Below are 83404 nucleotides of genomic sequence, written 5' to 3' on the forward strand. Positions count from 1 at the left end.
GGTGCCCAGGCGCATTTCGGCGTCACTCCAGACCTCACGACCATGGGCAAGGTGATCGGTGGCGGACTTCCCGTGGGCGCATACGGCGGCCGCGCCGACATCATGGGAATGGTGGCTCCGGCAGGCCCCATGTATCAGGCGGGAACCCTCAGTGGGAACCCCCTGGCTATGACCGCCGGCATCAAGACCCTGGAACTTCTCAAGCAGCCCGGCACCTACGAGAAGCTGACGGCCACAACCCAGAAGCTCGTGGCGGGCATCAAGGACGCAGCCCAATCCGCTGGCATGCCAATCACAGCTGCCAGTGTTAGCGCCATGTTCGGCTTTTTCCTGTGCGAAGGCCCGGTCCGCAACTTTGAAGAAGCCAAGAGCACGGATTCTGAATGCTTCGGCAAACTGCATCGCGCCATGCTCGAACGGGGCATCTACCTCGCACCGTCGGCCTTCGAAGCCGGTTTCACGTCCCTGGCGCACTCCGACGCCGACATCGAAGCGACGATCAACGCTTTCCGCGAAAGCTTCGCGGCCGTGGCCTGATCGTTCCGTGCTGGCACCAGCACCCCCTCTGCCTTCACTGGTCTGCACGATCCAGACCGTGGAGAGTCGGTGGTCCGGCCAGCCGATTCCAGGCATTCGACAGCTTGAGCATCAGCAGTTCCAGGTTGACCGGGGTGAAACCCCTGGAATTCACCCGAAGAAAGTGATCGAAAGCAGGCTCACTCCCCTGGTGGAACGCTTCAGCAGTTCCGGTATTGAGCAGATGAAGGGGTCTCGCATACCTATCACTGGTCTTACGAAGCCTCATTAGGAGCACTGAAATTCAATGACTCCGAAGCCTCCAGCAGACCTGCCCAGGAGAGTCATGTTGCGGTGAGCGGAGATCTGGTCATTGATGCCCAAAATGGATTCGAACTCAGCCAGCAATCCCGGCTGACCCAATCGGCTGGGACGCAAACCCTGAGCAGCCTTTTTGAAACGGCCCATGGCTCCTGCCGAGAACAACGCTGAGTCTTTACTGGTGCGCGCTCGTCAGGCCGCCAAGCGTGCCCATTGCCCGTACTCGAACTTCCACGTGGGGGCTGCCGTGCGCTGTGCTGACGGCAGTGTGATCGACGGCTGCAATGTGGAAAATGCCAGTTATGGGCTGAGCATCTGTGCCGAGCGGGTCGCACTTTTTACGGCGATCAGCCAGGGCAAACGACCGATTGAACTGGCCGTGAGCTGCATCGATGCCAAAGGCGATGCAGCCCCAGGATCCCGTATGCCGTGCGGCGCCTGCCGTCAGGTGATGCAGGAACTGCTGCCAAGCAAGGCCGATGTGAGCATCGATGGCGTGGGAACAAGGCAACTTGAGCAACTTCTTCCTACGCCCTTTGAACTAAGACAACCAACAATCAACTGATCATCACCATCAGAGCCCTGAAGCGCTCATCCAAAAGCGAGCAGCATCAACAGACCACGATTCACCAGAGAATCAAGATCGTGCCCAACAGGCCAAGGCTTTCTGGGGATCGTTGATTTCAGACACGTCGCTATAGACGTACTTCTGCCATTCCAGTTCGGGAAGACCGGCAAACAACATCAAGTTGAGCGGATACTGCTCGGAATCGGTGCACCTGCGGAAATCATCCCGAAACAGGAAGGTTGGTTTACCAAGGGCAATGGCAGCACCAAGCTCCACCATGACCCCTTCATCGGGTGGGGTTCCGTTCACGATGGCGAACAGAGCATCAGCATCACGCACATCCTGCAGGTCCCGCTGAGCGACGAGATAGGCCCATCCCGGTTCCGCCAGATTCACCTGACCATTGCGCGCAAAAGGCTCCCATACCTCCAATCCCAGGGCTTCCAATGCCCCAATGAACTCCGGCAACAGCAGCCGCTTCCACTGCGCCGAAAAGCCATAGGGAGACGCCAAATAAATCGTGCGCGCAGTGTTGTTCATCACAAGCCACGGGAGGTGCGATAGGCCTGCTCGTCCGCACGGGCCTGTTCAAGGTTTTCCCAAGGGAACACCAGCCATTCCGACGACTCGGCAATCACGGCTGCCGTCCACCAATCAGGACAACCCTTGCTGACCCAAACAGCGAAGGATGCCTGCGGCACCTGAACTTTCAACGCCTGCAAGGTGCGTCCGGTTTCATAGACATCATCCACAATCAGGGCTGATTGCTCGGGTGCTGAGAGCAAGGGGCGATCCAAGGCATGGCTGAGCGCGACGGCCAGGGACAGCCCTCCCCGGGGGACCCCATAAACGCCAGTCACAGCAGAATCGGCAAAGCGTGAAGCCAACTGCTGCACCGCCTGATCGAATTGGGCCCAGCTCAGTACCTGCATGGCCGGAGAATGACACATCCACGCTGTGATGCCCCTTGAGCCGAGACATCCCGCCCCAGGAACAAAATCGCAAATGGTTTCGCAGCCATCTGCTCAACCGGGAACTGGAATTGCAGGAGCTGTACGACCTGCCGCAGGGAGAGTTGGATCTACTGATGGCCGAGACCGCTGAGATCCGCTCGGACCATGAAAACCGATCCCGCAGTCATGGGCGCTGGTGCACCGCAGGCTATGCGCTAGAACTGGCCAAGATCATCGATGCTCGACGAGCCCGCGATCAGAGCGATTAGACGTCGCCCCTCACCCAAAAAGCTCAAGTCCAATGCACCAACAGGGAGTCACGAGTGTGTTGCAGACGTCCCAACTCCCAACCATGAGCGACGAAACTGAAAATCCTGCCGGAGCAATTTCAAAACCCACTTTTGATAACTCACCTTGCACGGATCTGCAGCAAGTAGCTGCTGCGTGGCTCTAATTTCCCGACGTATTGTGCGGCTCCGGTAAACCTTTTGAATATTCACAACACTGTCATGTAGCTCTTTCTTGGCAGCTTCTGGATCACCCTCAACATTGTCCCGGAGATGATCCAACATGGAACGATCCAACGACATGCGGTAGGGGTCAGGCTGCTCAGGCATGGACTTGAGCACGTTTAAAAGGAAGGCCACACGGGCATGACGGCTGGGGAAATCCATCGAATTCGCATCAGCGTTCAGATTCACCTCCTTCCGTCCTGAACTCTGCGCCAAGGTTCGCTTCACAACACCACCCTCTTTCAGCAGGAGGTCATCAAGACCGCGAAGGTAGTAATGCTGCACAGGGAATTGCTGGCCTTGTGCAATCCCCTGGCAACGTCCCGACTCAGATATGGCTGAAGCATGAAGGCGAAGCCGTTGAAGCGCCGATGTTTTAACGATCGACTTGACCTGAGGAAAAACAAAAAATCTCTTTTGTGGAGCTTCAAAGAAGTCATTATTCATCGATGCCGTCAGCCTCCAAGGCATCAGAAACGATTCCACCTTCTCCTCTTCGAGAAAAGAGAGCAAATCAGGATGCAAGTATTCATCAGCATCAATAACAGCGACATAATCCTCACGAATCAGATCTTGAACAGAACTGATTCCCTGACTATCCGACTAATGGAATGCAATTCCATTTCTCGCAAAAATTTCGCGACAGAGTGGCGCAGCCCCAGGAGCAACCACCGAGTAAAAAGAATCAACGCCTAAGCGGCGATGGTGATCAATGAAAGACTGAAGGTAGGGAGCTTCGCCATCAAAAACACGAACCGCGATGGCGAAGCTGCTCACTAAAACCACAAATTTTGATTTAAATTACCACAAACACCAGCACAAAACTTGTTGAACCATGGGTTTATGGCAGGAACTCACATTTTGAGGGACGCCATCAAGACCGTTTTTTTTACTTGCATCACCTCCAAGCCAAACCTTGCGATCTCCTCATCAGCGATAGTTCTCAAACTGCAAGGGAACATCAAGCTCATCTTCCTTACTCTTGACGAGCTGAATCGCGGCTTGTAAATCATCTTTGCTCTTGCCCGTGATGCGCACACTTTCACCCTGGATTGCCACTGTCACCTTTTTGAGCTCATCGCGCACGATCTTGCTCAGCTTCTTAGCGATCTCCTGACTCAGACCCTTACGCAGCTTCACCACCTGCTTCACCCGATTGCCTCCTGCTGTTTCAGGTGTTTGAAAATCGAAAATCTTCAGTGACAGGTTGCGTTTGGTCGCTTTTGTTCGCAGCACATCCTCCACAGCCTGAAGCGTCATATCACTGGCCGTGGTGATCACCAGCTCCGTTTCCTCTAGGTCAATTTCAGTACCGGAATCTTTGAGGTCATAACGGTTGCCAACATCGCGACGCACCTGATCCAGGGTGTTCACCAGCTCCTGCCGATCAAAGTCGGAGACAACATCGAAGGAATAAGTGCTGGCCATGACGCAAACTGTCGCTCCTCCAGCTTAGAAACCCGTCGATCTCCAGCTGGTTGCAGTCCACCCGAGCCCGTTAGGGTCCCCAGGACTGATCGGATGTCATGACTCCTGTGTTTGCCTGGGCCCTCTGCCTGATGGGAGCCGTCGTGATGGTGAGCATCGTGCTCACCGGTGCCGGACGAGCCAAAGCCGACTTCACCTTGGCTGATCTTCAGGCACCTCGGGCGATGTTTGAACGGCTGCCCGCCTTCGGGCAACGCGCCGTGTGGGCACAGGAAAACAGCTGGGAAGCGCTAACCCTGGGGGCACCGGCAATGCTGTTGTGTCTGATCAGCGGAGTCAGTAGCCCCACGGCCATAACGGCAGCGTGGATCTGGCCAGGCATCCGTTTCGTTTATCTATTCGCCTACGTCGGCAACGTCCCACCACTGAGGGGACTCTGCTGGGCCACCGGGGTTACTGCCGTTGGCATCTGCTACGTGGAAGGACTTCGGGCCGTGATCAGCGCTGCAGGCTGATCAGTCGAAGTACAGAAGGCTCACCACCTTTCCCATGTCCTCCGCAGTTCGTGCACTCGCCAGAAGTGTTTCGCTGTCGTGAAATGCGAGACAGATCAACTGATCACAGCGGTTGATGATCTCTTGATTGCACAAACTGCTGGCCATCGGCAAAGGCAGGTCGTCCTGCTCGGGCTTGTCCACAAGGTGCAACACCCGATCCAGGAGATCTCGAATTTCAGGCACCTGTCGATCGAGGCTCTGGGGCAAGAGGACAGTGAGTTTGGAGGGATCCACCACCAGGCACCCGCGAATTACGGCAGCATTCACCCCCTGAGATCCTGATGTAATCAGGGAATGGCCTTCTTGAACCAGTGAGCGGGCTACCAATTCGATCAGGTGAACCGCCACAACAGGCACATGACGGCTACCGAGAATGGCGATCCTTCGTTCGCTTTTGTCCTGCAGAAGAGCTAGTTCCTGCGCAAGGGTGTCAACCCGATCAAGAGCTGGCAGATCCAGTGACTGACCCAAGGAAAATCCGCCGCCTGATTTCATCGAAAGCTAGCAATCATCAGGCGTGCTGAACCGTCAGATTCAATGAATTGAAGAGCTGATCAAGCTTGCAGTGCTCTTCCACAAGACGGAAGGCGTAGGTGGCCTTCACTGCTTCATGCAAGCGCACATGACCAAACGCCTGCTCAATCACGCCCACCGTGGCCAGGGTGTCGTGCTCCACCTTGAGCAAGGGCACGTCCAATTCTTCAGCGCGATTGATCAATTGAGGAAGAGGTTCCCCTGCCCCAGTAAGGATCAAACATTGGGTTGATGCCTCAAGAGCAGCCAACTGGATGTCGGTGCGATCAGCCCCAGTCACCACAGCCATGTTGCGTCGTTTTCGGAAGAATTCCATGGCCGAATTCACATTCATCGCCCCGATGCTCAGGGTTTCCACCAACAGTTCCTGCCGTTCCTGGCAGCAAATCACCCGGGCATTCAGCCGCCGCACCAACTCACCAACCGTGACGCTGCGCAGCAACGGGGAACGGGGCATAACGCCGAACACCTGCAGGCCCAGGCCCTGCAGGGCAGGAACCACCTGACGCTCCAAGCTTTCGACCTCCTCTGGCGTGACAGCGTTGAGCACCACTCCAACCAGGCGGTCGCCCAGGGTCTGCTTGGCCGCCAGCAGCGCATCCACGCTGCGGCTGTCCTGCCAGAGGTGCACCAACACGACCTTGGCATCCAGACCTGTCGCCAGCTGCGGAAGGCTGAGGCCGTACAGCAATCCCTCCTGGAGGCTTCCCGCACATTCCAAGAGGGTGAGTCCTTCGTCAGCCTGAATGCGCTGACGAAGCTCCGCGAAACCCTGGCCGGCATCCAACTCGCCCTGGCCAAGGCGCTGGGCAGCTGTTGTCGGCGACAGCAGATGCATCGAAGGAATCAGACGTTCAGGCGGCAGATTCAGCGTTTCACCAACAAAGCGAACGTCGTCGTCGATGAGAGGTTGAGGCAACGGGCCCTGGTTCGGATCCCAATCCAGGCTTGTGGCCAGGGGCTTTCCGAACCGGATCTGCTGTCCGGCACGGGCAAGCTGCTGGGCAATTCCAAGAACGAGGGCCGACTTCCCACTGAACGGCTCACACGATCCGATCAACAGTGTCGTTCCCATGGAGGTGATGCCTGTCACCGCTGAATCTAGGCCTGTTCAGGCGCATCTCCGCGCTCCATCAACAACCACTGCCTGAACCCATCGGGCAGATCCGGCTCCGATGGCTGCAGATGGGAACGATCCATAAGCCAGGCCACCAGCTGATGGGAGCTGACGACGAAATCAACATCCCCCTCGGAATGACCGGGAAAACGAAGCTGGCAGTCCAGCCTCTCCATTGGCGCAGCGACCCCGTGCCAGCGGAGTTCAAATGGGTATCCATCAATTCCGGCAACTGGACGCCGCCCCTTCAGCTCCCCGCAGCTCAGGATCTGCAGGGCTGCGGGGAGATTCTGCTCACGACTAACACCACCGCAGTAAGGAGCGAACAAAACCAGTTGGGCGGCATCTGACACAGCTGGTGCTTGATTCTTGCTCCGCTCGTTTCAAGGATGCCCCAAGCTGGCCCCATGGCCCAGTCCCCCTTCCACGGAAAACGGATCGGCATCACAGGCGCTCGTGGAGCCCTTGGAGCAGCCCTGACTCGATGCTTCCGTGCCGCAGGCGCCCACGTGATCGGTTTCACCCACGGTTCCACACCGCCAGAGCAAGCAGATGGCCCACACCGTTGGGTGAGCTGGAGCTGCGGAGACGAAGTCAGCTTGGATACCGATCTGGCGGAGATCGATGTTCTGGTCTTGAACCATGGGATCAATCCTCAAGGCGACCAGAGTCCTGAGGTAATCAATCAGGCGCTGGAGATCAACACCTTGAGCAGCTGGCGGCTGATGCAGCGATTTGAGGCCATCAGCAGAGCATCGCCTCAGGGCGATGCGAGGGAGGTGTGGATCAACACCTCGGAGGCTGAAATCCAGCCTGCCGTAAGTCCTGTGTATGAACTCACCAAGCGGATGCTGGGACAGCTGGTGAGCATCCGCGGTGCGGTACTCGATGACTCAGGCCGTGAAGCCTTGATCCTTCGCAAGCTGGTGCTCGGACCCTTTCGCTCATCACTCAATCCGATTGGGTTGATGAGCGCCGATTTCGTCGCAGCCCAGATACTGCGCCAGGCGAGCTGGGGCTTTCGCCTTGTGATCGTGACGCCAAACCCACTGACCTATGTGTTAACGCCCCTGACCGAGCTTGGACGGCGGGTCTATAGCCGGATCCTCAGTCGCCCCGATCAGTGAGGATTTCGCATCCATCACTGGTGACGAGAACGGTGTGCTCCCACTGCGCCGATAGAGAGCCATCGCGGGTCACAACGGTCCATTGATCCCGCAGCGTGCGGCAGGCCTTGCTGCCGGCATTGAGAATGGGCTCAATCGCCAGGGTCATGCCTGGACGCAAGGTGACGTTGGGAAGCTCGTCAGTGCGGAAATTGAACACGGAAGGTTCTTCGTGCAGGTTTCTGCCGACACCGTGGCCGGTGTAATCCTCCACAACACTGAAAGCGTTGGCCTTGACGTGGTCTTCAACGGCTCCAGCAATGTCGAGCAGGGTGTTGCCTGCTTTGACCTGGCTCAAACCAGCCATCAAGGCTTCCTTGGCAACCCGGCTCAAAGTCTGTGCTTCCTGGGGCACATCTCCAACGCAGATCGTGATACAGCTGTCGCCGTGGTACCCCTCGAAGTAGGCGCCGGTATCCACCTTCAGCAGATCGCCATGGCGGATCACACGCTTCGAACTAGGAATACCGTGCACCACTTCGTTGTTGATGCTGGCGCAAATGCTGGCCGGAAAGCCGTGATATCCCTTGAAACTTGGAGTCGCCCCCATCTCTCGAATGCGTTTTTCGGCATAGGCATCGATATCTCCAGTTGTCTGGCCCGGTTCCACCATTCCCATCACCTCCCGCAGCACGGTGGCGACGATGTGGCTGGCCTGACGCATGATCTTCACTTCACGGGCTGATTTGATCTCAACACCGCGACGCTTCTGAATGCGAGGGCCCGTCGCCGTCACCTGCCCCTGCGCTGCCTGGGTGGATGCCAGAAGATCAGCAAAGAGATTCATGACTCAACCCAATATCCGTCACGCTATCAAGAGCAACCGAATTGATGCCGGTCATGTCGCTGCTTGTGCGCTTGCGCGAACTGCACCGAAGCGTTGCACCTTTCGTTCTGGCGCCTTTGCTAGTGACGGTGTTCTCCGGAGTCAGTTACCGCCTAGCCCGGGACTGGTTTGGAGCCAGCCGGGAACAGGTTCACTGGTTAATGGTGGTGCACGAAGGGGAATGGCTCGGTTCCACGCTGGAACCGGTCGTCGTTCTTCTCAATGCCATCGGGCTGCTGTGGATGCTGATCACAGGAGTAGGACTCCTGATGGAGCAATGGCGTCGAAAGGTACACTCGTAGTTTGGCGATACAACGCGGAGCTGGGATGGCAGCCGATTCGAAGGACACAGCGGTGACCGACGAGAACACCGAAACGGCTGTGGAAACAGCACCTGAGGCCACAGCGGCGAAGCCCAGCAAGGCTTCCAGTGCTACTGCCAAAAAACTGAGCCCCGAGGCTCTGATTCGCTCCTTTGAGTCAGCTCAGCAGAAAGATGATCTTCCTGAGATCTACGTGGGCGACACCGTGCGCGTTGGTGTTCGCATAAGCGAAGGCAACAAGGAGCGTGTTCAGCCCTACGAGGGCGTGGTGATTTCCAAGCGCCATGGCGGTCTCAACCAGACCATCACCGTGCGCCGGATCTTCCAGGGCATCGGCGTTGAGCGGGTGTTCATGCTGCATAGCCCCCAAGTGGCTTCCATCAAGGTGGAACGGCGCGGTAAGGTGCGCAGGGCGAAGCTTTTCTATCTGCGGGAACGGGTGGGCAAGGCCACCCGCGTGAAGCAGCGCTTCGATCGCTGAGGTTTCGACCTCGTTCAATCAGTTGCCAATTTCAACGTTGGCTGAGGGGTACATCGCCTTGCGCCGTTAGTTCAGTTGGTAGAACGCAGGTCTCCAAAACCTGATGTCGGGGGTTCGAGTCCTCCACGGCGCGTCCGATGTTCCCCTCGTGCAGTTTCCCGGTTCTGAGCATGGAGTTGGATCTTCAACCTGGTGATGTTGTGAAGGTGTTGGAGTCAGCCGCCCTTGGCTGGGTCCGTGCCCGAGTGATACGCGTCAAGTCCGGCGGCCGTGTGGTCGTTCAAAGTGATCAAGGACGTGAATTCACCGCCCGCGGCAATCAGGTTCGGCTCATCGAACCTGCGGGATTCCGTCCCTGACTCATTGAGGACTCGGTCATGTGCCGATGCTTCCCTCAATTCCTGGCGACGTTGTCGCCGGGAATTTTTTTATGGCAGCACTTGGAAGACAATTCAAGGCTGATCCAGGGCTCAGTTGTTGACGTAGGGCAGGGCAACAGTTGATACTGATCAGGTCGCGCAGGCGATACAGGTCAGATTCTTCGGAGCGCGTCTCGCGAGTTCTGAATCAGGTCTGGGACCGTAGTTCAACCGGTTAGAGCACCGCCCTGTCACGGCGGAAGTTGCGGGTTCGAATCCCGTCGGTCCCGTTCTTACCACCAAAAGCCACGATGGTGCGCGTTCGACTGGCCCCCAGCCCAACGGGCACGCTTCATATTGGAACGGCGCGAACGGCTGTTTTCAACTGGCTGTATGCCAAGCACGAGCAAGGGGCGTTCGTGCTGCGCATTGAAGACACCGACAAAGAGCGGTCCAAGCCCGAGTACACCCAGAACATTCTCGAAGGCTTGCACTGGCTCGGGATCAAGTGGGACGAGGAACCCGTCATCCAGAGCGAACGGGTGGTGCAGCATCGTGAAGCGATACAGACCCTGCTCGATCGGGGATTGGCCTACCGCTGCTACGCCAGCGAAACGGAACTCACGGCCATGCGCGATGCGCAGAAAGCGGCCAATCAAGCGCCGCGCTACGACAACCGCCACAGGACCCTGACGCCCGAGCAGGAGCAGGCTTTTCAGGCAGAAGGCCGCGAAGCGGTGATCCGCTTTCGCATTGATGACGCTGCCGAAATTCGCTGGAATGATCTAGTGCGTGGGGCCATGAGCTGGCGAGGCTCTGACCTTGGCGGTGACATGGTGATTGCCCGTCATGCCCCGGCTGATCAAATCGGCGACCCCCTCTACAACCTTGTTGTGGTGGTGGATGACGCCGCGATGAAGATCACCCATGTGATCCGCGGTGAAGATCACATTGCCAACACCGCCAAGCAGCTGCTCCTCTATGAAGCGCTGGGCCTTACCTTGCCGACTTTTGCCCATGCCCCTCTCATCCTCAATGCCGAGGGTCGCAAGCTCTCCAAACGGGATGGGGTGACCTCCATCAACGACTTCCGCGCCATGGGCTACACCCCTGACGCCATCGCCAACTACATGACCTTGCTGGGGTGGTCCGTGCCGGAGGGCATGGAGGAACGGTTTAGCTTGCGTGAGGCCGCAGCCGTCTTTGGTTTCGATCGGGTCAACAAAGCCGGAGCGCGTTTCGACTGGGACAAGCTCAACTGGCTGAATGCCCAGGTTCTGCATGGGTGGACGGCGGAACATCTTCTAGAGGAGCTAACGCCCCTCTGGGCCGAACGCGGTTGGACTCCTCCCAGCGACACCAGCTGGTGCCTCGACCTCTGTGCCTTGCTGGGCCCCTCCCTCACCCTGCTCAAAGATGGTGCCGATCAGGCGGAACCGTTCTTTGATCGTCCGGGCCTCCAGGAGGATGCGCTCGAGCAACTCGCGGTCGAAGGAGCTCAAGCAGCCATTGCCGACCTGCTTCAGCGTCTCGAGAACGACCCTTGGGATGGCAGCGACGTCGATCAATCCAAGGCTTGGCTGGGGGATGCCGCCAAAGCAGCCGGTGTGAAGAAAGGGGTTGTGATGAAGTCCCTGCGCGCCGCTCTGCTGGGGCGTCTTCAAGGGCCCGATCTGATCACAACATGGTCACTGCTGGCCCGAATCGGTGAGGACCTGCCGCGACTGCGCCGCTGCCTCGGCTGAGGCAGGCTCGTTATCGACAGTTTGGACTAGGCCCAGAGCCCGAGCCAATGGCTGGGCTGTGAGGCCCTGCAGGCCGACGGTCATCAGGATGGTCAGGAACACCAACCCCTGAAGGCGTCCAGCCCCAAGGATGCCGGCTTGCTCCAAACGAATCGCGAAAAGAGAGGCCACCGCAGCGGTGACGATGCCTCGCGGCGCGAGCCACCCCAGAAACAGCCGTTGCTCAAGCTTGAAGGGCAGTCCGATGGTGGCTAAACCCACGCCAATCGGACGCACCACGAGCATCAACGACAGCACACAGAGGATGCCGCCCCAACCCAGCGGACTGAGTTCAGCCCAGGACACGTCAGCGGCCAGCAGTGGAAACAGCATGGTGATCGCCAACTGCGCCAGTTCCTGAATCAAGCCATCCAATTCAGCGGTGTGGGGGCCTGGACGTCGACCGACGACGATGCCCGCCGCCACCGAAGCAGGCAGAGCGGATTCCGGCAGCAGCCACTCACTGACGCCATACATCAGAAACAGCAAACCCAAACTGAGCTGCAGCGGGAGCCCCTTCAACTGATCGGGTTTGAGCCGTCGCAGCAGCTCAGACAGCAGCCAGCCGACGCTCGCGCCAATCAGCACTCCACCGCCCAATCGATACAGCAGGCCGAGCATCACCTCACGCCAGCCGTGCAGGTTGCCAAGGACAAGCTCCAACAGCAGCAGGGCTAAAACGGCGCCAATGGGCTCAAGCACCAGTCCCTCAGCCTCCAGGACTTCGCCCAGAGGAGGTGCGAGCCGAATCTGACGCACCAGAGGAGTGACCACTGTTGGCCCAGTGGCCAGCACAATGGCACTGAACACAGCCGCAAGCGACCAGCTGAGGCCGGCAAGCCAATGGGCCGCCAACAGACCGCCTCCCAGGGAGATCAACAGACGCAGGGCTGCGATGCGCTGCACCGTGGCCTTGATCGTGTCTCCAGGCAGACGCAGATTCAGTCCGCCGTCGAACAGCACCAGGCTGACGAGAAGACCCACAACGGTTCCAAGCCCGGATCCGAGATCAAGGGGTTCCACCCAACCCAAACCAGAGCGACCGATCAGCAGCCCCGACAGGAGCAGCAACACCACCCCAGGAAATTCCGACTTGGCTGCCAGAAAACGGGCCGCAGCACCCGAGGAGACCGTGACGCCCCAGAGGAGGCCCAGACGCTCAGGCGTCATCGACAGAGGAGAACTGAGGTTCCACGCGCACGCCGATCACGGATTGGGGGCGTACAACCAGATACTCGCCCTCCAGATCACTGAGGGGAACGTTGACGAAACCGCCCTGGTTCTCGGCATTGACCACCCCTTGGTGCCACTCCTGGAAGATCTCGAGTTTCGGAAAAAACACCCATTCGGTTTGGCCTCCCACAAGGTGGAGATGGACGGCGTAACGACGGGGCGTACGGGACATCAGCGCGGAAAGACACCCATCACGGTCCCCACAGGATGACGGATCGGTTCCGGGTCTGCCCAGAGAAAAGGGCGAAGACAGGTGTTGCGCGGGGCATACAGCGGATGGCGCGGTTGCCCCGAGGCCGTCTGACCCAGCATCAGTGGTTGCGGCGAGTCGGGAACAGAGCGTCGGCGTTGCGGCAGCAAACGCTGAATGTCACCAAGAAGCAGCTGAGCCCGGTGCCATCGCGCCCCCCTCGCCCCCCATCCACACCAGAGATCAACCCCAGATGTCCGGGACCAGTGGTTGAACCAGCAGTTCAAGATCGCGTCGTTCTGCTCACCGATGGGGTCCTTCACCCGCAGCAGTGCCGCCGGAGACGGCGAGATCCGAGCGAACAGATTCAGCACCAGCAACTCCCGATATCCCCATTGCCTGGCGAAGCCGATCAAACGGCGCAGGGTCGGATCATCACGCTGGCCATCAGCTCTCGAGGGATTTAGACCCACGAAGATCAGGCACCCTTCGCCTGTACCCAGGCAGCGCCGCAGCCACCAGCGGTAACAGCCATCGCTGCTAAGGGACGCTTCAGACCCCGAGCTGTCGGCGACAACGCTCAAGGATGCGCTCGCTGGCGTGACCATCGCCGAAGGGGTTAACGGCGCGGGACATGTCTTGATAGGCCGTGGCATCCCCAAGCAGCCGCGAGGTCTCTTCCAGGATCACATTGGGATCAGTGCCCACAAGCCGGGCTGTTCCCGCATCAACGGCCTCCGGCCGCTCTGTGGTTCGCCGTAGAACCAGTACGGGTTTGCCTAGCGCAGGGGCCTCCTCCTGGAGACCACCAGAATCGGTGAGCAACAGGCAGCAACCTTTCATCGCTGCGACGAGACGGTCGTAGTCCAGAGGTTCGGTCAGAACGACACGGGGATGGCTTCCAAGCAGGGCCTGCAGCGGTTCTCGCACCGTCGGGTTGCGATGCATCGGCAGCAGGAGCGCCGTGTCGGGGTAGCGCTCAAGCACCTTCAGCATTCCTGCAGCGATGTCGTGCAGACGCTCACCCCAGTTTTCACGCCGATGCACCGTGGCGAGGATCACCCTCTGTTGATCCCAGTCGAGGCCATCAAAGCGAACATCCGGCGCCGATTCCGCCATCAATAACAACGCATCGATCACGGTGTTGCCGGTCACGGAAATCTCCCCGACCACCCCGGATGCTTTCAGGTTGGATTCCGCCTTAGCCGTCGGCGCGAAATGAAGAGTCGCGATCTGGGAGAGAAGCCGACGGTTGGCTTCTTCCGGGAAGGGATCCAGAAGATTGTCGGTGCGCAGACCGGCCTCCACATGGCCAACCGGGATCTGCTCGTAAAACGCAGCCAAACCAGCTGCAAACGCCGTGGTGGTGTCGCCCTGCACCAGGACCAACTGCGGCAGATAGGCCTGGAAGTCTTCCCGCAGCCCTTGCAGCGCAGCACAGGTGACATGCGTCAGGGTCTGACGGGGTGCCATCAGATTGAGATCCTGATCCGCATGAAGATGGAACAGATCCATCACCTGGCCCACCATTTCGCGGTGCTGACCGGTCAGGACGACACGGGTCTGCAATGCATCACAGGCTTGAAACGTCCGGATGACCGGAGCCAGCTTGATCGCCTCTGGACGCGTTCCCAGAACGATCGTGACGCGGGGCTGTTCAGCCATTCCATCCAGACGGACCGCAGGAGTTTACGGGCGTCAACCCGGAGAGAACAGTGAGAAATCCTTGCCAGTCCCAGCATCGAGACGATCCTGATGAAAGATCTCTCGCCATCAACGTGGCTCAGCCGGTTTTTCCCCCAGCTTCCCGCCGCGCCCAACCTCCGCCCATACCTCAGAACGATCCCGGGAGGTTCAAAACCCGGCGCCCAGATCAGCTGCAGATGGCTCGCCAAGCCTCGAGGAGATCGTTCAGATCGCCCATGAGGCTGGCCATTCCGATGTCCACCTGGGGGTTGGAGAAGCACCTCGAAACCGCGCACGGGGAGACATGCAAAGCACGGAATGGCCAGTGACCCGCGCCGAGGTCTTTCAGGGATGGCTCCAGGAAATCCTGACGCCACAAGAGATCGATGGCTTCAACCGCGACAAGGAATTCGACGGCTCCCATGCATTCCCCTTAGTGCGCGTGCGCATCAACCTGATGGATTCACTGCGAGGCCCGGCCATGGTGCTGCGCCTAATTCCGCAGACGATCCTCACCATCGAGCAGCTGCATCTCCCCAACGTGCTGCAGAGCCTCGCGGCCCTGCCGAAGGGACTGATCCTGGTGACCGGACCGACCGCCTCCGGCAAAAGCACAACCCTCGCGGCCATGATCGACTGGATCAACCGCAACGAGGCACGCCACATCCTCACGATCGAGGATCCTGTCGAGTTCGTGCATGAGAGCCGCAAGTCCCTCATTCGGCACCAGGAAGTTGGATTGCACACCCTCAAATCCCACAACGCCCTGAAGGCCGCCCTGTGCGAAGACCCTGATGTGATTGGTGGCCGAAATCCGAGATCAGGGAACCCTCTCTACGGCCCTCGAAGCGGCCCAGACCGGCCACCTGGTGTTCGGGACGCTGCACACCAATTCAGCGGTAAAAACCGTGGAGCGAGTCCTCGACATCTATTCACCAGAGGAACAGGAGAGTGTGCGCCGTTTGTTGTCCGAGTCGCTGCTGGGGATGATCGCCCAGGGGTTGATCAAGACAAAGGACAGAAAACGGGCGGCGTATCACGACATCCTGAACAACACCGATGCCTGCAAGAACTACATCCAGCGGGGGGCGCTCGATGAGGTTGAAGAAATCTTGGAACGCAGCGAGTTCGATGGGATGGTGACCACCAATCAATCGCTGTTTGCCCTAGTGGAGGAAGATCGCATTGAGGGCGCACAGGCTGTTGCCGTCAGCCCCAAACCCAACGAGCTGGCCCAGGCCCTGCGGGGCCGAAGCTGATCAGCCACCGCTGAACACACGCACCAAAAGAACGACAGCGATCCCTGCGGAGAGGCCGATCATCGCCAGACGGCCGTTCCAGATTTCGGCCTGCGGAGTAAAGCCCCGCTTCCAGGCGTTTAGGTCTTGTGCCTCCACGGGCTCCGGAGGATCTGATCTGGTTTCCGGTTGATCCACGACGCAGAGACCGAACAGTTCTCTCAAGCCTAAAAGGCTCTTTAAAAAGGTGGGTCTGATGTGTAAAGGGCATTGGCCTGATCCAAGGGCCAGCGTGCTGCAACTCCGGATTCAAGAGAGGTGGAAGCCGTGTTCTGGCCAAGACGCAGCAAAGCCGCAGCTCCGATCATTGCAGCGTTGTCGGTGCAGAAGGCCAGGGGAGCGATGGAGACGGCTATGCCCCGCTGCTTCCCCTGTTCGAGCATGCATTGGCGCAGGCGACGGTTCGCTGCGACGCCGCCAACCATCACCAGTTGCTGAACTCCATTGTCTTCAGCGCAGCGGAGGCTGCGTTGCACCAGAACATCTGCCACCACCTGTTCGAAACTGGCGGCCAGATCGGCAAGAGGCAGCGGATCGCTGGTCTGCCGCAGTGTTTCCACGGTGCGAAGCATGGCTGTCTTCAGGCCACTGAAAGAAAAGTCGTAAGGGTGAAACCCACCACCCGGCAATGAAATTCGCCCCTTGGGCAGGCGGAAGCGCGTTGCATCACCCCTATCGGCAACAGCCTGGATGGCAGGGCCTCCGGGGTATCCCAGACCGAGCAGGCGCGCCACCTTGTCGAAAGCTTCTCCAGCGGCATCGTCATGGCTTCGGCCTAAACGCGTCATCCCCCCGTCGTCAGCCACCAGGATCAGCTCGGTATGGCCTCCACTCACCAGCAGCACCAAATAAGGCGCTTGCGGTGGAACGTCTCCAAGCATCACCGAGGCCAGATGGCCTTCCAGATGATGGATGCCGAGGAAGGGGCGCTGATGCAGTGCGGCAAGGGTGCGGCCGGTAACCGACGCCACCATCAGAGCCCCGGCCAGGCCTGGAGTGATCGTTGCCGCTATGGCATCCAGCTGCCCTAAAGCGAAACCCGCCTCGTTAACAACGGCCTCGACCAGCCCAGGCAGGGCCTCGACGTGACGACGCGAGGCGATTTCAGGCACCACACCACCCCAAAGGGCATGCTCCTCGACCTGGGAGGCAATCCGCGACGCCAGAACGTCGATTCGTCCATCAGCGTGACGTCGCAGGACCGCAGCCGCAGACTCGTCACAACTTGTTTCGAGGGCAAGCACTGCATGCATCTGAGCGATGCGCCTCTCCTACTCTCCGACTTGTGACATCTTGCCCTTTCGGGGCACCGTTCAGAGGAATCGTTCCGATGCGTCGTCTCTTCGCCGTCGTGCTTTCAGCACTCCTGGTGTTCGGCTTCGCCCCCGTCGCCAAGGCGGATGTGGCTGGCCTGACACCTTGTTCTGAAAGCGCCCGCTTCCAGCAGCGTGCCGCTGCCGCTTCAACGCCTCAGGCCAAAGCCCGCTTCGAGATGTACAGCCAGGCCTCCTGTGGTGAAGATGGTCTTCCCCACTTGATCGTCGATGGCCGCTGGAGCCATGCCGGTGATTTTGTCTATCCCGGGATCATGTTCTTGTACGTCGCCGGCTGCATCGGCTGGGCCGGTCGTGAGTATCTGAAAGCAACCCGCGGCAAGACTGCTGCCCAGTACGAAATTTTCATCGATCGCAGCATTGCGTTCAAGAGCCTTCTGGCTGCCGCTACCTGGCCGCTCGCTGCCTTCGGTGAATTCACCAGCGGAAAGCTGCTCGAAGACGACAGCAAGGTGACTGTTTCACCGCGCTGATTTATACGACTTCAACCATTGCCCCCTCAACAATGAACAAGTTTCTGACCGCAGCTCCAGTGGTTGCAGCCATCTGGTTCACAGCCACCGCAGGAATCCTGATCGAGTGGAACCGCTTCTTCCCCGATCTTCTCTTCCACCCGATGTGAGACACGGGTTGTCAACATCACCAAAGGGAACCTTCGGGTTCCTTTTTTTTGCCTGCATCGCGTTGCCAAGATCAGCTCCGCGTTATCCCAGCCCCATCAGCATCTCCACCTGGTTCAACGCTGATTCGAGATCGTCGTTGATCACGACGGCGTCGAATTCATGTTGAGCCTTGAGTTCCTCTCGAGCGCGAGTCAAGCGGCGCTGAATGGCCTCCTCCAAATCGGTGCCGCGACCGCGGATCCGGCACTCCAATTCCTCAAAGCTGGGGGGAGCCAGAAAAATCTGAAAGCCATCCGGGAAACTGCGACGCACCTGGCGGGCACCTTCCAACTCAATCTCCAAAAGCACGGGGCGCCCCGCCGTCATTTGTTCCTCCACAGGACCTCGGGGTGTGCCATAGCAATTTCCCGCGAATTCCGCCCACTCGAGAAAACCTTCCTGCTCCACCAAGGCCTCAAACCCCGCACGGCTGTGGAAGAAGTAGTTGATGCCGTCCTGCTCCCCCTGACGCGGAGAACGGGTGGTGGCTGACACCGACAGCCAGATCTGGGGATGGCGCTCCAGCAGCTGGTTCACCAGGGTTCCCTTGCCGACTCCACTGGGGCCGGTGATCAAGGTGAGCTTTCCACTGGTGGACATCGCGGCGTCTGCGTGGGTCAGCAGAGTAGGAAGCCCTAATGCCCCGCCCGGTGCTCCAGGTGATCGCCTCCCCCAGCCTGCAGCCAATGGATCTCACCACGCTTCGCGCGGTGCTCTGGGATCTGCGTCCAAAGCTGGTACCAAGCCGTTTCGAAAAGGCCCAACAACCGGACCCGGCAACGATTCAACTGGGATGCCGCAGCCTCAAGGGGATGGTGTGGCTGGAACTGAGTTGGCAAGCAGAAGCACCTCGGCTGGTGGAGGTCAACCCTCCCCCGCGCAGCGGCAGCGGCAGCACCTTCGCGCAACAGTTGCAACACAGCCTCCGCCAGCTGGCTCTTGTAGAGCTTCACCAGAGCGGCTTTGAACGGGTGGTGGAATTCCGGTTTGCCCAACGCCCTGGGGAACCGATCCAGCGGGTGCTCGTGCTGGAGCTGATGGGACGGCACAGCAACCTGCTGCTCCTCGATGAGGAACGCAACATCATTGCTCTAGGCCGCCAGGTCCGGGACCATCAGTCCCGCGTGCGCCCTCTCTCCACCGGTGATTCCTACAGCCAACCCCCAATGCTTCAGGGGTTGGCACCGGATCGAACGGAGGTCTTTGAACGCTGGAAGGAGCGGCTCTCTCTCGTCCCGACCCCCCTGCGCAAGGCCTTTCAGCAGACCTATCAGGGGATCAGCCCAGCCCTTGCTGGACAGCTCGCCGGAGACCACTTGAACACCCCGGTGGACAGCCTGGTTGCCAGCCAGTGGGCCCACCTCTTTGAGCGTTGGTCTCTCTGGTTGGAGCAGCTCGAGAGCGAACAGTTCGCCCTTGTGGTGGAGAACGACGGTCGTTACAGGGTCTGGGGAGCTACCACTACCGAAGTGCATCCACAACTCGCTCTGGCTCTCACGCTGGGATCCCTGCACCAGCAATGCCAAGAGCAACGTGCCCTGGCACGGGTCAACCATGACCTGCGTCAACGCCTAGAGCGTTGGCGCAGCAAAGAACAGGCCGCCCAGGAGGACCAACGCCAGCGCCTGAACGCCACCGAAGGGCACGGAGCCCTTCAAAGCCAGGCGGACGCTCTCCTTTGCCTCGGCAACCCAAGCCGCGACCAGATCGATGAAGCCCAGTCGCTCTATCGCCGGGCCAAAAAACTACGGAGATCACGCCCGATCCTTGAGCAGCGGCTGAAGCACCATCAGCGACGTCTTGAGCTGATCAACGAGAGTGAAACCTTCATCGAGGATCAACTGAGCGCAACCTGGCAGGACTGCCCAGCACGCCTCTCCGCCCTGAATGATCTGCGGGAGGAACTCGATGAGCTGCTGCAGCCCAAGGAACGCCGTCGCAACACAAGACACCAGCATCAACGGAACCAGCCCATGCCGCTGGAACTGACCACTCCGGGAGGCCTCAAGGTTCAGGTGGGGCGGAACCACCGGCAGAACGACTGGATCTCGCTGCGCCAGGCCCGCAGTGGTGACCTCTGGTTTCACGCCCAGGAATGCCCAGGGAGTCATGTGGTGTTGAAGAGCTCCAATGGGCTGGCCGAGGAATCAGACCTGGCAATGGCAACAGATCTGGCGGCCTATTTCAGTCGCGCTCGGGGCAACACGCGGGTGGCGGTGGTGATGGTGCCCACCGATCAGCTGCAGCGAATTCCCGGTGCCGGACCAGGCACCGTGCGTCATGGACAGGCTGAAATCCGCTGGGGGGATCCCCAGGGCGCGGAAGAACGGCTGCTTACACCTAGCCTGAGCCCACATTCGGGCTGACCTGTTGCGCCGCCCGACCCGCGTCCGTGTCTGAGCGCCCCGAAGGCCCCCCAGCTCTGCAACCACCACCACCCATTCGCATTGGGAGGGCACCTGGCGATGCCGATTTACCCAATGAGGTGGAGATGCCTCTGGTGGATCACCTTGAGGAACTGCGTCAACGGGTTCTGCGCAGCTTGCTGGCCGTTGTCATTGCAGCGCTGACCTGTCTGCTGGGGGTCAAACCGCTGGTGCGCTTGCTGGAAGCGCCAGCCAGCGGCATCCATTTTCTTCAACTTGCGCCGGGCGAGTTTTTATTTGTCTCGCTGAAGGTTGCCGGCTACGCCGGACTCACCCTGGCCCTGCCCTATGTGCTGTTTCAGATCCTGGCATTCGTGCTGCCGGGCCTGACGATCCGCGAACGACGCTTGATTGCACCTGCCGTCGCCGGCTCCGCGGTTCTATTCATGGTTGGCCTGGCCTTTGCCTGGTGGGCCCTGGTGCCGGCCGCCCTGCGTTTTCTGGTGAGCTACGGCGCCGATGTGGTGGAGCCACTTTGGTCAATCGAGCGTTATCTGGATTTTGTTCTTCTGCTGATGTTGGCCACCGGGCTGTCGTTTCAGCTCCCTGTGTTGCAGCTGCTCCTCGGGGCTCTGGGGCTGGTGCGATGGAGGCCGATGCTTGGAGCCTGGCGCTGGGTTGTGCTGGGTTCAGCCCTAGCTGGAGCCGTGCTGACGCCATCCACCGATCCCATCACGATGCTGCTGCTAGCTGGAGCCATCACGGCACTGTTTCTAATTGGCGTCGGCCTGGTGGCTCTGACCGAATCGTTCAGACCAGAAACTCCTTGATCAGCGTTTCCGCCTCCGGCCCCGTCGCCTCCAGCGGAAGACTCAACGCCTTACCCAGACGCGGTTTGTCACGGGTGGAACCGAGCCATTGGCGCACCTCACCCGCCAAACCAAGACGATTCACAACATCCAGCACCTCACCGAGATGCTGTCGATAGGCCTCAAGGTCCATCGGAAACGACTGTTGCTCGAGATAGGCCCACATCACCTGGAGGTACAAACGACGGCGTCGAACCACCAGCTGAAGGTCGTAAGTCGCCCGCCAGCGCTGGCGTAGACAGGCAATCACCTCGTCGACGCTGAGCGGCGGCTCGGGCACGGCAGTGGCGATCTCAAGCACAGAATCAGAAGCGGCAGGATCAGGAAGACACCTGTCGTCGCAAAGCTTGACAGGCACTTAAGCATCCATAATGGTCGCCAATCCGAGCTGGATGAACGTCGGCCATGACACAACTCTCCTCGAGCGATGTGCCCGGAATGGGTCGTCGGCAGTTCATGAATCTGCTGACGTTCGGCTCCGTCACTGGTGTGGCCTTGGGAGCCCTCTACCCGGTGGCGAATTACTTCATCCCCCCCAAGGCCGCTGGCAGCGGCGGTGGCACCAGCGCCAAGGATGAGCTGGGCAACCCGATCACAGCCAGCGGTTGGCTCTCCAGCCACCCCGAGGGCGATCGCAGCCTGGTGCAGGGCCTCAAGGGTGATCCCACCTATCTGATCGTTGAAGGCGAAGACGCCATTGGCAGCTACGGCATCAACGCCATCTGCACCCACCTCGGCTGCGTCGTTCCCTGGAACAGCGGTGCCAACAAGTTCATGTGCCCTTGCCATGGCAGTCAGTACGACGCCACCGGCAAGGTGGTCCGAGGCCCTGCTCCTCTCTCCCTGGCCCTAGCCAACGTCAGCGTGGAGAACGACAACGTGTTCATGAGCCAGTGGACCGAGACCGACTTCCGAACTGGTGATAAGCCCTGGTGGGCCTGATCTTTCCCTTCCCTAAGCCTGCATCTCCTCACCGTCCCATGCGTCGTCACCTCTCTCTTCTCCTTGGATCGCTAGTCGTCGGACTGGCTCTGCTGATTGCCCCGGCTGCCAGCTGGGCCTATCCCTTCTGGGCTCAACAGAACTACGACAGCCCCCGGGAAGCCACCGGCAAGATTGTTTGTGCGAACTGCCACCTGGCCAAAAAGCTGACCCAAGCTGAAGTTCCCCAATCGGTACTCCCCGACAGCGTCTTCACCGCCAGCGTCAAGGTTCCCTACGAAAAGGGTCTTCAGGAGATCGGTGCTGACGGCAACGACGTGGGCATGCAGGTGGGAGCTGTTGTGATGCTTCCCGATGGCTTCACCCTGGCTCCTCAGGACCGCTGGAGCGATGAGATCAAGGAAGAGACGGAAGGCGTTTACTTCACCCAGTACAGCGACGACCAGCCAAACATCCTGCTGGTGGGACCGATTCCTGGTGACGAGCACCAAGAGATCGTCTTCCCTGTTCTGTCCCCTGATCCCGCCACCGACAGCAACATCCACTTCGGCAAGTACCAGATCCACGTGGGTGGTAACCGCGGCCGTGGCCAGGTGTATCCCACCGGTGAGAAGAGCAACAACACCGTCTACACGGCTCCGGCCAGCGGCACCATTGCCTCCATCGAGCCCGGTGAAAACGGCGCCAGCGTGGTCAGCATCAAGGCTGCTGATGGCAACAGCGTCAGTGAGACCATCCCTGTTGGTCCTGAAGTTCTGGTCAGTGTTGGTGACAGCATTGAAGCCGGTGCCGCACTGACCAACGACCCCAACGTCGGTGGCTTCGGCCAGGTGGACGCGGAAATTGTTCTGCAGAACCCCGTTCGGATCTATGGCTTGCTCGCCTTCTTCGCTGCCGTGGCTCTTGCTCAGATCATGTTGGTGCTGAAGAAGAGGCAGATCGAAAAAGTTCAGGCAGCTGAGGGCGTCTGATCGCTATGGCTCTTGAAGCCCTGTTTCCCCTGGCGACCTTCCAGTCGCCAGGGGAATTTTTGCCTCATACCGAAAACTGGTTCCTTCCCCTGCGTTGGTACGGGCTGCTGATTGCAACCGCCGTGCTGATCGGCCTGAACCTCTCCAGCCGCCTGGCCAAACTTCGAAAGCTGGAAAACGGCCTAATCAGCGATCTGCTGCCCGTGCTCGTGCTGTTTGCCGTCATCGGAGCACGGATCTACTACGTGGCCTTCGAGTGGCACAACTACGCCTCAAACCCGCTCAAAGCCCTGGCCATCTGGGAGGGAGGGATTGCTATCCACGGTGCTTTGTTGGCGGGAACAATCACCCTGATCCTGTTCTGCCGCTGGCGTCGGCAACCCTTCTGGGATGTGCTGGACGTTCTGGTTCCTTCCGTGGCCTTGGGACAGGCCATCGGTCGCTGGGGGAATTTCTTCAATTCAGAGGCCTTTGGGGTTCCAACTGATCTGCCGTGGAAACTGTTCATTCCGACACAGAGCCGCCCGGTGATCTACAGCACGTCGGAGTTTTTCCACCCGACCTTTCTCTATGAATCGATTTGGAACATGCTGCTCTTCGGACTGCTGGTGCTGCTCTTTCGCCACGGACTGAAAGCTCCTGGGATCCTCCCATCGGGTGCCATGAGTTGCGTTTATTTGGTGGGGTACAGCCTCGGCCGCGTCTGGATCGAAGGTCTGCGCATTGATCCTCTCTGCATCGGTTCGCTTCCACCGGCTTGCGAAGGGGGAATCCGCATCGCGCAATTGATGAGTTTCACCTTGGTCGCGCTGGGCATGATCGGGCTTTGGTGGCTATACGGACGAAAGCGACCCTTGCCTGATCCATCAGGCCAACGCAGTTGAGTCAAGTTGTCAGTTTCGTCGGTGCAGGCCCTGGTGCTCCAGACCTGCTCACCCTTCGTGCAGCTGAACGTCTGAACAAGGCTGAAGTGCTGATCTGGACGGATTCCCTGGTCTGTCCAGCCATCGCAGATATGGCTCCGGCTGATTGCGAACGGATCCGCACCAGCACGACCACGCTCGAAGACCTGATCCCGTTGCTGATCGATCGACACCGCAAGGGCAAGCGAGTGGTACGACTCCACGACGGAGACACGGCCCTTTACAGCGCCATCAACGAGCAGATCTGCGCCTTAAATGACGTCGAAATACCCGTCGAAGTGATCCCCGGGGTCAGCGCTTACCAAGCGGCAGCCGCCGGACTCGCTAGCGAACTCACCCTTCCAGGCGTGGTGCAGACCATTGTTCTCAGTCGCGCTGGAGGTCGCACCGGCGTGCCGGAACGGGAACAGCTGGATCGGCTGGCCGCCCTGCGCGCCAGCCTTTGCATCTATTTGAGTGCACGACACGTTGAAAAGGTGCAAGCCACCCTTCTGGAGCACTACCCTGCCGACACGCCAGTAGCCATAGGACATCGAGTGAGCTGGCCCGATCAGATGCTCACAGTGGTTCCTCTCAAGGAGATGGCTGCGATAAGTCGGGAACGCAATCTGATTCGCACAACGCTCTACGTGGTGAGTCCGGCTCTCGCCGGTGGTCCTCAGCGTTCACGTCTTTACTCGCCTGACCACGACCACCTGTTCCGTCCAAAAGCCCAATAGGCGGTGGTTTAGAGTTGTTTTGTGCGGGCGATTAGCACAGTGGTAGCGCACTTCCTTCACACGGAAGGGGTCACTGGTTCGAATCCAGTATCGCCCATATTTTTTGGTGGCGTTTAACCCTTCGCTGTTCATCAAGGGCTGACTGCGCTGTGGAATGGGCCTAGGTTCAATTTTGAACTAGGTCGACTTACCCATCTATGAACGAGCGGAGTCTTGTGGACGACCAAGGCAAAGCCAAAGGCCTGGGTGAAGCAGGGCGACAGTTGGCCGAAGCACGGGCTGCAGCGGGCCTGAGCCAAAATCAGCTCGCCAGCCAGATGCACATGGGCGAGGAGCAACTCGCAGCACTGGAACGCGGCGATCAAGCCGAACTTCCTGAACCCGTGTTCATCAAGGCCATGGTGCGCCGACTCAGCTCCCATCTGGGTTTGGATGCTGACGCCATGGTTCAGACCCTCGGTCCCCTCACGACCAACCAGCCCAAACGGACGCCTCACGGGGCAACAACGCGGGGCATCACCCCTCAGAAACAAAGAACAGTCCATCCGCTTCCCCTTGTGGCCTTAGCAGGGCTCGCTGGGCTTGGGTTTGTTGTGTGGAGCAACGCCTCCGAGTTGACGCGTTTCGCCCAAGGGTTGAGGCCTACCAAGCAAAGCCTTGAGCCAAGGGGGGCGGATCTCGAGTTAGCCGAGGTTGTAAAAGAGCCCGATGTCCTCATCGTTCCAGCTCCATCCACCGAAGACCTCGGACTCACGATCAGCAGCAGCGAACCCAGCTGGATCGCCTTGCGGCGTGAGGGAATTGTGGAATTCGAAGGGCTCCTGAACGGTGAGCGAAAGATTGACAATCCCGATCTTGTGGAGATCTACGCCGGCCGGCCTGATCTGGTCCAGCTGAGTTCCCCCGACGCAGAGACACGAACACTTGGTGCTGTGAACGACATCCGCTGGATCCCTCTCAACCCTGAACGCTGACGCGCAGATTCACCCCGACCGCTTCCTTCACCACCTCAGCGCAGCTCTCCAAGCTCCACTGCTCAAGGCTGACGTTCTGGTTGACCCGCTCAGGGACGATTTCCAGATCCAGAGTTCCCTTCACCGCATGAATGCGGAGTGCTGAAATCACCGGTTCAGGCCTGCGATCCAGGGCCGCAGCCAAGCGCAGCAGCAGGGCCATCTGAAGAACGCAACGACGGTTTTCTCGGGTGGCTACAAGCTGCCAAGACTCATGGCGTTTCTTCGGCAAGCTGCGGCGGTGATAGCGAGCAATCGCTGCCACCATCAGATGCTCCGCTTCGGAATAACCCAGCAGCTCACCATGACGAATCAAGTACCAGGTGTGCTTGTGGTAAGCGCTGATGTTGATGTGCTGGCCACAGGAATGAAGCATGGCGGCAGCCCAAAGCAGTTCGCGACCTTCGCCGCTGTCGTCATGCATCACTCCTCGCGTGGCGTCGTAGAGGATTAGGGCATGGCTGGCGACCCGTTCAGCCCTGCTCTGGTTCACCCCAAAGCGCTGCACCTGATGAATCACGGTGCGTTGCCTGATGCTGCTCTGAAAGCTGAAGCGGTCTTCCAGGAGACCCTGGCGAAGCATCCAATCAACGATCAGCCCTTCTCTAAGCGCACGCTCACTCAGCACCAAGTCCTCCACACCCAGCATCTTCATGGTGGTTTGAAGGATCAGCGCGCCGGGAACAATGATTTCGGCCCGACGGTCATTGATGGGAGCCAACTCCCTCCGCTGCGCAGGGGTCATCCTGATCAGACGATCAACCACCTTGTCCAGGCGCTGCCGGGTGACGCGGTAGCCATGCAATTTGCGGGGTGGACGCTCCTCTTCACTCGCAGCAAGGGAGCCAATCGCCATGGCCGTGCCGCTGGTGGCCACCAACACAGCAGTTTCACCGGGTTTGATCCTGCGACGCACTTTGTCGACCGCAGGTTCAAGCGACCCCTGAATGAAAGCCTGAAGAAACGATCGACGTTGGGGGGGCATCGGATCATCTCGAACAAAGTCCCGCTGGAGTCGCACAGCCCCCACACGGGTGCTGGTGAGGGCGCGCGCATCACGACCATCGGCAAGGATCAGTTCCGTGGAGCCACCTCCGATGTCGAGCAGAAGATGCGGACGATCTCCAAATGGCATTCCTGAGAGGACGCCCAAGTAGATCAGCCGGGCCTCCTCGGGGCCGCTGACCAAATCCACCTCCATCCCCAGATCGTCGAGAATGGTCTGGAGGAAATCGCGACCATTGGGCGCTTCACGAACGGCACTCGTCGCGGCCGTCACAATCTGCTCAACCCGGTGACTGGCGGCGAGATCTTTGAACTGGCGCAGAGCTTCCAGCCCTCGTTGCATCGCCGCCGATGTCAGCTCACCAGTCTCGGAATCACGCTCCCCCAGACGCGTGGTGGCCTTTTCAGCCTGGATGATCCGAAACGTGCGCAGCTTCGGATCAACAGCTGCCACCAGAAGATGAAAGGAATTGGTGCCGATGTCTATGGCGGCGATCCGACGCAGATCAGGATTCGCGGCCTGGGGCACGCCGTTGTTCTGTTCCGTTGGCTGGGCTGGGGCCTCGGCATCCAGCATCAACGTCAGAGCAGCAAGGGATCCACTCTGCCACTGACGGCCGAGGCCATCAGACCCTGACTAGGGTTCTTCAAATCCCGTTGATTGTGATCAGCAGCTCTGCACGTCTTCAGCCCTGGATCGAACTGCTCCGCTGGAACAAACCCACCGGCCGGCTGATTCTGCTGATCCCAGCAGGCTGGGCCCTCTGGCTGAATCCAACCGCTCCTCCAAGTGTTGTTCTGATCCTGCAGATCCTGCTGGGGGGCATGGCAGTAAGCGGTGCGGGCTGCATCGCCAATGACCTGTGGGACCAGCGGTTCGACGGCAGGGTGGAACGCACAAAACGTCGTCCTCTGGCCAGGGGTGCGCTGCAGAGAGGACCAGCCTTCGCTTTGCTGCTGACCTTCCTTGGCCTCAGCCTGGCTGTCGTGCTGAGTCTTCAGGCCGACAGCCTAAGACTCTGTTTAGCGTTGGCCTGCACGGCCGTACTGCCGATCCTTGGATATCCATCAGCGAAGCGGTGGTTCGCCTTCCCCCAGGTGATCTTGGCGCTGTGCTGGGGCTTCGCGGTGCTGATCCCCTGGGCCGCTGCAACGGCCTCCTTGAGCTGGAGTCCTGCCCTGGTGTGCAGTTGGCTGGCAACCTTGGTCTGGACCTTTGGTTTCGACACGGTCTATGCCATGGCCGATCGACGTGACGATGCCAGCCTCGGCCTGCGCAGCAGCGCATTGAGCCTCGGATCCCGCGTGGTGCCTGTGGTGCGTGGCTGCTACCTCGCGACAGCCATCACCCTTGCCATTGCGGCCTGGTCGGCTCAGATCCCAGCACCGTTTTGGCCTCTCTGGTTGCTTGCCACAGTCTTCATGCAACTCAGCTGCAATCCCTTAAACAAGCAAGATGCCTCCATGGGCACCTACGGGAAGCACTTTGCCCAGCAAGTGCAGGCGGGGACGCTGCTCTGGCTCGGCCTGGTTCTGGCCAGGGGATGGGGAACCTGATGCGCATCACCCCGGCTCCACCGCTCCGGACTGGAGATCGTGTGGCCTGCGTGGCCGCCAGTTCAGCCCTGCAGGACGACATCAAGCTGCAACAGGGCATAGCTGTTCTGCAGAGCTGGGGCCTGGATGTTCAACCCCAGGCCTTGGCCGCGCGACGTTGGGGCTACTTCGCAGGGCGTGATGACGCGCGCCATGCCGATCTGCATCCGGCCCAACCCGCAGCGCTACTCGCCTGCGCCCGCGGTGGATGGGGGGCTGCTCGGCTGCTGGAGCAGCCGATCCACTGGCAGAGCGGCTGGCTGCTGGGCTTTTCCGACGTGACAGCTCTGCTCTGGGCCCGCCAGGCAGCAGGGTTTGCAGGGGGGATCCACGGCCCCTTGCTCACAACGCTTGCGGAGGAGCCGCAATGGAGCCGTGACCGCTTGCGCAACCTGCTCTTCGGCAACGCCGTCCCCGACCTGCACGGTCGTGGTGGTGGCGGCGGTGTGGGGAGCGGTCCCCTGCTCGTGGCCAATCTGACCGTGGCCACCCACCTGTTGGGAAGCCATTTCGTGCCCCCCCTCAAAGGAGCAGTTCTGGTGTTGGAGGACGTGGGCGAAGCCCCCTACCGCATTGATCGGATGCTGACTCAGTGGAGGCTCAATGGCAGTTTGCAGGGCTTGGCGGGTCTGGGATTTGGCAATTTCGAGGGGTGCGCCGACGAAACCAGAGACGCTTCCGAAAGCTTCAACCTTGAGCAGGTTCTTGAGGAACGCACGGCCGATCTCGGAATTCCCAGGGTGATGGACCTACCCGTTGGTCACCGATCCGGCAACGCAGCCCTGGCCATGGGGGCGATGGCACGCCTTGACGGGCAAAGCGGCCGGCTCAGCCTGCTGACCTGAGAGCAAGCACCGCCTCCGCCACGGTGAGGTCAAACGGCGTTGTGACCTTGATGTTGGCAGGGCCGGCATCCAAGACCTGGACAGGCCAACCCAGACGCTCGTACAACGACGCATCGTCTGTCACCGTCCAGCCCTTGGCAACTGCCTCAGCATGGCCACGACGCAGCTGATCAACGGCAAAGCCCTGCGGCGTCTGCGCCGCCCAAAGCTCCGATCGATCCGGCGTATCGCGAATCAAACCGTCGGATCCCACACGCTTGATCGTGTCGCTAACCGGCGTTGCAGCTATCAGCGCTGTGCCGTCCTCCACCACAGCTGCACAGCGATCAAACAACTCCGGTTCAGCCAGACAACGGGCGCCGTCATGAATCAAGACGTGGCAGGCCTGCTCGGGCAACCCCGCCAGACCACAAAGCACTGACTCCTGCCGCGTGCTGCCGCCTTGGATCCAGTGCACCGGCTTGCTGGGTGCGTCCAGCACCGCAAGGATGGCCTCTCGATCGACCTCCTGGCCGACGATCCCGATCCACTTAATCCGCTGAGACCGGAGGGCCGCCTCGAGGGTCCAGGCAATGACGGGGCGTCCGGCCAAAGGCAGCAGCAGCTTGTTGCGATCCGCACCCATGCGCCGACCGCTTCCCGCCGCAGCAATCAACAGATGCACAAGCGACTCCTGCCCCGGACAGGCGTAAACGACCTCCATACAATCAGCTCGCACCATGGATGGCGGCGCTGCATGCGAGTTCTTGCCCTGAGCCCGGGTTCGCTCGAAGATCAGCTGGACCGTTTGCCGGCTTTGGCAGACATCTGCCAGAAACTAAACGCCGCACTGCAGGTGGCCTGTGACCCCCAACAGGCAGCTCCGTGGAAGCTTCTGCCGTGCCTCGAAAAGCTGTTGCCGTTCAACTTCGAGGCCAACCTCACGCTTGCTGACTGGGCCAACCTGCTCGGCTGTGTGCGCGAACCCGACTTTCAAATCTGCATCAACTTCGCTGAAGGGCAACAGGTGAACCTGATGCTGTCGATGAGCCATATCCCCAAACGGTTGGCAGCTGGTGGATTTGCCTGCACCGACCAGGTCAGCCGCGGCCCCGGCTGGACGGCGCAGCGTCTCAACCCCTTTCTCCAAGCCCTAGGGCTTGAACTCGAGGCCGATAAGTTCCGCCTGCCCATGGCGGCAGAGGTTCTGGATGAAGCCCGTGAAGCACTGCCCAGCGGTGACGGCCCCCTGCTGCTGATGTCTCCATCCGGCCAGGGGGATGACTGGCCTGCAGCGGAGTGGCACAAGCTGCCTGAGACGATCAAAAGCCGCCTACCGGCGCTGCGCAGCATTGTGCTGCCAGCTGGGCTCAGTCTTTCCAAGCGCGCGGCACTGGTGGCCAATGCCGATGTCGTGCTCAGCAGCTGTCCAGTCTCCCAGCGCCTGGCGGCCTATTGCGGCACCCCCCTGGTTGCCCTGGGAGCAGGGGCCGCAGACCTACCCGAGCGCCAGGAGGTCCGCTGCCTCGGCCGCCCGCAGGAGCTCGCCACGCTACAGAGCAGTGATGTTCTGACGGCCCTCGGTTTTTAAAGGACGTTCCCATGAGGCGGCGCCGAGCCAGGGGACAGCTGAAGCTGATCACAGCTCCATGGCGGGGGCCCATCAGCGCTCTCAGTGCCGTGATCTTCGCTGGTGCCGTCGGTTATCGAATCACGGAAGGATGGAATTGGGGCGATTGCCTCTGGATGGTGCTGATCACCATCAGCACCATTGGCTTTGGAGAAGTCGCCCCCCTTTCACCTCCAGGCCGCCTGGTCACCGTCTTGATCGTGGTGGGTGGCTTGGTGGTTGTGCAACTGGCCATCCAACGCGTTCTTGGGCTGAAAGAGTCGGGATATTTCCGCAGACTGCGTGAATTCCGCTTTCTCCGGATGCTGGAAGGCTTGCACGACCATGTGATTCTTTGCGGCTACGGACGAATCGGACAGGAGATTGCCGCCCAACTGCAACGGGACGCGGTGCCACTCGTCGTGATCGAAACCGATCCAGAACGACGAGCCGTTGCAGACGAAAATGGCCTTTGGGTGCTTCAAGCCGATGCAACCCTCGATGAAACCTTGCTGGACGCAGGTCTTGAACGCTGCTGCAGCCTCGTGGCAGCCCTTCCCAGCGATGCATCCAATCTCTACGTGATCCTCAGCGCCAAAGACCTACGACCGGAGTGCCGCTTGATTGCACGCGCCAACAGCGATGAAGCCGCCTCAAAGCTGCGGCTGGCCGGCGCGACTGTGGTGGTCAGTCCCTATGTGGCCGGTGGTCGGGTGATGGCCGCCTCGGCACTGCGGCCTCTGGCCCTCAACTTCATGGAGCTGTTGGCGGGTTCCGACTATGAAATTGAGGAATTCCAGCTGAGTCACGACCCTTTTCATCTGAAGGAGATCCGCGGGCGGAGCCTGGCGGAACTGGAGCTGGGCCGTCGCAGCGGGGCCATGGTTCTGGCGATCCGGGAGAACGAAAAGCTGATCGCCAATCCAGGTGGCAACACCCAGATGGCACCGGGGCAACTCCTGATCGTGCTGGGAAGCAAAACTCAACTCGCCACCTTTCAGTCGTTGCTTGGGGAGGCCGTCGACACGGTTGAGACCATGCCAGGTTGAGCTGGATGACGACGGCTCCGTACGATCCTCCGATCAACGGTGCCTAAATGTCTCCCAGCGCTTCTCTTGCCGGACAGACCGCCCTGGTAACGGGAGGAGGGCGCGGCATCGGCCGGGCCATCGCCCTGGCCCTTGGCGAAGCGGGTGCAGAAGTGGTTGTGAACTACTCCAATTCCGCCGCTGCAGCAGATGAAGTGGTCGCTGCCATCGCCGCGGCAGGGGGCAAGGCCTACGCCCTGCAAGCCAACGTGTCGGTTGAGGCCGAGGTTGATGGCCTGATCAAGACGGTGCTGGAGCGCAGTGGTCGTCTCGATGTATTGGTGAACAACGCCGGCATCACGCGGGACGGCCTGCTGATGCGAATGAAAACCAACGATTGGCAATCGGTGATCGACCTCAACCTCAGTGGAGTGTTCCTCTGCACGCGAGCGGTGGCACGCCCGATGCTGAAGCAGAAGAGTGGTCGGATCATCAACATCACCTCCGTTGTGGGACTGATGGGCAACGCAGGACAAGCCAACTACGCCGCCGCCAAAGCTGGAGTTATCGGTCTCACCCGCAGCACTGCCAAAGAGCTTGCCAGCCGTGGCATCACAGTGAACGCCGTAGCTCCAGGTTTCATCGCGACGGATATGACCAAGGGCCTCGATGCTGAGGCCATCCTCAAAGACATCCCCTTGGGAACCTTTGGCACCCAGGAACAGGTGGCCGGTGCCGTGCGCTTCATTGCAGCCGACCCGGCCGCGGCCTACATCACAGGTCAGGTGCTGCAGGTGGATGGCGGCATGGTGATGGCCTAACCCAAGGATTACGAATCAAGGGGTTGAGCTAACTCATCTCGCAGGCGGCGGATGCGCTGGAGCAGGCGTAGCCGACGGCTGCGAGCGGTGGCAGTGAGAAAGATACGTAAAGGCACATAAACCAGGGCCATCGAACCGGCCAGCCCCGCCATCAGAACAAAGAACAGCGCTCCGGATTCACCCATGCCCGGACCCTAATCAGTTCATTTCAGAGCGGCATCCGAGCTGCTCCAACCATTCGGCTTTCCCCACCACAACACCTCTCCACGAGCGCCGCATCGCTGTGGGACAGTGACCAACGGCGTGCCCGCGACTATGGCCAAACTCCTTTCTTTCTCTGACGAATCCCGCAGCGCCCTTGAACGGGGTGTTGATGCACTCGCCGATGCGGTGCGCGTCACGATCGGCCCCAAGGGTCGCAACGTTGTGCTCGAAAAGAAATTCGGCGCACCCGACATCGTCAACGATGGCGACTCGATCGCCCGTGAAATCGAACTGGACGACCCGTTCGAGAACCTGGGCGCCAAGCTGATGCAGCAGGTCTCCGCGAAGACCAAGGACAAGGCCGGAGACGGCACCACGACAGCAACCGTTTTGGCTCAGGCCATGGTGCGAGAAGGTCTGCGAAACACCGCTGCTGGCGCGAGTCCTGTGGAACTCCGCCGAGGCATGGAGAAGGCCGCTGCAAAGATTGTTGCGGGGCTGGGGGAGCGGAGCCAAGCCGTCGCCGGTGATGCCATTCGTCAGGTGGCCACAGTTAGCTCCGGGGGTGACGACGAAGTCGGACGGATGATCGCCGAGGCGATGGACAAGGTGAGCACCGATGGGGTGATCACGGTTGAAGAATCGAAGTCTCTGGCCACGGAACTTGAAATCACTGAAGGCATGGCCTTCGACCGGGGCTACAGCTCCCCCTACTTCGTCACAGATGCCGACCGTCAGGTCTGTGAATTTGAAAACCCACTGATCCTGCTGACGGATCGCAAGATCAGCACGATCACAGATCTGGTCCCCGTGCTGGAAACCGTTCAGAAGAGTGGTTCTCCCCTGTTGATCCTTTCTGAGGAAGTGGAAGGCGAGGCCCTGGCCACCCTGGTGATGAACAAGAGCCGTGGGGTTCTGCAGGTGGCCGCTGTTCGCGCACCCTCATTTGGCGAACGCCGCAAGGCCGCCCTCGCCGATATCGCCATTCTCACCGGCGGCACGCTGATCAGCGAAGACAAGGCGATGACCCTCGACAAAGTGACCCTCGAGGATCTCGGCAAAGCGCGCCGCGTCACCATCAGCAAGGAGAACACCACGATTGTCGCCACCGACGACCATCGCCAGGCGGTAAGCGAGCGCGTTGGTGCGATCCGACGTGAGCTGGAGGCCACCGAATCCGATTACGACCGCGAAAAACTTCAAGAGCGGATCGCCAAGCTGGCCGGCGGCGTGGCCGTGATCAAGGTCGGTGCACCGACGGAAACGGAACTGAAGAACCGCAAACTGCGGATCGAAGATGCCCTCAATGCCACCCGTGCCGCCATCGAGGAGGGCATCGTTGCTGGCGGCGGCAGCACCTTGCTGCAACTCTCCGACAGCCTGGATGGGTTGGCCGCATCCCTGAACGGCGACCAACGCACCGGCGTGGAGATCGTGCAGCGGGCACTGACGGCACCGATTCATCAGATAGCCACCAATGCCGGTCAGAACGGTGACGTTGTGATTGCTGGCATGCGCAGCAGCGGCCAGGGATTCAATGCCCTAAATGGTGCCTATGAAGACCTGATGGCTGCTGGCATCGTTGATGCCGCCAAGGTGGTGCGTTTGGCCGTGCAGGATTCGATTTCGATCGCTTCTCTCCTGATCACGACCGAAGTTGTGATCGCCGACAAGCCAGAACCCCCTGCACCGGCCCCCGCCGGAGACGGAGACCCCATGGGCGGAATGGGTGGCATGGGTGGCATGGGTGGCATGGGCATGCCTGGAATGGGTGGCATGGGCATGCCTGGAATGGGTGGCATGGGCATGCCCGGAATGATGTGATCAGCTGATCATTCCTTGGCGATAGGCGATCACCTGGAGATCCACTCCAGTGATTGCCGTCCCCACCACAACGGTGTCTGCTCCGGACTGCAATGCCAACCGTGCATCCGCTGGAGAAGCAATTCCCCCCTCACAGATCAGACGAACCGAGCTGGGAAGTTCAGCGCGAAGTTGGGGGAGCAGATCAAATGCGGGGGGACGCTGCTGCGCCGTGTCTTCCGTGTAGCCATAGAGCGTGGTCCCAACCCAGTCACAACCGAGGTCGGCCGCGCGCAAGCCATTCTCCAGCGAATCCACATCAGCCATCAAGGGGGCCTTCAGCTCATCACGGGTGCGCTTAATCAACGCAGCCAGGTCTTGCCCCGCAGGACGCGGACGGGCTGTGGCATCGATCGCGATCACATCGGCCCCCACAGACCACACGGCCTGAATTTCCTTCCAGCCCGGGGTGATGTAAACCGAACTGTCGGGGAAAGTGCATTTCCAGAGTCCAATGATCAAGGCATCCGGACAGCGCCGACGCACAGCACCGATGTGTTCAGGGCTTTCCAAACGCACACCCACAGCCCCATTGCGCAGGGCGGCATCCGCCATCGCAGCGATTACATCCGGATCGCGCATCGGCGAACCCTGGGGTGCCTGCACTGAAACGATCAGCCCCTGATCCAGGGATTCAGGGTTCGGAATCATGGTGTTCAGGACGCTTTGGGGAAAGCGTCATCCTCCCGACGGGGGAGCCAACGCCGCAGGGAACGGGGTGTGCTGATCGGTGGGGCCGGAACAGGAGCAGACGGGAAGCTGCGTTGAAGCAGCGTTTCTTCAGAGGCAATCTCTTCCTTTTCGACGAACGTTTCTTCTTCAGAGACAACCTCGTTCTCCAGCAGCACGTCGTCTTCGGCAGCAATCTCCTCTTCTTCTTCAAAGACCATCTCGTCCTCAGCAACGGCCTCGTTCTCAACCAAAATGTCGTCTTCAGCGGCAATCTCCTCCTGAACGACGGGCAGCGACGAGGGGCTTAACTCACGATTCAATGCAACAGGCTCCGGCAAGCTCAGATCGAGCTCAGCTGCTCCGTCAAAGCCGTAGCGGTGAACCCACTGACTGATCAGACCCGGCAGCAAGGCCTTATCACCTGAGGTCCTGGCCACCTGGATCTGAAGGGCCAGAGCGTTCTGTCGAGATGACGGCTGCTGAAACGGAGAAGAAAGCACGGATTCAGGAAAGTTTGCGGTTGAGCAGAGGGCGAATCACAAGAAACAGCCCGATGGTGAGGAACAGAAGGATCAGCAGACAGCTGGTGCCGGTGACATCCCCGTAAGGAGCCTCCAGAAGCACTGCCGAGAGATCCAAAGGACCTTGGTAAGCCGCTCGAATGGGTTCTATCGCGAAGGTAAGGGGATTCAACGCCGCAAGCCAGCCCAGCCAGGTCGGCATGAACGACAACGGGGCCAAGGCCGTGCTGGCAAACAGCAACGGCAAGTTGGCCACAAAAATCACAGCGATCAACTCGATGTGCCCCGGCAAAGCGAACGCCAGTCCAAGGCTGAGGGCCGTCACCGCAAAAACCAGGAGCAGCAGCGTCACCAGCACCAGGGCCAGGCCGCTGATGCCTGGCCATCCATAACCAAGCATGGCTGCCGTGCCCATGATCGCCAGACTCTGCAGCAGGCTCAGCGCCGTGATGTAGATCACCGACGCCAGCACGATGGAACTGCGGCTTCGAAGCGGTGCCACCAGCAAACGATTCAGGAACCCGAATTCGCGGTCAAACATGACCGGCAAGCCGGCATTCAAAGCACCACTGAAGGCCGTGAAGACAATCACTCCAGCACCAAGAAAACGGCCGTAACTCATGCCTCCTGGCAAGAGACCTTCAGGGGCGTTGGCGAAGAGCGCACCAAACAGAATCAACCAGATCAGGGGTTGCAGAACCCCGGCAATCAAGGTTGAAGGGCGACGCATCAACTGAAGAAACAGGCGCCGGGTGAGGGCCCACGTTTCCTGACTGAGCTCTGCGAGGGCTCTGGATTGCTGCTGCTGGAGAGCAACAGATGCTGTTGGGGAAGTCATCGTTGGCGCTCAACGCATGGATTGACGCTTTTCCTGTTTGACGTCGCGCTGGCCTGTGATAGCCAGTTCAGCGTCCATCAGGGTGCGTCCTGTGGCCTGAAGGTAGACATCATCCAGGCTGGGACGGCTTTGGGCCAGGGCAAACACAGGCAGACCTGCAGCCTCGAGGGTCTGACGCAGCTGATCAATCACGACACCACCCTCAACTACCAGGTTCAGGGAAAACCCCTGGGATCGGTTCACCACCACCTGTCGCACCCCATCCAGGGGTTCAAGAAGGGCACGCACCTGGGTCGCCTCATCGGCATTGCTGAACTCTCGGACCCGCAGGGTGACGCGATCACCCCCAAGCCGTTGTTTGAGCTGGTCAGGGCTGCCTTCGGCAATCACACGACCGGCGTCGATGATCGCCATCTGATCCGCCAGAGCCTCCACTTCTTCGAGGTAGTGACTGCTCAAAAGAACAGTCGTGCCCGCCTCAACCAACTGACGCAGCAGTTGCCAGATGGCACTGCGACTCTCAATATCCAGTCCCACGGTGGGTTCATCGAGCACAAGCAACCGAGGTCGATGCAGTAGACCAGCCGCCAAATCCAACCGCCGGCGCATGCCACCGGAATAGGTGCCGCAGCGTCGGTCAATCCAGTCGCCCATCGCGAGGCGGTCAATCAAATCAGCGATGCGACCTTCGCGATCGTTCCGAGGCAGGTGATAAAGATCCCCTTGCAATTGCAGGAGTTCCCGGCCACTCAGAATCTTGTCGATGGCCACCTCCTGGGCGACGTAGCCCATGAGCTGGCGGACGTCTCGTGGCTGCGCCAGACCGTCTACACCCCCGACAACGACTGAGCCGCTGTCGGGGGCGAGCAGGGTGGCCAGGATGCGCATGGCCGTTGTCTTGCCAGCACCGTTCGGGCCAAGCAACCCGAATAGGCACCCTTCAGGAACGGTGAGATCAAGCTCACGCAGAGCCGATACCGTGCCGTAGGCCTTGGAGATCTTCCGGAGTTCAATCAACGCCATCAGGCACCGTCAGGGACTTGCTCGGCCAATTCAGGGAATCTAGAGAGTGCTCATTGCACCCCCGTGGGCAGGGAGAGAAGCTGCATCACCTGTTGGGCAAAGCCTGAGGCCAGATCCGTCCGGCTGAGAATGAGCAGCAAACAGAGCCCAAACAGATAAAGGATTGACCAACGGAACAGCGCCTTGGCATTCACAAGGCTGTCGGGATCCAAGGACAGCCGATCGACGAGCTGCAGCAATCGACCGTTGTAAGGCAGCAGCATCAAGCCATAGAAGACGCCACCTGAAGGCAGAGCAAACACGCCCAAACCGCTGAGCAGAACAGTGATCCAGCCATAAGTCTTGATCGCCCGGGCCGTCACCACAGGTCCCTTCACCACGGGCAGCATCGGGATCCCGACAGCGCGATAGTCCTCACGCAACAGCAGGGCCAAGGCCCAGAAGTGAGCTGGCGTCCAGACCATCACCAAAGCGAACAGCCACCAACCCCCGAGGCCGACATGGCCCGTGGCGGCGGCCGCCCCCACGAGAGGCGGAATGGCCCCGGCGACACCACCGATGACGATGTTCTGGGACGTCCGAGGCTTGAGCAAAGCTGTGTAAAGCAGCACGTAACTGCACAGACCGAGCAGGGACAACCCAGCAGCGAGACAGTTCACGCCGCTCACCAGAAGCATCGCCGCCGCCAGGGTGCAGGCGATGGCGCCGATGAATGCACTGGTGGGAGACAGACGACCGGAGGGGAGTGCGCGACCGCTGGTGCGGGCCATCCGACCATCGAGGTCCTGCTCCCACAAGCAATTCAAAACCCCTGCAGCAGCGGAGGCAAGCGCCCCTCCTCCCAGGGTGCAGACAAGCCGCGGCGATGAGAGAGGCCAGCCCTCACTGAGAGCCATTCCACCCAGAGTGGTGGCCAGCAGCAAAGGGATCAGGCGGGGTTTGGCGACTTCCAGCCAGGCCGGCAGTTTCACCCTCTTGCGGGAGGGAACCACCTCCTCACGGGTCGGACGAACGGTTGCGGTGATTTCAGCCATGACAGGCCTCCAAGGAGGTGTCGTCGAGGACGACGGAACGGGACGGTGAGGGGAGGTCCGGAGAGCGGACCAGAAGCGCCGCAAACAGAGCGATCAGCAAGGCAGCCACCAGCTGATGCGCAACGGTCACTGCGGGTTGCGACAAACCAAGACGAAGGGTGAGAACGCCAAGGGCCACCTGAACCAGCACCAGCAGCACGGCCCCAGCCAGCCAGGGCCACTGCTGGCGAGCCCAACCACCCGCCAGAACTGCTGCCCCGGCGAAGGCGAGCACAACAACGACCACCGGCATCGCCGTCACGCGATGGGAGAGAACCAGCTGGCAGGCCTCTCCTCCTGCGAGGCACCGCTGCCCTGCCCAAGCAGTGGCCATACGACCACCGAGCAGGCACTGCACAAAGACCGACGACAGACCAAGCGATGCCGCGATGCGCCACCAGAGCGGAGCGAGGACAGCAGCGGGGTGAAACAAGCGTTGGGTCAGCCCACTGAGGAGCGCCACAAGGGTGAGAGCGAGTGCCAGATGGGCGGTCACCACACCGGAGGGCAGCAGCCGGGTCACCGTCAGCGCACCCAAGGCTCCCTGCATTGCCACCAGAGCCATCAGGCCGGCGGCCAGCCAGGGCAGCCATCGCGGCAGTTGACGCCGCTGAAGCGTCGTCGCCACAGCCATCACCACCAAGGCGATGCCAATGAGGAAAGCATCGAGGCGGTGAAACCACTCCAAGAACACCTGAACATTCATCTGGCGACCCGGCAAAAACGAGCCAAAACACAGGGGCCAGTCCGGACAGGCCAAGCCGGCCTCCATCACCCGGGTCGCTCCACCGATCACCACCAAAGCGATTACGGCAACCACTAAGTGAGCCGATAACAACCCGAGACGTCGACGCAATGTCGACATTGATGAAAGCATCATCGAACAAGCTCCATCCGATGCATCCAAGCGGGATTGCTTGGACCGTAGCGATGCAGAAGATGACGTCACGCTGTGTGGACGTCTGCAACACAAATGAGGAAAAATCATCCCCTTTTCCTGACAGAAATAAGGCCTTAACAATCACTTCATGGAGAACCGCAGCCAGCCCCATACGCTGTTGAAAACCAGGGATTGATCAGGTGCAGATCCCATCCGCCATTCTCACGTTGGTGATCGGGATGGTCCTTGCTTTGGGCGGCCTTTGGATCGGCCAGAACATCAACCTCCTCCCCATCGATGCGAGCGCCAACGCGCCGATTTACGACGAGCTCTTTAAGGTTCTATTCACGATTGGCAGCATTCTGTTTGTCGGAATCGTTGGCCTTCTCGTCTTTAGCTTGATTCGATTTAGGCGACGCAGCGGGCAACTCGGCGACGGCCTGGCCATCGAGGGAAATCTGCCACTCGAAATTTTCTGGACAGCAGTTCCTGCTGTTGTGGTGCTGTTTGTTGGTCTATACAGCTACGACATTTACGACCGCATGGGTGGCATGGTGCCTCTGGCCCATGACCACATGGGCGGAGCACACGAGGAACAGATCTGGGGAGGAATCAGTTCAGGCTCGATTGAATCAGCAGCGGCAACAAATGTCTTGCCCGTTGAAGTGACAGCCATGCAATTCGCCTTCCTCTTTCATTACCCAGAGGGAGACATCACATCAGGTGAACTTCATGTTCCAGTCGACCGACCAATCACCCTGCGGATGGAAGCAAAAGATGTGATTCACGCCTTCTGGGTTCCTGAATTTCGCCTGAAGCAGGACATCATTCCAGGCCAACCAACTCAGCTGAGTTTCACGCCCACACGCACCGGCCGTTATCCAATTGTGTGTGCCGAACTCTGTGGGCCCTACCACGGTGGAATGCGCTCCACTGTTGTGGTGGAAAGTCCGGAGGACTGGGACAGCTGGTACGGGCAGAACGCCAAAGCAGCACCTGAAGAAGAAACGCTCACCATCGCGAACGCCTGACATGACCATCAGCTTGCCCCCAGAAACATCCAGCCCTCCACGGCTTCAACCCAGCGGTTGGTTGCGGTATTTCAGCTTCAGCGTTGATCACAAGGTGATCGGGCTGCAGTATCTCGTCTGCGGCTTTGTGTTTTATCTGATTGGCGGTGCCCTAGCCGGTGCCATTCGCACGGAGCTCACCAGTCCCGTGTCCGACTTCATGGCACGGGATGTCTACAACCAGGTGCTGACCCTCCACGGCACGGTAATGATCTTTCTCTGGATCGTCCCCGTAGTGAATGGTGCTTTTGGGAATTATTTGATCCCATTTTATGTGGGCGCTCGGGACATGGCCTTCCCACGCCTCAATGCCGTTGCGTTCTGGTTGATTCCTCCAGCAGGTTTAATGCTGATCACCAGCTATTTCCTCACGGGTGCTGCTCAATCGGGCTGGACGGCCTATCCACCACTCAGCATCACCACACCAGCAACGGGCCAAATCATCTGGATCCTGAGCGTGCTGCTGCTGGGCGGGAGTTCGATCTTTGGTGGGATCAACTTCATCGCCACCATTCTCAAGCTGCGACGCCCCGGCTTGAAATTAATGCAGCTTCCCATGTATTGCTGGGCGATGCTGGGCACCAGCATTCTTGTGGTTCTCTCAACGCCTGTTCTGGCGGGAACATTGGTGCTGCTGAGTTTCGACATCGTTGCCCATACAGGCTTCTTCAATCCCACCCTGGGAGGCAATGTGGTGGTTTACCAGCATCTGTTCTGGTTCTATTCCCACCCAGCGGTTTACATCATGGTGTTGCCGGCCTTTGGCTTGGTGAGCGAAATCCTGCCGGTTCATGCCCGTAAGCCTCTATTCGGCTACGTAACGATGGTGTATTCGATCATGGCCATCGTTGTATTGGGCCTGATTGTGTGGGCGCACCACATGTTCACCAGCGGAACACCTCCCTGGATGCGACTGTTCTTCACCATTGCAACCGCATTCATCGCCGTTCCCACCGGAATCAAATTCTTCAACTGGTTGGCAACACTCTGGGGCGGACGCATCAGCCTCAACAGCGCCATGCTGTTTTCATGCGGCTTCATTGTGAACTTCGTGCTCGGAGGCATCACAGGGGTCGCCCTGGCACAGGTGCCATTCGACATTCATGTACATGACACCTACTTCGTTGTCGCCCACTTCCACTACATCGTCTTCGGTGGATCGGTATTCGTGATCTTCGCCTCGGTTTACCACTGGTATCCCAAATTCACCGGCCGGATGCTCAACGAAGATCTCGGTCGCCTGCACTGTGCACTCACCTTCATCGGCTTCAACCTGTGCTTCGGCCCTCAGCACTGGCTCGGCCTCAATGGAATGCCGCGACGCGTTGCTGAATACGACCCCCAATTCACCTTGATCAATCAGATCAGCTCCGTCGGAGCCCTGCTGATGGCCATCAGCACCCTGCCCTTCCTATGGAATGTGATCCACAGCGCCCTCAACGGCCCAGTCGCAGGGGACAACCCCTGGAAAGCGCTGACGCCCGAATGGCTAACCAGTTCTCCGCCACCGGTCGAGAACTGGATTGGTGAGGCTCCTCTCGTGGAAGAGCCCTACGGCTACGGCGTCCCGCCGGGCGAGCTGGACCTGAGCGCAGCCAGCGGTCGTGATCTTTGGAGTAGCGGCAAATGACCACCACAGTTCCCATCAAGGAGCAGGAGCACAGCCACGAGCAGCATGCCGAGCATCCCGATCACCGCATGTTCGGCCTGGCCACATTTCTTGTGGCGGACGCCATGACTTTCGCCGGATTCTTTGCGGCCTACCTCACCTTTAAAGCGGTGAACCCACTACCGGATGGAGCCATCTATGAACTTGAGCTGCCCCTGCCCATCCTCAACACCGTTCTGCTCCTGGTGAGCAGCGCCACCTTCCACCGAGCCGGCCAGGCAATCCGGCAGGACCACCACGGCCGCTGTCGACGCTGGCTGCTGATCACCGCAGGCCTCGGCCTGGCCTTTCTAGTGAGCCAGATGGTGGAGTACTTCACCCTTCCCTTTGGCCTCACCGACAACCTCTACGCCAGTACCTTCTTCGCCGCCACGGGATTTCATGGTCTTCACGTGACCCTCGGGGCCCTGATGACCCTGATTGTCTGGTGGCAGGCGAGGCAGCCACAGGGCCGTGTGACTGCAGCCGACCACTTCCCCCTGGAAGCAGCGGAGTTGTACTGGCACTTTGTTGATGGGATCTGGGTGATTCTCTTCGTGATCCTTTATCTGCTCTGATCCCTTGCCTTGATTGGCGAGCATGGCCAGAATTCAGTTGAATTAACTCCTGAAATGCTGGTCGGCAAGGAACTGCTCGACAAGGCCAGATCGCTCAGCAATCGGCCTGAAGATGACATCGCTCGCGGTTGCGGCTACGTCGGCCCAAGCGGACGTCTGCTGAAAAAGAGTTTTTATCGGGCCCTAGTGGAGGCCAAAGCGGCGGCCCAGGGATGGCAATTGCCGAAAAGCAGCAGCAGTAGTTCCTCAGGCGGCAGCCGTGGTCGCCAGGCCGAATTCCGAACCCGTGTGCATGGCAACGGCAACCTGCTGATCGGCCACGCCTACACCCGTCGGCTCGGCCTGGAACCCGGCCAGGAGTTCAAGATCGAGCTCCAACGGGACTCCGGAATGATCGTTCTGCAGCAGATGGATCAAGACCAGCCGTGAGCAGCCAGCCAGTTGGCTGACAGCTCATCATCCCTTTTTCGGCCTTCGGCGTTTCCGTCTTCGGCAGCGGTGGCATGCAGCAACCGCTCGGCATAACGGGCCAGTTGATCGGCCTCCAGGTTCACCGTGTCCCCGACAGCAAGGTGCCTCAGGGTCGTTGCCTCCCAGGTGTGGGGGATGACAGCGAGAGTGAACGTCGATCCATCAGCTGAACATTCAGCCACCGTGAGGCTGATTCCATCCACCGCGATGCTGGCCTTCTCACAGACATAACGGCCGAATCGGGGTTCCGACCAGCGGATCGACAGGGCCCAGGAGTGGGGAAGGGTCTCCAGATGGGTGACTTCACCGGTGGCATCCACATGACCGCTCACCAGATGACCACCAAGGCGGTCGCTCAGCCGAAGCGCCGGCTCGAGGTTCACCGCTCCACCACGGTCCGCCTTGCGTCCCAACGTGGTGCGGCGCAGGGTTTCCTCACTCACATCGGCGCGGAAGCCATCCCCCATCAGCTCTGCCGCCGTGAGGCAAACGCCATCCACAGCCACGCTGTCGCCAAGGGCCAACGGGGCAAAAGGAGCGCAGCCCCAAACCACCACAGCCCCTGCACGACGCTCGATCCTTCCCTCTGACTGCACCAGCCCCGTGAACATCGCTCGCAGCGGCTCTCTGGCCATAATCGGATAGAGCCGCGCCGCCGACATGGTCGAAATGAGCGTCGCCGGAATTGCTCTCGATGCCGCCAGCCGCACACCCATGCTGCTATTGCGAGATCCAAGCGGTCGACGTCAGGTCCCGATCTGGATCGACCAGGCGCAAGCCCACAACATCATGGCCGGACTGCAGGGGGGAGCACCACCACGCCCCCTCAGCCATGACCTGATGGCAGCACTGTTGGTGGCTGGGGGGCTCGAACTGGAGCGCGTGATCGTCCACGCAATTGAGGACAGCACCTTTCATGCCGTCTTGAAGCTGCGACCTGATCTGGACGAAGCGGAGTTAGCTGAGAACGAAGTGCTCGAACTGATCGAAGTGGATGCCCGACCCAGCGACGCCATTGCGCTGGCGATCCGCACCGGCAGCGGGATATGGATGCTGGAGGAGGTGGTAGCGGAAGCCTCGATCCCGGTGGATGCAGAGGCGGATGCTGAAGATCAAACTGCCTTCAGCCGTTTCGTCGACGACCTCAGCCCTGCGGCCTTGGTGCGCCATCTACGCAACCAAGACAGCGAAGCACCCTCGGAGGAGTGAAAACCCGCGCCTTCGGCAGCGGCCGCCCCGTCAGCCTGTTCAGCCTGGGCACGATGCGTGCCCTGAACTCAGCGGCCCAGATGGCCGAGGTGCTTGACGCGGCAGCTGCAGCTGGAATCAATCACCTGGAAACCGCCCCGGCCTACGGACCTGCAGAACGTTTTCTGGGAGAGGCTCTTCGCCAGAACAGCCAGACAAGATCAGACCACTGGGTGATCACCAGCAAACTGCTGCCAGGGCTGAGTTTCGCGGAGGGACAACGCCGCCTTGATCAGATTCTGGAGCGGCTGGGCTGTCCACAGCTCGACAACCTCGCCATCCACGGCATCAACCGGGAGGAACATCTGGACTGGGCCCTGATGGGTGATGGATCCAGGCTTCTGGACTGGGCCCTCAGCAGCGGCCGCGTCAGCCAGGTGGGCTTCAGCAGCCATGGCAGCAACCCGCTGATCGATCGGGCGCTGCGCAGCCAGCGCTTCAGTTTCTGCAGCCTGCACCTGCATTGGCTGGATCCCCAGCGCCTGCCCTTGGCCCGTTGGGCCCTTGAGCAAGGCCTCGGTGTGATAGCAATCTCCCCTGCCGACAAAGGCGGTCGCCTACAGGCCCCCAGCCCAACACTTGTGGAGGACTGCACCCCCTTTGCCCCCCTTGAGCTGGCTTACCGGTTCCTGCTGGCAAAGGGCATCAGCACCCTGACCGTTGGTGCCGCCGCTGCAGGCGATCTTCAACTTGCCGCAACACTGGCGCAGGAGGATGGCCCCCTCAGCCAGGCAGAGCAACAGGCCCTGATCACGGCAGAAAGGCGGCAGCAGGAACGCCTCGGCCAGGGGCATTGCAAGCAGTGTCAGGCCTGCCTCCCCTGTCCGAACGAGGTTCCGATTCCCGAACTCTTGCGGCTGCGCAATCTGGCCATAGGCCATGGGCTCACCGCATTCGCGCAGGAGCGCTACAACCTGATCGGCCGTGCCGGCCACTGGTGGGAAGAGAACGATGCTTCGGCCTGTGAACGCTGTGGGGAGTGCCTTCCCCGTTGCCCGCATCACTTGCCCATTCCTGATCTGTTGGCAGACACCCACCAACGCCTGGAGGCTTCACCGCGGCGGCGACTATGGAGCTGAATCTCGCCAGAGCTCTTCCAAGGCACTCCGGTCGTCTGGCAACAGCGGTGGCAGTGACCAGCAGCGTGACCAGGTGTCTGCAGAGGGAAAGAGCAGAGGCCGCAGACGCGCCGAAAGGGCCTTCTGATCCGCCATCGCCCCTGACGATGCAATCGGCACGCGCCATCCCTGCTGCACCAAGCGGCGACGCAGGGGATCCCGCCATCCCTGCTCGACCCAGCTCTGGGGCATTGGTTCAGGACTGGCCTCCGGACGGAGCAGAACAGTCCAGTGCAAGGGGGCACCGGAGGCAGGCAGCACCGCCCGAAGACGGGGATCCCGCCCCAGCAGCGTGATGCAGCGGTTGAGCGGTAGAACCACCAGCTTGGCCTCACCCTTGAGCAGCCAGTTGGTGGCTTGCCGGTCGTCGTAGGTGAGGACCTGGCGACGCAGCGCACTCAAAGCCTGACCTCCGCCCAGATGGTCCGCCAGGCTCATCACCAAGCGGGGGCTGGAGGGCAGAACCACACGTCCTGCCATGGAGGAATCCAGGAGAAGAGGCCAGCCCTTCTGGGTCATGGCCGGGTCATCCCGAAACAGCATCACCCAGGGGCTGACGGCCAGCGGCAACACCCGATCCTGCAGAGCACCGAGGTCAGCCAGAAGAGCCTTGGCCTGACCATCCAACTGGCTGAAGAGCAGTTGAGAGTCGATGGGCTGGAGTTTGTCCGCTGGATGGGCATCCAGCCACCCATCACCCATCACCAACAAATCGGCATGCGCCTGATCCGCCGGCGTCCAGTCCTGCTGGGCTGGGGCCAGCGTCAGGCGCCAGGGCTTGGGCAAGGCATCAGCCCACACTTTCGGCAAAACCCCAGCCGGAGCCATCAGTGTTGGTGCGGCTGTCGCAGGACGACAGCCCGCCAAGAGGACGGTACCGGTCGCCCCGATCATCTGGAGCACTTGGCGCCGGCTCAGGGGACCCAACCGCTCACTCCAGACGTTCATGGGCTTGACGTTACGGGGCGGCTGAGAGCTGCTCCAAGGCATGCTCACAATCCAGCACTAGGTCGTCACAGGACCAACCGCGCAGCTGTGCGAGCAGCAAGAGGGCTCCGGCCCCCACCCCTTCTTTCACAAAGCCCCGTTCGTAGTCCCTTAAGGGTTGATGGGTACTGCTGTGAAAACGCACACCACAGGCCAAGACGGACAGTGCGGCAGCCAGGTGGCTCGCGGTGGCATCCACCAACCCGCCAAAGGGGGACTGACCCGCAGCAGCCGCACCCTCATCAGCGAGCCAGCCGGTGGTGCCGATCAGCACCTGGGCCGCGAGGTGTTCCCGCTGTGGAGCGGGTAAAGCCTGCATCGCCAAGGCCAGAACAGCCAGCATCTGGCAACCGCCCCCCAGCAACAGCGGTTGTCCCGCCGAAACCGCACCCACCAAGACCCCTGCGGTAAAGGCCTGAAAAGGGTCACCAACAGCAGCCAGAATTTGCTCGGCCGAAGGATGCGCGCCAAGGGACGCTCGCTGCAGCCCTCTGGTAACGAGCTCTTGCTTGAGCTGCTGCGGCGGATGAAGAGCACTACCGCTGATCAGATGGGCAACCTCCACACCGAGGGCCGTCAACACCGCTTGAGCGGTTGTGGTGCCTCCTGGAACACACTCCGCCACCACCAGGGGGCGTTGCAACCGCTGCCCCAGCAGCTCTCCCTGTCGCCACAAATGCTGCACCCGCAGCAAAGGCATCGCCGCACCCGTGGACAAACAGGCTGAGGGCCCTTGATCCAGGGGCTCAATATCCAGGTGGGGAAAATCGGGTTTCTGGGCCAAGCCGAGGGCCGCCACCTGCGGCGTCAACTTCAAGCGTCGCGCCGCGACGTAACTGAGCAGGGCGGGGGAGACCCCAGCGGGCAGCGGCGGCAAGGGCCAACGGCGCTGTTCAGCCGGACCACGGATCAGAATCTCCGCATCAGCCAGGGCGGTGTAACGCCGCGAAGCCACGGTGGAGCCAGCGGCAGAGATCCCCTCATGCTCCGCCGTTCGTGTGGCCGCCAGAACGAGCAACAGATCCAGCGGTTGCTCGGTGGAGGTCCAGGGACGAAGAACCGCTGCATCCAGAGCGCTTGCACCGAGACCTCCCAGCTGCTTACAGCCCTCAGGCAACACCGAGGCTTCAGAGGGGATCGAGGGCAATGAGTCCATGCAGCAGCTTCGGGGGCTCCGGAATCGGTGATTTCAGGCGGGGAAAGATCCAGTACGCCAGAGCATGAAGGGACAGGACGTAGATGACCTCCTGAACCACCACCAACAGCAGCGCCATCAACTGCACCTGGGTGAGATCCGGTGTGATCGGCAGATGAAGCGCCGCAATCAAGCGGTCGAGCAGAGCGGAGCCAGCCCGGGTGATCACCACCCAGAGGTTTTCTCCCAGCAGCAACGAGAGCACGAGAACTCGGACCAAAAAACCTGCTGTTCCAAGAACGATGCCCCCCGACCAGCTCAGCCACCAGCTGACCCCCCGGCACCAGCTCCAGCCCAGCCACAGCGACAAAAGCCCGTAGGGAAACAGCAGCAGCGGCCCACGCAAAGGACCCATCAAGGCCGTGAGCAGAAGCACAGAGAGCAGCAGGCCCTCGGCGCCGGAACGGCTGCCGCGCCGTAACTGCAGCAGGATCAGGGGAAGGGGAAGGGCCAGACGGAAAAGCGCACCACCCACCGGTAAGTAGTAGAGGGCTAACCAGATCAGCCCCGTCGCGGCAGCGAGATACGCCCCCTCAACCAGCCTCAGAGCCTGCTGGCGGCTCAACCGGGGCGTCGCGTCGGTCATGGTTCGACCCGCTCAATCCGTTCCACAGCGAAGCCAACATCCGCCTCGCGCAAGGCGCGGGTGACGGCTTCCGCAGGAGCGGCAGGGTCGGCTCCGGCCAAACGGATGGTGATCCGGTAAGGCGCCTGGGGCAGACGTTGGGATGACACCGTCCGCGGTTTTGGCTGCGGCACAGGCTCAGGGGCATTCTCTGCCTCAGGCCGGAAAACAGGCTCGGCCGCCGGTGCAGAGGGGGGATCAGCAGTGGGACTTGCAACCGTTGGGCTGGTCTTCACAGCCGGGACGGGCGTAGTTAGCTGCACCGTTCTGTCTTCAGGCACCGCAAAGGATCGCTCCAACTGCTCGGCGACTGGTGTACCGGCACAGGCCTGCAGGAGCCCCACAGGCAGCAGCCAAAGCAGACGTGCCATCAACTGTCAGCCGGCTTGATCACCCGCACCGCACTGGCCCTAAGCCGACCGGTCTTAGTCGTGGCAGGAGGTTTCTTGGCGGCTGGTTTTTTGGCAGCTGGCTTCTTCGCCGCCGGTTTTTTAGCGGCAGTTTTACGACCGCCCTTTTTCGATGCTGCCTTGGCGGCAAGCAGTTCCACCGCCTCCTCAATGGTCACATCGTCAGCACCTTTGCCTTCAGGCAGCGAGGCATTCACCTTGCCCTGTTTGACGTACAGGCCGTAGGGGCCGTCATAGACCTGAATCGTTTCATCACTGCCCTCCGGCTTACCGAGGTCCTTGAGGGCGGTGCGTCCACCCCGACCCCGCTTGGGCATGGCCAGCAGCTCAAGGGCACGGCTCAGTCCCACCACCAGAACATCGTCATCCCCCTTTAGGGATCGGTAATCCTTCTCGCCTTTGCCCTTATCCCAGACGACATAGGGGCCAAAGCGGCCCAGCCCCGCCTGAATGCGCCCTCCATCGTGATGTTCACCGAGAAGCCGCGGCAAGCGGAGCAGTCCGAGGGCATCCTCCAGAGTGAGATCTTCCGGCTTCTGCCCCTTGGGCAGAGACGCGCGCTTGGGCTTGGGATTCTCATCACTCACCTGACCCCGCTGCACATACGGGCCGTACTGACCGAAGAGCAGGTAGACCAAATCACCCGTTTCGGGATCCTCACCGATGGCTTCAGGGCCGTCGGCTTTCTGTTTGAGGATCAGTTCGGCCTGCTCTTCATCCAAATCAGCCGGAGTGATCTCCCGGGGCAAGGTGGCCTTGATCAGCTCTTCCTCACCGTCGTCGCTGACACGTTTGGACTCCAGGTAGGCGCCAAAACGGCCGATACGAACCACGGAGGACAAGCCCTCCAGATCGATGGTACGGGATGCACCTGGGTCAATGTCCCCTTCCCGCTGCTGCACCTGGGTTTCCAGGCCCTCGTCACCCTTGTAAAAGCCCTCCAGGTAAGGCAACCACTGCACTCTGCCGTGGGAGATTTCATCGAGGGTGTTCTCCATCCGGGCGGTGAAGCTCGTGTCCACCAGTTCAGGGAAATGCTCCTCGAGCAGCGCCGTCACGGCAAAGGCGGTGAAGCTGGGGGTAAGGGAGTTACCCACCAGCGTGGCGTAGCCGCGATCAACGATCGTTCCAATGATCGAGGCGTAGGTCGACGGCCGGCCGATGCCCTCCTTTTCCAGCATCTTCACCAGCGATGCCTCGCTGAACCGTGCCGGCGGCTGGGTCTGATGGCCGAGAGGTTCGACAGTCTTCGGCTCCGGTGCATCGCCAACGCTCAACGCCGGCAACAACACTTCCTGCCCCTCAAGGGCCGCATCGGGATCATCACTGCCCTCGACGTAGGCGCGGAAGAAACCGGGGAAGTCGATGCGCTTGCCGCTGGCCCGGAAATTGGCCTCGCCTGAGCTGAGATCAACCGACAGCATGGTGAGCCTGGCTTCGGCCATCTGACTGGCCACGGTGCGCTTCCAGATCAACTCATAGACCGCCAGATCTCGCCCATCCAGACCAGTCTCACCGGGGGTTCGGAAGCTTTCGCCCGACGGACGAATCGCTTCATGGGCCTCCTGGGCATTGCGGGCTTTGGTACTGAACTGCCGCGACCCATTGCTCAGATACTCCTTGCCGTAGAGGCTCTCCACGCAGCTGCGTGATGCATTTATCGCCTGATCCGACAAGTGAACCGAGTCGGTCCGCATGTAGGTGATGAAACCGCGTTCGTAGAGCCCCTGGGCACAGCGCATGGTTTCCCGGGCTGAGAGGCGTAGCTTGCGATTGGCCTCCTGTTGGAGGGTACTAGTGGTGAAGGGAGGCACCGGCTTACGCACGGTGGGTTTCTCTTCCACCGCGTCCACCGTCCAGGCGTTGGATCGCACGGCTTCAGCCAACGCCTTGGCCTCGCTCTCGGTAAGCAGCCGAACGGCACTGCCCGCCTTTAGCCCGCCGGTGCTCTCGTCAAAGTCGATGCCAGTGGCGATCCGCTGGCCACCCACGTGGGTGAGCTTGGCCTCAAAGGCGCTGCCCGACTGCTCAAGTTGGGCCTTGAGGTCCCAGTAACTGCCGCTGCGGAAGGCACGCCTGGCCCGTTCCCGTTGGACTAGGAGCCGCACTGCAACGGACTGCACCCGCCCTGCAGAGAGTCCCCAGGCCACCTTTTTCCAGAGGAGAGGGGACAGGGTGTATCCCACAAGGCGATCCAAAATGCGCCGGGTTTCCTGGGCATGAACCAGCTCCATGTCCAGGTCGCGGGTCTGGTCAAGTGCCTTGCCGATGGCTTCCTTGGTGATCTCGTGAAACACCATGCGCTTCACCGGCACCTTCGGCGCCAGCAGCTGGAGCAAGTGCCAACTGATGCTTTCGCCTTCCCGGTCTTCGTCCGTTGCCAGAAGCAACTGATCAGCACCCTTGAGAGCGTCCTTGAGTTCGCGAACCGTCTTCTTCTTGTCCTTTGGGACCACGTACAGCGGCTCGAAATCCGCGTCGGTGTTCACGCCGAGATTGGCCCATTTCTGCCCCTTGGCCGATGCCGGAATCTCGCTGGCGTTGTTAGGGAGGTCGCGGACGTGCCCCATGGAGGCTTCAACTTTGAATCCCTTGGGCAGAAAGCCACGGATGGTTTTGGCCTTCGTGGGGCTTTCAACGATGACGAGGGTGTGCGCCACTAGCGGCAGGTGAACCGTTCCCCTTCTTTATCGCACCGAGCAGCGCTCTGCATGACCGTTGGCGCGTCAAGCGCCGCTACAGTCGCCGCAGCGCAATGATTCCAGGCTGCCATGCCCGATATGGGTGCATCCATTCTCGCCACCCAGGCCATGGCTGCCCCTGGTGAGCTGCTGAATCTCTCTCTCAACGCGTCTGCCGTACTGCCCGAAGCAGCAGTGCTGCTGGCGATGATCGCCACCCTCTTAGTGGATCTGGCCGGCGAAAAGGTCGCCACTCGCTGGGTGCCCCCGATTTGCTACTTCGGCCTGGGGAGCTCCCTGGTTCTGCTAGCCCTGCAGTGGAATGCACCCCTGGAGCCCTCCTTCCTCGGGGCCTTTCTCGCCGACAACCTGGCAGTGGCCTTCAGGGCTGTGATTGCCCTGTCCACTCTTCTTTCGCTACTGATCAGCTGGCGTTATGCCGAGAAGAGCGGCACGCCTGTTGGCGAGTACGCAGCCATCCTTCTCGCCGCCACCCTCGGCGCCATGCTTCTTTGCGGGGCAACGGATCTTGTGAGTGTGTTCATTTCGCTAGAAACGCTATCCGTCGCCAGTTATCTGCTGTCGGGCTACATGAAGCGGGATGCCCGCAGTTCGGAAGCAGCACTCAAATATCTACTTGTGGGATCGGCAGCTGCTGCTGTTTTCCTCTATGGGTCTTCCCTTCTCTACGGCCTGAGCGGCAGTACCAGCCTTGACACCATCGGCCTAGCCCTGCAGACCAGCTCCACACCGCTGGCCGCTTTGGCCCTGGTATTTGTCTTGGCCACCGTTGCATTCAAGATCGCTGCCGTTCCTTTCCACCAGTGGACGCCTGACGTCTACGAAGGCTCACCAACCCCTGTGGTGGCGTTCCTCTCCGTGGGTTCTAAAGCAGCCGGTTTCGCCTTGGCTCTTCGCATCCTGGTGGGTTGCTTCGGTGCCTTTGACGATCAATGGAAATTACTTTTCACCGTTCTGGCGGTATTGAGCATGACCTTGGGCAACGTTGTTGCCCTCGCACAGACCTCGATGAAGCGGATGCTGGCCTACAGCTCGATCGGCCAGGCCGGCTTCGTGATGATCGGCATGGTCTGCGGCACCGAGGACGGTTTTGCAGCCATGATTTTGTACTTGGCGGCCTACCTGTTCATGAACCTTGGGGCCTTCGCCTGCATCATCCTCTTCTCGATCCGCACTGGAAGTGACCGAATCTCCGATTACGCCGGGCTTTACCAAAAGGATCCCCTGATCACCCTCGGCCTGAGTCTTTGCCTGCTTTCCCTGGGTGGGATTCCCCCAATGCTGGGGTTCTTTGGAAAGATCTATCTGTTCTTTGCCGGTTGGGCGAACCACCAGTACCTGCTGGTGGTGGTTGGCTTGGTCACCTCTGTTATCTCTATCTACTACTACATCTCAGTCATCAAGATGATGGTGGTGAAGGAGCCCCAAGAGGCCTCCGATGTGGTCAAGGCCTATCCCGACGTGAACTGGTCGTTGATGGGGATGCAGCCTCTACGGGTTGCCCTAATTGGATGTGTGGCCATTACAGCCGTTGGCGGAATCCTCTCTAATCCCCTCTTCCAGTGGGCCAACACCGCTGTTGCAGGAACTCCATTGCTTCAACAGGCCATCGCCCTCTCCAGCCTGAAGGGCCTTGGCTGAGCCTGCGCGACCGCCTGTTGCTGAGCTCCGGGGTATCAGCAAGATCTACGGATCAGGTGATCTAGAAGTTAAAGCCCTTGATCAACTGAATCTCACCGTCCGGGAGGGGGATTACTTGGCGGTGATGGGTGCCAGCGGCTCCGGCAAGAGCACAGCAATGAACATCCTTGGCTGCCTCGACCGGCCCACCAGTGGGACCTACCGGCTCAATGGCATGGCCGTTGAACAGTTTGAGGACGATGCGCTAGCCGACGTTCGCAACGGCTCGCTCGGGTTTGTCTTTCAGCAGTTCCATCTGCTCGGCCACGCCAGCGCTATAGAGAATGTGATGCTCCCGATGATTTATGCGGGGGTGCCCAGGGACGAACGGATCGAGCGTGCCCAATCGGCCCTGCGCCGCGTTGGTCTGGCGCAGCGTCTGGAGAACAAGCCCAATCAGCTCTCGGGAGGACAGCAACAACGAGTTGCCATTGCCCGGGCCATCATCAACCGCCCCAGCCTGCTGCTGGCGGACGAACCCACAGGGGCGCTGGACTCCAGCACTACCGCCGAGGTGCTGGAACTGTTCGATGAACTCCACCAACAAGGCATCACCCTGGTGATGGTGACCCATGAGGACGATGTAGCAGCCCGAGCACAACGAATTGCTCGCTTCCAGGATGGTCGGGCTCTCACAGGATGCCCACAATAATTCCAGTATCCCTGCACTAATGGAGGAGACGGCTGCGCAGAGAAACCCTATGGATGGGCCACCAACTCAGGGCCAGCGGCGCCAGGTTTCGGTCCTTGAACCCTGACGCAAACGAAGTCCTCCATCGCGTTCCAGGCCAGCAATCCTCCAGATCTGACCATCTTCAGGATGGACGAGCTGATCTGACCAGAGCCGGGCCTGAACGCCATCGAGGCACCAGGCCCCATCGCCTCCGACGCCGTAACAGTGATCGAAGGCCAGCAAAACCTCCGCCGTCCACCTGATCGGATCCGCAGCCTGCTGCCCTTCCAGCCTTCGCAGGGCAATGGCATGACCAGGAACCGAATTCCGCACATTCAGGCCCAGGCCGATGCGCAGCAAACGCAGCTGGGAGCCCCGCTGCACCACCCCAGGCAGAAGGCCCGCCAATTTGCGACCGTTCACGAGCAGGTCATTGGGCCATTTGATCTGCACCGAAAGGCCCTTCTGCTCAAGCCGTTGCACCACCGAGAGGGCCAGCGCCAAGCCAAGCAAGCCTGCCTGACCGGACCCATGGCTCTGCCAGGGCAATGCAGCACTAATCCAGACACCACCTGGCGGAGAAACCCAGGCGCGCCTCCATTGACCGACTCCCCGTCGCTGGTGGGTAGCAATGACGGCGCGAGGCCCCATCAACGAGGGCTGATCGCGCAACCAGGTCCCCAGCAGCTCCTCCGTGCTGCTGCACACAGGCACGTGCCAGATGGTCCAGTGGCGTGCCGAGGCACCTGCGAGGCGGCGATACGTCGCCATCAACCGGCCACCACCATGGTGTGGGCATCGATGTCGCGGCATGCGTGGATCAATCATCCATCGCATCCGCGAGACGCGATGCAGCGTCCACCAACTCACTCACCGGCCGCACCAGCGCCATGCGCAGCCACTGGCGACCGCCGCCACCAAACCCAGACCCAGGGGTCAAGGCGACACCACTGCGCTGAAGCAGTTCCCTCGCTGCATCTTCATCACTCCAACCCCGATGCTTGACCACATCAGGCAAAGGGAACCACAGGTACATTGCCATCTCTGGACAGGGAACTGACCAACCGCGTGCCCTGAGGGTTTCGACCACACGATCCCGTCGTTCGCGATAGATCGGATGCAGTTGCCGCGGCCAATCGGGGAAGCGTTGCAAGGCCTGGATCGCACCCTGCTGCAGGGCGAGGCTCTGGTTGAAATCAATGACGGCTTTGGTGCGACGCAGTGCCTCAATCAGGGGTGCTGCACCAACCGCGAAACCGAGCCTGAACCCCCCAAGGCACCAGCCCTTCGAGAGGGAGAAGAATTCGATTCCGCACTGCCTCCAGTTCGGAGTCTGCAAAAGCGAAGGAGGCTCTCCATCCAGGGCGAGATCCACATAGGGATTGTCGTGAGCGATCACCACATCGTGCCGAGCCGCGATCACCGTGATGCGATTGAGATCCTCCTGATCCCCCACTCGGGCTGAAGGGTTGTGGGGATACCCAAAAACGAAAAGCTTCAGTTGCTCCCAAAGCTGGGGGCTGATGATCGACAGATCCGGCCGCCAGTCGTTTTCAGGGGAGAGGGCCAAGGCCTTGGTCCGGGCTCCCGCCAGGTGCAACCCACCGGTATGGGACGGATAACAGGGATCCAGATGCAGGGCAGCGTCACCGGGATCAAGCACCGCCAGCGGCAGATGGGCGGTTCCTTCCTGGGATCCCACCAACAACTGGACTTCATGATCAGGATCCACCGCAACGTCGAAGCGATGTCGACACCAGTCCGCGATGGCGGCATGGAAAGGCCTTAATCCGGCTTGAAGGCAATAGGAGCTGCTGTTGGACTCCATGACCGCTGAGGCCATGGTGTCCAACAACGCCTTGGGTGGCCGAAGATCAGACGATCCGATGGAGAGATCCACCAGATCCGAACGTACCGAAGAAGACGCCTCGAGCCGATAAGCGTGCTTTGCAGCATCAACACGGGCAAAAACAGCGCTGCCCAGCGAGGCCAGTCGCTTAGAGGTTGGCATCCAAGAAGGACTGCAGCTGCGGTTTGGCGATGGCACCTTCATGCCTCGCCACCACTTCACCGTTGCGGAAGAGGATCAGCGTGGGTATGCCCTGAACCTGATAAGCGTCACGGGTCTGGGGATTGGCGTCCACCTCGAGCTTGCCGACGCTGACGCGATCGCCGTAGTCGCTTGCGACCCAATCCATTAATGGAGCGATCAGTCGGCAGGGGCCGCACCAGGCAGCCCAGAAATCGATCAGGACCGTGCCGGAAGCCTTGAGGACTTCACGTTCAAAACCAGCATCGGTGAAATCGGCAACAGCTCCAGCCAAAGCACTCAAATGACTGAACTGATCTTATGGAAAGCCGGACGACTTTCCTGGGTTGATCAGAGCTTGTCGATGGATCGCTTCAAGTCTTCGAGTTCGGCATCCACCTCTTCCACCTGCACGGGCTTCACGGCCTCGGCCTCATCGGAGGCGGGGAGCGCAACGGCTTCCGGGCCTCTCTTCAGCTGAGCGCGCAACGCCTCGAGATCATTGTCAACGCCGCCACCGCTTTCCAAAGCCGCGAACTGACTCTCCAGATCAGATCCAGCCAGCTCAGCCGCGGCCTGACCGGTGGCCTCCAGGGCCTCCACCTTTTCCTCCATCCGCTCGAAGGCCGCCATGGCGGAATCGGTGCCGATACTGCCGACGGCGCTTTGCAACTGCTGCTGGGCCTTGGCTGCCTGTGCTCGAGCCTTGAGCATGTCCTTTTTGGTCTTGGCCTCGGCGATCTTTCCTTCAAGGGCAACCAGACTCTTCTTGAGCGATTCCACCTGGCCGTCTTGGGCCTGAACCTGGGCTGTCAGCGAGGTCGCCGTCTCCTGGAACGTCTTGCGCCGGGTCAAAGCTTCCCTAGCCAGCGATTCCTCACCCTTTTTCAGAGCCAGCTCGGCACGCTCGTACCAGGTCTTGGATTGAGCTGCAGCCTGTTCAGCCTGGCTGCTCAGACGCTTCTGACTAGCGATCGCCAGGGCGACGGCCTGACGCAACTTGACCAGATCCGCCTGCATATCGGCGACCGATTGGTCGAGGATCTTGGCGGGGTCCTCCATGCTGCTGACAGCAGCGTTGGCGTTGGCACGAACCAGCCTGCTCAGCCGATCAAAGAAACCCATGACTTGGCCCTAGACGCGCTGAGATTAGCGAGGTTCCCGCAATGGTTCTGCCTAGAGTTAGACCATGGCGGTTGCACCTGAATCCCAACGGCGTCGCCTACCGGGCTTGGAGCTGCTCCAATCAGCTGCACCAGCGCCGGCGGAACCCTTAAAAACCTGCCTGGGCGCTCTTCAGAGGGAGTGGCGCAAGGATGACCATCTGGCAGCGCTATGGCAGGACTGGCCGAGAGTTGCAGGAGCGCAACTGGCACCGCACTGCCGACCCTTATCGCTGCAACGCGGGGTGCTGACCGTGGGAGCCAGCCATCCCCAATGGCGCCAGGCTCTCCTCTACAACCGGCCCCAGCTCATCAGCGCCCTGCATCAAGCAGGCCATGCGGTGCGTGATCTGCGTATCCAGCAACACCACCCCCTTCAATCACCTGTGCTGGAAAGCGAAGCCAGCGTCTGGGCCGAGCATCCGAGCCGTACCGATGTCCATGGAATGGGGACGTGCCCGGACTGCAGTCGACCAGCTCCCAACGGAGAAATCAAGCTCTGGGGGCACTGCGGTTTTTGCCATCGCCAGACCTTGTCAACGTCTTAAGGCTCAAAGCCTCAATACCGCTCCGGACGCGGCTCCCGCCAGTCGGCATCGACGCCGGCGATCTTCAGAGTTTGTGCCCGTTCTTCAAGGCGACTGCGGTCCAGACGCCACACGTCGTAAATCCCGATCTGACCAAGCAACTTAGGGTGGAGGTCGATCCAATGGTCATGTTCTGCCGTGCCGCGATCGATCAGAACCAACACGGTGCTGGATGCAGCCGGGCTCCCGAGGGGGTATCCACTCCAGCCGCGTCGCTGTTCATGGGCCAGGCGATCCGCAATGTTGACCAACGCCCCATCGGATTGACCTTCGTAGACGATTACTTGATCTGTGTAGAAATGCAGAGAAGGCTTCATGGCGCCAACCATGACCATGGGCTCTCCACTGCGCTGTTGCGACAACATCAGTGAAGCTGCGTCGCGGACCGGTTGCTGACGCAGTCGATCGGCGAGCTCGGCGATGGGGATCAGCGCTGTGAGATGAAATCCGAGCAGACAGCCCTGCATGGCCAGCAAGGCCTTAGCGGCAGCACGACGCTGAAGCAACAGACAGGCTCCAAGCGCGGCGGCAGCGCTGAACCAGACCGCAGCCCAGTTCAACAGACCGCTGGCCAGCAAATCCAGCGACAGCGTCGGCATCTCCGGATCGTCGATCAAGGGAACCCAGAGCGATCCCAGCCAAAACCCAGCGACCAGGACGGCAATCAGCGCCAGGCAAGTTCCCCACGCCATCCGTTGCCAGCGCGATGAGCCCAGCGTGGCCTGGGCCACCAACAGGGCCGCTGCGGGGGTGGCGGGCAACCAATAACTGGGGAGCTTGGTGGCTGCGGTGGTGAACAGCAGCAGCACCGCCAACAGCCAGCAAGCTGCGAATTGATGTAACGAGTGCTCCGGAGCGACCGGCGATCGGGGCACCCGCGCCAACCCCAACAGCAGAAAGGGCGTGAAGGGCAAGGCAGCCACGAGCATCACCGGCCCGAAAAACCACCAAGGCTGGAGGTGGTCGTTCACCACGGAGGTGAAGCGTTGAAGGTTGTGGTAGCCAAAAAAGCTGTCCCAGAAGGGCTGTCCTTCCACCAGCAACTCCAGGGCGTACCAGGGAAGGCTGATCAGAGCGGTGAGCAGCAACCCGGGCAGCGGGCGCAGCCTCCGCCAGGGCTGAACGAGATCCCGTCGCAACGCTCCGAACATCAGCAGAGCGAGTCCTGAAAGCACCACAGCGACCGGCCCCTTGGCCAGAACTGCGAATCCGAGGATCACCCAGGCCGGCCACCAGGCCACCTCTTGGGGGGCGGCAAAACGCCGCCACTGCAGCAAAAAGCTGAGACCCAGCAGGCCACACAGCAGGGCATCACTCACCGCGGTGCGGCTCCAGACCAGCACCAGGGGGGAAAATGCAAATGCCAGCGGTGCGACCAGGGCCGTCAAACGCGGACGCACATCGCCTGAGAACGGCCAGCGCAGCACGGTATCGGCAAGGCCCAGCATCAGCCCGACCGTGGCTAGGGCGGAAGGAAGCCGTGCCGCCCAACTGCCGAGAGGATCCCAAACCTCACGTCCGGGAAAGGCATAGCCGAACCCCATGAGCCAGTACACCAGGGGCGGTTTGTCGTAACGAGGTAAGCCATTCACCCGAGGCGTCAGCCAGTCGCCGGTGTCAGCCATGGCCCGCCCGGCTGCGGCAAACAACGGCGGAGTTTCATCCACCACGCCTGTAGATCCCAGCCGCCAGAACGTGATGACGAGTCCCAGGGCCAGCACAAGCGCCAGAACCTGGCGCCGCTGTCGTCCTGAAACATTGACCGACAAGGGACTCTTAGCTTCTGAGGTTGATGCTGACATCCGCCATCAGTCCTGTTCGGACCCAAGATTCAACACGCTGACTGAAGACATCACAGGAAGCATTCTCCTCAGCCCAGCTGCGGCAGTGAGAGCGCTCAATGCTGCCAACGCGCCGCAAAGCCTCAGTAAGGGCGGCAACATCGTCGGGCGGCACCAACCAGCCTGTGCGACCCGAACAGATCAGCTCCCCGGGTCCACCGCGGTCATAGGCAACGACCGGAACACCACAGGCAAGGGCCTCAACCACAACGTTGCCGTAGGCCTCGTTCCATTTCGGTGTGTTGATCAGAGCGCGGCAATGGCCCATCTCCTGCTGCAGCTCCTGGGTCGATCGAAATCCACGCCAGTCGATCGTGTCTTTGGGAACACTCGACTCCACCTGTTGCGCATAGGCGTCGTCCTCACGCAACCCCCAAACCAGAAGCTGTTCACCCAAGGCAGCCGCAACGGCAGCAGCATCCTCCAGACCCTTTTCCGGAGCGATGCGGCCCGCCCAACCCAGGGGGCCATCGGTCTGGCGCTGAAAGGTGTAATTGCTGAGATCAAATCCGTTGCCCACAACATTGGCGGGAGGGGGGAGCCGGAAATCAGCGGCCTGGCGGTGGGTGTGAAAGGCAAGGCGACGTGAATCCCAGGCGGCGACGGATTCGATCACATCGCGCATCACCGCAGCCACATCTCCCATGCTCACGAGATGAAAGAGCCTGGCGCTGACCCGTTGCGTCAGCCACAGCGGCAGCCAGTCATACCCACCGTTGATGACAGCGTCGGCAGACTGCCCCGCATCGAGCGCGGCCTCCCAGAGAGCCGGCAGAAGACTGTTGCGGGGAATTTCGACCGGTGCATGCTCGGCGGCATGCTGCCAGCTGGGCTGATTCACACCCTCCACCTCCAGCAGCTCAACTCCGCTGCAGTCGGCGGGCAGCGTGGAGCCCTTGGCGGCCACAACCGTGAGCCTGTGGCCCCGCCGAACCAACCCCTGCACCAAGGATCGGAGGGTGAGCTCCACACCACCACCCTCGCCACTGCCGAGAGCCCCGATGGGCGTGTTGACGATGACGAGGTGAAGCGGCGACAAGGTCATGACGAGGGATCCGTAAGCGGCAACGGCTCCCAAAACCGGCGCCGTTGACTGACGAAGATCACCGACACGAGCACCAGCACGACACCGATCCACTGGAGCAGATCAAGGCGCTCTCCCAGCAACCACCCACCAGTGGCCAGCGCAAACACAGGGGTGAGAAATCCCAGGCTGCTGAAACTGGTGAGATCGCGCTGATTGGCGAACCAGAAAAACAATCCGTAGGCCAAGGCGCTTCCGAGCAGGCTCGCGTAACCCATGCGCGCCCAGTCCGTTGCCGTCCAGGCCAAACCAGCATCTGTGCCCTGGAGGGCATGAAGCCCGAACAGGGGAAGCCCCCCCAGCACCATGTGCCAGGCCGTGACGGTGACTGGATCGCTGTGGCGTGAGGCAAAGCGGATCAAGACCGTCCCAGCAGCCATGGCGAGGGATGCCAGCAACATCCAGCCTTCACCGGGCTGAAACAACTGCTGCACCGCCGGCGGATCAGCCAGCAACCACCAATGTCCCAACAGCTCAGAGGGCAGGCCAATGCAGACGATTCCCGCCAAACCGATGGCCAGCCCCATCCAGCCGATGGGATTGATCGACTCCCTGAAAAGAGCACGTGCCATCAGGGCAACCAGCAGAGGTTGGCAATCAATCAGGACGGAACCGAGACCCGCTCCTGTGCCCTCCAACCCCCGTGCCAAAAGGCCTTGAAACAAAGTGGCATCCACCAGGGTGAACAAGAGGAACCAAAGCAGATCACGAGAATCGATCGCCAAGCCACGGCCGGTCCACTGGCCCCAGAGCAAAAGAGCCAAACCGGCGGGCACGAGGCGAAAGCCAGCAACCAGCCAGGGCCCTGCGCTGGCGAGCAATGGCGCCATGGCGGTCATCGCCGTTCCCCAAAGCGCAAAGGGCAACACCATCAGAAACCAGAGTCGCAATGACGGCATGGATGAGCGCTTGGGTGCTCTTTTTAAGATCTGGAGCGATGCAGATGCGCAACATGATCTGGCCCTGGCGGCGAAAATCACGACGAAGGATGGCGCGAATCGTTGTTGATGGCCCCATCACCGGCGCCACTCGGAAGCGGGTGCTTAAAGCGTTACGGGAGGTGAAGCAAAGGGAATTTCCAGCACTACTGCTGCGAATTGACAGCCCCGGCGGCACGGTTGGAGATAGCCAGGAAATTCATGCAGCCCTGATGCGACTTCGAGAACAGGGTTGTCGCGTGGTGGCCAGCTTCGGCAACATCTCAGCGTCCGGAGGCGTCTACATCGGCGTTGCTGCTGAAAAAATCGTCGCCAATCCCGGCACGATCACCGGTTCCATCGGGGTAATCCTGCGGGGCAACGATCTCTCGCGGGTGTTCGAAAAGATCGGGATTCGCTTCGACACGGTGAAGAGTGGTCCGTTCAAGGACATCCTTTCCCCTGATCGTCCGCTGAGCGATGCCGAACGGGCACTGCTTCAGGAGCTGATTGACAGCAGCTACGGCCAGTTCGTTGGGGTTGTGGCTCAGGGGCGAAACCTTGATCTGGAGACAGTGAAGCGCTTCGCAGATGGACGGGTGTTCAGCGGAGAACAGGCGCAGGCCCTGGGCTTGGTGGATGAACTCGGCGACGAAGAGCATGCCCATCGCCTTGCTGCGCAGCTGGCCGATCTCGACGCGGACGACATTCGTCCCGTCACCTTGGGCAAGCAACGTCGCAAGCTCAGTGGCTTGCTGCCGGGATCCCAGCTCTTGCATCAACTGCAGCAGCGCCTCTCGATTGAATTGATGGGGAGCGGTCAGGTGCTTTGGCTGTACCGCCCATGACCAGCTCACCCCTTGTTCTGAGAGGCCTGCGCGGGGCCACCACCTGCACGGAGAACAGCACAGAGGCCATCCAAGCGGCGGTCAGCGATTTGATCGATGCCCTTGTCGATCGCAATGATCTGACGCCCAACCAGCTGGTGTCGGTGACCTTCTCGGTCACCGCCGATCTCGACGCCTGTTTCCCGGCAGCCATTGCACGCCGGCGGCCCGGCTGGGACACGGTGGCCCTGCTGGACTGCCAGCAAATGGCGGTTCAAGGAGACCTCCCCCGCTGCATCCGTGTTCTGGCCCACGCCTGGATCCCGCAGGAGCAGCAACCGGTGCATCCTTATCAAGGCGCCGCGCATCGGCTCAGGCCAGACCGATCTGGTCCAACTGACAGATCAGTCTCCGACCCCTGAGATCACCGCCCCGTGGTTGGACTCAGGAGAATCCCACCATCAAGATGCTTCCCAATGGCCCGTTTCACCACCAGACGCTTGCTTGCTGGAGTCGGCACCGCTGCAGCTCTACTGATTGGCTCAGCCTTCACCGAGGCTCCCGAGCAGATCGCCCACGCCCAAGGCACACCGGGGCTTATGGAATTCCGCTGGGACAACGATCGTGACTACCGGAAGCTGTACTACTACCAGACCTCCAGCATCGAAAACGACCGCTCGGAGTGGTATCTCACCCTGCGCGAAAAGGACCGAAAGACAGCGATCCTCAAACTCACCGTCACCGTTCCGGACTACTTCGACTCCAAGCTCAAACCCCACCGCATGCACCTGTGCCGCACCAGCGTCGGCAGCATGATGAGCCGGAGCAAGTGCCTCGAAGAAATCCCTGCAGTCATCGAGGTCAACAAAGACCAAACAGAAATCGTGGTCTTCCCCGACACTCCACTGCCTTCAGACGGGGACTATTCGCTCCGCATCAAGTTGTTCAATCCTCAGGGGAAGCGCATGTATCAGTTCAACGCCCTAGTGCAGGCCCCCGGTGATGTGCCGATGTCCGGCTACCGCGGAAGCTGGCTTATCGATGTGGACTGACTGATAAAATCCCAGATTCAGATCGGCCGGTAGCCAGGAGACGTCCATGACCAAGCGCACGCTCGGGGGAACAAACCGCAAGAGGAAGCGGGTCTCGGGTTTCCGTGTACGGATGCGCTCCCACACCGGTCGCCGCGTGATTCGCACACGACGCAAGCGCGGTCGCGTCCGCCTCGCCGCTTGATGGTTTGGGATGAATCCATATAGGATTCACCCCAAACTCAGCCTCTCCAAACACGATTGGTTGATGGTCCTTCCCGCCTCCATGCGATTGCGCGGGCATCGATGCTTCAACCGTTTGCACCGATCCTCCAAGCGCCAGCACGGAACCTTGATGGTTCTACGCGTCGCTTCAGGTGACTCCAATCTGCTCCGCCGCGAGTTGCAGGGCATCGAAGAGAAGACCTGCCGCTGCGCTCTGGTGATCAGCAACAAGGTGAGCAAACGCGCCGTCAAGCGAAACCGCCTACGGCGGCTTCTGCATGACCATCTGCGTCGGCATTTTGAACGGCGAAACGACCTGGCAGGCCAGTGGTTGTTGCTCAGTCTCCGCCCGGAAGCCGCGGAAGCCGAACCCACACAGTTGCTCGAAGAATGCGACAGTCTTCTGAGAAGAGCCGGACTGGATCCATGACCAGCATTCAGGAAGATGTCCACTACGACGGTGGACCAGCCCGAGGAGATCTGATCTTCAACATCCTGCTCGGATTCACGCTTATCGGCCTTCCCTTCACCATTGGAGCCGTTGTTCGGGCCTTTTGGCTGCGCTTCCGCATCACCAGTCGCCGCATCTCGGTGACGGGGGGCTGGATGGGCAAAGACAAAACCCAAGTGGTGTATTCGCAGATCAGCGAAGTGCGCACCGTGCCCCGCGGCTTCGGTGCCTGGGGAGACATGGTGCTAGTGCTCAAGGATGGCGCCAGACTCGAACTCCGTTCGATGCCTCGATTCCGGGAAGTGGAGGCCTACATCCTCGAACGCATCAGCAGCCGTGCGGCCAAAGCGCAAGAGAAAACCACTGAAGGTTTCGCCGCCTAGGTGCAGCTGTTCATGCACACTGGCCTCACAACGTCCCGCCCCCCCGTTTCTTCAACGTGATCGGATACATCTCCGACAACCTGCTGATTCCAATCCTGGACTTCTTCTATGGGTTGGTTCCGAGCTATGGCCTGGCCATCGTCGCCCTCACCCTCGTGATCCGGATCGCTCTCTACCCCCTGAGCGCAGGATCAATTCGCAGCGCTCGGCGCATGCGCATTGCCCAACCGGTGATTCAGAAACGCCAGGCTGAGATCAAAAGCCGATATGCCAACAATCCTCAAAAACAGCAGGAGGAGCTGGGCAATGTGATGAAGGAATTCGGCAGCCCCTTGGCGGGATGCCTGCCGCTGCTGGTGCAGATGCCGATCCTTTTTGCACTGTTTGCAACCCTGCGGGGGTCACCGTTCGCCGACGTCCCCTACACCTTGAACATGAAGGTGTTGCCAGCTGACCAGATCGCTGCCGTTGAACCCAAGCCGTTCAACAGCGCCAGCCACTCCATCTTCATCGCTGAAACCGACCACGTACCAGTAATTGCCAGCCTGCCGCGGGGCACCAAGATTGGCGTCGGCGATAGCGCCACAGTGAACCTTCATACGAAGGACGGCCGCGCCTTCAGCGACGTGCTCACGGATGTTGAGAACCCTGGACGCTTTGCCCCAACCTGGGCGGTGACCAAGGGCGATGACATCGTCAGCGTCAGTGAGGACGGCACGATCACGGCCCTCGCCGCCGGTGATGCCACTGTTGAAGCCAAGATTCAGGGCCTGGCAGCCAGAAGCGGCTTCCTGTTCATCAAAGCCCTGGGTCAGGTGGGCTTCTACGCCGACGGTGCCATCAACTGGGACATCGCCATTCTCGTTGCCGGCTTCGGCGTCACGCTGTTCATCTCACAACTGCTGTCGGGCATGGGCATGCCCGCTAACCCTCAACAGTCCACGGCCAACAAAATCACTCCGGTGATGATCACGGGGATGTTTTTGTTCTTCCCCCTCCCCGCCGGCGTTCTGCTCTACATGCTGATCGCCAACATTTTCCAAGGTCTGCAGACCTTCATCCTCTCCAAAGAGGCACTGCCCGACAACCTCCAGAAAATTCTGGACCAGCAAATGGCCCAAAAAACGGTGACGGTTTCCGCCACCTCAGGTGGTTCAAGGCTGCCATTTGAACCGAAGGGCAAGTGATCGAGGCACTGGAGCCTGTTCCCCTCCAGGAGCTCCGGGCCCTCGGCGCCGCGAAAGTCTGGGACGTTGAGGGTGAGCTCGATGAGCTCCCCTCGCTTACACCAGTGCGAGGCCATGTCTCCGCAGAGCACCGCGGCAACGTCTTGGCGGTTCAGGGAAAGCTCAACACGATCGTGACGCTCTGCTGCGATCGCTGCCTGAATCAGTTCAATCAGAAGCTCAGTTGCACACCCTCGGAACTGATCTGGCTGGGAGACGAGCAACCGACGGCCGACGAGCTGGAGCTCTCCGGAGAGGTCGCCGAGATGGAAGGTTTGGTGGATGTTCTCGATCCACGTGGTCAATTTGACCCGCAGCAATGGGCCTTCGAACAGCTCAACCTGCTGTTGCCCGTCGTCAACCACTGCGGTGACCACTGCCCAGGCCCACCAGGCCTCGAGCAGCAGTCCGTGGCCCCAACCACCAAGCCAAAGGAGGTGGATCCCCGCTGGCAGGCCCTGCAACAGCTCCAGCAGCAGATTGACCAGCCATGAGCAGTGCCGCCTGGGGACACCAGATCGACCTTCTGGTGCGTGCGCGCACACCCCTGATCTGGGTGCGCAGCAATGAGGAAGTCCGGGTGGAAAGCCTGCTCGGAGAGGCCGCTCAACGGCTTGCACGCCAACTGGTCTGCTGGAATTTCATCGATGGCATCAGCGGGCCCGTGAACGCCGATGGCCAGGGGAGCCGTCAACCGATGGCCATGCTCCAGTGGCTCCAGCAACGGGATGCGGGCAGCCCAACCCTGCTGCTCGCCAAGGATTTTCATCGTTTCTGCGATGACCCCGGGGTGGCAAGGATGCTGCGCAATCTCGAGGCATCCCTGCGCAGCACCCCGCACACGCTGGTGCTGTGCTGCGGGCAATGGACACCCCCAGGGGATCTGGAAGAGAGCCTCACGCTGCTGGATCTCCCCCTACCCGACAACAACGACCTGCGCCGCCTGATCAGCAGCATCAGCACCAGCAGCGGCAGCGAGCTTCCTGCTTCCGTCCTGGATGAGCTGGCTCAGGCCTGCAGCGGACTCAGCGAGATGCGGGTTCGCCAGGTTGCGGCCCGTGCCCTGGCCCGCCGCGGCCAGTTGGGATCAGAGGATCTGCAGGACGTTCTGGACGAAAAACGCCAGACGATTGCCCGCAGTGAGGTGCTGGAGTTCTGTCGCAGTGATGCTGGCACCGAAGCCATCGGAGGCCTCGACGGTCTCAAGACCTGGCTGAACCAACGACACCGGGCCTTCTCGGAAGATGCACGACGTTTCGGACTGCCACTGCCCCGTGGCGTCCTGCTCGTGGGTCCTCAAGGCACAGGGAAATCACTCACGGCCAAAGCCATCGCCTGCAGTTGGTCGATGCCCCTGTTGCGTCTGGATGTGGGGCGTCTGTTCGCAGGCTTGGTGGGAGCCAGCGAGGCACGCACCCGCGAGATGATCCAACGGGCTGAAGCGATGGCGCCCTGCGTGCTCTGGATCGACGAGATCGACAAGGGCTTCGGGGGGGATGGCCGCAGTGACGGCGGCACCACCCAGCGGGTTCTGGCCAACGTGCTCACCTGGATGGCCGAGAAACAGTCCCCAGTGTTCGTCGTCGCCACCGCCAACGGTGTCGAGAAGCTGCCACCGGAGCTGCTGCGCAAGGGGCGTTTCGATGAGATCTTCATGCTCGATCTGCCCAGCAGCTCTGAGCGCAACAGCATTCTTGAGCTGCATCTGGAACGGCGACGCCCGGGGCTGAAGCTTCCCTTGGACACCGTGGTGAGCCGCAGTGAGGGCTTCTCCGGTGCCGAGCTGGAGCAGACCGTGATCGAGGCGATGCACTTGGCCTTTGCCGACAACCGTGAGTTGACGGAGCCGGATCTGATTGGAGCGGCATCCCAGCTCATCCCCCTCTCGCGCACCGCCAGCGAACAGCTCGAGCGGCTGAAGCAGTGGGCTGCAGGCGGCCGCGCCCGCCCCGCATCTGTTGCTGCAAGTAACGAAGCCTGACTGGGCGTAACGAACGTCACCCTTGAGCAAGGCAGCAGCCAGCGCGCTCCCTACGGTCCGAAAAATTGCAGGACCAACGTGGAGAGCCGCAACGACATCGCTACTCAGCTCTGCGTGGCCTGCCTTGGTGCCGGCGTGATCACGACAGTGGCCGTCGCGCAGGGGCAAAGCCCTCTCACCGCCCTTGGCATCACCCTGTTCTCGGGCATTGCGGCGGTCATGGTAGGCCAGGTGCTCTGAAACGGACTGCCATAGGCTGCCGGCGCTAACGCTCTTGGAACCGTGCTCGATCAGCGCCTTGTGCGTGACAACCCCGAAACGATCGCCCAGCAACTGGGGCGGCGAGGCAAGGCTGTTGATCTCACCAAATTGCAGCTGATCGCCCAGCAACAGCGGGATCTGGAGCAACAACGAAGCAACCTGCAGGCAGAAGGCAACCGGATCGGCAAGGAAGTCGGCCAACGCATCAAGTCGGGCGCTGATCCCAAAGGCGACGAGGTCGCCGAACTCCGCCAACAGGGCAATGCCACCAAGCAGAAGGTGGCGGTGCTGGAGGAGGAGGAAAAGAAGCTCTCGAGTGAGCTCAAGCAGCAACTGCTGGGGTTCCCCAACCTCCCTTCAGCGGCCTGCCCTGATGGGCGCAGTGAAGACGACAACATTGAAGTGCGCCGCTGGGGAACCCCCCGGGTTGACGACAACCTTGACGAGCACTGGCAAATCGCGGAACGGCTACAGCTGTTCGATACCGAACGCTCCGTCCGCATCGCGCAGAGCCGTTTCGTCACGCTGATGGGGCAGGGGGCACGGCTGGAGCGTGGCCTGATCAATTTCATGCTCGACCTCCACACGAGCAAGGGCTACCGAGAGGTACTGCCCCCGGTGCTGGTGAACAGCGCCAGCCTCACCGGATCAGGACAACTGCCCAAGTTCGCCGAGGAAAGCTTCCGTTGCGCGGAGGACGACCTCTGGCTGACACCAACCGCTGAGGTGCCGGTGACCTCCCTGCACCGGGATGAAATCATCCCGGCAGATCAACTGCCCCTGCGCTACGCCGCTTACAGCCCCTGCTTCCGCCGTGAGGCAGGTAGCTACGGCCGCGACACCCGTGGCCTGATTCGCCTGCACCAGTTCAACAAGGTGGAGCTGTACTGGTTTGTGCACCCCGATCACTCCGAGGAGGCGCACCAACAGATCACGGCCGATGCAGAAGCTGTTCTTCAGGCGCTGGAGCTGCCCTATCGGGTCTTGGACCTTTGCACCGCCGACCTCGGCTTCTCTGCCCGCCGGACCTTCGACCTCGAGGTCTGGCTGCCGGGGGCGGGGGCCTACCGGGAAATCTCCAGTTGCAGCGTCTGTGGCGATTTTCAGGCGCGACGGTCCTCCATCCGCACCAAAGAAGGCAAGGCCACGAAATTGGTTCACACCCTGAATGGCAGTGGCCTAGCCGTAGGCAGAACCATGGCGGCCCTGTTGGAGAACGGACAACAGCCCGACGGCAGCGTCCTGCTGCCCAAAGCTCTGGTGCCCTACGTCGGCCGCGAGCGACTCCAGCCAGAATGATCCGACTGGATTCCTGACGGATATATGAACGTGTTGGCAGCCCTTCTGGTCCTAGCCCTGCTGATCGTGGTGCATGAGGCCGGCCATTTCCTCGCTGCAACGCTCCAGGGCATCCGCGTCAGCGGCTTTTCCATTGGTTTTGGCCCGGCCCTGATCAAGAGACAACGTCGTGGGGTGACCTACGCCCTGCGGCTGCTGCCCCTTGGTGGTTTCGTCGCCTTCCCCGACGACGACGACGAGAGCACGATCTCTGCTGATGATCCGGATCTGCTGCGCAACCGGCCCATCCCCCAGCAAGCCTTGGTGGTTGCTGCAGGGGTGTTGGCCAACCTGGCCTTAGCACTGGTGGTGCTCTTCGCTCAGGCAGCATTTGTCGGCGTCCCCGCCGCGCCGGATCCGGGGGTCCTGGTGGTTCAGGTGCAACCGGGTGGTGCTGCCGCCCGCTCCGGGCTCCGTGCCGGTGACCAGATCCTCAGCATGAATGCCCAACCCCTTCCCGCAGGACAAAGGGGCGTTGAGGCAATGGTGCGGGATGTGAAAGCAGCACCCGAGCAATCCATCCGTTTGGAGCGAAGGCGGGGAGACGAGACGTCCACCGTTGAACTGATCCCCGACGATCAACAGGGCACAGGGAAAATCGGCGCCCAACTCCAGGCCAACATCAGTGGGGAGATGCGATCCGTGCGGAACCCCGGTGAACTGGTGCTTACCACCGGCTCGCAATTCAGCCAAATGCTGCAACAGACCGTACGGGGCTACGCCGGCCTCCTGACCAACTTCCGAGCCACGGCGGGGCAGGTGAGTGGCCCAGTGAAGATCGTTGAGATGGGCGCTCAGCTCAGCCAGCAGGGGGGATCAGGATTGGTGCTCTTCTCAGCCCTGATCTCAATCAATCTGGCGGTGCTCAATTCGCTGCCGCTACCGCTGCTCGATGGCTGGCAAATGATGATGCTCGCGATTCAGTCCGTTCGTGGTCGTCCGGTGTCAGAGCGAATCCAAATGGCCTTCGTGCAATCCGGTTTTCTTCTCCTGGTGGGGCTCACCCTTGTGCTGATCGTGCGTGACACCAGTCAGCTGCCGGTGGTCCAGCAATTGATGGGTCGCTGATGGGGCGATGGCGCCCGTGTATCGTTGAAGATTCGTTCACTCGCTGCCCTCAGCTGCATGGCCAAGAAGTCGATGATCGCTCGCGATGTGAAGCGCAAAAAAACGGTTGAGCGCTATGCGGCCAAGCGAGCAGTACTGATGGCAGCCTTCAACGCAGCCGAAGATCCTATGGATCGCCTGGAGATCCATCGCAAGATTCAGGCTCTGCCTCGCAACAGCGCACGTATCCGCGTGCGCAACCGTTGCTGGGCCACCGGCAAGCCCCGCGGCGTTTATCGCGATTTCGGTCTCTGCCGTAACCAGCTGCGTGAGCGCGCCCACAAGGGAGAACTGCCCGGCGTGGTCAAGTCCAGCTGGTGATCAACGTTTCGCCATGGCGTCGTGAGGGGAGGCTTGGCCTCCCCTTTCTTGTGAAGAGCAGCCATGAAATGTCAGACTTGGGATTGACAAAAGGACATAAGACGTCGTGCAAGGACAAACCCAGTCGATCTCCTTTGACGGACGCGAGATTCGACTGACCACCGGGCGCTTCGCCCCACAGGCGGGAGGATCCGTCTTGGTGGAGTGTGGCGACACCTCCGTGCTTGTGACCGCAACCCGTTCGGGCGGTCGAGAAGGCATTGATTTCCTGCCGCTGATCTGCGACTACGAGGAGCGGCTCTATGCAGCTGGACGCATTCCCGGCAGCTACATGCGTCGTGAGAGCCGCCCACCCGAACGCGCCACGCTCACGGCACGACTGATCGACCGCCCCATGCGGCCGCTGTTCCCAAGCTGGCTGCGCGACGACCTACAGGTGGTAGCCACCTGCCTGTCCCTCGATGAGCGGGTCCCCGCCGATGTTCTTGCGGTGACGGGCGCATCGGTAGCCACGCTGCTTGCGGGCATCCCCTTCAACGGCCCGATGGCAGCCGTGCGGGTGGGTCTGCTGGGGGATGACTTCGTCCTCAACCCGAGTTACCGGGAGATCGAACGGGGTGATCTGGACCTGGTGGTCGCCGGTACTCCTGACGGCGTGGTGATGGTCGAGGCTGGCGCCAACCAGCTGCCCGAGCAGGACGTGATCGAGGCGATCGATTTCGGCTACGAAGCGATCTGCGAACTGATCAAGGCTCAGGAACAGCTGCTCAAGGATCTGGGCATCACCCAAGTGAAGCCGGAGAAGCCGGAAGAAGACAGCACAGTTCCTGCCTATCTCGAGAAGCAGTGCACGAAAGCGATCAGCGCTGTCCTCAGTAAGTTTGATCAGAGCAAGGACGAGCGGGACACAGCTCTGGAAACAGTGAAGGGCGAAGTGTCCGAGACCATCGCAGGTCTCAAGGATGACCATGCCGTTCGCCAAGCCCTGGCCAGCAGCCCGAAGTTGCTCGGCAACAGCTTCAAGGCGCTGACCAAGAAACTGATGCGTCAGCAGATCCTCAAGGATGGCAAGCGTGTGGATGGACGTGGCCTCGACGAGGTGCGCCAGATCAGCGCCATGGCCGGCGTCCTGCCGCGCCGGGTGCATGGTTCCGGTCTGTTTCAGCGTGGACTCACCCAGGTGCTCTCCACCGCAACGCTGGGCACCCCCAGCGATGCCCAGGAGATGGACGACCTTCATCCCAACACCGAAAAGCTGTACCTGCACCACTACAACTTCCCGCCCTACTCCGTCGGTGAAACCCGGCCGATGCGCTCCCCCGGTCGACGTGAAATCGGGCATGGCGCCCTGGCCGAGCGCGCCATTCTTCCCGTGCTTCCCGAAAAGGACACCTTCCCTTACGTGGTGCGGGTGGTGAGCGAAGTACTCAGCTCCAATGGCTCCACCTCCATGGGTTCCGTCTGCGGCAGCACCCTGTCGCTGATGGATGCCGGTGTGCCGCTGAAGGCCCCGGTGAGTGGCGCTGCCATGGGTCTGATCAAGGAAGGTGATGAGGTGCGGATCCTCACCGACATCCAGGGCATCGAGGACTTCCTCGGCGACATGGACTTCAAGGTGGCCGGCAGCGAAAAGGGCATCACCGCCCTGCAGATGGACATGAAGATCACCGGCCTCTCGGTGAAGACGGTGGCGGAAGCCGTAAACCAAGCGCGTCCTGCGCGGCTCCACATCCTCGAGAAGATGCTCGAGGCGATCGACACCCCTCGGGACAACCTGTCTCCCCATGCCCCACGTCTGCTCAGCTTCCGGATTGATCCGGAGCTGATCGGCACCGTGATCGGCCCCGGTGGACGCACGATTAAGGGCATCACCGAGCGCACTAACACCAAGATCGACATCGAGGACGGCGGCATCGTGACCATCGCCTCCCATGATGGTGCTGCGGCTGAAGAAGCCCAGAAGATCATCGAAGGCCTGACCCGCAAGGTCAATGAAGGCGAGGTGTTCTCCGGTTCGATCACGCGGATCATCCCGATCGGCGCCTTCGTGGAGATCCTTCCTGGCAAGGAAGGCATGATCCACATCTCGCAGCTCTCGGAAGCTCGCGTCGAGAAGGTCGAAGACGTGGTGAAGGTGGGCGACGAGGTGACCGTGCGGGTGCGCGAAATCGACAACCGCGGCCGCATCAACCTCACCCTGCGGGGCGTGCCCCAGGCCGGAGAAGCCTCCGAAGTGGAGCCTCAGCCCACCCCGGTTGCACCTCTGAGCTGATCAGGCCTCAGACCTGAAAGCCGGGATCGATCTCGGCCATGGCCCGCGTCGCACGCTCTCCGAGCTCGGCGTGGGCTTTTCCATGGCTGGCGATCAGACAGCCGGCCTGACGCACATCGCCGGTGTTGTAAGTGAGATCGGCCTGATCGGCATGGGTGAAGCGACCGCCGGCCGCCAGCAGCACAGCCTCCGGAGCAGCCATGTCCCAATCCTTAGGAGCACTCTTACCGGAGAGGGAAACGTAGAGGTCGGTTTCGCCTCTAAGAATCGTGGCCACCTTGAAGCCAACGCTGCCCACTGCTTTGGAACCGCCGAGATTGAGGGCCTCAATCAGCTTGACCAAACGGTCGTCACGGTGGCTGCGGCTGGCCACCAAGATCAGATCTGAAACCACGGTTCTTTCGCTGAAGCGAACCGGCGACCGCTCACCCTGACGGTCTTCACACCAGGCACCCTCACCAACGATGCCGATCCAAAGCTCATCGGCTTCCGGAAGGAGCACAACACCGATCACCGGTCGCTTGTCGCGCACAAGGGCCAGATGAACGGCGTATTCGCCTGTACCCTGCAGGAAATCCTTGGTGCCATCAAGGGGATCGAGAATCCAGAGCCACTCCGCCGGCAGCGGTTGGCCCTCTGTGAGCTGCTCCTTCGCGGTCTCCTCACTGAGCAACGTCCAGTCGGCCTTGGGGAACGCGGCGGAAAGCCCGTCCAGCAACCACGTGTTGACGGCCAGGTCAGCCGCAGAAACGGGGCCCTCTCCGCCTTCATCGACACTCAAGGCCTTGGGAAAACCATGCGGGGGCTGCTCGCCGCGGGCATAGGCCCGCAAGATATCGGCGGCTCCCCAACTCAGGCGACGCAGTTCCGTCAGCAGAGCCTTCTGGTTCACGCCAGCGGAGAGAACTGCAGAGCTGGGCATCATGATCAACAGAGGTGCTCGCCATTGTGATGCAGCGGGATGAACCAAGCGGCGGCAGCCTTTATCTGGTGGGCACTCCCATTGGTCACCTGGGAGACCTGTCGCCACGAGCCCGCGATTTGCTCCGCAGCGTGGATGTCATCGCCTGCGAAGACACCCGCCACAGCGGACAGCTGCTCAGCACTCTCGGAGCAGCCGGCCGCAAGCTGTCCTTTCATCAGCACAACACCCGCACACGCTTACCCCAACTGCTGGATCTGCTGGGGGAGGGGCTAAGCCTGGCGGTGATCAGTGATGCCGGGCTGCCGGGCATCAGCGACCCAGGTGAAGAGCTGGTGGCCGCCGCGCACCAAGCCGGGCATCCCGTGATCTGCATCCCTGGCCCCTGCGCCGCCACCACAGCTCTGGTGAGCAGCGGCTTACCCAGTAGACGCTTCTGCTTCGAAGGATTCCTACCGACCAAAGGCAAGGAACGGCGAGCACGCCTGGACGCCATCAGCCAAGAACCCCGCACCTCCGTTCTGTACGAAGCGCCGCACCGGTTGATCACATTGCTCGAGGAACTTCACCACCACTGCGGAGGAGACCGTCCCCTGCAGGTGGCACGGGAACTCACCAAACGCCACGAAGAACAGGTGGGACCGACGGTGGACAGTGCCTTGCTGCACTTTCAACAGCACCCCCCCCAAGGGGAATGCACCGTTGTGCTGGGGGGAGCACCGCTGGAGAAAGCGGAAGAACCCAACGACGATGACCTGCTCAGGCAGCTGCAGGTTTTGAAGGATGAAGGTGCAAGCACCAGCGACGCTGCACGGCAATTGGCCCAAACCACAGGGCTGTCCAGACGACGGCTTTATGCCCTCTTGCACCAAGCCACGTCAAACTGAGCCCGTCGATGGTTGTACCGTGTTAATTCGCCTTCGTCTTCTCCTGATCAGCTTTGGCGGTGGCATGCTTTTGATGCTGCTGCTCTGCCTCGGAGCGCAGAACCTTCAGGATCGCCACACGCTCCAGCTCGGTGGGCAGCGGTCGGTGCCTCTCCCCACGGGTTTTCTCGTGGGAATTGCTCTGGTGATGGGCGTGATCAGTGGCGGAACCGCTACGGCCGTGTTGCTTCCCGATCAACGCGATCGCTTCGAGTAAGAACGATCAGCTCCGGTGATCAGGAATCCAACGCAATCAAGGTTCCATCCAACACCAAGCGCGTGATACCCCGGGCCAGCAGGAAACTGCTGGTGCGCTGAAAAACAGCCAGGTCGGGAACCTTGATCACCCGTTGACTGCGCCCGCACTGGCGCTTGGCCGCGCGAGGGCTGACGAACAGGTACAACCCCTGTCGTTCCTGCTCGGCATCGTCGAGGAGGCCCAACTCAGGAAACTCCTTGAGGGGGCGGGCATCCAGCTCGACCACCTTGTCAACCAGCATATAAGCGCTGTCGGGAAGAAGGTCGACACTGAACGGTTGGGCTTGATTCAGAGGGCGATTACTGAGGTCTCCTACGCCTAGAAGGGGAACAAGCTCCGTGAACGTTTCAACGCCGGCGTTGTCATCGTCGTCAGCCAGCTCCTCATCAGGGTCCTCGCCGAAGTCATCCGCGTCATCGAGGGCCAAGCTGCTGTCGTCGTCCTTTGGGGAGTCAGCCTCAGGTTCCTCAGCCGGAGTGACGGCTACCGGGGGAGAGGCGAGAGACCCTTTTTGCCGGCTGGCCTTCAGTGCGGCGTAGGCATCAGCGGGCAGCAGTGCTTTCACCGTGCGGCTTACGGTGTTGGTACTGCAGCCAAAGGCCTCAGCCAAAGCAGCTGTAAACTCGCCGGCCTTGTAACGACCGACCAGATCCTGCTTCTCGCTGTCGCTTAGACGACGCGGGGCCATGGATGCCGATCAATAGCCCATCACCTTAAGCGGCTTAAGGCTTTCAAATCCAGCGTGCCCTGAAGCAGCCTGCCAAAATGTGGTCGCTTGCTCCCTTAGCTCAGCTGGATAGAGCAACTGCCTTCTAAGCAGTCGGTCGATGGTTCGAATCCATCAGGGGGCGTCACCTGTAACTGCAATGGTTCTCAGCGATTCACTGAGAGCCTTTTTCCTTGCATACAAGGATTTGTACGCAGATATGTGCGCAGATTTGTCCAAACCGAGCTGAACAGGGGCAGGTTTGTGTTCTCCGACCACTAGCTGCCGAGGGAGCCTTAATCGAACGCGCTCGATCGTTGAGCGGAAACCGCTCAGCACCCTGGCAAAGACAGGCGCGAAGTGAAATGAGATAATGAGATAACTAGATAAGCTTATTAAGCAAGCAATGAAAAAAGCAATCCTTTTGTCTCTTTTATTCGCTGTTCTGCCAACCAATATTTGCGCACAAACAGTCAAAGAGAAAAGAGCTGAATCTTATCGAGAAGCCAAAGAAGTAATGCCACCCGATCTGTACCTGGTGTTTCGAGTAGCCGATCGAATAATAACGACGAATGACATCAAAAGGCCTATCAGAGTGGCCGTTAGAAACAATGTTGATTGCGAAGGAATTCTTGGCATAGCATCGAACAGCCAAAAATGCCAAAGCATCGGTCTGCTTCCAAAAATAGACAAGGCATCAAACTTTGACATTTGGGCTGCACAGGTTGTTGGGACGATGAAAGGCCAAGCCAACGCAGCTGCTTATTCTGACTTCGGAACAATATTTTTGAATACAGCCATGCTTAAAGAATTAACAGGGAAGGTTGACCAGGTCGCCTGTGTAGTAGCTCACGAGTTAGCCCATGTCACTCAAAACCACAGCGCGAAAGAGAGAGAAAAAGCAAAGGAACTAGATAAAAAAACCGCTTTAAAAGTTTCTGAATCAGTCAGATCAGCGAAAAATTCTCAAAACTCATATATAGCCGCGATGGCTATTATGGGCGGAATTAACGCAGGACTTGGGAATAGTACATATTCAACAGATTCAGCCCTAAACAACCTGAGAGTTAGCGCAATGCTAACTCGACCCAGAATCGCAAAAGCAGCATTAGACCTACAACCTGCAATCGGCCAAGCATTTAATGAGATGCAGGGGCTTGCAGAGAACTTTGCCAACAAGGCAATTGAAAGAATTCAATACAATTTGCGTGATTACTCGCTTGAGTTGGCAGGCTTTAACAGGGCTCAAGAATACGAGGCTGATCTACTCGGGACTAAATATGTAGCCACTGCAGGATTCAACCCAAAAGGCTGCATCAAATTGTGGACTGAAACAATGAACCACAGCGAGGATAAACTTATAGAGAAACTTCTTCCTGAGGGAATAGAGGACCCAGGCAAAGGAAGCTCTTCAGAGAGCGGCCTAAGCCTTGAGGAAATACGGAAGGCCGCCATGAACGCGACTATGTCAAATAGCAGGCTCGATGAGGACAAGGAGAAAGACAAAGAACCCGATTACAAAAAGGTTCCTGACGATGTGCTTGAGGCTCTCAAAAGCCACCCCGACAACCTAAGCCGTGCAGCAGCCATAAAAAAATATTTAACAACATTAAATTCAAGGTCGTTAGCAGCCAGGGGCAAATCAAAACTGAATACAGTTTTTGTGAGAAACTGGAGCTATGACGAAGACTCTGAATCAACTGTCATATCCGACAGCTTTACATCACCAGGCAAAGCCGGCTCCAAGGAAAACGGAATTACAGGCATCGATGTAGACGCTTCTTTGGGTTTTTAGAGATAGCAATTGGCAGACAAACCTCAAAGCGAACCTATACATATAAAACAATTTTACTCTTGCTCAGCAAAAGCCTGCAAGTCTGTTCCCTGCAAAATACAACGTTAAAGTTATACTGGGTCATATCTAATTACATGAGCATGGGTCATCGACAGGCGCAATCTTTATCTAGCCTGTGGTTGTCAAAACAGTGAACAGATAGGGACGAATAGATGGAGTTAATGACTATTAGCGAGGCTGCAAGACGCCTTGGATACAAGTCCAGATCTCAACTCTACAGATTGATTAACAACGGTAACTTGAGCGAGCATGTCCATGTGCGGCAGAACACTGGACAACGTTTGGTTAACGTTAAAGGCTGCGGCACAAGCTGCAATGACCTAATAATGGTGGTCCGACAGCGTGTTCCTTAGGCGTTAATGTTCGAGCTGCTGGTGAAATCGTAGTCAAGGAACGCACTAGCTAGGCAGCACACCTAAGACTGCCCAGAACTGCCACATGCAAATGGTGAGGCCTATCAGAACAGCCATGAGACAATCAACAAACGATCCTCATCAACTAATCCAGAGCAGTACTTATGTCGGACTTTCCTGAAAGGCTTAGAAAGACCTCTACTGGTCTTAAGAGCATGGCCAAGTCAGCTCTGGGCAAGGTTCAGCCGTTATCCGATAAAGCAACAGCAATTACATCCATTGGCATTGGGGTTATTGGAGCGTCGTTAAGTCGCCTGAATGACATTCCCTTTGATGCTAGCCAAGTAACTCGGATCAAAAGTGCCATGGCAAACCATGGCATCACTGCTGCCGATGCCGTCAAAGCTTTACCAGACGAGATCACCAAGTTTGGCACCGAGGTAGTTGATCAATTCCTCAAAAGTGGTGACAGTCAAGGCAAACACTGGTCTCATATTGAAAGTCAAAATTCCAATCCAGAACTTGCTTCAAATCCAAGCAACGCGATATGGGAGGACGGTACAACTAATATTTCCAGGAACTCAAGAGATATGACCGTCACTGAAAGAGTGACGGCTAGCCTTGACAACCACTTTGATGCATTCCTGACAACCGTTCGAACTCAAGAGTTCTGGCAGCGGACACTAGGAAATGCATTTGAAGCTTCTGCATACGCTGCCGCGATAACGGCTTTGGATATGTTTCTAATTCAACGTGATGAACTGATTAATGGAACCAACGAAAGAAAGCAGGAGATTTTGATAGACATTCTTAAGCAAAGTGGACTTATGGCAGCAGGTGCGCTTCCTGTATCTGTTTTTCTTGCAGTGCTACTTCTTATGTTGCCTGGTTTATCAGTGGCGATGGCTCCTCTCGGACTTTTAGGAGGAGTTGGACTATCACTTCGGTTGGTAACTTCATTGGTGAACAACCCATCAAAGCAAGAGAAAGATCTATTGGCCTCGATCCAAGGCTATATGAAAGGTTTAATTTATGATCTAAAACGTGATGAAGATGGATCGCTGACTATTGATGTTGTCGCCTTGCCTACGGCTTAGAAGGAAGCGCTGAAAACTGCTGGCGTCGGACCGCTCTTAAGTGAAGACGTGGCTTGAGCTATCCCCTTCGCTGAGCATTTGTAACTGCAGAAAACAAAGGGAAAGGCCAGAAATTAAATCAAGAGACCGTCTGCTCCTGGGGGGAAACCCTTTGGCTAGACGTTTATCCCACCTTCATCTTCTCAGCACGGAGCGTCCATAAACTCAGGATTAAGTTCCACAGGGTATAAAGCTCAGGATAGAGACACGTTGGAATCCATTGGTACGACTGTGGCGGGCAACTGCCTTCTAAGCAGTCGGTCGATGGTTCGAATCCATCAGGGGGCGTAAGTGTCAGCCAAGGTTCTCAGGGGCTCCTGGGGATTCTTTGCGCTGATTGATACTCAACGTGCGCAAAGGTCTTAGCGTTAAGAAGCTCCAAAGCTGGTTGGCCCAGCGGATTTCAAGGGTTGATCGGCCATGCCAAAAGCCACAGCAGCAGAAACAGCAGAGCGGATCGAGCAACTCCAGGGAATGATCATTGAGGGGATAACAACAACCGAATGTCTGGCATATGCCGGACAAACTTGGGGGTTCGGTGCTCTCAGGGTTATGCGCTGCTCAAGCGGGCCTGGCAGCAGATCAAGGACGACATCGATGAGAGCGGCATCGACCGGCAAGAGCTTTTGAGCTGGTCAATTCAGACGTTGATGGCCGCAGCTGGGCAGGCGATGCAGCAGAAGAACCCTGGCGCCGTGGTCAGCACCATCCGCCAGCTCGATCACATGACCGGCACCGGATACAACTCTCACCGCGGCCAACTACGGCGTTAAGTCGAATGATGGCCCTGGGTGCTGACCAGAAGGGCTTCAGCGGTCATCGACGCAACGGGCACTACTACCGCGCTAATCAGCAGGATTCACACCATTCCCAGCCACCACGCTCCCCATCAACGCAATGATTCTGCAGAGGTATGGATCAGGCCAGGGTCAAACCACCCACTCCGGCGCAGAACAGCACCACACGCCACGCCGGTTGCCGCCAATTCACTAACAGCACAAACGCCACTAACGCCACCAACGCCAGGCTGAACTCAGCGCCACCCTGGATGCCTGTATGCCAGACGGGCTGAAACAACGCCGCCAGCAGGATGCCCACCACAGATGCGTTAATGCCCAGCAGGGCTCGACGCATCGGAGCCAAACGGCCCAGGTCGCTCCAGAAGGGCAAGAGCCCACCAACCAACAAGAACGAGGGGAAAAAGAGGGCAATGAGCGCAAACGCAGAACCGGCGATGCCCTGAAGCCCTGGCTGCAGATCAAAGCCAAGAAAAGCCGCGAAACTGAACATCGGCCCTGGCACCGCCTGAGCTGCGCCATACCCCGCGAGGAACTGCTGCAGGTCGATCCAACCGTTGGGCACCAAGGCTTGCTCCAGCAGGGGGAGCACCACATGACCACCGCCGAACACCAAGGCACCGGTGCGCAGGAATCCACTGAGCTGCTGCACCAGCAGCGGTCTGGCCTCAGCAGACAGCCAGGGCATAGCCACGAACAGCAGCACAGCGAAACAAAGCAAAACTCCTTAAATTTCAGACATAATCAACCTTATTGAGGGAAAGTCTTCCTAGAAAGAAGGATTACCGATTTTTTACTATGGGCGTGCTAAAAAATCTATTTGCAATATTTCAAGACCAGCGCGAAGTCCTTGACCTCTCAAGTTTTGGCGATGAACTTGCGCTTAAAGCATCATGGGATCCACTAGTAAGCGGTGGTACGAATTTCTGTACACACGAATTACAAAAAAGCAATTCACTTCCTTCAAAAGGTTTACTTTGCTTCAAAACAACATTTGCTTCAATCCTTTTCTCAGGCATTTTTATTATAGTCGGACTAGTGGCTTTTATTAATTCGATATCCTTGGGTGAGCCACAAGCTATTTTAATCTCGTTAGGATTTATAGGTGGTGGTTTTTGGCTGTGGCGGATGATGAAAAGAAAGGAGTCAGTTTTTGACTATTCATCGCAAAGCCTAACAATGGGCGGGAAGACTTACAACTTAAATCAGATATGCGCAATTCAGTTAATACGTGAATATGTGCGAGGAAACAAAAGTAGTTACTACAGCTATGAGCTTAATCTTGTCTGCAGTAATGGAGAGCGAATTAATATTGTTGACCATGGTTCGCTGCGTGTAATACGTAATGATGCTGATCAATTGGCCGATTATTTGTCAGTTCCAGTTTGGGATGCTATTGACTTTCGAATCCCAGAACAAGTAGCTGATTGGGACGCGAAGTCTGAGGTGCTGAGAGAAAATATTGGCTAATCCGTGGAGCGGAGGTAGTTTTTGTGCAGAGCGAGACGCTGATGCCGAGAGAACGCTACAACTCAGAACATTGGGAAGCACCCGTGAAGGCTGCTCTCAAAACCCAGTACCTGTTCGGATATTCAGTTCGACAGATGCGAGGAAAGTTTCAAGCGGAGCGCTTGTGGAAAGACACTGGCAAACGACAAGTCGTAACGCTTCCCATTGAGTGTCGACATGACTGCGATCGAGAAGTCCTCAACGCCCTAAAGGGCATCAACGCTACGCTCACTAGGGACTTTCTCTCAAAGGGACAACTTGACTGACAATTGAACCACGAGCATGCGTCAGTCAGATGACCAAAAATCTAAGCATTTCAGCAAAACCTTAGTAAGCGGGGAATCAACATGCGTCCTGATCACCTCGAAGACAGAATAGAGATATCAGTACTTCATTCAAGAGGGTGCACCTGTAAATCTTGCAACGGCAATACTGCAATCACAGGAGGCCAAAGCACCAACAATTTTGCAGCATCACTTGGAACAATTGATGAATTAGCCAATTATCTTGAAAGCGGCTACTGGAATGCGCAAAGTCGTAGCAGCCGCAAATTCAACCTCGCATCCAAATCTAATCTAACTTACAATACTACAAGCAACACAAAAGATTCAGATGGTGTCTCGCCTGAGCGCTCAAACTTAATTGAAGAAGCATTCAAATTACTGGAAGCAACTCTAGGAATTAATTTTCAAAAAACAAACGCCGCTGGTGCGGACTTTCGTTTTGGAGATAACGATAGCGGAGCATACGCGGTCACACGACACTCATGGGAAGGCGAAACAACGTATTCAGAAATAAATATCGCAGCAAGCTGGCACTCCGGGGGCACCTCTCTTGGAGACTATGTTTTTCAGACAACCCTTCATGAGATAGGCCATGCATTAGGCCTCGGACATCTTGGCAATTACAACGGTTCAGCTAACTATTCATCTGATGCTGATTTCATAAATGACTCGTGGCATACATCAATGATGTCGTATTTTGATCAGACAGAGAATACTTCTATAGACGTAAGCTTTGCATATCTAAGCACTCCGATGGTTGCAGACTGGATTGCATTAGACGACCTATACAGCCAATATGGCTTTGGAATAAATAATGCTTTCACAGAAGACACAACTTATGGATTTGATACAAATATCGGAGAAACGACAAGTCTCGTATTCAACAAACTAAAAGATTTAATTCCTACTACAGCATACACGATTGTAGATGGAGGCGGAAATGACACTCTGAACCTAAGCGGCTTTACTACAGCTCAATTAATTGATCTGCGCCCATCAGACAAGCTCGCTACAAATATTTATGCATCCAATATTGGTGGAAAGATTGGCAACCTAAGTTTCGCGCCAGGAACCCTCATAGAATCAGTCATTGGCGGTTCTGGGGCAGATACATTTCGTGGCAATAATATAAATAATAGCTTTGATGGGCGCGATGGAGACGACATAGTCCTATTCAACGGAGAAATAAGTGATTATAGCTTTTATATAGATGGAGAAAGAATTGTTGCCACTGACCTTAGAGATGGCAGCCCTGACGGACAGGATACTCTCACAAATATAGAGAACATTGATTTTAATGGAACTACTTTTGGGTGGAACGACCTTCTCATACGTCTAGATACAACCGCACCAAGTATCACCATCACTCATGACGATGCTGATAACTCCCTACGCGCAGGAGAAACCGCAGCACTCACCTTCACTCTCTCAGAAGCATCCACCGATTTCGTCGAATCCGATGTCACCCTCTCCGGTGGATCCCTCTCCAACTGGACCGCTGTCTCCAGCACTGTTTACACAGCTACGTTCACACCAACAGCAGATAGCACCACAAATGGTGTGATCTCAGTCGCGAGTTCGAAATTTTCCGATGCCGCAG

Annotated in this window: 95 protein-coding genes, 4 tRNA genes and 2 pseudogenes (1 of these 101 cut by a window edge); 60 read left to right on the forward strand and 41 right to left on the reverse strand. The window is 59.4% G+C overall.

All coding sequences use genetic code 11. From position 1 onward, the window contains the following. Both hemL and FZX09_RS07000 read left to right on the forward strand, forming a co-directional pair. On the forward strand, positions 1–537 hold the 3' end of the coding sequence (gene hemL / locus FZX09_RS06995) for a glutamate-1-semialdehyde 2,1-aminomutase (protein WP_226401479.1). The gene continues 765 nt to the left of window position 1, outside the view; 537 of the gene's 1302 nt are visible here — the last part of the coding sequence; the start codon falls outside the window, past its left edge; the stop codon is at positions 535–537. A 445-nt stretch (positions 538–982) separates the two neighbouring features. After that, entirely contained in the window at positions 983–1402 is a 420-nt protein-coding gene (locus tag FZX09_RS07000; RefSeq protein ID WP_226401480.1) for a cytidine deaminase, read from the forward strand. Positions 1403–1474: 72 nt separating this feature from the next. Here the strand turns inward: FZX09_RS07000 and FZX09_RS07005 are convergent, their stop codons facing one another. After that, complete coding sequence (locus FZX09_RS07005; RefSeq protein WP_226401482.1) at positions 1475–1945, reverse strand: nucleoside 2-deoxyribosyltransferase; 471 nt, start codon at positions 1943–1945, stop codon at positions 1475–1477. Continuing rightward, positions 1945–2355: a phosphoribosyltransferase gene (locus tag FZX09_RS07010; RefSeq protein ID WP_226401484.1), complete on the reverse strand. Its 411-nt coding sequence runs from the start codon at positions 2353–2355 to the stop codon at positions 1945–1947. The genes FZX09_RS07005 and FZX09_RS07010 overlap by 1 nt, the downstream gene beginning before the upstream one ends. A 17-nt stretch (positions 2356–2372) precedes the next feature. On the opposite strand from FZX09_RS07010, the gene FZX09_RS07015 reads away from it, so the two are divergent. Further along, positions 2373–2627: a hypothetical protein gene (locus FZX09_RS07015; RefSeq protein ID WP_226401486.1), complete on the forward strand. Its 255-nt coding sequence runs from the start codon at positions 2373–2375 to the stop codon at positions 2625–2627. Positions 2628–2675: 48 nt separating this feature from the next. Here the strand turns inward: FZX09_RS07015 and FZX09_RS07020 are convergent, their stop codons facing one another. Then, entirely contained in the window at positions 2676–3395 is a 720-nt protein-coding gene (locus FZX09_RS07020) for a glycosyl transferase family 2 (protein ID WP_226401488.1), read from the reverse strand. A gap of 405 nt (positions 3396–3800) precedes the next feature. Further along, the gene (locus tag FZX09_RS07025; RefSeq protein WP_226401490.1) at positions 3801–4298 is read right to left on the reverse strand and encodes a YajQ family cyclic di-GMP-binding protein; all 498 of its coding nucleotides are present in this window, start codon (positions 4296–4298) and stop codon (positions 3801–3803) included. A 98-nt stretch (positions 4299–4396) separates the two neighbouring features. Here FZX09_RS07025 and FZX09_RS07030 point away from each other — a divergent pair, with 98 nt between their 5' ends. Beyond that, positions 4397–4813, forward strand: a complete 417-nt coding sequence (locus FZX09_RS07030) for an MAPEG family protein (protein WP_226401491.1) — start codon at positions 4397–4399, stop codon at positions 4811–4813. Here FZX09_RS07030 and FZX09_RS07035 read toward each other — a convergent pair whose 3' ends face one another. From FZX09_RS07035 to ebsA, 3 genes are read right to left on the reverse strand one after another with little or no spacing between them, the layout of a single operon-like run. Next, on the reverse strand, positions 4814–5350 hold the full coding sequence (locus tag FZX09_RS07035) for a DNA-protecting protein DprA (RefSeq protein WP_226401492.1): 537 nt from the start codon (positions 5348–5350) through the stop codon (positions 4814–4816). It abuts the gene before it with no gap. A gap of 16 nt (positions 5351–5366) precedes the next feature. Beyond that, entirely contained in the window at positions 5367–6464 is a 1098-nt protein-coding gene (locus FZX09_RS07040; RefSeq protein ID WP_226401493.1) for a phosphotransacetylase family protein, read from the reverse strand. A gap of 26 nt (positions 6465–6490) precedes the next feature. After that, complete coding sequence (ebsA, locus tag FZX09_RS12055) at positions 6491–6859, reverse strand: type IV pilus biogenesis protein EbsA (RefSeq protein WP_370624204.1); 369 nt, start codon at positions 6857–6859, stop codon at positions 6491–6493. Positions 6860–6895: 36 nt separating this feature from the next. On the opposite strand from ebsA, the gene FZX09_RS07050 reads away from it, so the two are divergent. Further along, on the forward strand, positions 6896–7633 hold the full coding sequence (locus FZX09_RS07050; RefSeq protein ID WP_226401495.1) for an SDR family oxidoreductase: 738 nt from the start codon (positions 6896–6898) through the stop codon (positions 7631–7633). Here FZX09_RS07050 and map read toward each other — a convergent pair. Then, a complete protein-coding gene (gene map / locus FZX09_RS07055; RefSeq protein ID WP_226401496.1) occupies positions 7614–8459 on the reverse strand; it encodes a type I methionyl aminopeptidase in 846 nt (281 codons plus the stop codon). The genes FZX09_RS07050 and map overlap by 20 nt on opposite strands. A 53-nt stretch (positions 8460–8512) precedes the next feature. Here map and FZX09_RS07060 point away from each other — a divergent pair, with 53 nt between their 5' ends. The 6 genes from FZX09_RS07060 to gltX all read left to right on the forward strand — a co-directional run bounded on the left by FZX09_RS07060 (position 8513) and on the right by gltX (position 11406). Beyond that, complete coding sequence (locus tag FZX09_RS07060) at positions 8513–8800, forward strand: PepSY domain-containing protein (protein WP_226401671.1); 288 nt, start codon at positions 8513–8515, stop codon at positions 8798–8800. A gap of 25 nt (positions 8801–8825) precedes the next feature. Then, positions 8826–9302: a 50S ribosomal protein L19 gene (gene rplS / locus FZX09_RS07065; protein ID WP_226401497.1), complete on the forward strand. Its 477-nt coding sequence runs from the start codon at positions 8826–8828 to the stop codon at positions 9300–9302. Positions 9303–9362: 60 nt separating this feature from the next. Further along, a tRNA-Trp gene (locus FZX09_RS07070) sits at positions 9363–9435 on the forward strand. A gap of 37 nt (positions 9436–9472) precedes the next feature. Next, the gene (locus tag FZX09_RS07075; RefSeq protein WP_006043540.1) at positions 9473–9661 is read left to right on the forward strand and encodes a hyperconserved protein Hcp; all 189 of its coding nucleotides are present in this window, start codon (positions 9473–9475) and stop codon (positions 9659–9661) included. A 216-nt stretch (positions 9662–9877) separates the two neighbouring features. Next, positions 9878–9951 (forward strand) — tRNA-Asp (locus FZX09_RS07080). Positions 9952–9972: 21 nt separating this feature from the next. Next, a complete protein-coding gene (gltX, locus tag FZX09_RS07085; protein ID WP_226401498.1) occupies positions 9973–11406 on the forward strand; it encodes a glutamate--tRNA ligase in 1434 nt (477 codons plus the stop codon). Here the strand turns inward: gltX and FZX09_RS07090 are convergent. From FZX09_RS07090 to wecB, 4 genes are read right to left on the reverse strand one after another with little or no spacing between them, the layout of a single operon-like run. Further along, a complete protein-coding gene (locus tag FZX09_RS07090) occupies positions 11350–12615 on the reverse strand; it encodes a sodium:proton antiporter (RefSeq protein ID WP_226401499.1) in 1266 nt (421 codons plus the stop codon). The genes gltX and FZX09_RS07090 overlap by 57 nt on opposite strands. Beyond that, positions 12605–12850, reverse strand: a complete 246-nt coding sequence (locus tag FZX09_RS07095; RefSeq protein ID WP_226401500.1) for a hypothetical protein — start codon at positions 12848–12850, stop codon at positions 12605–12607. The genes FZX09_RS07090 and FZX09_RS07095 overlap by 11 nt, the downstream gene beginning before the upstream one ends. Further along, a complete protein-coding gene (locus FZX09_RS07100) occupies positions 12850–13452 on the reverse strand; it encodes a DUF1643 domain-containing protein (protein ID WP_226401513.1) in 603 nt (200 codons plus the stop codon). Before FZX09_RS07100 ends, FZX09_RS07095 begins: the two co-directional genes overlap by 1 nt. Then, the gene (gene wecB, locus FZX09_RS07105) at positions 13421–14533 is read right to left on the reverse strand and encodes a non-hydrolyzing UDP-N-acetylglucosamine 2-epimerase (protein ID WP_226401532.1); all 1113 of its coding nucleotides are present in this window, start codon (positions 14531–14533) and stop codon (positions 13421–13423) included. The genes FZX09_RS07100 and wecB overlap by 32 nt, the downstream gene beginning before the upstream one ends. A gap of 283 nt (positions 14534–14816) precedes the next feature. On the opposite strand from wecB, the pseudogene FZX09_RS07110 reads away from it, so the two are divergent. Beyond that, positions 14817–15813, forward strand: a pseudogene (locus FZX09_RS07110) (type IV pilus twitching motility protein PilT). Here FZX09_RS07110 and FZX09_RS07115 read toward each other — a convergent pair. Further along, on the reverse strand, positions 15814–15990 hold the full coding sequence (locus FZX09_RS07115) for a chlorophyll a/b-binding protein (RefSeq protein WP_226401533.1): 177 nt from the start codon (positions 15988–15990) through the stop codon (positions 15814–15816). A gap of 41 nt (positions 15991–16031) precedes the next feature. After that, positions 16032–17105 (reverse strand): tRNA (adenosine(37)-N6)-threonylcarbamoyltransferase complex transferase subunit TsaD, encoded by a 1074-nt coding sequence (tsaD, locus tag FZX09_RS07120; RefSeq protein ID WP_226401534.1) that lies wholly within the window; start codon positions 17103–17105, stop codon positions 16032–16034. Between the two features lie 77 nt (positions 17106–17182). On the opposite strand from tsaD, the gene FZX09_RS07125 reads away from it, so the two are divergent. Together FZX09_RS07125 and psaJ are read left to right on the forward strand one after the other, a co-directional pair. Next, positions 17183–17659 carry a Photosystem I reaction center subunit III gene (locus FZX09_RS07125; protein ID WP_226401535.1) on the forward strand — a complete coding sequence of 159 codons (477 nt, stop codon included), beginning with the start codon at positions 17183–17185 and terminating at the stop codon, positions 17657–17659. Positions 17660–17691: 32 nt separating this feature from the next. After that, positions 17692–17808: a photosystem I reaction center subunit IX gene (psaJ, locus tag FZX09_RS07130; protein WP_006850741.1), complete on the forward strand. Its 117-nt coding sequence runs from the start codon at positions 17692–17694 to the stop codon at positions 17806–17808. A gap of 82 nt (positions 17809–17890) precedes the next feature. On the opposite strand, the gene gmk is transcribed toward psaJ, so the two are convergent. Next, complete coding sequence (gene gmk, locus FZX09_RS07135) at positions 17891–18448, reverse strand: guanylate kinase (protein WP_226401536.1); 558 nt, start codon at positions 18446–18448, stop codon at positions 17891–17893. 38 nt (positions 18449–18486) lie between these two features. Here gmk and FZX09_RS07140 point away from each other — a divergent pair, with 38 nt between their 5' ends. Both FZX09_RS07140 and tatC read left to right on the forward strand, forming a co-directional pair. Next, on the forward strand, positions 18487–20214 hold the full coding sequence (locus FZX09_RS07140) for an NFACT family protein (protein ID WP_226401537.1): 1728 nt from the start codon (positions 18487–18489) through the stop codon (positions 20212–20214). 125 nt (positions 20215–20339) lie between these two features. Beyond that, a complete protein-coding gene (gene tatC / locus FZX09_RS07145; RefSeq protein WP_226401673.1) occupies positions 20340–21044 on the forward strand; it encodes a twin-arginine translocase subunit TatC in 705 nt (234 codons plus the stop codon). On the opposite strand, the gene FZX09_RS07150 is transcribed toward tatC, so the two are convergent. Then, positions 21025–21384, reverse strand: coding sequence for a DUF3067 family protein (locus FZX09_RS07150; RefSeq protein ID WP_226401538.1), 360 nt, complete (start codon positions 21382–21384; stop codon positions 21025–21027). The two genes, tatC and FZX09_RS07150, sit on opposite strands and share 20 nt — an antisense overlap. Positions 21385–21488: 104 nt before the next feature. Between FZX09_RS07150 and petC the strand changes: the two genes are divergently transcribed. From petC to FZX09_RS07180, 6 genes are all read left to right on the forward strand, one after another. Beyond that, positions 21489–22025 (forward strand): cytochrome b6-f complex iron-sulfur subunit, encoded by a 537-nt coding sequence (petC, locus tag FZX09_RS07155; RefSeq protein WP_226401539.1) that lies wholly within the window; start codon positions 21489–21491, stop codon positions 22023–22025. A gap of 38 nt (positions 22026–22063) precedes the next feature. Continuing rightward, complete coding sequence (gene petA / locus FZX09_RS07160; RefSeq protein ID WP_226401675.1) at positions 22064–22996, forward strand: cytochrome f; 933 nt, start codon at positions 22064–22066, stop codon at positions 22994–22996. A gap of 5 nt (positions 22997–23001) precedes the next feature. Next, positions 23002–23880, forward strand: a complete 879-nt coding sequence (gene lgt / locus FZX09_RS07165) for a prolipoprotein diacylglyceryl transferase (RefSeq protein WP_226401541.1) — start codon at positions 23002–23004, stop codon at positions 23878–23880. Continuing rightward, complete coding sequence (cobM, locus tag FZX09_RS07170; protein ID WP_226401543.1) at positions 23877–24638, forward strand: precorrin-4 C(11)-methyltransferase; 762 nt, start codon at positions 23877–23879, stop codon at positions 24636–24638. Before lgt ends, cobM begins: the two co-directional genes overlap by 4 nt. Before the next feature lie 25 nt (positions 24639–24663). Next, a tRNA-Val gene (locus FZX09_RS07175) sits at positions 24664–24735 on the forward strand. A 100-nt stretch (positions 24736–24835) separates the two neighbouring features. Next, positions 24836–25612: a RodZ family helix-turn-helix domain-containing protein gene (locus FZX09_RS07180; protein ID WP_226401545.1), complete on the forward strand. Its 777-nt coding sequence runs from the start codon at positions 24836–24838 to the stop codon at positions 25610–25612. Here FZX09_RS07180 and FZX09_RS07185 read toward each other — a convergent pair. Continuing rightward, positions 25596–27110 (reverse strand): Ppx/GppA phosphatase family protein, encoded by a 1515-nt coding sequence (locus FZX09_RS07185; protein WP_226401547.1) that lies wholly within the window; start codon positions 27108–27110, stop codon positions 25596–25598. The genes FZX09_RS07180 and FZX09_RS07185 overlap by 17 nt on opposite strands. A 6-nt stretch (positions 27111–27116) precedes the next feature. On the opposite strand from FZX09_RS07185, the gene FZX09_RS12060 reads away from it, so the two are divergent. Genes FZX09_RS12060 through FZX09_RS07200 form a run of 3 tightly spaced genes read left to right on the forward strand, consistent with a single transcriptional unit; the run spans position 27117 to position 29097 of the window. Further along, the gene (locus FZX09_RS12060) at positions 27117–27293 is read left to right on the forward strand and encodes a hypothetical protein (protein ID WP_226401549.1); all 177 of its coding nucleotides are present in this window, start codon (positions 27117–27119) and stop codon (positions 27291–27293) included. Between the two features lie 26 nt (positions 27294–27319). Beyond that, a complete protein-coding gene (locus FZX09_RS07195) occupies positions 27320–28213 on the forward strand; it encodes a 4-hydroxybenzoate polyprenyltransferase (RefSeq protein WP_226401551.1) in 894 nt (297 codons plus the stop codon). Then, positions 28213–29097 (forward strand): LD-carboxypeptidase, encoded by an 885-nt coding sequence (locus tag FZX09_RS07200; protein WP_226401553.1) that lies wholly within the window; start codon positions 28213–28215, stop codon positions 29095–29097. Before FZX09_RS07195 ends, FZX09_RS07200 begins: the two co-directional genes overlap by 1 nt. On the opposite strand, the gene ispD is transcribed toward FZX09_RS07200, so the two are convergent. Then, on the reverse strand, positions 29081–29761 hold the full coding sequence (ispD, locus tag FZX09_RS07205) for a 2-C-methyl-D-erythritol 4-phosphate cytidylyltransferase (protein WP_226401677.1): 681 nt from the start codon (positions 29759–29761) through the stop codon (positions 29081–29083). The genes FZX09_RS07200 and ispD overlap by 17 nt on opposite strands. A 72-nt stretch (positions 29762–29833) precedes the next feature. Between ispD and FZX09_RS07210 the strand changes: the two genes are divergently transcribed. Genes FZX09_RS07210 through fabG form a run of 3 tightly spaced genes read left to right on the forward strand, consistent with a single transcriptional unit; the run spans position 29834 to position 32534 of the window. Beyond that, positions 29834–30667 (forward strand): glycosyltransferase family 9 protein, encoded by an 834-nt coding sequence (locus FZX09_RS07210; protein ID WP_226401555.1) that lies wholly within the window; start codon positions 29834–29836, stop codon positions 30665–30667. Positions 30668–30678: 11 nt separating this feature from the next. Then, positions 30679–31734 (forward strand): TrkA family potassium uptake protein, encoded by a 1056-nt coding sequence (locus tag FZX09_RS07215; protein WP_226401557.1) that lies wholly within the window; start codon positions 30679–30681, stop codon positions 31732–31734. 47 nt (positions 31735–31781) lie between these two features. Continuing rightward, positions 31782–32534: a 3-oxoacyl-[acyl-carrier-protein] reductase gene (fabG, locus tag FZX09_RS07220; RefSeq protein ID WP_226401559.1), complete on the forward strand. Its 753-nt coding sequence runs from the start codon at positions 31782–31784 to the stop codon at positions 32532–32534. A gap of 8 nt (positions 32535–32542) precedes the next feature. Here fabG and FZX09_RS07225 read toward each other — a convergent pair whose 3' ends face one another. Next, positions 32543–32719 carry a hypothetical protein gene (locus FZX09_RS07225; protein ID WP_006850012.1) on the reverse strand — a complete coding sequence of 59 codons (177 nt, stop codon included), beginning with the start codon at positions 32717–32719 and terminating at the stop codon, positions 32543–32545. Between the two features lie 130 nt (positions 32720–32849). Here FZX09_RS07225 and groL point away from each other — a divergent pair, with 130 nt between their 5' ends. Further along, a complete protein-coding gene (groL, locus tag FZX09_RS07230) occupies positions 32850–34562 on the forward strand; it encodes a chaperonin GroEL (RefSeq protein WP_226401561.1) in 1713 nt (570 codons plus the stop codon). Here groL and FZX09_RS07235 read toward each other — a convergent pair whose 3' ends face one another. From FZX09_RS07235 to FZX09_RS07260, 6 genes are all read right to left on the reverse strand, one after another. Next, positions 34563–35252 (reverse strand): N-acetylmannosamine-6-phosphate 2-epimerase, encoded by a 690-nt coding sequence (locus tag FZX09_RS07235; RefSeq protein WP_226401563.1) that lies wholly within the window; start codon positions 35250–35252, stop codon positions 34563–34565. Positions 35253–35257: 5 nt separating this feature from the next. Continuing rightward, a complete protein-coding gene (locus tag FZX09_RS07240; RefSeq protein WP_226401565.1) occupies positions 35258–35710 on the reverse strand; it encodes a hypothetical protein in 453 nt (150 codons plus the stop codon). A gap of 67 nt (positions 35711–35777) precedes the next feature. Further along, positions 35778–36632, reverse strand: coding sequence for an ABC transporter permease (locus tag FZX09_RS07245; RefSeq protein WP_226401567.1), 855 nt, complete (start codon positions 36630–36632; stop codon positions 35778–35780). 9 nt (positions 36633–36641) lie between these two features. Further along, a complete protein-coding gene (locus FZX09_RS07250; RefSeq protein ID WP_226401569.1) occupies positions 36642–37655 on the reverse strand; it encodes an ATP-binding cassette domain-containing protein in 1014 nt (337 codons plus the stop codon). A gap of 50 nt (positions 37656–37705) precedes the next feature. Next, positions 37706–38689, reverse strand: coding sequence for a heme o synthase (locus FZX09_RS07255; RefSeq protein ID WP_226401571.1), 984 nt, complete (start codon positions 38687–38689; stop codon positions 37706–37708). Then, positions 38682–39608 carry a heme A synthase gene (locus tag FZX09_RS07260; protein ID WP_370624206.1) on the reverse strand — a complete coding sequence of 309 codons (927 nt, stop codon included), beginning with the start codon at positions 39606–39608 and terminating at the stop codon, positions 38682–38684. The genes FZX09_RS07255 and FZX09_RS07260 overlap by 8 nt, the downstream gene beginning before the upstream one ends. Positions 39609–39808: 200 nt before the next feature. Between FZX09_RS07260 and FZX09_RS07265 the strand changes: the two genes are divergently transcribed. Genes FZX09_RS07265 through FZX09_RS07280 form a run of 4 tightly spaced genes read left to right on the forward strand, consistent with a single transcriptional unit; the run spans position 39809 to position 43333 of the window. Then, entirely contained in the window at positions 39809–40639 is an 831-nt protein-coding gene (locus tag FZX09_RS07265; protein WP_226401575.1) for a cytochrome c oxidase subunit II, read from the forward strand. 1 nt (position 40640) lies between these two features. Beyond that, positions 40641–42308: a cytochrome c oxidase subunit I gene (gene ctaD, locus FZX09_RS07270; RefSeq protein WP_226401577.1), complete on the forward strand. Its 1668-nt coding sequence runs from the start codon at positions 40641–40643 to the stop codon at positions 42306–42308. After that, complete coding sequence (locus tag FZX09_RS07275) at positions 42305–42904, forward strand: cytochrome c oxidase subunit 3 (RefSeq protein WP_226401579.1); 600 nt, start codon at positions 42305–42307, stop codon at positions 42902–42904. Before ctaD ends, FZX09_RS07275 begins: the two co-directional genes overlap by 4 nt. Before the next feature lie 54 nt (positions 42905–42958). Next, a complete protein-coding gene (locus FZX09_RS07280) occupies positions 42959–43333 on the forward strand; it encodes an AbrB family transcriptional regulator (protein WP_226401581.1) in 375 nt (124 codons plus the stop codon). On the opposite strand, the gene FZX09_RS07285 is transcribed toward FZX09_RS07280, so the two are convergent. Beyond that, complete coding sequence (locus tag FZX09_RS07285; RefSeq protein WP_226401679.1) at positions 43318–43986, reverse strand: riboflavin synthase; 669 nt, start codon at positions 43984–43986, stop codon at positions 43318–43320. The two genes, FZX09_RS07280 and FZX09_RS07285, sit on opposite strands and share 16 nt — an antisense overlap. Before the next feature lie 49 nt (positions 43987–44035). Here FZX09_RS07285 and FZX09_RS07290 point away from each other — a divergent pair, with 49 nt between their 5' ends. Both FZX09_RS07290 and FZX09_RS07295 read left to right on the forward strand, forming a co-directional pair. Continuing rightward, a complete protein-coding gene (locus FZX09_RS07290) occupies positions 44036–44584 on the forward strand; it encodes a bifunctional nuclease family protein (RefSeq protein ID WP_226401583.1) in 549 nt (182 codons plus the stop codon). Further along, positions 44581–45702: an aldo/keto reductase gene (locus FZX09_RS07295; protein WP_226401585.1), complete on the forward strand. Its 1122-nt coding sequence runs from the start codon at positions 44581–44583 to the stop codon at positions 45700–45702. The genes FZX09_RS07290 and FZX09_RS07295 overlap by 4 nt, the downstream gene beginning before the upstream one ends. Here FZX09_RS07295 and FZX09_RS07300 read toward each other — a convergent pair. Genes FZX09_RS07300 through topA form a run of 5 tightly spaced genes read right to left on the reverse strand, consistent with a single transcriptional unit; the run spans position 45691 to position 51618 of the window. Next, positions 45691–46731: an ABC transporter substrate-binding protein gene (locus FZX09_RS07300; RefSeq protein WP_226401681.1), complete on the reverse strand. Its 1041-nt coding sequence runs from the start codon at positions 46729–46731 to the stop codon at positions 45691–45693. The genes FZX09_RS07295 and FZX09_RS07300 overlap by 12 nt on opposite strands. Then, positions 46700–47884 carry a nicotinate-nucleotide--dimethylbenzimidazole phosphoribosyltransferase gene (locus FZX09_RS07305; protein WP_226401587.1) on the reverse strand — a complete coding sequence of 395 codons (1185 nt, stop codon included), beginning with the start codon at positions 47882–47884 and terminating at the stop codon, positions 46700–46702. The genes FZX09_RS07300 and FZX09_RS07305 overlap by 32 nt, the downstream gene beginning before the upstream one ends. After that, entirely contained in the window at positions 47856–48509 is a 654-nt protein-coding gene (locus FZX09_RS07310; RefSeq protein ID WP_226401589.1) for a DUF2232 domain-containing protein, read from the reverse strand. Before FZX09_RS07310 ends, FZX09_RS07305 begins: the two co-directional genes overlap by 29 nt. Beyond that, entirely contained in the window at positions 48506–48919 is a 414-nt protein-coding gene (locus FZX09_RS07315) for a hypothetical protein (RefSeq protein ID WP_226401591.1), read from the reverse strand. Before FZX09_RS07315 ends, FZX09_RS07310 begins: the two co-directional genes overlap by 4 nt. Further along, the gene (gene topA / locus FZX09_RS07320) at positions 48919–51618 is read right to left on the reverse strand and encodes a type I DNA topoisomerase (RefSeq protein ID WP_226401593.1); all 2700 of its coding nucleotides are present in this window, start codon (positions 51616–51618) and stop codon (positions 48919–48921) included. Before topA ends, FZX09_RS07315 begins: the two co-directional genes overlap by 1 nt. 111 nt (positions 51619–51729) lie before the next feature. Between topA and FZX09_RS07325 the strand changes: the two genes are divergently transcribed. Next, a complete protein-coding gene (locus tag FZX09_RS07325) occupies positions 51730–53301 on the forward strand; it encodes an NAD(P)H-quinone oxidoreductase subunit N (RefSeq protein WP_226401595.1) in 1572 nt (523 codons plus the stop codon). Then, on the forward strand, positions 53294–53992 hold the full coding sequence (locus FZX09_RS07330; protein ID WP_226401597.1) for an ABC transporter ATP-binding protein: 699 nt from the start codon (positions 53294–53296) through the stop codon (positions 53990–53992). Before FZX09_RS07325 ends, FZX09_RS07330 begins: the two co-directional genes overlap by 8 nt. Positions 53993–54058: 66 nt before the next feature. Here FZX09_RS07330 and FZX09_RS07335 read toward each other — a convergent pair whose 3' ends face one another. The 4 genes from FZX09_RS07335 to FZX09_RS07350 are packed head-to-tail and all read right to left on the reverse strand — an operon-like array spanning position 54059 to position 57167. After that, complete coding sequence (locus FZX09_RS07335) at positions 54059–54784, reverse strand: biotin--[acetyl-CoA-carboxylase] ligase (protein WP_226401599.1); 726 nt, start codon at positions 54782–54784, stop codon at positions 54059–54061. Between the two features lie 49 nt (positions 54785–54833). Then, positions 54834–56024, reverse strand: coding sequence for an aminotransferase class I/II-fold pyridoxal phosphate-dependent enzyme (locus tag FZX09_RS07340; protein ID WP_226401601.1), 1191 nt, complete (start codon positions 56022–56024; stop codon positions 54834–54836). Next, positions 56011–56337, reverse strand: a complete 327-nt coding sequence (gene trxA / locus FZX09_RS07345; protein WP_226401603.1) for a thioredoxin — start codon at positions 56335–56337, stop codon at positions 56011–56013. The genes FZX09_RS07340 and trxA overlap by 14 nt, the downstream gene beginning before the upstream one ends. A gap of 56 nt (positions 56338–56393) precedes the next feature. Next, entirely contained in the window at positions 56394–57167 is a 774-nt protein-coding gene (locus FZX09_RS07350) for a PspA/IM30 family protein (protein ID WP_226401605.1), read from the reverse strand. Positions 57168–57231: 64 nt separating this feature from the next. On the opposite strand from FZX09_RS07350, the gene FZX09_RS07355 reads away from it, so the two are divergent. Then, complete coding sequence (locus FZX09_RS07355) at positions 57232–57753, forward strand: DUF721 domain-containing protein (protein WP_226401607.1); 522 nt, start codon at positions 57232–57234, stop codon at positions 57751–57753. Positions 57754–57764: 11 nt separating this feature from the next. On the opposite strand, the gene FZX09_RS07360 is transcribed toward FZX09_RS07355, so the two are convergent. From FZX09_RS07360 to FZX09_RS07370, 3 genes are read right to left on the reverse strand one after another with little or no spacing between them, the layout of a single operon-like run. Next, positions 57765–59594, reverse strand: coding sequence for a glycosyltransferase family 39 protein (locus FZX09_RS07360; RefSeq protein ID WP_226401609.1), 1830 nt, complete (start codon positions 59592–59594; stop codon positions 57765–57767). Then, on the reverse strand, positions 59569–60678 hold the full coding sequence (locus FZX09_RS07365) for a glycosyltransferase (RefSeq protein WP_226401611.1): 1110 nt from the start codon (positions 60676–60678) through the stop codon (positions 59569–59571). Before FZX09_RS07365 ends, FZX09_RS07360 begins: the two co-directional genes overlap by 26 nt. Beyond that, the gene (locus FZX09_RS07370) at positions 60675–61616 is read right to left on the reverse strand and encodes a DMT family transporter (RefSeq protein WP_226401613.1); all 942 of its coding nucleotides are present in this window, start codon (positions 61614–61616) and stop codon (positions 60675–60677) included. The genes FZX09_RS07365 and FZX09_RS07370 overlap by 4 nt, the downstream gene beginning before the upstream one ends. A 53-nt stretch (positions 61617–61669) precedes the next feature. Here FZX09_RS07370 and sppA point away from each other — a divergent pair, with 53 nt between their 5' ends. From sppA to FZX09_RS07440, 14 genes are all read left to right on the forward strand, one after another. Then, entirely contained in the window at positions 61670–62482 is an 813-nt protein-coding gene (sppA, locus tag FZX09_RS07375; RefSeq protein WP_226401683.1) for a signal peptide peptidase SppA, read from the forward strand. After that, positions 62479–62883: a chorismate mutase gene (aroH, locus tag FZX09_RS07380; protein ID WP_226401615.1), complete on the forward strand. Its 405-nt coding sequence runs from the start codon at positions 62479–62481 to the stop codon at positions 62881–62883. The genes sppA and aroH overlap by 4 nt, the downstream gene beginning before the upstream one ends. Before the next feature lie 54 nt (positions 62884–62937). Beyond that, positions 62938–63513, forward strand: coding sequence for a DUF2808 domain-containing protein (locus tag FZX09_RS07385; protein ID WP_226401617.1), 576 nt, complete (start codon positions 62938–62940; stop codon positions 63511–63513). 46 nt (positions 63514–63559) lie between these two features. Then, on the forward strand, positions 63560–63697 hold the full coding sequence (gene rpmH, locus FZX09_RS07390; protein WP_226401619.1) for a 50S ribosomal protein L34: 138 nt from the start codon (positions 63560–63562) through the stop codon (positions 63695–63697). A 63-nt stretch (positions 63698–63760) separates the two neighbouring features. Beyond that, on the forward strand, positions 63761–64147 hold the full coding sequence (locus tag FZX09_RS07395; RefSeq protein ID WP_226401621.1) for a ribonuclease P protein component: 387 nt from the start codon (positions 63761–63763) through the stop codon (positions 64145–64147). Next, a complete protein-coding gene (locus FZX09_RS07400; protein WP_226401623.1) occupies positions 64144–64551 on the forward strand; it encodes a PH domain-containing protein in 408 nt (135 codons plus the stop codon). Before FZX09_RS07395 ends, FZX09_RS07400 begins: the two co-directional genes overlap by 4 nt. A 56-nt stretch (positions 64552–64607) precedes the next feature. Further along, on the forward strand, positions 64608–65738 hold the full coding sequence (gene yidC, locus FZX09_RS07405) for a membrane protein insertase YidC (protein WP_226401624.1): 1131 nt from the start codon (positions 64608–64610) through the stop codon (positions 65736–65738). Next, complete coding sequence (locus FZX09_RS07410) at positions 65735–66271, forward strand: DUF177 domain-containing protein (RefSeq protein ID WP_226401625.1); 537 nt, start codon at positions 65735–65737, stop codon at positions 66269–66271. Before yidC ends, FZX09_RS07410 begins: the two co-directional genes overlap by 4 nt. After that, positions 66268–67758 (forward strand): AAA family ATPase, encoded by a 1491-nt coding sequence (locus FZX09_RS07415; RefSeq protein ID WP_226401626.1) that lies wholly within the window; start codon positions 66268–66270, stop codon positions 67756–67758. The genes FZX09_RS07410 and FZX09_RS07415 overlap by 4 nt, the downstream gene beginning before the upstream one ends. A gap of 78 nt (positions 67759–67836) precedes the next feature. Next, a complete protein-coding gene (locus FZX09_RS07420; RefSeq protein ID WP_226401627.1) occupies positions 67837–67998 on the forward strand; it encodes a hypothetical protein in 162 nt (53 codons plus the stop codon). A 42-nt stretch (positions 67999–68040) separates the two neighbouring features. Beyond that, complete coding sequence (serS, locus tag FZX09_RS07425) at positions 68041–69318, forward strand: serine--tRNA ligase (protein ID WP_226401628.1); 1278 nt, start codon at positions 68041–68043, stop codon at positions 69316–69318. Positions 69319–69342: 24 nt separating this feature from the next. Next, the gene (gene rseP, locus FZX09_RS07430) at positions 69343–70425 is read left to right on the forward strand and encodes an RIP metalloprotease RseP (RefSeq protein ID WP_226401629.1); all 1083 of its coding nucleotides are present in this window, start codon (positions 69343–69345) and stop codon (positions 70423–70425) included. A gap of 57 nt (positions 70426–70482) precedes the next feature. Continuing rightward, a complete protein-coding gene (rpsN, locus tag FZX09_RS07435; RefSeq protein WP_226401685.1) occupies positions 70483–70785 on the forward strand; it encodes a 30S ribosomal protein S14 in 303 nt (100 codons plus the stop codon). 106 nt (positions 70786–70891) lie between these two features. Next, positions 70892–73057, forward strand: a complete 2166-nt coding sequence (locus FZX09_RS07440) for a polyribonucleotide nucleotidyltransferase (RefSeq protein ID WP_226401630.1) — start codon at positions 70892–70894, stop codon at positions 73055–73057. 7 nt (positions 73058–73064) lie between these two features. Here the strand turns inward: FZX09_RS07440 and FZX09_RS07445 are convergent, their stop codons facing one another. Continuing rightward, the gene (locus tag FZX09_RS07445; RefSeq protein ID WP_226401687.1) at positions 73065–73982 is read right to left on the reverse strand and encodes a 3'(2'),5'-bisphosphate nucleotidase CysQ; all 918 of its coding nucleotides are present in this window, start codon (positions 73980–73982) and stop codon (positions 73065–73067) included. 26 nt (positions 73983–74008) lie between these two features. Between FZX09_RS07445 and rsmI the strand changes: the two genes are divergently transcribed. Both rsmI and FZX09_RS07455 read left to right on the forward strand, forming a co-directional pair. After that, positions 74009–74866, forward strand: a complete 858-nt coding sequence (gene rsmI, locus FZX09_RS07450; protein WP_226401688.1) for a 16S rRNA (cytidine(1402)-2'-O)-methyltransferase — start codon at positions 74009–74011, stop codon at positions 74864–74866. Between the two features lie 19 nt (positions 74867–74885). Next, on the forward strand, positions 74886–75122 hold the full coding sequence (locus FZX09_RS07455) for a hypothetical protein (protein WP_226401631.1): 237 nt from the start codon (positions 74886–74888) through the stop codon (positions 75120–75122). Positions 75123–75141: 19 nt separating this feature from the next. Here FZX09_RS07455 and FZX09_RS07460 read toward each other — a convergent pair whose 3' ends face one another. Further along, entirely contained in the window at positions 75142–75852 is a 711-nt protein-coding gene (locus FZX09_RS07460; RefSeq protein ID WP_226401632.1) for a helix-turn-helix domain-containing protein, read from the reverse strand. An 89-nt stretch (positions 75853–75941) separates the two neighbouring features. Between FZX09_RS07460 and FZX09_RS07465 the strand changes: the two genes are divergently transcribed. The 4 genes from FZX09_RS07465 (at position 75942) to FZX09_RS07480 (ending at position 79987) form a co-directional block, all read left to right on the forward strand. After that, positions 75942–76015: transfer RNA gene (locus FZX09_RS07465), tRNA-Arg, on the forward strand. Between the two features lie 261 nt (positions 76016–76276). After that, positions 76277–77665 carry a M48 family metalloprotease gene (locus FZX09_RS07470; protein WP_226401633.1) on the forward strand — a complete coding sequence of 463 codons (1389 nt, stop codon included), beginning with the start codon at positions 76277–76279 and terminating at the stop codon, positions 77663–77665. Between the two features lie 628 nt (positions 77666–78293). After that, complete coding sequence (locus FZX09_RS07475) at positions 78294–79175, forward strand: hypothetical protein (protein WP_226401634.1); 882 nt, start codon at positions 78294–78296, stop codon at positions 79173–79175. A gap of 566 nt (positions 79176–79741) precedes the next feature. Further along, the gene (locus tag FZX09_RS07480) at positions 79742–79987 is read left to right on the forward strand and encodes a hypothetical protein (RefSeq protein ID WP_370624209.1); all 246 of its coding nucleotides are present in this window, start codon (positions 79742–79744) and stop codon (positions 79985–79987) included. Positions 79988–80132: 145 nt separating this feature from the next. On the opposite strand, the pseudogene FZX09_RS07485 reads toward FZX09_RS07480, so the two are convergent. Continuing rightward, positions 80133–80735 (reverse strand): annotated as a pseudogene (locus tag FZX09_RS07485) (chromate transporter); the annotation flags it as partial. A gap of 74 nt (positions 80736–80809) precedes the next feature. On the opposite strand from FZX09_RS07485, the gene FZX09_RS07490 reads away from it, so the two are divergent. Both FZX09_RS07490 and FZX09_RS07495 read left to right on the forward strand, forming a co-directional pair. Next, the gene (locus FZX09_RS07490; protein ID WP_226401636.1) at positions 80810–81481 is read left to right on the forward strand and encodes a hypothetical protein; all 672 of its coding nucleotides are present in this window, start codon (positions 80810–80812) and stop codon (positions 81479–81481) included. Between the two features lie 386 nt (positions 81482–81867). Next, positions 81868–83404: Ig-like domain-containing protein (locus FZX09_RS07495; protein WP_226401638.1), on the forward strand; the 1537-nt coding region annotated here is incomplete at its 3' end.

Source organism: Synechococcus sp. MU1643, assembly GCF_020514095.1.
Lineage (GTDB): Bacteria > Cyanobacteriota > Cyanobacteriia > PCC-6307 > Cyanobiaceae > Parasynechococcus.

What these genes read in the sequence shown, in the direction of transcription:
- FZX09_RS07000 (WP_226401480.1), top strand. Translation starts at nt 983, where the DNA reads ATGGCTCCTGCCGAGAACAACGCTGAGTCTTTACTGGTGCGCGCTCGT.
- FZX09_RS07005 (WP_226401482.1), bottom strand. Translation starts at nt 1,945, where the DNA reads ATGAACAACACTGCGCGCACGATTTATTTGGCGTCTCCCTATGGCTTT.
- FZX09_RS07010 (WP_226401484.1), bottom strand. Translation starts at nt 2,355, where the DNA reads ATGTGTCATTCTCCGGCCATGCAGGTACTGAGCTGGGCCCAATTCGAT.
- FZX09_RS07025 (WP_226401490.1), bottom strand. Translation starts at nt 4,298, where the DNA reads ATGGCCAGCACTTATTCCTTCGATGTTGTCTCCGACTTTGATCGGCAG.
- FZX09_RS07030 (WP_226401491.1), top strand. Translation starts at nt 4,397, where the DNA reads ATGACTCCTGTGTTTGCCTGGGCCCTCTGCCTGATGGGAGCCGTCGTG.
- FZX09_RS07035 (WP_226401492.1), bottom strand. Translation starts at nt 5,350, where the DNA reads ATGAAATCAGGCGGCGGATTTTCCTTGGGTCAGTCACTGGATCTGCCA.
- FZX09_RS07040 (WP_226401493.1), bottom strand. Translation starts at nt 6,464, where the DNA reads ATGGGAACGACACTGTTGATCGGATCGTGTGAGCCGTTCAGTGGGAAG.
- FZX09_RS07050 (WP_226401495.1), top strand. Translation starts at nt 6,896, where the DNA reads ATGCCCCAAGCTGGCCCCATGGCCCAGTCCCCCTTCCACGGAAAACGG.
- map (WP_226401496.1), bottom strand. Translation starts at nt 8,459, where the DNA reads ATGAATCTCTTTGCTGATCTTCTGGCATCCACCCAGGCAGCGCAGGGG.
- FZX09_RS07060 (WP_226401671.1), top strand. Translation starts at nt 8,513, where the DNA reads ATGTCGCTGCTTGTGCGCTTGCGCGAACTGCACCGAAGCGTTGCACCT.
- rplS (WP_226401497.1), top strand. Translation starts at nt 8,826, where the DNA reads ATGGCAGCCGATTCGAAGGACACAGCGGTGACCGACGAGAACACCGAA.
- FZX09_RS07075 (WP_006043540.1), top strand. Translation starts at nt 9,473, where the DNA reads ATGGAGTTGGATCTTCAACCTGGTGATGTTGTGAAGGTGTTGGAGTCA.
- gltX (WP_226401498.1), top strand. Translation starts at nt 9,973, where the DNA reads ATGGTGCGCGTTCGACTGGCCCCCAGCCCAACGGGCACGCTTCATATT.
- FZX09_RS07090 (WP_226401499.1), bottom strand. Translation starts at nt 12,615, where the DNA reads ATGACGCCTGAGCGTCTGGGCCTCCTCTGGGGCGTCACGGTCTCCTCG.
- FZX09_RS07095 (WP_226401500.1), bottom strand. Translation starts at nt 12,850, where the DNA reads ATGTCCCGTACGCCCCGTCGTTACGCCGTCCATCTCCACCTTGTGGGA.
- wecB (WP_226401532.1), bottom strand. Translation starts at nt 14,533, where the DNA reads ATGGCTGAACAGCCCCGCGTCACGATCGTTCTGGGAACGCGTCCAGAG.
- tsaD (WP_226401534.1), bottom strand. Translation starts at nt 17,105, where the DNA reads ATGCATGCAGTGCTTGCCCTCGAAACAAGTTGTGACGAGTCTGCGGCT.
- FZX09_RS07125 (WP_226401535.1), top strand. Translation starts at nt 17,183, where the DNA reads ATGCGTCGTCTCTTCGCCGTCGTGCTTTCAGCACTCCTGGTGTTCGGC.
- psaJ (WP_006850741.1), top strand. Translation starts at nt 17,692, where the DNA reads ATGAACAAGTTTCTGACCGCAGCTCCAGTGGTTGCAGCCATCTGGTTC.
- gmk (WP_226401536.1), bottom strand. Translation starts at nt 18,448, where the DNA reads ATGTCCACCAGTGGAAAGCTCACCTTGATCACCGGCCCCAGTGGAGTC.
- FZX09_RS07140 (WP_226401537.1), top strand. Translation starts at nt 18,487, where the DNA reads ATGCCCCGCCCGGTGCTCCAGGTGATCGCCTCCCCCAGCCTGCAGCCA.
- tatC (WP_226401673.1), top strand. Translation starts at nt 20,340, where the DNA reads ATGCCTCTGGTGGATCACCTTGAGGAACTGCGTCAACGGGTTCTGCGC.
- petC (WP_226401539.1), top strand. Translation starts at nt 21,489, where the DNA reads ATGACACAACTCTCCTCGAGCGATGTGCCCGGAATGGGTCGTCGGCAG.
- petA (WP_226401675.1), top strand. Translation starts at nt 22,064, where the DNA reads ATGCGTCGTCACCTCTCTCTTCTCCTTGGATCGCTAGTCGTCGGACTG.
- lgt (WP_226401541.1), top strand. Translation starts at nt 23,002, where the DNA reads ATGGCTCTTGAAGCCCTGTTTCCCCTGGCGACCTTCCAGTCGCCAGGG.
- FZX09_RS07180 (WP_226401545.1), top strand. Translation starts at nt 24,836, where the DNA reads ATGAACGAGCGGAGTCTTGTGGACGACCAAGGCAAAGCCAAAGGCCTG.
- FZX09_RS12060 (WP_226401549.1), top strand. Translation starts at nt 27,117, where the DNA reads ATGAAAGGAATTGGTGCCGATGTCTATGGCGGCGATCCGACGCAGATC.
- FZX09_RS07200 (WP_226401553.1), top strand. Translation starts at nt 28,213, where the DNA reads ATGCGCATCACCCCGGCTCCACCGCTCCGGACTGGAGATCGTGTGGCC.
- FZX09_RS07210 (WP_226401555.1), top strand. Translation starts at nt 29,834, where the DNA reads ATGCGAGTTCTTGCCCTGAGCCCGGGTTCGCTCGAAGATCAGCTGGAC.
- FZX09_RS07215 (WP_226401557.1), top strand. Translation starts at nt 30,679, where the DNA reads ATGAGGCGGCGCCGAGCCAGGGGACAGCTGAAGCTGATCACAGCTCCA.
- fabG (WP_226401559.1), top strand. Translation starts at nt 31,782, where the DNA reads ATGTCTCCCAGCGCTTCTCTTGCCGGACAGACCGCCCTGGTAACGGGA.
- FZX09_RS07225 (WP_006850012.1), bottom strand. Translation starts at nt 32,719, where the DNA reads ATGGGTGAATCCGGAGCGCTGTTCTTTGTTCTGATGGCGGGGCTGGCC.
- groL (WP_226401561.1), top strand. Translation starts at nt 32,850, where the DNA reads ATGGCCAAACTCCTTTCTTTCTCTGACGAATCCCGCAGCGCCCTTGAA.
- FZX09_RS07235 (WP_226401563.1), bottom strand. Translation starts at nt 35,252, where the DNA reads ATGATTCCGAACCCTGAATCCCTGGATCAGGGGCTGATCGTTTCAGTG.
- FZX09_RS07245 (WP_226401567.1), bottom strand. Translation starts at nt 36,632, where the DNA reads ATGACTTCCCCAACAGCATCTGTTGCTCTCCAGCAGCAGCAATCCAGA.
- FZX09_RS07250 (WP_226401569.1), bottom strand. Translation starts at nt 37,655, where the DNA reads ATGGCGTTGATTGAACTCCGGAAGATCTCCAAGGCCTACGGCACGGTA.
- FZX09_RS07255 (WP_226401571.1), bottom strand. Translation starts at nt 38,689, where the DNA reads ATGGCTGAAATCACCGCAACCGTTCGTCCGACCCGTGAGGAGGTGGTT.
- FZX09_RS07260 (WP_370624206.1), bottom strand. Translation starts at nt 39,608, where the DNA reads ATGATGCTTTCATCAATGTCGACATTGCGTCGACGTCTCGGGTTGTTA.
- ctaD (WP_226401577.1), top strand. Translation starts at nt 40,641, where the DNA reads ATGACCATCAGCTTGCCCCCAGAAACATCCAGCCCTCCACGGCTTCAA.
- FZX09_RS07275 (WP_226401579.1), top strand. Translation starts at nt 42,305, where the DNA reads ATGACCACCACAGTTCCCATCAAGGAGCAGGAGCACAGCCACGAGCAG.
- FZX09_RS07280 (WP_226401581.1), top strand. Translation starts at nt 42,959, where the DNA reads ATGCTGGTCGGCAAGGAACTGCTCGACAAGGCCAGATCGCTCAGCAAT.
- FZX09_RS07285 (WP_226401679.1), bottom strand. Translation starts at nt 43,986, where the DNA reads ATGTTCACGGGGCTGGTGCAGTCAGAGGGAAGGATCGAGCGTCGTGCA.
- FZX09_RS07290 (WP_226401583.1), top strand. Translation starts at nt 44,036, where the DNA reads ATGGTCGAAATGAGCGTCGCCGGAATTGCTCTCGATGCCGCCAGCCGC.
- FZX09_RS07300 (WP_226401681.1), bottom strand. Translation starts at nt 46,731, where the DNA reads ATGCCTTGGAGCAGCTCTCAGCCGCCCCGTAACGTCAAGCCCATGAAC.
- FZX09_RS07305 (WP_226401587.1), bottom strand. Translation starts at nt 47,884, where the DNA reads ATGGACTCATTGCCCTCGATCCCCTCTGAAGCCTCGGTGTTGCCTGAG.
- FZX09_RS07310 (WP_226401589.1), bottom strand. Translation starts at nt 48,509, where the DNA reads ATGACCGACGCGACGCCCCGGTTGAGCCGCCAGCAGGCTCTGAGGCTG.
- FZX09_RS07315 (WP_226401591.1), bottom strand. Translation starts at nt 48,919, where the DNA reads ATGGCACGTCTGCTTTGGCTGCTGCCTGTGGGGCTCCTGCAGGCCTGT.
- FZX09_RS07325 (WP_226401595.1), top strand. Translation starts at nt 51,730, where the DNA reads ATGCCCGATATGGGTGCATCCATTCTCGCCACCCAGGCCATGGCTGCC.
- FZX09_RS07335 (WP_226401599.1), bottom strand. Translation starts at nt 54,784, where the DNA reads ATGGCGACGTATCGCCGCCTCGCAGGTGCCTCGGCACGCCACTGGACC.
- FZX09_RS07340 (WP_226401601.1), bottom strand. Translation starts at nt 56,024, where the DNA reads ATGCCAACCTCTAAGCGACTGGCCTCGCTGGGCAGCGCTGTTTTTGCC.
- FZX09_RS07350 (WP_226401605.1), bottom strand. Translation starts at nt 57,167, where the DNA reads ATGGGTTTCTTTGATCGGCTGAGCAGGCTGGTTCGTGCCAACGCCAAC.
- FZX09_RS07355 (WP_226401607.1), top strand. Translation starts at nt 57,232, where the DNA reads ATGGCGGTTGCACCTGAATCCCAACGGCGTCGCCTACCGGGCTTGGAG.
- FZX09_RS07360 (WP_226401609.1), bottom strand. Translation starts at nt 59,594, where the DNA reads ATGTCAGCATCAACCTCAGAAGCTAAGAGTCCCTTGTCGGTCAATGTT.
- FZX09_RS07365 (WP_226401611.1), bottom strand. Translation starts at nt 60,678, where the DNA reads ATGACCTTGTCGCCGCTTCACCTCGTCATCGTCAACACGCCCATCGGG.
- FZX09_RS07370 (WP_226401613.1), bottom strand. Translation starts at nt 61,616, where the DNA reads ATGCCGTCATTGCGACTCTGGTTTCTGATGGTGTTGCCCTTTGCGCTT.
- sppA (WP_226401683.1), top strand. Translation starts at nt 61,670, where the DNA reads ATGATCTGGCCCTGGCGGCGAAAATCACGACGAAGGATGGCGCGAATC.
- aroH (WP_226401615.1), top strand. Translation starts at nt 62,479, where the DNA reads ATGACCAGCTCACCCCTTGTTCTGAGAGGCCTGCGCGGGGCCACCACC.
- FZX09_RS07385 (WP_226401617.1), top strand. Translation starts at nt 62,938, where the DNA reads ATGGCCCGTTTCACCACCAGACGCTTGCTTGCTGGAGTCGGCACCGCT.
- rpmH (WP_226401619.1), top strand. Translation starts at nt 63,560, where the DNA reads ATGACCAAGCGCACGCTCGGGGGAACAAACCGCAAGAGGAAGCGGGTC.
- FZX09_RS07395 (WP_226401621.1), top strand. Translation starts at nt 63,761, where the DNA reads ATGGTCCTTCCCGCCTCCATGCGATTGCGCGGGCATCGATGCTTCAAC.
- FZX09_RS07400 (WP_226401623.1), top strand. Translation starts at nt 64,144, where the DNA reads ATGACCAGCATTCAGGAAGATGTCCACTACGACGGTGGACCAGCCCGA.
- FZX09_RS07415 (WP_226401626.1), top strand. Translation starts at nt 66,268, where the DNA reads ATGAGCAGTGCCGCCTGGGGACACCAGATCGACCTTCTGGTGCGTGCG.
- rseP (WP_226401629.1), top strand. Translation starts at nt 69,343, where the DNA reads ATGAACGTGTTGGCAGCCCTTCTGGTCCTAGCCCTGCTGATCGTGGTG.
- rpsN (WP_226401685.1), top strand. Translation starts at nt 70,483, where the DNA reads ATGGCCAAGAAGTCGATGATCGCTCGCGATGTGAAGCGCAAAAAAACG.
- FZX09_RS07445 (WP_226401687.1), bottom strand. Translation starts at nt 73,982, where the DNA reads ATGATGCCCAGCTCTGCAGTTCTCTCCGCTGGCGTGAACCAGAAGGCT.
- rsmI (WP_226401688.1), top strand. Translation starts at nt 74,009, where the DNA reads ATGCAGCGGGATGAACCAAGCGGCGGCAGCCTTTATCTGGTGGGCACT.
- FZX09_RS07460 (WP_226401632.1), bottom strand. Translation starts at nt 75,852, where the DNA reads ATGGCCCCGCGTCGTCTAAGCGACAGCGAGAAGCAGGATCTGGTCGGT.
- FZX09_RS07470 (WP_226401633.1), top strand. Translation starts at nt 76,277, where the DNA reads ATGAAAAAAGCAATCCTTTTGTCTCTTTTATTCGCTGTTCTGCCAACC.
- FZX09_RS07475 (WP_226401634.1), top strand. Translation starts at nt 78,294, where the DNA reads ATGGCCAAGTCAGCTCTGGGCAAGGTTCAGCCGTTATCCGATAAAGCA.
- FZX09_RS07490 (WP_226401636.1), top strand. Translation starts at nt 80,810, where the DNA reads ATGGGCGTGCTAAAAAATCTATTTGCAATATTTCAAGACCAGCGCGAA.